Annotated in this window: 100 protein-coding genes and 2 pseudogenes (2 of these 102 running past the window's edge); 54 read left to right on the forward strand and 48 right to left on the reverse strand. The window is 69.2% G+C overall.

Features of this window, described 5'->3' with window-relative positions:
* The 5 genes in view from coxB to H0E82_RS01660 are tightly spaced (at most 48 nt apart) and all read left to right on the forward strand, a layout consistent with a single transcriptional unit that may run on beyond the window.
* On the forward strand, positions 1–536 hold the 3' portion of the coding sequence (gene coxB, locus H0E82_RS01645) for a cytochrome c oxidase subunit II (RefSeq protein WP_328796925.1). 394 nt of this gene lie to the left of the window's left edge; only the last 536 of its 930 coding nucleotides appear in the window; its start codon lies off the left edge, out of view; its stop codon occupies positions 534–536.
* A gap of 21 nt (positions 537–557) precedes the next feature.
* The gene (gene ctaD, locus H0E82_RS01650) at positions 558–2,177 is read left to right on the forward strand and encodes a cytochrome c oxidase subunit I (protein WP_180543232.1); all 1,620 of its coding nucleotides are present in this window, start codon (positions 558–560) and stop codon (positions 2,175–2,177) included.
* 25 nt (positions 2,178–2,202) lie between these two features.
* Positions 2,203–2,334 (forward strand): hypothetical protein, encoded by a 132-nt coding sequence (locus tag H0E82_RS16925; RefSeq protein ID WP_268889881.1) that lies wholly within the window; start codon positions 2,203–2,205, stop codon positions 2,332–2,334.
* Positions 2,331–2,918: a cytochrome c oxidase assembly protein gene (locus tag H0E82_RS01655; RefSeq protein ID WP_180543233.1), complete on the forward strand. Its 588-nt coding sequence runs from the start codon at positions 2,331–2,333 to the stop codon at positions 2,916–2,918. Before H0E82_RS16925 ends, H0E82_RS01655 begins: the two co-directional genes overlap by 4 nt.
* Positions 2,919–2,966: 48 nt before the next feature.
* The gene (locus H0E82_RS01660; protein ID WP_180543234.1) at positions 2,967–3,851 is read left to right on the forward strand and encodes a cytochrome c oxidase subunit 3; all 885 of its coding nucleotides are present in this window, start codon (positions 2,967–2,969) and stop codon (positions 3,849–3,851) included.
* 107 nt (positions 3,852–3,958) lie between these two features.
* Here the strand turns inward: H0E82_RS01660 and H0E82_RS01665 are convergent, their stop codons facing one another.
* The gene (locus H0E82_RS01665) at positions 3,959–4,177 is read right to left on the reverse strand and encodes a twin transmembrane helix small protein (protein ID WP_180543347.1); all 219 of its coding nucleotides are present in this window, start codon (positions 4,175–4,177) and stop codon (positions 3,959–3,961) included.
* Positions 4,178–4,242: 65 nt separating this feature from the next.
* Here H0E82_RS01665 and H0E82_RS01670 point away from each other — a divergent pair, with 65 nt between their 5' ends.
* The 4 genes from H0E82_RS01670 to cyoE are packed head-to-tail and all read left to right on the forward strand — an operon-like array spanning position 4,243 to position 7,691.
* The gene (locus tag H0E82_RS01670; protein WP_180543235.1) at positions 4,243–4,977 is read left to right on the forward strand and encodes an SURF1 family protein; all 735 of its coding nucleotides are present in this window, start codon (positions 4,243–4,245) and stop codon (positions 4,975–4,977) included.
* Positions 4,974–5,558, forward strand: coding sequence for a hypothetical protein (locus H0E82_RS01675; RefSeq protein ID WP_180543236.1), 585 nt, complete (start codon positions 4,974–4,976; stop codon positions 5,556–5,558). The genes H0E82_RS01670 and H0E82_RS01675 overlap by 4 nt, the downstream gene beginning before the upstream one ends.
* A complete protein-coding gene (locus H0E82_RS01680; RefSeq protein WP_180543237.1) occupies positions 5,558–6,757 on the forward strand; it encodes a COX15/CtaA family protein in 1,200 nt (399 codons plus the stop codon). The genes H0E82_RS01675 and H0E82_RS01680 overlap by 1 nt, the downstream gene beginning before the upstream one ends.
* 1 nt (position 6,758) lies before the next feature.
* Positions 6,759–7,691: a heme o synthase gene (cyoE, locus tag H0E82_RS01685; protein WP_180543238.1), complete on the forward strand. Its 933-nt coding sequence runs from the start codon at positions 6,759–6,761 to the stop codon at positions 7,689–7,691.
* A gap of 121 nt (positions 7,692–7,812) precedes the next feature.
* Here the strand turns inward: cyoE and H0E82_RS01690 are convergent, their stop codons facing one another.
* The 6 genes from H0E82_RS01690 to rpsU all read right to left on the reverse strand — a co-directional run bounded on the left by H0E82_RS01690 (position 7,813) and on the right by rpsU (position 12,987).
* On the reverse strand, positions 7,813–8,436 hold the full coding sequence (locus H0E82_RS01690) for a hypothetical protein (protein ID WP_180543239.1): 624 nt from the start codon (positions 8,434–8,436) through the stop codon (positions 7,813–7,815).
* Between the two features lie 265 nt (positions 8,437–8,701).
* Complete coding sequence (gene dnaG / locus H0E82_RS01695; protein ID WP_180543240.1) at positions 8,702–10,438, reverse strand: DNA primase; 1,737 nt, start codon at positions 10,436–10,438, stop codon at positions 8,702–8,704.
* Positions 10,439–10,579: 141 nt separating this feature from the next.
* Positions 10,580–11,590 (reverse strand): YihY/virulence factor BrkB family protein, encoded by a 1,011-nt coding sequence (locus tag H0E82_RS01700; protein WP_180543241.1) that lies wholly within the window; start codon positions 11,588–11,590, stop codon positions 10,580–10,582.
* 97 nt (positions 11,591–11,687) lie between these two features.
* Positions 11,688–12,191 (reverse strand): GNAT family N-acetyltransferase, encoded by a 504-nt coding sequence (locus H0E82_RS01705; protein WP_180543242.1) that lies wholly within the window; start codon positions 12,189–12,191, stop codon positions 11,688–11,690.
* On the reverse strand, positions 12,188–12,631 hold the full coding sequence (locus tag H0E82_RS01710; protein WP_180543243.1) for a GatB/YqeY domain-containing protein: 444 nt from the start codon (positions 12,629–12,631) through the stop codon (positions 12,188–12,190). Before H0E82_RS01710 ends, H0E82_RS01705 begins: the two co-directional genes overlap by 4 nt.
* A 140-nt stretch (positions 12,632–12,771) precedes the next feature.
* Positions 12,772–12,987, reverse strand: a complete 216-nt coding sequence (gene rpsU, locus H0E82_RS01715) for a 30S ribosomal protein S21 (protein ID WP_047138278.1) — start codon at positions 12,985–12,987, stop codon at positions 12,772–12,774.
* Between the two features lie 180 nt (positions 12,988–13,167).
* Here rpsU and tsaD point away from each other — a divergent pair, with 180 nt between their 5' ends.
* From tsaD to H0E82_RS01770, 11 genes are all read left to right on the forward strand, one after another.
* Positions 13,168–14,205 carry a tRNA (adenosine(37)-N6)-threonylcarbamoyltransferase complex transferase subunit TsaD gene (gene tsaD, locus H0E82_RS01720; RefSeq protein ID WP_180543244.1) on the forward strand — a complete coding sequence of 346 codons (1,038 nt, stop codon included), beginning with the start codon at positions 13,168–13,170 and terminating at the stop codon, positions 14,203–14,205.
* Positions 14,206–14,375: 170 nt separating this feature from the next.
* Positions 14,376–14,732: a dihydroneopterin aldolase gene (folB, locus tag H0E82_RS01725; RefSeq protein ID WP_180543245.1), complete on the forward strand. Its 357-nt coding sequence runs from the start codon at positions 14,376–14,378 to the stop codon at positions 14,730–14,732.
* Between the two features lie 42 nt (positions 14,733–14,774).
* On the forward strand, positions 14,775–16,094 hold the full coding sequence (locus tag H0E82_RS01730; protein ID WP_180543246.1) for a mechanosensitive ion channel family protein: 1,320 nt from the start codon (positions 14,775–14,777) through the stop codon (positions 16,092–16,094).
* A gap of 65 nt (positions 16,095–16,159) precedes the next feature.
* The gene (gene folK, locus H0E82_RS01735) at positions 16,160–16,663 is read left to right on the forward strand and encodes a 2-amino-4-hydroxy-6-hydroxymethyldihydropteridine diphosphokinase (protein ID WP_180543247.1); all 504 of its coding nucleotides are present in this window, start codon (positions 16,160–16,162) and stop codon (positions 16,661–16,663) included.
* Complete coding sequence (locus H0E82_RS01740) at positions 16,663–17,667, forward strand: 3-oxoacyl-[acyl-carrier-protein] synthase III C-terminal domain-containing protein (RefSeq protein ID WP_180543248.1); 1,005 nt, start codon at positions 16,663–16,665, stop codon at positions 17,665–17,667. Before folK ends, H0E82_RS01740 begins: the two co-directional genes overlap by 1 nt.
* 1 nt (position 17,668) lies before the next feature.
* Positions 17,669–18,547, forward strand: a complete 879-nt coding sequence (locus H0E82_RS01745; RefSeq protein WP_328796926.1) for an MBL fold metallo-hydrolase — start codon at positions 17,669–17,671, stop codon at positions 18,545–18,547.
* Positions 18,532–19,488 (forward strand): NAD-dependent epimerase/dehydratase family protein, encoded by a 957-nt coding sequence (locus tag H0E82_RS01750; protein ID WP_180543250.1) that lies wholly within the window; start codon positions 18,532–18,534, stop codon positions 19,486–19,488. The genes H0E82_RS01745 and H0E82_RS01750 overlap by 16 nt, the downstream gene beginning before the upstream one ends.
* Entirely contained in the window at positions 19,485–20,639 is a 1,155-nt protein-coding gene (locus H0E82_RS01755) for a glycosyltransferase (protein WP_328796927.1), read from the forward strand. Before H0E82_RS01750 ends, H0E82_RS01755 begins: the two co-directional genes overlap by 4 nt.
* The gene (locus H0E82_RS01760) at positions 20,629–21,210 is read left to right on the forward strand and encodes a hypothetical protein (RefSeq protein ID WP_180543251.1); all 582 of its coding nucleotides are present in this window, start codon (positions 20,629–20,631) and stop codon (positions 21,208–21,210) included. The genes H0E82_RS01755 and H0E82_RS01760 overlap by 11 nt, the downstream gene beginning before the upstream one ends.
* Positions 21,195–22,457, forward strand: a complete 1,263-nt coding sequence (locus tag H0E82_RS01765; RefSeq protein ID WP_180543252.1) for a glycosyltransferase — start codon at positions 21,195–21,197, stop codon at positions 22,455–22,457. The genes H0E82_RS01760 and H0E82_RS01765 overlap by 16 nt, the downstream gene beginning before the upstream one ends.
* A 111-nt stretch (positions 22,458–22,568) precedes the next feature.
* A complete protein-coding gene (locus H0E82_RS01770; RefSeq protein WP_180543253.1) occupies positions 22,569–23,402 on the forward strand; it encodes a DUF6159 family protein in 834 nt (277 codons plus the stop codon).
* Positions 23,403–23,531: 129 nt separating this feature from the next.
* Here H0E82_RS01770 and H0E82_RS01775 read toward each other — a convergent pair whose 3' ends face one another.
* A complete protein-coding gene (locus tag H0E82_RS01775; RefSeq protein WP_180543254.1) occupies positions 23,532–24,263 on the reverse strand; it encodes a pteridine reductase in 732 nt (243 codons plus the stop codon).
* 258 nt (positions 24,264–24,521) lie between these two features.
* Here H0E82_RS01775 and H0E82_RS01780 point away from each other — a divergent pair, with 258 nt between their 5' ends.
* Genes H0E82_RS01780 through H0E82_RS01800 form a run of 5 tightly spaced genes read left to right on the forward strand, consistent with a single transcriptional unit; the run spans position 24,522 to position 28,424 of the window.
* Positions 24,522–25,706, forward strand: a complete 1,185-nt coding sequence (locus tag H0E82_RS01780) for a class I SAM-dependent methyltransferase (protein ID WP_180543255.1) — start codon at positions 24,522–24,524, stop codon at positions 25,704–25,706.
* The gene (locus H0E82_RS01785) at positions 25,703–26,134 is read left to right on the forward strand and encodes a VanZ family protein (protein ID WP_180543256.1); all 432 of its coding nucleotides are present in this window, start codon (positions 25,703–25,705) and stop codon (positions 26,132–26,134) included. The genes H0E82_RS01780 and H0E82_RS01785 overlap by 4 nt, the downstream gene beginning before the upstream one ends.
* 44 nt (positions 26,135–26,178) lie before the next feature.
* The gene (locus H0E82_RS01790; RefSeq protein WP_180543257.1) at positions 26,179–27,186 is read left to right on the forward strand and encodes an aminoglycoside phosphotransferase family protein; all 1,008 of its coding nucleotides are present in this window, start codon (positions 26,179–26,181) and stop codon (positions 27,184–27,186) included.
* 18 nt (positions 27,187–27,204) lie between these two features.
* Positions 27,205–27,558 carry a bleomycin resistance protein gene (locus tag H0E82_RS01795; RefSeq protein ID WP_180543258.1) on the forward strand — a complete coding sequence of 118 codons (354 nt, stop codon included), beginning with the start codon at positions 27,205–27,207 and terminating at the stop codon, positions 27,556–27,558.
* A gap of 26 nt (positions 27,559–27,584) precedes the next feature.
* A complete protein-coding gene (locus tag H0E82_RS01800) occupies positions 27,585–28,424 on the forward strand; it encodes a DUF72 domain-containing protein (RefSeq protein WP_180543259.1) in 840 nt (279 codons plus the stop codon).
* Here the strand turns inward: H0E82_RS01800 and H0E82_RS01805 are convergent.
* Positions 28,421–29,335: a LysR substrate-binding domain-containing protein gene (locus tag H0E82_RS01805; RefSeq protein ID WP_180543260.1), complete on the reverse strand. Its 915-nt coding sequence runs from the start codon at positions 29,333–29,335 to the stop codon at positions 28,421–28,423. The two genes, H0E82_RS01800 and H0E82_RS01805, sit on opposite strands and share 4 nt — an antisense overlap.
* Before the next feature lie 146 nt (positions 29,336–29,481).
* Here H0E82_RS01805 and H0E82_RS01810 point away from each other — a divergent pair, with 146 nt between their 5' ends.
* Positions 29,482–30,381: a DMT family transporter gene (locus H0E82_RS01810; RefSeq protein ID WP_180543261.1), complete on the forward strand. Its 900-nt coding sequence runs from the start codon at positions 29,482–29,484 to the stop codon at positions 30,379–30,381.
* Between the two features lie 75 nt (positions 30,382–30,456).
* Here H0E82_RS01810 and H0E82_RS01815 read toward each other — a convergent pair whose 3' ends face one another.
* Entirely contained in the window at positions 30,457–31,701 is a 1,245-nt protein-coding gene (locus tag H0E82_RS01815; RefSeq protein ID WP_180543349.1) for a multifunctional CCA addition/repair protein, read from the reverse strand.
* Positions 31,702–31,768: 67 nt separating this feature from the next.
* Here H0E82_RS01815 and H0E82_RS01820 point away from each other — a divergent pair, with 67 nt between their 5' ends.
* On the forward strand, positions 31,769–32,965 hold the full coding sequence (locus H0E82_RS01820; RefSeq protein ID WP_219338357.1) for a CNNM domain-containing protein: 1,197 nt from the start codon (positions 31,769–31,771) through the stop codon (positions 32,963–32,965).
* Positions 32,966–33,010: 45 nt separating this feature from the next.
* Here the strand turns inward: H0E82_RS01820 and H0E82_RS01825 are convergent, their stop codons facing one another.
* Positions 33,011–34,969, reverse strand: a complete 1,959-nt coding sequence (locus H0E82_RS01825; RefSeq protein WP_180543262.1) for a lytic transglycosylase domain-containing protein — start codon at positions 34,967–34,969, stop codon at positions 33,011–33,013.
* 189 nt (positions 34,970–35,158) lie between these two features.
* Between H0E82_RS01825 and H0E82_RS01830 the strand changes: the two genes are divergently transcribed.
* The 4 genes from H0E82_RS01830 (at position 35,159) to H0E82_RS01845 (ending at position 41,415) form a co-directional block, all read left to right on the forward strand.
* A complete protein-coding gene (locus H0E82_RS01830; protein WP_180543263.1) occupies positions 35,159–35,956 on the forward strand; it encodes a sulfite exporter TauE/SafE family protein in 798 nt (265 codons plus the stop codon).
* 58 nt (positions 35,957–36,014) lie between these two features.
* Complete coding sequence (locus tag H0E82_RS01835) at positions 36,015–37,181, forward strand: amidohydrolase (protein ID WP_180543264.1); 1,167 nt, start codon at positions 36,015–36,017, stop codon at positions 37,179–37,181.
* An 85-nt stretch (positions 37,182–37,266) separates the two neighbouring features.
* Positions 37,267–38,400, forward strand: a complete 1,134-nt coding sequence (locus H0E82_RS01840; protein ID WP_180543265.1) for a PLP-dependent cysteine synthase family protein — start codon at positions 37,267–37,269, stop codon at positions 38,398–38,400.
* A 93-nt stretch (positions 38,401–38,493) separates the two neighbouring features.
* Entirely contained in the window at positions 38,494–41,415 is a 2,922-nt protein-coding gene (locus tag H0E82_RS01845; RefSeq protein WP_180543266.1) for a TonB-dependent receptor plug domain-containing protein, read from the forward strand.
* A 42-nt stretch (positions 41,416–41,457) separates the two neighbouring features.
* Here H0E82_RS01845 and H0E82_RS01850 read toward each other — a convergent pair whose 3' ends face one another.
* The 4 genes from H0E82_RS01850 to H0E82_RS01865 are packed head-to-tail and all read right to left on the reverse strand — an operon-like array spanning position 41,458 to position 44,698.
* The gene (locus H0E82_RS01850; protein ID WP_180543267.1) at positions 41,458–42,243 is read right to left on the reverse strand and encodes an endonuclease/exonuclease/phosphatase family protein; all 786 of its coding nucleotides are present in this window, start codon (positions 42,241–42,243) and stop codon (positions 41,458–41,460) included.
* An 11-nt stretch (positions 42,244–42,254) separates the two neighbouring features.
* The gene (locus H0E82_RS01855) at positions 42,255–43,067 is read right to left on the reverse strand and encodes a thiol:disulfide interchange protein DsbA/DsbL (RefSeq protein WP_180543268.1); all 813 of its coding nucleotides are present in this window, start codon (positions 43,065–43,067) and stop codon (positions 42,255–42,257) included.
* Between the two features lie 51 nt (positions 43,068–43,118).
* On the reverse strand, positions 43,119–43,754 hold the full coding sequence (locus tag H0E82_RS01860; RefSeq protein ID WP_425600302.1) for a thiol:disulfide interchange protein DsbA/DsbL: 636 nt from the start codon (positions 43,752–43,754) through the stop codon (positions 43,119–43,121).
* Positions 43,755–43,795: 41 nt separating this feature from the next.
* On the reverse strand, positions 43,796–44,698 hold the full coding sequence (locus tag H0E82_RS01865; protein ID WP_180543269.1) for a c-type cytochrome: 903 nt from the start codon (positions 44,696–44,698) through the stop codon (positions 43,796–43,798).
* A gap of 131 nt (positions 44,699–44,829) precedes the next feature.
* Between H0E82_RS01865 and yihA the strand changes: the two genes are divergently transcribed.
* Positions 44,830–45,498, forward strand: a complete 669-nt coding sequence (gene yihA, locus H0E82_RS01870) for a ribosome biogenesis GTP-binding protein YihA/YsxC (protein ID WP_180543270.1) — start codon at positions 44,830–44,832, stop codon at positions 45,496–45,498.
* A 130-nt stretch (positions 45,499–45,628) separates the two neighbouring features.
* The gene (locus H0E82_RS01875) at positions 45,629–46,993 is read left to right on the forward strand and encodes a glutamate--cysteine ligase (RefSeq protein WP_180543271.1); all 1,365 of its coding nucleotides are present in this window, start codon (positions 45,629–45,631) and stop codon (positions 46,991–46,993) included.
* A 52-nt stretch (positions 46,994–47,045) separates the two neighbouring features.
* On the opposite strand, the gene H0E82_RS01880 is transcribed toward H0E82_RS01875, so the two are convergent.
* Positions 47,046–47,510: a hypothetical protein gene (locus H0E82_RS01880; protein ID WP_180543272.1), complete on the reverse strand. Its 465-nt coding sequence runs from the start codon at positions 47,508–47,510 to the stop codon at positions 47,046–47,048.
* A gap of 137 nt (positions 47,511–47,647) precedes the next feature.
* Between H0E82_RS01880 and ppc the strand changes: the two genes are divergently transcribed.
* A complete protein-coding gene (gene ppc, locus H0E82_RS01885; protein ID WP_180543273.1) occupies positions 47,648–50,362 on the forward strand; it encodes a phosphoenolpyruvate carboxylase in 2,715 nt (904 codons plus the stop codon).
* A gap of 94 nt (positions 50,363–50,456) precedes the next feature.
* Positions 50,457–51,248 (forward strand): annotated as a pseudogene (gene xth, locus H0E82_RS01890) (exodeoxyribonuclease III); the annotation flags it as partial.
* Between the two features lie 435 nt (positions 51,249–51,683).
* Here the strand turns inward: xth and H0E82_RS01895 are convergent.
* From H0E82_RS01895 to H0E82_RS01925, 7 genes are all read right to left on the reverse strand, one after another.
* The gene (locus tag H0E82_RS01895) at positions 51,684–52,580 is read right to left on the reverse strand and encodes a manganese catalase family protein (RefSeq protein WP_180543275.1); all 897 of its coding nucleotides are present in this window, start codon (positions 52,578–52,580) and stop codon (positions 51,684–51,686) included.
* Between the two features lie 511 nt (positions 52,581–53,091).
* On the reverse strand, positions 53,092–53,589 hold the full coding sequence (locus H0E82_RS01900) for a YciE/YciF ferroxidase family protein (RefSeq protein ID WP_180543276.1): 498 nt from the start codon (positions 53,587–53,589) through the stop codon (positions 53,092–53,094).
* A gap of 244 nt (positions 53,590–53,833) precedes the next feature.
* Positions 53,834–56,998 (reverse strand): type III restriction-modification system endonuclease, encoded by a 3,165-nt coding sequence (locus tag H0E82_RS01905; RefSeq protein WP_235974124.1) that lies wholly within the window; start codon positions 56,996–56,998, stop codon positions 53,834–53,836.
* A gap of 48 nt (positions 56,999–57,046) precedes the next feature.
* Positions 57,047–58,708: an ATP-binding protein gene (locus tag H0E82_RS01910; protein ID WP_180543277.1), complete on the reverse strand. Its 1,662-nt coding sequence runs from the start codon at positions 58,706–58,708 to the stop codon at positions 57,047–57,049.
* A gap of 67 nt (positions 58,709–58,775) precedes the next feature.
* Positions 58,776–60,653 carry a site-specific DNA-methyltransferase gene (locus H0E82_RS01915; protein WP_180543278.1) on the reverse strand — a complete coding sequence of 626 codons (1,878 nt, stop codon included), beginning with the start codon at positions 60,651–60,653 and terminating at the stop codon, positions 58,776–58,778.
* 70 nt (positions 60,654–60,723) lie between these two features.
* Positions 60,724–61,401: a DUF4391 domain-containing protein gene (locus H0E82_RS01920; protein WP_180543279.1), complete on the reverse strand. Its 678-nt coding sequence runs from the start codon at positions 61,399–61,401 to the stop codon at positions 60,724–60,726.
* Positions 61,398–64,682 carry a helicase-related protein gene (locus tag H0E82_RS01925; RefSeq protein ID WP_180543280.1) on the reverse strand — a complete coding sequence of 1,095 codons (3,285 nt, stop codon included), beginning with the start codon at positions 64,680–64,682 and terminating at the stop codon, positions 61,398–61,400. The genes H0E82_RS01920 and H0E82_RS01925 overlap by 4 nt, the downstream gene beginning before the upstream one ends.
* Before the next feature lie 198 nt (positions 64,683–64,880).
* Here H0E82_RS01925 and frmR point away from each other — a divergent pair, with 198 nt between their 5' ends.
* The 5 genes from frmR to H0E82_RS01950 all read left to right on the forward strand — a co-directional run bounded on the left by frmR (position 64,881) and on the right by H0E82_RS01950 (position 68,065).
* On the forward strand, positions 64,881–65,156 hold the full coding sequence (gene frmR, locus H0E82_RS01930) for a formaldehyde-responsive transcriptional repressor FrmR (RefSeq protein ID WP_180543281.1): 276 nt from the start codon (positions 64,881–64,883) through the stop codon (positions 65,154–65,156).
* A 30-nt stretch (positions 65,157–65,186) separates the two neighbouring features.
* The gene (locus H0E82_RS01935) at positions 65,187–66,296 is read left to right on the forward strand and encodes an S-(hydroxymethyl)glutathione dehydrogenase/class III alcohol dehydrogenase (RefSeq protein WP_180543353.1); all 1,110 of its coding nucleotides are present in this window, start codon (positions 65,187–65,189) and stop codon (positions 66,294–66,296) included.
* On the forward strand, positions 66,297–66,635 hold the full coding sequence (locus H0E82_RS01940) for a hypothetical protein (RefSeq protein ID WP_180543282.1): 339 nt from the start codon (positions 66,297–66,299) through the stop codon (positions 66,633–66,635).
* 7 nt (positions 66,636–66,642) lie between these two features.
* Positions 66,643–67,473, forward strand: a complete 831-nt coding sequence (gene fghA, locus H0E82_RS01945) for an S-formylglutathione hydrolase (RefSeq protein WP_180543354.1) — start codon at positions 66,643–66,645, stop codon at positions 67,471–67,473.
* A 157-nt stretch (positions 67,474–67,630) separates the two neighbouring features.
* Entirely contained in the window at positions 67,631–68,065 is a 435-nt protein-coding gene (locus H0E82_RS01950; RefSeq protein WP_180543283.1) for a sugar transporter, read from the forward strand.
* A 3-nt stretch (positions 68,066–68,068) separates the two neighbouring features.
* Here H0E82_RS01950 and H0E82_RS01955 read toward each other — a convergent pair whose 3' ends face one another.
* The 6 genes from H0E82_RS01955 to grxD form a co-directional block, all read right to left on the reverse strand.
* The gene (locus tag H0E82_RS01955; protein WP_180543284.1) at positions 68,069–68,749 is read right to left on the reverse strand and encodes a Dph6-related ATP pyrophosphatase; all 681 of its coding nucleotides are present in this window, start codon (positions 68,747–68,749) and stop codon (positions 68,069–68,071) included.
* A 7-nt stretch (positions 68,750–68,756) separates the two neighbouring features.
* Complete coding sequence (locus H0E82_RS01960) at positions 68,757–69,098, reverse strand: hypothetical protein (RefSeq protein ID WP_180543285.1); 342 nt, start codon at positions 69,096–69,098, stop codon at positions 68,757–68,759.
* A gap of 142 nt (positions 69,099–69,240) precedes the next feature.
* Complete coding sequence (locus tag H0E82_RS01965) at positions 69,241–70,182, reverse strand: DegV family protein (RefSeq protein WP_180543286.1); 942 nt, start codon at positions 70,180–70,182, stop codon at positions 69,241–69,243.
* 148 nt (positions 70,183–70,330) lie between these two features.
* Positions 70,331–73,786 carry a hybrid sensor histidine kinase/response regulator gene (locus tag H0E82_RS01970; protein WP_180543287.1) on the reverse strand — a complete coding sequence of 1,152 codons (3,456 nt, stop codon included), beginning with the start codon at positions 73,784–73,786 and terminating at the stop codon, positions 70,331–70,333.
* 61 nt (positions 73,787–73,847) lie between these two features.
* Positions 73,848–75,353, reverse strand: a complete 1,506-nt coding sequence (locus tag H0E82_RS01975) for a GGDEF domain-containing protein (RefSeq protein WP_180543288.1) — start codon at positions 75,351–75,353, stop codon at positions 73,848–73,850.
* 137 nt (positions 75,354–75,490) lie between these two features.
* On the reverse strand, positions 75,491–76,420 hold the full coding sequence (grxD, locus tag H0E82_RS01980; protein WP_180543289.1) for a Grx4 family monothiol glutaredoxin: 930 nt from the start codon (positions 76,418–76,420) through the stop codon (positions 75,491–75,493).
* A 336-nt stretch (positions 76,421–76,756) separates the two neighbouring features.
* Between grxD and H0E82_RS01985 the strand changes: the two genes are divergently transcribed.
* Complete coding sequence (locus tag H0E82_RS01985; RefSeq protein WP_425600300.1) at positions 76,757–77,530, forward strand: polysaccharide deacetylase family protein; 774 nt, start codon at positions 76,757–76,759, stop codon at positions 77,528–77,530.
* Positions 77,531–77,964: 434 nt separating this feature from the next.
* Here the strand turns inward: H0E82_RS01985 and H0E82_RS01990 are convergent, their stop codons facing one another.
* From H0E82_RS01990 to H0E82_RS02005, 4 genes are read right to left on the reverse strand one after another with little or no spacing between them, the layout of a single operon-like run.
* Positions 77,965–78,501, reverse strand: a complete 537-nt coding sequence (locus H0E82_RS01990; protein ID WP_180543291.1) for a hypothetical protein — start codon at positions 78,499–78,501, stop codon at positions 77,965–77,967.
* On the reverse strand, positions 78,498–79,169 hold the full coding sequence (locus tag H0E82_RS01995) for a methyltransferase domain-containing protein (protein ID WP_425600303.1): 672 nt from the start codon (positions 79,167–79,169) through the stop codon (positions 78,498–78,500). Before H0E82_RS01995 ends, H0E82_RS01990 begins: the two co-directional genes overlap by 4 nt.
* A 41-nt stretch (positions 79,170–79,210) precedes the next feature.
* Positions 79,211–79,828, reverse strand: coding sequence for an SGNH/GDSL hydrolase family protein (locus tag H0E82_RS02000; protein WP_180543293.1), 618 nt, complete (start codon positions 79,826–79,828; stop codon positions 79,211–79,213).
* Positions 79,825–81,090, reverse strand: a complete 1,266-nt coding sequence (locus tag H0E82_RS02005) for an aminotransferase class I/II-fold pyridoxal phosphate-dependent enzyme (RefSeq protein ID WP_180543294.1) — start codon at positions 81,088–81,090, stop codon at positions 79,825–79,827. Before H0E82_RS02005 ends, H0E82_RS02000 begins: the two co-directional genes overlap by 4 nt.
* Before the next feature lie 158 nt (positions 81,091–81,248).
* On the opposite strand from H0E82_RS02005, the gene rsgA reads away from it, so the two are divergent.
* Together rsgA and H0E82_RS02015 are read left to right on the forward strand one after the other, a co-directional pair.
* Positions 81,249–82,355 (forward strand): ribosome small subunit-dependent GTPase A, encoded by a 1,107-nt coding sequence (gene rsgA / locus H0E82_RS02010; protein WP_328796930.1) that lies wholly within the window; start codon positions 81,249–81,251, stop codon positions 82,353–82,355.
* A gap of 125 nt (positions 82,356–82,480) precedes the next feature.
* Positions 82,481–83,707, forward strand: coding sequence for a peptidase MATCAP family protein (locus H0E82_RS02015; RefSeq protein WP_180543295.1), 1,227 nt, complete (start codon positions 82,481–82,483; stop codon positions 83,705–83,707).
* 6 nt (positions 83,708–83,713) lie between these two features.
* On the opposite strand, the gene H0E82_RS02020 is transcribed toward H0E82_RS02015, so the two are convergent.
* Positions 83,714–86,893, reverse strand: a complete 3,180-nt coding sequence (locus H0E82_RS02020) for a ligand-binding sensor domain-containing diguanylate cyclase (protein ID WP_180543296.1) — start codon at positions 86,891–86,893, stop codon at positions 83,714–83,716.
* Between the two features lie 244 nt (positions 86,894–87,137).
* Here H0E82_RS02020 and H0E82_RS02025 point away from each other — a divergent pair, with 244 nt between their 5' ends.
* The 3 genes from H0E82_RS02025 (at position 87,138) to H0E82_RS02035 (ending at position 90,949) form a co-directional block, all read left to right on the forward strand.
* Positions 87,138–89,423, forward strand: coding sequence for an NADP-dependent malic enzyme (locus H0E82_RS02025; RefSeq protein WP_180543297.1), 2,286 nt, complete (start codon positions 87,138–87,140; stop codon positions 89,421–89,423).
* Between the two features lie 208 nt (positions 89,424–89,631).
* Positions 89,632–90,186, forward strand: a complete 555-nt coding sequence (locus tag H0E82_RS02030; RefSeq protein WP_180543298.1) for a thioredoxin domain-containing protein — start codon at positions 89,632–89,634, stop codon at positions 90,184–90,186.
* A 49-nt stretch (positions 90,187–90,235) separates the two neighbouring features.
* A complete protein-coding gene (locus H0E82_RS02035) occupies positions 90,236–90,949 on the forward strand; it encodes an MOSC domain-containing protein (RefSeq protein ID WP_180543299.1) in 714 nt (237 codons plus the stop codon).
* 208 nt (positions 90,950–91,157) lie between these two features.
* Here H0E82_RS02035 and H0E82_RS02040 read toward each other — a convergent pair whose 3' ends face one another.
* Positions 91,158–92,045, reverse strand: a complete 888-nt coding sequence (locus H0E82_RS02040; RefSeq protein WP_180543300.1) for an AraC family transcriptional regulator — start codon at positions 92,043–92,045, stop codon at positions 91,158–91,160.
* 120 nt (positions 92,046–92,165) lie between these two features.
* Between H0E82_RS02040 and H0E82_RS02045 the strand changes: the two genes are divergently transcribed.
* The gene (locus H0E82_RS02045) at positions 92,166–92,705 is read left to right on the forward strand and encodes a carboxymuconolactone decarboxylase family protein (RefSeq protein WP_180543301.1); all 540 of its coding nucleotides are present in this window, start codon (positions 92,166–92,168) and stop codon (positions 92,703–92,705) included.
* A 127-nt stretch (positions 92,706–92,832) separates the two neighbouring features.
* Here the strand turns inward: H0E82_RS02045 and H0E82_RS02050 are convergent, their stop codons facing one another.
* Genes H0E82_RS02050 through H0E82_RS02060 form a run of 3 tightly spaced genes read right to left on the reverse strand, consistent with a single transcriptional unit; the run spans position 92,833 to position 95,494 of the window.
* Positions 92,833–93,237 carry a response regulator gene (locus H0E82_RS02050; RefSeq protein ID WP_180543302.1) on the reverse strand — a complete coding sequence of 135 codons (405 nt, stop codon included), beginning with the start codon at positions 93,235–93,237 and terminating at the stop codon, positions 92,833–92,835.
* A gap of 5 nt (positions 93,238–93,242) precedes the next feature.
* A complete protein-coding gene (locus H0E82_RS02055; protein ID WP_180543303.1) occupies positions 93,243–93,683 on the reverse strand; it encodes a response regulator in 441 nt (146 codons plus the stop codon).
* 2 nt (positions 93,684–93,685) lie between these two features.
* Complete coding sequence (locus tag H0E82_RS02060) at positions 93,686–95,494, reverse strand: sensor histidine kinase (RefSeq protein WP_180543304.1); 1,809 nt, start codon at positions 95,492–95,494, stop codon at positions 93,686–93,688.
* A gap of 198 nt (positions 95,495–95,692) precedes the next feature.
* Here H0E82_RS02060 and aceE point away from each other — a divergent pair, with 198 nt between their 5' ends.
* The 3 genes from aceE to H0E82_RS02075 are packed head-to-tail and all read left to right on the forward strand — an operon-like array spanning position 95,693 to position 101,402.
* Complete coding sequence (aceE, locus tag H0E82_RS02065) at positions 95,693–98,383, forward strand: pyruvate dehydrogenase (acetyl-transferring), homodimeric type (protein WP_180543305.1); 2,691 nt, start codon at positions 95,693–95,695, stop codon at positions 98,381–98,383.
* An 18-nt stretch (positions 98,384–98,401) separates the two neighbouring features.
* Positions 98,402–99,592, forward strand: a complete 1,191-nt coding sequence (locus H0E82_RS02070) for a protein kinase domain-containing protein (protein ID WP_180543306.1) — start codon at positions 98,402–98,404, stop codon at positions 99,590–99,592.
* A complete protein-coding gene (locus H0E82_RS02075; protein ID WP_180543307.1) occupies positions 99,579–101,402 on the forward strand; it encodes a tetratricopeptide repeat protein in 1,824 nt (607 codons plus the stop codon). The genes H0E82_RS02070 and H0E82_RS02075 overlap by 14 nt, the downstream gene beginning before the upstream one ends.
* Before the next feature lie 82 nt (positions 101,403–101,484).
* Here H0E82_RS02075 and H0E82_RS02080 read toward each other — a convergent pair whose 3' ends face one another.
* The 4 genes and pseudogenes from H0E82_RS02080 to H0E82_RS02095 form a co-directional block, all read right to left on the reverse strand.
* The gene (locus H0E82_RS02080; protein WP_180543308.1) at positions 101,485–102,105 is read right to left on the reverse strand and encodes a hypothetical protein; all 621 of its coding nucleotides are present in this window, start codon (positions 102,103–102,105) and stop codon (positions 101,485–101,487) included.
* A gap of 33 nt (positions 102,106–102,138) precedes the next feature.
* Positions 102,139–102,330 (reverse strand): annotated as a pseudogene (locus tag H0E82_RS02085) (protein NO VEIN domain-containing protein); the annotation flags it as partial.
* 35 nt (positions 102,331–102,365) lie between these two features.
* Entirely contained in the window at positions 102,366–102,503 is a 138-nt protein-coding gene (locus H0E82_RS02090; protein WP_180543310.1) for a hypothetical protein, read from the reverse strand.
* A 289-nt stretch (positions 102,504–102,792) separates the two neighbouring features.
* Positions 102,793–103,659 (reverse strand): PhzF family phenazine biosynthesis protein, encoded by an 867-nt coding sequence (locus H0E82_RS02095; protein ID WP_180543311.1) that lies wholly within the window; start codon positions 103,657–103,659, stop codon positions 102,793–102,795.
* A gap of 246 nt (positions 103,660–103,905) precedes the next feature.
* On the opposite strand from H0E82_RS02095, the gene H0E82_RS02100 reads away from it, so the two are divergent.
* Entirely contained in the window at positions 103,906–104,376 is a 471-nt protein-coding gene (locus H0E82_RS02100; RefSeq protein ID WP_219338359.1) for an SDR family oxidoreductase, read from the forward strand.
* 564 nt (positions 104,377–104,940) lie between these two features.
* Here the strand turns inward: H0E82_RS02100 and H0E82_RS02105 are convergent.
* Positions 104,941–105,900, reverse strand: a complete 960-nt coding sequence (locus tag H0E82_RS02105) for a hypothetical protein (protein WP_180543312.1) — start codon at positions 105,898–105,900, stop codon at positions 104,941–104,943.
* Between the two features lie 513 nt (positions 105,901–106,413).
* Between H0E82_RS02105 and H0E82_RS02110 the strand changes: the two genes are divergently transcribed.
* On the forward strand, positions 106,414–107,073 hold the full coding sequence (locus H0E82_RS02110) for a hypothetical protein (protein ID WP_180543313.1): 660 nt from the start codon (positions 106,414–106,416) through the stop codon (positions 107,071–107,073).
* A gap of 148 nt (positions 107,074–107,221) precedes the next feature.
* Here H0E82_RS02110 and H0E82_RS02115 read toward each other — a convergent pair whose 3' ends face one another.
* Complete coding sequence (locus H0E82_RS02115) at positions 107,222–108,280, reverse strand: WYL domain-containing protein (RefSeq protein ID WP_180543314.1); 1,059 nt, start codon at positions 108,278–108,280, stop codon at positions 107,222–107,224.
* 76 nt (positions 108,281–108,356) lie between these two features.
* On the opposite strand from H0E82_RS02115, the gene H0E82_RS02120 reads away from it, so the two are divergent.
* Positions 108,357–109,007 (forward strand): glutathione S-transferase family protein, encoded by a 651-nt coding sequence (locus H0E82_RS02120; protein ID WP_180543315.1) that lies wholly within the window; start codon positions 108,357–108,359, stop codon positions 109,005–109,007.
* Positions 109,008–109,048: 41 nt separating this feature from the next.
* Here H0E82_RS02120 and H0E82_RS02125 read toward each other — a convergent pair whose 3' ends face one another.
* From H0E82_RS02125 to H0E82_RS02135, 3 genes are all read right to left on the reverse strand, one after another.
* Entirely contained in the window at positions 109,049–109,333 is a 285-nt protein-coding gene (locus H0E82_RS02125) for a hypothetical protein (RefSeq protein ID WP_180543316.1), read from the reverse strand.
* A gap of 96 nt (positions 109,334–109,429) precedes the next feature.
* The gene (locus tag H0E82_RS02130; protein ID WP_180543317.1) at positions 109,430–110,512 is read right to left on the reverse strand and encodes a patatin-like phospholipase family protein; all 1,083 of its coding nucleotides are present in this window, start codon (positions 110,510–110,512) and stop codon (positions 109,430–109,432) included.
* A gap of 1,047 nt (positions 110,513–111,559) precedes the next feature.
* Positions 111,560–111,844, reverse strand: coding sequence for a hypothetical protein (locus tag H0E82_RS02135; RefSeq protein WP_180543318.1), 285 nt, complete (start codon positions 111,842–111,844; stop codon positions 111,560–111,562).
* A 370-nt stretch (positions 111,845–112,214) separates the two neighbouring features.
* Between H0E82_RS02135 and H0E82_RS02140 the strand changes: the two genes are divergently transcribed.
* On the forward strand, positions 112,215–112,715 hold the full coding sequence (locus H0E82_RS02140; RefSeq protein WP_180543319.1) for a hypothetical protein: 501 nt from the start codon (positions 112,215–112,217) through the stop codon (positions 112,713–112,715).
* 344 nt (positions 112,716–113,059) lie between these two features.
* Here the strand turns inward: H0E82_RS02140 and H0E82_RS02145 are convergent, their stop codons facing one another.
* On the reverse strand, positions 113,060–113,835 hold the 3' portion of the coding sequence (locus H0E82_RS02145; protein ID WP_180543320.1) for a tetratricopeptide repeat protein. It continues 610 nt past the right edge of the window; only the last 776 of its 1,386 coding nucleotides appear in the window; its start codon lies off the right edge, out of view; it ends in the stop codon at positions 113,060–113,062.

Below are 113,835 nucleotides of genomic sequence, written 5' to 3' on the forward strand. Positions count from 1 at the left end.
TCACCGGCGCCCAGTGGATGTGGCATTACGAATACATGGGCGAGGACGTCACCCTGACCAGCCGCCTAGACCGAGGCAGCGACCGCCTGCGCCAGAACCGCGCCACCACCCGCGCCGAGCTCGATGCCCACGGGCACTACCTGCTGGACGTCGACAACGTCCTGGTGCTGCCCACCGACACCAAGATCCGCTTCGTCATCACCGCCGACGACGTGATCCACTCGTGGTGGGTGCCGGCTTTCGGGTGGAAGCAGGACGCAATTCCCGGCCTGGTCAACGAGGCCTGGACCGAGATCCTCGAGCCGGGCGTCTACCGCGGCCAGTGCGCCGAACTCTGCGGCAAGGACCATGCGTTCATGCCGATCGTCGTGCGCGCGGTCCCGCCGGCGGAATTCGACGCCTGGCTGGCGGCGGAGAAAGCCCGCAATGCGCCGGCCGAGCCGCTGCCCGCCGCGCCCGCGCCGGTCCCCGCGCCTGCCGCCGACGACGCCACCGCGCAGTCGCCTTCCGCTCCTGCCGCGCCCGCGGCCGGCTGATCGTTCCGAGGTCCATCGCCCATGTCGACGCACACCGCCACTGCCGACGCGCACCACGACGATCACGGCCACAGCCAGGGTTTCGTGCAGCGCTGGTTCTTCTCCACGAACCACAAGGACATCGGCACGCTCTATCTGCTGTTCGCGTTCGTGATGTTCATCATCGGCGCGGGAATGAGCATGGTGATCCGTGCCGAGCTGGCCGCCCCCGGCCTGCAGCACGTCAGCCCGCACTTCTTCAACCAGATGACCACCATGCATGCGCTGGTGATGATCTTCGGCGGGGTGATGCCGGCGTTTGTCGGTCTCGCCAACTGGATGATCCCGCTGCAGATCGGCGCGCCGGACATGGCGCTGCCGCGCATGAACAACTGGTCGTTCTGGATCCTGCCGTTCGCCTTCACCCTGCTGCTCGGCACGCTGTTCCTGCCCGGCGGCGGGCCGGCCGGCGGCTGGACGCTGTATCCGCCGCTGTCGCTTCAGTTCGGCAGCGCGACCTCGCTGACGATCTTCGCCATCCACATGATGGGCATCAGCTCGATCATGGGCGCGATCAACGTCATCGCCACCATCCTCAACATGCGCGCCCCGGGCGTCGACCTGCTGAAGATGCCGATCTTCTGCTGGACCTGGCTGATCACCGCGTTCCTGCTGATCGCGGTGATGCCGGTGCTGGCCGGCGCGGTCACGATGCTGCTGACCGACAAGTTCTTCATGACCTCGTTCTTCAACGCGGCCGGCGGTGGCGACCCGGTGATGTACCAGCACATCTTCTGGTTCTTCGGGCATCCCGAGGTCTACATCATGATCCTGCCGGCGTTCGGCATCGTCTCGGAGATCATCCCCACCTTCAGCCGCAAGCCGCTGTTCGGCTACCAAGCGATGGTCTACGCCACGGCGGCGATCGCGTTCCTGAGCTTCATCGTCTGGGCCCACCACATGTTCACCGTGGGCATGCCGCTGGGCGGCGAGATCTACTTCATGTTCGCGACGATGCTGATCTCGATCCCGACCGGCGTGAAGATCTTCAACTGGGTCTCCACGATGTGGCGCGGGTCGCTGACCTTCGAGGCGCCGATGCTGTGGGCGGTGGCCTTCGTGATCCTGTTCACCATCGGCGGCTTCTCCGGTCTGATGCTCGCGATCGTGCCGGCGGACTTCCAGTACCACGACACCTACTTCGTGGTCGCGCACTTCCACTACGTGCTGGTCACCGGCGCGCTGTTCTCGATCATCGCCGCCACCTACTACTGGTGGCCGAAGTGGACCGGGCGCATGTACAGCGAGTTCTGGGCCAAGGTGCAGTTCTGGTGGACGATCGTCTTCGTCAACCTGCTGTTCTTCCCGCAGCACTTCCTCGGCCTGGCCGGCATGCCGCGGCGCATTCCCGACTACAACGTCGTGTTCGCGGACTGGAACCTGATCAGCTCGGTCGGCGCGTTCGGCATGTTCGTCACGCCGTTCATGATGTTCGCGATCCTGCTGCACTCGAAGCTGCGCGGCGCGCCCGCCGCGGCGCGCTCGTGGGAGGGCGCCAAGGGCCTGGAGTGGACGGTGCCGTCGCCGGCCCCGCACCACACCTTCGCCAAGCCGCCGATCCTCAAGCCCGGCGATCTTGCCCACGACGACATCAGTCATTGAGCCCGCGGAACCCACGGTCGCGACCATGCCCAATCCCGATGCCGACGCCGATCTCGCCACGCGGCGCCGTCGCGCCCGGCGCACGGCCCTGATGGTGGCCGTGATCGCCGCGGTGATCTACGTGGGCTTCATCCTGCGCGGGGTGCTGTCGGCATGAGCGCGCAACGCAAGACACTCGGCATCGGCACGCTGGTCGGCATCTCGATCGCCGCGTTCGCCTTCACGTTCTCGCTGGTGCCGCTGTACCGCATCGCCTGCGAGAAGGTCTTCGGCATCCGTCTCGAGAACAGTGCGGCGAGCGCGCCGGCCACCAGCGCCACGCCGGCCGAGCGCTGGGTGACGGTGGAGTTCGACGCGACGGTGAATTCGCGGTTGCCGTGGTCGTTCCGGCCCAACGAGACCCGCATGCGCGTGCGCGTCGGCGAACAGTACGAGACCACCTACTACGCCCACAACGACAGCGCGCAGCCGGTGGTCGGCAGCGCGACGCCGTCGGTGGCGCCCGCGCGCGCATCCGGGTATTTCCAGAAGACCGAATGTTTCTGCTTCACCGCGCAGACGCTCGAGGCCGGCGAAACCCGCGACATGCCGGTGCGTTTCATCGTCGATCCGTCGTTGCCGCCGGACGTCAACACGGTCACGCTGTCCTACACCTTCTTCAAGAACGATGTGTTGACCTCGCGGCTGGCCGCGCAGGTGGCCTCGGCGCCGGGACGCCCCGGGCCGGCTGCAGCGCCCTGACGCACGCGCATCGCCCTTCCGATCCGAATCCGCCACACGGACACCGCCATGGCCGACGCCAAGCCCGCTTCGCACGATCCCAACGTCTACTTCGTGCCGCACGACAGCAAGTGGCCGTTGTTCGCCTCGGTCGCGCTGTTCCTCACCATGCTGGGCCTGGCGAGCTGGTTCAACGAGGCGAGCTGGGGCCGGCCGATGTTCTTCGTCGGCGCCGCGCTGCTGTCGCTGATCCTGTTCAAGTGGTTCGCCGACGTCATCCTCGAATCGGTGTCGGGCTACTACAACAAGCAGGTCGACCTGTCCTTCCGCATGGGCATGGTGTGGTTCATCTTCTCGGAGATCATGTTCTTCGCCGCGTTCTTCGGCGCGCTGTTCTACGCGCGGACCCTGTCGCTGCCGTGGCTCGGCGGCGAGGGCAGTGGCGCGATGACCAACGCCGTCCTGTGGGACGGCTACAGCGCGGCCTGGCCGACCTCCGGCCCGGGCGAGGTGGGTGGCACGTTCCAGACGATCCCGGCCTGGGGGCTGCCGTTGCTCAATACGCTGATCCTGCTGGCGTCGGGCGTCACGATCACCATCGCCCACCACGCCCTGCGGGCCGCGCGCCGCACCCAGCTGCTGGTGTTCCTCGGCGCGACGATCCTGCTCGGCTGCGTGTTCCTGTTCTTCCAGATCGAGGAATACGTCCACGCCTACCGCGATCTCAACCTGACGATGGGTTCGGGCATCTACGGCTCGACCTTCTTCATGCTCACCGGCTTCCACGGCGCGCACGTGACGCTGGGCACGATCATGCTGATCGTCATCTGGCTGCGGTGTTATCGCGGCCACTTCACCAGGGAGAACCACTTCGCGTTCGAAGCGGTCGCCTGGTACTGGCACTTCGTCGACGTGGTCTGGCTGATCCTGTTCCTGTTCGTCTACGTCGTCTGATCCGGCCCTGCGAGTTCGCGCCGGCACGCGTGCGCGTCGCCGGCATGATGGACGGAGCGCGGGGCCTGCCGGGCGAAATCGTCCGCTGGACGATCCGTTGCCGGGCGTCAGCCGTATACCCCGTGTGGCCGGATCCATCCCATCGCGATCGCCAGCAGCACCAGGGCGATCAGCGCCACCGACAGGCCGATGCGGCGGGTCAGCGCCTTCACCGTGCGGTCTGTGCGTCCCTTGTCGGTCAGCATGTAGTACAGGCCGGCGCCCAGGTTCCACAGGATCAGCAGCACGAAGCCGATGATCAGCAGGGTCTTGAGCGAATCGTTGATCACCATGGCGGGCTCCGGGGCGCGCGGGACATGAGTGCAGTATCGCAGCGCCGGAGGGCCCGGGTGTGAGCCCGCGCACGACCCGTGTCGCCGGGTGGATCCTGGCCGTGTCGGTGATGGGCGTCTGCACCGCCCTCGGCGTCTGGCAGGTGTCGCGCATGCATGAGAAGCGGGCGATGCTCGAGGCGGTCGACGCGGTCCTCGCCCGGCGCGATGCGCGACCGCTCGCCGCCGCACATGCGCCGGAGCGCGAAGGTGCCTACGACTGGGCGGCAGGCGAGGGCCGCTTCGTCGATGCGCCGGCGTTCGTCCTCGACAACCAGATCCATGAGAGCCGTCCGGGCCTGCGCATCTATCGCCTGTTCCAGCCGGCCACCGGTGCCGCACCGCTGCTCGTCGATCTGGGCTGGACGCCGCTGGTGGACCGCACGACCCGCATGCCCGCGGCCGACGTGGTGGCCGGCGAGGGTCTGCTCGACACGCCAGTCGCGGTGCGCGGCCTGCTCGCACCGCCGCCGTCGAGCGGGCTCGCGCTCGGTCCCGCGCTCGCCGAAGGCTCGCGGTTGATGACCCGCTTCGATGCAGGGGCGATCGCCGCGGCCGCCGGCCTGCAGGCCCCGCCGCGGCGCGTGCTGCGTCTCGACCCGGCCCTGCCGCTGGGCTACGCACGCGATCTCGACGTGCTGCCGAACACGCTTCCGCCCGACAAACACCTGGGCTACGCCGTGCAGTGGTTCGGCCTGGCACTGGCCGCCCTGGTCACCGCCCTCGTTCTCACGTTCCGCAGGCCCCGCCGATGACCGTCGATCTTCCCCGTGCGCAGCGCGACCGCAACCGCATGCTGCTGGTGCTGATCGTGGTGCTGTTCCTCGGCAGCGCGCTCGTCGCCGGCGCCTTACGCTTCTCCGGCTGGCGGCCGAGCGGCATGCAGAACCGCGGCGAGCTGCTCGATCCGCCGGCCGACCTGCGGGCGCTGTCGCCGCGTCTCGCAGGTGGCGACTCCTACGCGTGGCGGCCGGCCGAACGCCGCTGGCGCATCCTCGTGGCGCCGCCTGCGGGCTGCGCGGCGCCGTGCGTCGAACTCGCGCGCGAGCTCGATCTCGTCTGGCAGCTGTTCGGACGCAATGCCGATCACGTCGACATCCTGTGGCTGGGCGCGGTGCCCGACGGCGCGGTGCGCAACGCGGCCTGGCGCGTGCTCGAGGCCGACCCGGCGTTGCGCGCCGCCCTGCCGCGCGTCGACGGCGCCCCCGGCGAAGCGGACAATGGCGTTCCCGCCTACGTCGTGGACCCCAACGGGTTCGTGATCCTGCGCTACGCACCCGGCTTCGATCCCGGGCATCTGCGCAGCGACATGGCCCGGCTGCTCAAGCTGAAATGATGACCCAGACCTCCCCCGTTTCCGGCAGCGTGTTCCGCCCCGCCGTGCACCGTCACTTCCACCGCATCGCGTGGCTGGCGGCGGCGCTGACCCTGTGCGTGATCGTGTTCGGTGCATTCGTCCGGCTCTCCGACGCCGGTCTCAGCTGCCCCGACTGGCCCACCTGCTACGGGCGCGCGGCCTGGCCGCAGACGGCCGAGGAAGTGGCCGACCATGCGGCCACCGCGGTCCGCGTGCTCGAGACCGACAAGGCCTGGCGCGAGCAGGTTCATCGTCATCTGGCCGCGGTGCTCGGCGTCTTCGTACTGGGGCTGGCGCTGCTGGCCGCGCGCCGGCGCCGCTACGGCGTGGCCCAGATCATCGGCGCGTCGTTGCTGGTGGCGCTGGCCATCCCGCTGTACATGGCCGGCCACGTGATGTCGGCCCTGGCCCTCGCGGCCGTCGGAGAAGCGATCCTGCTGCTCGCCGCCTTGCGCTGGTCGAACATCGACCTCGCGCGCGCGGCGGCGCTGACGCTGGCGGTGGTGATCTTCCAGGCTCTGCTGGGCAAATGGACGGTCACCATGCTGCTCAAGCCGGTGATCGTCATGGGCCACCTGATGGGCGGCATGCTGACGTTCTCGCTGCTGCTGTGGATAGCCTGGCGCGCGACGGTGCGACCGATCGTCCTCGTGCACGCCGATGTCCTGCGCCGCTGGACGATCGTCGCGATCGCCCTGGTGGCGGTGCAGATCGCCCTCGGCGGCTGGGTCAGCGCGAACTACGCGGCGCTCGCCTGCGGCGCGGGCGGCTGGACCACCGCGGTGCATCACTACATCGATTTCCCGCGATGCGTGGGCCAGTGGTGGCCGGAAGCGGACTTCCGCGAGGGCTTCGTGCTCTGGCGTGGCGTGGGCGTGGACTACGAGGGCGGGGTACTCGATGGCGCGGCGCGCATCGCGATCCAGCTCGCACACCGGGTGATGGGCGTGGTGGTGTTCGTGGGCCTGCTGGCGTTCGCGGCGCGGCTGCTGCGCACGCCCGGGCTGCGCGGCTGGGCGGTGACGCTGGGCCTGCTGACCTGCGCCCAGGTCCTGCTGGGCGTGCTCAACGTCAAACTGTCGCTGCCGCTCCCGGTCGCCGTGATGCACAACGGCGGCGCCGCGTTGCTTCTCTTCGTGCTGGTCTCGCTGCTGGCGCGGCTCAAGCGGCCCGACTGACATGGCCCACATCGCGAGCCAGTATTGGGAACTCACCAAGCCGCGCGTCGTCGCCCTGATCGTATTCACCGCGCTGGTGGGCATGTTCCTCGCGGTGCCCGGCCTGCCGCCGTGGCGCGAGAGCGTGTTCGGCCTGCTCGGCATCTGGCTGGCGGCGGCATCGGCGGCGGCGATCAACCACCTGATCGACCAGCGCATCGACAAGGTCATGGCGCGCACCGCGAACCGGCCGCTGGCGACGGGCACGTTGCGCCCGGTGCAGGTGCTGGTGTTCGCGCTGGCGCTGGGCGCGGTGTCGATGGCGATCCTGGTGCTGCTGGTCAACGTGCTGACGGCGGCGCTGACGTTCGCCTCGCTGATCGGCTATGCGGTCGTCTACACCGGATTCCTGAAGCGCGCGACGCCGCAGAACATCGTCATCGGCGGCATCGCCGGCGCGGCGCCGCCACTGCTGGGCTGGGCCGCGGTGACCAACATGCAGGGCCAGTGGGACTGGGCGCATGCACTGCTGCTGGTGCTGATCATCTTCGTGTGGACGCCGCCGCACTTCTGGGCGCTGGCGATCTTCCGCCGCGAGGACTACGCGCGCGCGCTGGTGCCGATGCTGCCGGTCACCCACGGCGTGGCGTACACGCGCTGGCAGATCCTGATCTACACCGTGCTGCTGGTGCTGGTGACCCTGCTGCCCACCGCGATCGGCATGAGCGGCCTGTTCTATCTCGGCGGCGCCGTGGTGCTCGGCCTGGTGTTCCTCTGGTACGCGTGGCGCCTGCTCGATCCGCCGGACGAGTTCTTCGCGATGCGGATGTTCAACTATTCCGTCGTCTACCTGATGGCGCTGTTCGCCTTCCTGCTGGTCGACCACTGGTTGCTGCCGTGGCTGCCGGGCGCCGGGGCCGCGGCCGGCGGCCTCGATTTCCAGCGCGTGGGGTGACACGACGGCCGCTCGCGCCTCGGAACGGCATCCGAGGCGCTGCTGGTCCCATGCGGACCGGAGACGGCACCTCGATGGCGCAGCGGCTGCGCGCCGCCTCTCCTGCGGTGGCTGGCGCGCGTCAGCCGCCGGCGAGCACGGTCGCGGTCGGCCGGGCGTGCAGGCAGGCATCCGGGTCGCCGTCCAGGCCGGCCGGCATCCCGCAGGCACGTGGCGCGAAATCCAGCGTCGGTCGCCAACCGGCCCGGCTGTCCGGCCGCAGGGCGACCTGGATGTCGACATCGCGTACCACGATGCGCGCCGTGCGATCGTCGGCAGCCGCGAGCGTCCAGCCGTCGAGGGTATGGGCCAGGGCGGGATCGAGCAGGCGATTGTCGTCGAGCAGGCCGCGCACGTGGTCGCGCGCGACCGCCTCGTCGCCGGCCGCGCCACTGGGTTCGATCGTGACGCTGGCCAGCATGCCGTCCTGCTGGCGGAACGACACGCGATCCGCCGGCACCGTGAACTGGCGTCCGTCGGGCAGGCGCAGGGTCACCTGCCGTGGCTGGTCGATCGCGTGCCCGGGGGCCAGACCGCCCTGGCGCTGCGGCCAGGCCAGATCGACCTGTTCGGTCACCGGCGCCGCAAGATCGATGTGCAGCGGCTTGACGAGCGCGGGTGGTGTCTCGATGCCGGCGCAGCCGACGAGCAGGACGCTTGCGAAAGCGCTGGCGAGCAAGGCCGCGCGGACGGGGACAGGGGACATCGGGTCTACCTGGAACGGGGGAGTGGGGCGGGGCACCGGACCGGGCACGTCTGCGCGGCCCTGGCCGATCGGTCTTCGACGGCCAGGGCGACCGGCCGTATGGCCATGCGTCGATCCTGTCGATTCCCCGCGCGGATCAGACCAGCGGGGGAGTTAAGGTCGCGTCGACGCGCGCTGCGCGCCGCAGGGTCCGCGTGCAGGCGCTGTCGCCGCGTTGGGCCATGCGCCAGCCCTGTTTCGCCGGGGACCGCCTCTCGCGTGGCCTCTAGCCGGGGGCGCCGCCCACCCGGGCCAGCAGATCGCGCAGCTCCTGCTTGCCTGCCGGGTCGAGCGCGCCGGCTCGTTGCAGGTCGAGGAGGGCGTCGATCCGCTGCTGCACCACCTGCCGGTTGAGCTGGGTGATGACGTCGTGCAGTTCGGCCTGCCAGATCGCCTCGTCGCCGGGCAGCGTCTGGCTGGCCAGCTTCTGCAGCGCGGGGGCTTCCTCGCGTGCTTCGAAGTGCGCCAGCAGCATGCCGGTGCTGATGTCGGGACGCACACTTCCCAGGGCGATGAGCTCGGTCAGCAGCTCGATGCCGGGCTGACGCAGCGCGACGAAGGGATACGGCGGCGGCAGCGCCGCGGCCATGCCCGGCTTCTGCAGCAACAGCGCGATCGCGTGACGCACCAGACTGCGCTTGGGCGCCGGCACCGCGCGCCCGCCACGCGCCGTGCGCACGGGCGGCTGGACACGCGCAGCGGCGGCCTGGCCGAGCCCGGTGAGTTCGGCCAGGTGCTGGCGCATCAGATCGGCGAAGGCGCCGTCGGGAATCTGCGCCAGCATCGGTTTGGCGCGCTCGGCCAGTCGCGCCTTGCCGTCGAGCGTCGACAGGCTGATGCCTTCGCCCAGGGTGTCGAAGAAGAATGTCGACAGCGGGGTCGCCGCGGCCAGCCGCGCCTCCAGGCCGGTCGCGCCCTCGCTGCGGACGATGGTGTCGGGATCCTCGCCGTCTGGCAGAAACAGAAAGAACGCCTGGCGGCCGTCGCGCATGCGCGGGAGCACCGATTCCATCGCGCGCGTCGCCGCGCGTCGTCCGGCGGCGTCGCCGTCGAAGCAGAAGTACACGTCCGGCGCATTGCGGAACAGCAGCTCGGCGTGGTCGGGGGTCGTCGCCGTGCCCAGCGTCGCCACCGCCTGCGGCACGCCGAACTGGAACAGGGCGACCACGTCCATGTAGCCCTCGACCACGATCAGCCGTTCGATCTTCTGGTTGGCCTGGCGCACCTGCCACAGGCCGTAGAGCTCGCGGCCCTTGTGGAACAGCGGGGTCTCGGGCGAGTTGAGGTACTTGGGCGAATCCTCGGGATCGAGCACCCGGCCGCCGAACGCGATCGGCCGGCCGCGGCGGTCGTGGATCGGAAAGATCACCCGGTCGCGGAACTTGTCGTAGCTGTGGCCGCGGTCGTTCTTCGACAACAGCCCGACCTTCTCCAGCACCGCGACCCGGCGCGCGTCGTCCTTGCCGAGGGCGTCCTTGAGCGACGAGAAGCCGTCGGGCGCGTAGCCGATCGCGAACTGGGCGCGCACCGCATCGTCGACGCCGCGACGCTGCAGGTAGTCGCGCGCCTTGTCGCTGGCGGCCAGCTGGCGCTGGAAGAACCGCATGGCCGCGTCGAGCGCCTCGAACATCGGCGCGCTGTCGGGCCGCGCCTCGCGCTGCTGGGTCTCTCGCGGAATCTCTATGCCGGCGCGCTTGGCCAGCTCGTCCACCGCGTCGAGAAACTCGAGGCGGTCGTAATTCATCAGGAAGCTGATCGCGGTGCCGTGGGCCCCGCAGCCGAAGCAGTGGTAGAACTGCTTGGTCGGCGAAACGGTGAAGCTGGCCGAGCGCTCGTCGTGGAACGGGCAACGCGACGCGTACTCCTTGCCCTGGCGCTTGAGCGGCACGCGCGCGTTGATCAGCTCGACGATGTCGGTGCGCGCGAGCAGGTCGTCGATGAAGGCATCGGGGATCCGGGCCATCAGCGATCCGGACGGCCGGGCCGAGGCCTTCCGCACGGGAACGCACGGGGGGCGGTCGATGGAATCGGTGCGGGGCGGACGCTCATGCGGGCGCTAGGATGCCACGCGCCGCGCGTCTCCCGCGCCCGGTCCGGCGCGCGGTCAGCGTGCCGGGGTCGAATCCTGCGTTCCGCTCCCCACGGACGGGGCGATGCCGGCGGCGGCCTGACGCTCGGCACGCTTGCGCAACGCCCGCTCGACCGACGCCCGGCGCAGGCGCTCGTCGATCACCGCGGTGATCAGCGCGCCGACGAAGAAGATCGTCGCCGCGTAGTACATCCAGATCAGCAGGATCACCAGTGTGCCGAACGAGCCGTAGGCGCTCCCCGGAGCCGCATGGGCGATGTAGACGCCGATCGCCCAGCGCCCGAACACGAACAGCGCCGCGGTGACCGCACCGCCGAACAGCGCCTGGCGCCAGCGCACGCGGCGGTCGGGCAGATAGTGATAGAGCAGGGCGAAGGCCAGCGAATACAGCACCAGGGTCAGCACGTTGCCGACCAGGGGAAGGATCGAGGGCACGTTGGCGAAGATCACCTCGACCGCGGTGGTCATCAGAGTCGAGACCAGCACCAGGAAGCCGAGCGCGAACACCACGCCGGCCGAGAACACGCGCTTGCGCAGGAAGACCTTCAGGCCGCCGGGCAGGCGATCGCCGTCGGTGCGGAAGATCAGGTTCAGCGTGCCCTGCAGCTGCGCGAACACCACCGTGGCGCCGACGAACAGCAGCAGCGTGCTCCACAGCCCGGCCAGCGAGCCGACATCGGGCTGCGCGTTGGCGTTCTGGATGACGGTATTGGCGACCGTCTGCGCGCCCTCGCCCGCGAATGCACCGATCTGCTCGATCAGCGCATCCTGCGCCTCCGGGTACAGCGACGCGACGATCCACAGCACCAGCACCAGCATCGGCGCGAGCGAGATCAGCGTGTAGAACGACAGCGAGGCGGCCTGGGTCAGCAGGTCCGCATCGACGAAGCGTCTGACCAGGGCCGCGGGCAGGCTGTCCTCGAGCCGTTCGACCCGGCGGTCGATCCGGGAGCGCAGCCTGCCCCAGCGGGTGTGGCGCACCGGCGCATCGGAATCGGCGGGGTCCTGGTTCGAGGGGGTACTCATGGGCGAAACGGTCGTCAGGGCCGGGACCGGAGGCCCCTCGCGGCGTTGCCGTCACCTTATGCACGCCCGCGTTGGGGCGCGTGACGACGTCGCGCGATCAGACGGTGGTTCGGGCCAGCTGCCGCAAGGCCTCGCCCTTGAGCCGCTGCACGGTCCAGGTGTCCTGGCCTACGGCGCCCAGGGCGCGATAGAAGCCGATCGCCGGCGCGTTCCAGTCCAGGACCGCCCACTCGAAGCGGCCACAGCCGCGTTCCACGGCCAGGGCCGCCAGATGGGTCATCAACCGCCGCCCGATGCCGCGCCCGCGATGGGCCGGGCGCACGTAGAGGTCTTCGAGATACAGGCCGCGACGGCCGAGGAAGGTCGAGAAATTGTGGAAGAACAGCGCGAAGCCGGCCGGCGCGCCGTCGACTTCGGCCAGCACCACCTCGGCATCGGGACGGTCGCCGAACAGGGCTGCGGCGAACCCGGCCTCGTCGGCCACCACCGCATCGGCCAGGCGTTCGTACTCGGCCAGCTCGCGCACGAAGGCCAGCACCTGCGGCACATCGGCGGGGAGCGCAGGCCGCAGGGTCACCGCCGGCGCGTCGCGGCCGCTCACGCCAGCGACTGCTTCACCAGCCGCGAGACCACGCCCATGTCGGCCTGGCCGGCGAGCCGCGGCTTGAGCACGCCCATCAGCCGGCCGATGTCGGCCGGGCCGCTGGCGCCGGTCTCGGCCTTCGCGGCGGCGATCGCGGCGAGGATCTCGGCCTCGCCCAGCTTCTCGGGCAGATAGCGTTCGATCACGACGATTTCGTCGCGTTCGATCTGCGCCAGGTCCTCGCGGCCGGCGCCCTCGTACTGGCTGACCGAATCGCGCCGCTGCTTGACCATCTTCTCCAGCACCGCGAGCACCGCCGCATCGTCCAGCTCGACGCGTTCGTCCACTTCGCGCTGCTTGATCGCGGCGTTGACCAGGCGGATCACGCCCAGGGTCGCCTTGTCGCCGCCCTTCATGGCGGCTTTCATGTCATCGGTGAGGCGCTGTTTCAGGGACATGGCGGATTCCATCAGGCGGTGCGAACGGAGGCGGGGCGGCGGGGCAGATGCGCGGAAACGGCAAAAAGCCGGCGGCGCGATGCGCGGCCGGCTTGTGCGTCATCAATCACTCGAACCGGGGAATGCCCGGTCCGCGCCGATCAATACAGGCGCTGGCGCTTGGTGACGTCGCGCGACACGCGACGGGCCTGACGCTTGACCGCGGCAGCGGCCTTGCGCTTGCGCTCCTGGGTCGGCTTTTCGTAGAACTCGCGCTTGCGGGTTTCGGCGAGCACGCCCGCCTTCTCGCAGGTGCGCTTGAACCGACGCAGCGCAAACTCGAAGGGTTCGTTTTCGCGGACTTTGACGCTTGGCATGGAATCTCCGGGGAATTGACCGCCCGGCCTCCGTTGGCCGGATCGACTGCGAATGAACTCGCATTCCACCGGGCCCTGGCCCGGCGAGCCGCGTATCATAGCCGCGTCCCGCTCGGCTGTGCAAGCCGTGGGGCCGGCCGCGTCGGCGCGGCGTCCCGTCCCGCATCCGGCAGCTTCGCGATGAAAGTCCTCGGCATCGAAACCTCCTGCGACGAAACCGGCGTGGCCGTCTACGACACCGCGGTGGGCGGTGCGTCCGGCCTGCGCGCGCACGCCGTGTACAGCCAGATCGCGCTGCATGCCGAATACGGCGGCGTGGTGCCCGAACTCGCCAGCCGCGACCATGTGCGCAAGCTGCTGCCGCTGATCCGGCAGACCCTCGCCGAGGCCGGGCTCTCGACCACCGACATCGACGGCGTCGCCTACACCGCGGGGCCCGGTCTGGTGGGCGCGCTGCTGGTGGGCGCGGGCGTGGCCCGGGCGCTGGCATGGGGGCTCGACGTGCCGGCGATCGGTGTGCATCACATGGAGGGCCACCTGCTCGCCCCCCTGATGGAGGACGACCCGCCGGCCGCCCCGTTCGTCGCCCTGCTGGTGTCGGGCGGGCATACTCAGCTCGTGGCGGTCGATGCGATCGGCCGCTATCGCCTGCTGGGCGAGACCCTCGACGACGCCGCCGGCGAGGCCTTCGACAAGACCGCCAAGATGATGGGCCTGCCGTACCCGGGCGGCCCGCAGCTCGCGGCGCTGGCCGAACACGGCACCCCGGGTGCGTTCCGCTTCGCGCGGCCGATGACCGACCGGCCGGGGCTGGATTTCAGCTTCAGCGGTCTCAAGACCCAGGTCCTGCTGGCCTGGCGCGGGAGCGACCAGGCCGACGCCACCCGGCGCGACATCGCCCGCGGATTCGAGGATGCGGTGGTCGACACCCTGGCGATCAAGTGCGCACGCGCGCTGGACGCCGCGGGCTGCGACACCCTGGTGGTCGCCGGCGGCGTGGGCGCGAACACCCGGCTGCGCGCGAAGCTGCAGGCCGACGCCCGCCGCCGCGGCGGCCGCGTGTGTTTTCCGCGCCCGGCCCTGTGCACCGACAACGGCGCGATGATCGCGTTCGCCGGCGCATTGCGCCTCGCCGCCGGGCAGTACGACGACGCCACCGTGCGCGCGACACCGCGCTGGGACATGGCCTCGCTGTCGTCGGTGGCGGCCGCGACGTGAGTGATGCCGGGCGGGCGGGTGGCTGATCGCAGGGGCAGCGCGGCGCGATCGTCGCGACCGCATGCCGGAAGTGCCGGTAAGCTGTTGCCGCCGCAGTTGCCGTGGCGAGCCGCGGCGTTCGACGGACGACTGTCCGGACATCCCCACTCACGAATCCCGGCGTTTCCCCCATGGACCACGTCTTCATCGAAGGCCTCGAGATCGAGGCGCTCATCGGCATCTACGACTGGGAGCGGCGGATCCGTCAGCCGCTGGTGTTCGATCTCGAGATGCGCTTCGACAACCGCGTGCCCGCCGCCAGCGACGACATCGCCGACACGCTCAACTACAAGGCGGTCAGCAAGCGGCTGATCGAGTATGTCTCGGCGTCCGATTTCGGCCTCGTCGAGACCCTGGCCGAACGCTGCGCGGCGATCGTGCTCGAGGAGTTCGCCGTGACGTCGGTCCGCCTGAAGCTCAGCAAGCCCGGCGCAGTGCGTGGCGCGCGTGCGGTCGGCGTGACCATCGAACGCAGCCGGTCGGCCTGATCCGCGCCGCCGACGCCGACCGCGCCAGGAGACAGCCGCACCATGCAGGTCCAGTTCGAACGCCTTCGCGACGTCCTCGCGCCGTATCCGCTGGCCTATACCGCGACCGTGCTGGTGGGACTGCTGGCGCTCGCTTGGCTGGCCAACCTGCTCACCAAGCGCGTGCTGCTGCGCGGCCTGCGCCAGCTGCTGCTGAAGACGCCGCTGGGCGGCGCCCAGCACGATCACGAAGTCCGCCTGCAGGTCATCCCGCGCCTGGCCAACGTGGTCCCGGCCCTGGTGATCTCGGCCGGCATCTCCATCGTGCCGGACCTGCCGCCGCAGCTGGTCACCGTGGTCAAGGCCCTTTGTCAGGTGTTCGTGGTGGTGACGATCGCGCTGGCGGTGTCCAGGGCGCTGGATGCGATCAACCGGCATTACGAACGTCGGCCCGAAGCGCAGAACAAGCCCATCAAGGGCTACTTCCAGGTCGCCAAGATCGTGATGTTCGTGCTGGTGGCGATCTCCGCGGTGGCGACGCTGATCGGCGCGGAATTCCTGCACATCGTCACCGGCCTCGGCGCGATGACGGCCGTGCTGCTGCTGATCTTCCAGGACACGATCCTCTCGCTGGTGGCCAGTGTGCAGATCAGCAACGACGGCCGCGTGCGCATCGGCGACTGGATCGAGATGCCGGGGCAGAATGCAGACGGCGACGTCATCGACATCGCCCTGCACACGGTGACCGTGCGCAATTTCGACCGCACCGTGACCACGGTGCCGACCAAGAAACTGGTCAGCGACTCGTTCAAGAACTGGCGGCACATGTCCGAGGGCGGCGGGCGCCGGATCAAGCGTGCGCTGCACATCGACCAGCACAGCGTGCGCTTTCTCGATCGCGCCGAGATCGCGCGGTTCCGGCGCTTCGCGCTGCTCGACGACTACCTCGACCGCAAGGCCGCCGAGATCCAGGCCTGGAACGATGCGCTGGCCGAGCGCGGGGCCGAGCCGGTGAATCACCGCCGGGTGACCAACCTCGGGACCTTCCGTGCGTACGTGGAGCACTACCTGCGCCACCACGCCGGCATCAACCAGGACCTGACCCTGCTGGTGCGGCAGCTGCAGCCGTGCGAAACCGGCGTGCCGCTGGAGGTCTACTGCTTCACCGCCGATACGCGGTGGCCGGTCTACGAAGGCATCCAGTCGGACATCTTCGACCATCTGCTGGCGATCCTGCCGGAGTTCGACCTGCGCGTGTTCCAGGCGCACAGCGATGCGCCCGTCGAGGTCAGATTGCGGCAGATCGAGGACGCCCCGTCCGATCCGCCGCAGGCGGGGCCACCGCGCGCGGCCCCGCCGCTCCGGGCGCCCGACGCCGGCTGAGGTGCGGAGGCCCTCGCGCGCGTCCACGGCGATGCGCGATCATGGCGCCCCCACCGGAGCGCGCCATGCCCATCGCCCTGCTGAGTCTCGGCAGCAACGTCGAGCCCGAGAGACATCTGCGTGCCGCGATCGCTGAGCTGCAGGCGCGCTTCGACGATGTCGTGGTGTCGGCGGTCTACCGGTTTCCGGCAGTGGGTTATACGGGACCGGATTTCCTCAATGCCGCCGCCACGCTCCGGACCGCGCTCGCGCCGGCCGCCCTCAACGACTGGCTGCACGCGCTCGAGGACGCGCACGGACGCGACCGCAGCGGTCCGCGCTACAGCGATCGCACGCTCGATGTCGACATCGTGCTGTTCGACGACGCGGTGCTGACCGGGGCCGGCAATCTCCGCATCCCGCGCGACGAGCTGCGTCACGCCTTCGTGCTGCGTCCGGCTGCGGAGATCGCGCCCACGTGGCGACACCCTGTCGACGGCCGGACGCTGGCGCAACTGTGGGACGCGCACGCGGACCGCGACACGCCATTCGACCGGATCGATGGCGTCTGCGCGGACGCGCGCCTCTGATGGATGCGCATGCGGGTCTGCGCATCCTCGGTACCGGCTGTCATCACCCGGCGCGGCGCGTGGCGTCGACGGTGTTCGATGCACGCCTCGGCCTGCCGCCGGGCGGCAGTGAAGCGGCGACGGGCGTGGCGATGCGCGGCATCGCCGGCGACGACGAGACCGCCTCGTGGATGGCGGCCCGCGCGGCCGAGGCGGCATTGCGGGCGGCCGGCATCGACGGCGGCGCGCTCGATGCGATCGTCTCGACCTGCGCGGTGATGGAGCAGCCGATACCCTGCCAGGCGGCACTCGTGCAACGCGCACTCGGCCTCGGCGCGTCCGGCATTCCGGCCTTCGACATCAACGCGACCTGCCTCGGCTTCCTGGTCGCGCTGGATCTGATCGACGTGTCGATCGCCGCCGGCCGCTATCGCCGCGTGCTGGTGGTCGCCAGCGACGTGCCCTCGCGGGGCCTGCGCGCCGAGGATCCGGTGACCGCGCCGCTGTTCGGCGACGGCGCGGCAGCGGTCGTACTGGGCGCAGCCGCCCCGGGCGAGCCGTCGGCCCTGCTCGCCTGGCGCATGGAAACCTATGCCGACGGCGCCGACGCCTGCCGCATCCGCGGCGGTGGCACGCGCGTCGCGCCGGGTGATCCGCGCAACGACGACCGCGATGCCTATCGCTTCGAGATGGACGGCCCGGCGACGTTCCGCATGGCCGGCCGACGTCTGCCGAGACTGCTCGCACGCCTGCTCGAAGCGGCCGGCCTCCCGGTCGACGCGCTCGACTGCATCGTCCCGCACCAGGCCTCCGGCGGCGGCCTCGACCGCATCGTGCAGGCGCTGCGCCTGCCGGAGGCGCGCACCGTGCGCATCCTCGGCGAGCACGGCAACCAGGTCGCGGCGTCGCTGCCCCATGCGTTGCACCATGCGATCGACAGCGGGCACCTGCAACGTGGCCAGACCTGCCTGCTGCTCGGCACCGGCGCCGGCCTGTCGGTGGGCGGCGCGGTGCTGCGGTACTGACGTGCGTGTCCAGCTGACCCTGTTCGATGTCGGCCACTGCCGCCACTGCGAGCGGGTCACGCTGGCTGGCGGGCGCTGGGCCAGCGTGACGTTCCCGTCGATGGTCGCGCTGATCGTGCATCCGACCGAGGGCGCCATCCTCTACGACACGGGCTACGCGCCGCATTTCATCGGCGCCACCGCGGCTTTTCCCGAGCGCGCGTACCGCTGGGCGACGCCGGCGGCGCTGCCGCAGGCGCAGCGGCTGGAGGTGCAGCTGGCCGCTTGCGGCCTGCGGCCGTCCGACATCCGCTGGTGTCTGGTCTCCCACTTCCACGCCGACCACATCGCCGGGCTGCGCGACCTGCCGAGCGCGCGCTTCATGTGCATGCGCGAAGACCTCGAGGGCATGCGCGCGATGTCGCGCCTGCGCGGTCTGCGCAACGGGTGGTTGCCGGCCCTCGTGCCGGACGATTTCGATGCGCGTGTGCGCTATGCAGGCGACGGGATCGCGCGCGCGTTGCCGGCGCCCTGGACCACGCTGGGCGAGGGCGTCGACCTGTTCGGCGACGGCAGCCTGTTTGCGGTGGCGATGCCGGGCCACGCACCGCGGCAGATGGGCCTGTGCCTGCGCGATGCGCAGGACCGCGCGGTGCTGCTGTGCGCCGATGCCTGCTGGTCGCATCTGACGTTCCGGGAGCGGCGCCTGCCGACCTGGCCGGCACGGCTGGTGACGCACGACTGGGCCGCCTACGTGCGCACCGTGGAACGGCTGCACGCGCTCGCGCGCACCGCGCCCGATGTCGCGATCCTGCCGTCGCACTGCCGGGCCAGTCTCGACGCGTATCGCGCGGCGACCTCCGCGACGATGCCTGGAGGCCGCGCATGCGCATCCTCGTGACCGGGGCGTCCGGCTTCGTCGGCGGCGCCTTCCTGCGGCGTCATGCCGGCGAGAAGGATCTGCAGCTGATCGGCACCGGGCGACGCGCGAGCGATCTCGACGATTACATCCGCTGCGATCTCAGCCGGCCGTTCGATCTGCCAGTGCGGCCCGACGTCGTCATCCATGCCGCCGCGCGATCCTCGCCGTGGGGCACGCGCGCCGAGTACAGCGCGCAGAACGTCGACGCGACCCGGCACGTCATCGAGTTCTGCCGCCGCAACGGCAGCCCACGCCTGGTCTATCTGTCGTCGAGCTCGGTGTTCTACCGCGAGGCGCATCAATACGACCTGCGCGAGGACAGCGTGGTCGGCCCGCGGTTCGTCAACACCTATGCCGAAACCAAATATGCCGGCGAGCAGCTGGTGCGCGACTATCCCGGCGAACACGTGATCGTCCGACCGCGTGCGGTGTTCGGCGTCGGCGACACGGTGCTGTTTCCGCGCATTCTCGAAGCCGCGCGTCGTGGCGCCTTGCCGCTGTTCACCGGTCAGGACCGGCCGGTCGTCGGCGACCTGATCCAGATCGATACGCTGTCGGACTACCTGCTGCGGGTCGCGACGATGGCGGCGCCCGCCGAGAGCTACAACCTGACCAACGCGCAGCCGGTGGACATCCAGACGCTGCTGCTCGATGTGCTGGGCCGGCTGGACCTGCCGGCGCCGACTCGGCGCGTGCCCATCGGCGCGGCCCTGCGCATGGCGACCATCGCCGAATGGCTGTGGCGCAGCCTGCGGCTGCGCGGCGAGCCGCCCCTGACGCGCTTCGGGGTCGGTGTATTCGCGTATTCGAAGACCTTCGATCCGGCGCGGATGCTCGCCGATCTCGGCCCGCCGAGCGTCTCGATCGCAACCGGCATCGACGACTTCGTTGCCTGGCAGCAGGCGCAGTGGGCGGCGTGAATCTCGCGGCCGTCTTCGCCTGCGCATACGCCGCGGTGCTGGTGTTGCGTGCGGTCTGTGCATGGCGCGAGATCCACCGGCAGGCAGCGCTGCCTGCGGCGGATGCCGCATGGGCGATGTCCGGGGTCGCGGTCCTGCAGCCGATCCTCGGCGGCGATCCACGGCTGGCCGAGGTGCTGGACGAGACGCTCGATGCCCTGCCGGGCGCGCGTTTCCACTGGCTCGTCGATGACGGCGATACGCAGGCGCGGGTCGTGGTCGCATCGCTGCGCGCCGCGCATCCACGTGCGCGCGTCGCCGTCGAGGTCAATCCGCCGGCGCCCGACGGCGTGAACCCCAAGAGCTTCAAGCTCGATCGCGCACTCGCTGCGGTCGAGGCGCCGGTGTGCCTCGTGCTCGACGACGACGCCACGCTGACCGCCGGCGCGCTCGCGCGGCTGGTCGCCGCGCTCGACACCGCCGAGATCGCAACCGCCCTGCCGGCTTATGTCGACGACGGTGAGCCAATGGCCGGGCGCCTGCTCGCGCGGTTCGTCAACGACAATGCCGCGCTGACCTATCTCGCGCCGCTGGCCTGGGCGCCGCCGGTGTCGATCAACGGCATGTGCTACGCCATGCGCACCGCGCATCTGCGAGCGCTCGGTGGCTTCGCGCCGCTGCTGCACGCCCTGGCCGACGACCTGGCGATGGCCGACCACGTGCGCGCGCACGGCGGCCGCATCGCCCAGACCATCGCCCCGGTGCGCGTGCGCACCAGCATCGAAGGCCCGGCACACTACATCCGCCAGATGCATCGCTGGATGCTGTTCGCGACCCTGCTGCTGCGGCGCCAGCCGCTGCGGCTGCAGCTCGGAATCATCGTCCTGGACGGCGTGCCGCCGCTGCTGCTGTGGGCGACGGGCATTGCGCTGCTCGCGCGACCATCCGTCGTCGGCGTGCTGGGTGCGGGGGGCGTGCTCGTACTGCGCGCTGCCGTGACCGCGCTGTTGCAGCGCAGGCCCGGCGGCGCCGCGTCGCCGGCTCCGCTCCTTTCGTTGCTGAGCGAGCTGCTGCAGCCCCTGCACCTGCTGCATGCGGTCTGCGTGCGTACGGTGCGCTGGCGCTGCCGGCGCTATCGCGTGCATGCCGACGGCGGCTTCCATGTCGCCTGAAACCGCCGCACCGATCCGCATCGCGTTCCTGACCGGGCGCAGCGATCGAGCGCGCTGCGGTCTGAGCCCGGAGCAGCAACGCTTTCTCGATGCGCTGCGTGCCCCCGGACGCCAGTTCGTCGACTGCAACTTTCCGTACGCCGCGGCAGATGCCGGACACGTCGCCGTCCCGCTGCCGCTGGCGGCATGGCGCAACCTCGGCGACTACATCGGTGCGCGCCGCGCCGCGTTTGCCGGCCGTCACCGCGCGTCGGTGACGGCGAGGTTCGAAGGTGATGCTGCCGTCGTGCTGCTGGCCGGCAGCTGCGGGCTGGAGCTGCTCGCGGGCCTGCAGCTGCCCGCCGACCTGCGCACGCGCCTGCACGTGTTCGCCTACGGACCGGTCGCGCGCCGCGCACCCGACGTCGCACGCCTGCTGTGCGTGCAGGGCCGCGGCGACTGGATCTCGCGCCTCGGCTGGCACGGACCGGTCCAGCGCGTGGGTGGCGGACACATGGACTATCTGCGCCGGCCCGATGTCCGGGCGTTGTGCGACGGCTTCATCGCGGCCACGCCATGCGCATCGACCTGATCGCGCCGCCCTACAGCGGGCATCTGCATCCGGTGCTCGCGATGGCTTGCGGACTCGCGGCACATCACGCGGTGCGTGTGCTGTCGACCCCCTCGGCGATGGCGCAGATCGAACGGGCCGGTCTGATCGGTGTACCGCTGCTCGATGCCGACGCCGAACGCGTGCTCGCCGCGATCTCCGATCCACGCCATGCGGTAGGCAGCCATCCGCTGCGCATGCACCGGCAACTGCGCGCCGCGCTCGGCGTCATGGCCCGCTTCGCGCAGGCGCTGCGCGACGCGTATGCGGCCGAGGCCACGCGACCGGCGCTCGTCATCGCCGACTTCACCGTCCCCGCGGCGGGTGTGGTGGCGCAGTCGCTCGGCCTTCGCTGGTGGACCAGCCTGCCGTCGCCGTGCGTGCTCGAGGCGCCCGATGGACCTCCGGCGTATCTGGGCGGACTGTCGCCCGCCACCCATGCGGGCCAACGCATCGCACACGCGCTGGCGCGGCGCGCGGTGCGCGGCTTCAAGCGCGGCGTGCAGTGCGTCCATCGGCGACGCATGGCGGGGCTGGGCCTTCCGCGGCTCTATCGCGATGACGGCAGCGAGGCGGTGTACTCGCCCGAGCGGATCCTCGCCCTCGGCATCGAGCCGCTCGAATTTCCGCGCACCTGGCCCGCCGCGCTGCGCTTCGTCGGCCCGCAGTTGCCGGCGCCGGGCGTCGACACGCCGTGGCTGGCACCGCGCCCGCCACCGGTCTTCGTCGAGGGCCGGCGGCATGTACTGGTGACGCTGGGCACGCACCTGCGCTGGGCCAAGGACGCGTTCGACGCACGCCTGCGCGCGCTGGCCGAGGCGATGCCGGAGATCGAGGTCCACTTCACCGACGGCGATGCCGACGGCGCGCACCACGACCGCGCCGGCAACTACCAGCGGCTGGCCTACGTCGACTATGCGCGCTGGATCGGCCGCTACGCGCTCGTCGTGCACCACGGCGGCGCCGGCATCCTCTACCAGTGTCTGGCCGCCGGCATTCCGGCGATCGTCTGCCCGCAGGACTACGACCAGTTCGACCATGCGGCGCGCCTGAGCCGCGCGCGTGCGGCCCTGTGGCTGCGCGACTCGGCCGGCCTGGAGGCCGCGGTGCGGCGTGCATTCGCGGAGCCGGCACTGTTCGCCGGTCTCCCGGCCCTGCAGACGGCGGTGCGTGCGACCGTGACCGCGCGCCCGCCGGTCACATGGATCACCGACGATCCGTCTGGGTGATGCCCGAGACGCGAAGGTGACGTCTGTCACTGGGCATCGCGCCGTCCGGTCGCCACCATCCACCCGATGCCCGAGTGCCGGCATCGCATCACCAAAAAGGGGAAGAGGATCATGGTCGAGACGCTGTCGCGCAGCTGGGGTCTGGTGAAGGCGAGTGCGGGCGTGCTGCGCTCGGACAAGGAACTGATGCTGTTTCCAGTGCTGTCGGGGCTGGCATCCCTGGTCGTGCTGGCCACGTTCGCGCTGCCGGTTTTCGCCCTGCGCGTGTTCGAACAGGGCATCGGCATCGCCGGCCTGCTGCTCGCGTTCGTGTTCTATTTCTGCCAGTACGCGGTGATCGTGTTCTTCAATGCGGCGCTCGTCGGCGCGGCGATGATCCGTCTCGACGGCGGCGACCCCACGCTGTCCGACGGCCTGGCCGCGGCGCGGCGTCGGCTGCCCGCGATCCTGGGATATGCGGCGATCGCCGCGACGGTCGGTGTGCTGCTGCAGGCGATGAAGCGCCAGGACAACAATTTCCTGGTGCGGCTGCTCGGCAGCGGTCTCGGCGTCGCCTGGACGCTCGCGGCCTTCCTGGTGGTGCCGGTGCTGGTGAGTCGCGACATCGGACCGATCGATGCGCTCAAGGACAGCGTCGCGCTGCTCAAGCGCACCTGGGGCGAGAACGCCCTGGGCAGTGTCGGCATCGGCGCGGCCTTTGGCCTGCTGACCGGGCTGGCCGCGGTGGCCGGTGTCGGGCTGAGCGTGATCGCGTTCCAGAGCTCCACCACCCTCGGAATCGCGGTCGCCGTGGTCTGCGCGCTGGGCCTGATGCTGCTCGCGGTCTACCAGGCGGCGCTGACCGGCATCTACTCGGCGGCGTTGTACCGATACGCGGTGTCGCACGAGGTGCCGGCGGGCTTCTCCGGCGCGCAGCTCGAGCACGCCTTCGCGCCGAAGCGCTGAGCGATCGCGCGGCGCCGGCCCGCGCCGTCCGTCACATGCCCGTGTGCCGGGCGGGGGTGGGACATCCGCGCAGAGCCTCGCCGCGTGTGTGCGGGTGCTCGTACCGGGCACCGCGTCGCGCGAGGCGTACTAGAGCGACCGTCCACCATCGAGCCGCAGGACTTCGCCGGTCATGAAGCCGCCGGCCAGCAGCCAGGCCACGGCATCGGCGATCTCGGCGACCGCGCCGAGCCGGGCGAGCGGGGTGGCGTCGAGAATGCGGGCCTGCTGGGCGGGATCGGCACCGTCCTCCGGCCACAGGATCGCCCCGGGCGAGACCGCATTGACCCGCACCTCCGGCGCCAGCGCGACCGCGAGGCCCCGGGTCAGCCCGAGCAATGCGGCTTTGGACGCCGCGTAGGCCACCAGATCGGCGCGCGGGCGTTCGGCATAGAGATCGCCGATGTTGACGATCGCGCCACCCGACGCACGCAGATGCGGCGCGGCGGCCTGGGCGAGCAGGAACGGCGCGCGGGCATTGGTCGCCATCAGCGCATCGAACGCCTCGGCGCGCGTGCTCTCGAACGCGGTCGGTGCGAAGGCCGCCGCATTGTTGACCAGCCCGTCCAGCCGTCCGAAGCCGGCGACGACGCCGTCGACGAGCGCAGGCAGCGCGCTCGCATCCGCCAGATCGCCCTGCAGCACCCGTGCGCTGCCCGGGCGCGCTGTTTCGAGTTCGGCAGCCAGTGCGTCGGCCTCGTCGCGCGAACGGTGACAGTGCAACGCGACCGCGTAGCCGTCGGCATGCAGGCGGCGCGCGATCGCGGCACCGATCCGCCGGGCGGCGCCGGTGACCAGAACGACGGGTGGGGGCTCGGACATGCAGGCGCCACGATGAAGACGGGCTGCCACCTTACGCCAGCGGTCGCGCCCGGTCCCAGGATGACGTGCCGGCCGGCCGGCCGGGCGGTCGTGGCCACGCCGGGGGCGGACGATGCCGGTCCCCGCGCGGCAGGGGTCGGCCACGCCGCTCGCCGTGCGGAGCGGGAAGGCGATGCAGGCGCGACAGCGAGGCATTGACGCGGGGTCCCGCAGGGCCTCGCGTATCCTGACCGCCGCATGATGTTCGAGGATGTTGCGATGCCGGTTCCGGTTCCCGATCCGTCCGACGACGCGCTGGCGCACAGCCGGCGCCTGCGCGAGCTGATCCACGCGCAGATCGCCGAGGCCGGCGGGGCGATCCCGTTCTGGAAGTTCATGGAGCTGGCGCTGTACGCACCGGGTCTGGGCTACTACAGCGCCGGCGCGGCGAAATTCGGTCCGGCCGGTGATTTCGTCACCGCGCCCGAGCTCGGGCCGCTGTTCGCCGAATGTCTGGCCGAGGCCTTCGCGCCGGTGCTGCGCGAGATCGGTCCAGGCGCGCAGGTGCTCGAGATCGGCGGCGGCAGCGGCGCATTCGCCGGCGATGCGCTGTCGCATCTGGCGGCGCTCGATGCGACGCCGGCGCGCTACGCGATTCTCGAGCCTAGCGCGGACCTGCGCGAGCGCCAGCGCACGCATCTGCAGGCGCGCCTGCCCGCCGGCCTGTTCGAGCGTGTGGCCTGGATCGACGGACCGATGCCGGACGACTGGGAGGGCGTGCTGTTCGCCAACGAGGTGATCGATGCGCTGCCGACGCCGCGCTTCGTGATCGGCGAGGGCGAGGTCTACGAGGAGTACGTGGTCCGCGCCGGTGACGGCTTCGACGTCACCTTGCATCCGGCCGATGCCCTGCTGTCGGCGGCGGTGCGACACGTCGAGCGGCAGCGCAGTGCGCCGCTGCCCGACGGCTACCGCGCCGAGGTGCTGCCGCAGCTGCCGTACTGGGTGCAGGCGGTGGCCGGCGGCCTGCAGCGCGGCGCGATGCTGTTCGTCGATTACGGCTACGCCCGGCGCGAGTACTACCTCGACGACCGGCGCGACGGCACCCTGCGCGCCTTCCAGCGGCACCGCGTGTCCGATGACGTGTTCGCGCTTCCCGGGCTGCAGGACATCACCGCGTCGGTGGACTTCACCGCGCTGGCCGAGGCCGGCACGCACGCGGGCTTCGACTTCGCCGGTTACTGCAGCCAGACCTCGCTGCTGGTCGGCAACCGGCTCGAGCACCGGCTCGCCGCGCACGAGGCCGCGGCGTCGGACGAAGCGGCGCGATACGCCCTGCGCCAGCAGGCCAAGCGGCTGACCCTGCCCGGGCAGATGGGCGAGGCCTTCCAGGCGATCGGCTTCGCGCGCGATGTCGACTTCGGCCACGCCTTTCTCGTCGGCGATCTGAGCCACCGCCTGTGAGGCCTGCGCCACGATTCGGACGCGCACTCAAGCCGTTCCGTCGGCCGTGGCTGTGGGGCGGCCTCTGGGTGCTCGCGATCGCGGCCGTGGTCGCGCTTTCGCTCGGTCCGCCGATGCCGATGCCGGACGTGCGCGACGGCGACAAGCTGGGTCACTTCGCGGCGTACTTCGCGCTCGCGGCCGGTGCCGTGCAGCTCTACGCGCGCTGGCCCTCGCTGCTGGGGGCGGGCATGGGTCTGGTGCTGCTCGGCATCGGCGTCGAATACGCCCAGGGCGCGTTGACGCAGACCCGCCTGCAGGATCCTGCGGACGCGCTGGCCAACACCCTCGGCGTCATCGCCGGCCTCGGCACCCGGCTCACGCCGCTGCGCGATCTGCTGGTGCAGTTGGACCGGCGCGGCGACACGTCTGCCGGTCCGCGCGGATAATCCTCCACCGTCCCCGTTCCGGCACGCCGATGTCCTCTCCCTCCATGTCCGCCCCGACCGCGATCGCCGACGAGCCACGCGCCGCCCAACGTCTGGCCTGGGCGCGTTCGGCTTCGGGCGATCCGGCGCTCGCGCTCGAACGCGCATCGATGGATGCGGGCTTCCGCAGCTACTGGCGCGCCGGAGCCGGCGCGGCGTCGCGGATCGTCATGGATTCACCACCGGCGCTCGAGGACGTGCGGCCGTGGTTGCGCATCCGCGATCTGCTCGAAGCCGGCGGGGTGCGCGTGCCACGGGTGCTCGCGCGTGACGTCGATGCCGGCTTCCTGCTGCTCGAGGATCTGGGCACCGATACCTGCCTGCAGGCGTTGCCGCGTCTCGATGCCGATGCGCTGGCGGACGCCGCCTTCGACCAGCTGCTGCGGCTGCAGGCGATCGCACCGCCTGCGGATCTTCCCGTCTTCGACGCGGCGATGCTGCGCCGGGAGCTGGCGCTGTTCGAGGACTGGTTCCTCGGCCGGCATCTCGGCGTGACGCTCGACCCCGACGAACGCCGCGGCTGGGACGCCGTGCAGACGCATCTGGTGGACGCGATGCTGGCCCAGCCGCGGGTGCTCGTGCATCGCGACTTCATGCTGCGCAACCTGATGCCGACCGGCGCCGGCGTGGCGGTCCTGGATTTCCAGGACGCCGTGTACGGGCCGGTGGCCTACGACGTGGCCTGCCTGCTGCGGGATGCCTTCCACAGCTGGCCGCAGGCCCGGGTGCAGGCCTGGCTCGACCGCTACCACGCGCGTGCGTCGGCCGCGGGCGTCCCGGTACCGGCGCATGCGCACTTCCTGCGCGACGTGGCGCTGACCGGCGCCCAGCGCCATCTGAAGGTCATGGGCATCTTCGCGCGCCTTCACCACCGGGACGGCAAGCCGAAGTATCTCGCCGACGCGCCGCGTTTTCTCGCCTATCTCGATGCGGTCGTGCCGTCCGAGCCCGCGCTCGCGCCGCTCGGCGCGCTGCTCGAGCGTCACGTGCGCCCGCACCTCGCCGCCCGCTGATCCGTGCCGGACGTCGCCATGCAGACCGTGATCCCGCAGCTGCGCATGACCGACGCCGACCGCAGTCTGGCGTTCTACGCGGCACTGGGATTCGCGGTCGACTGGGAGCACCGCTTCGACGCGGGCATGCCGCTGTTCGCGCAGCTCACGCGCGACGGGCAGACGGTGTTCCTGAGCGCGCATCCCGGCGACTGCGCGATCGGCGGCGCGGTGTATTTCAAGGTGAGCGACGTCGACGCCTGCGCGCGGGACTTCGCCGCCGCGGGCGTGCCGGTCCTGCAGCCGCCCTGGGACACCGACTGGGGCACGCGCGAGATGCTGCTCGTCGATCCCGACCACAACCGTCTGCGGTTCGCGCAGCACCCCGACTGAGCACGCCGCGAGGCGATGGAGATCCGATGGACGACCTGTTCACCGACACCCCCGAGCCCGTCCACGGCATCCGTACCGGCATCGGCGGCTGGACCTTCGCGCCATGGCGCGACAACTTCTATCCCAAGGGGCTGGTGCAGAAGCGCGAGCTGGAATACGCCAGCCGCCGCCTGACCGCGATCGAGATCAACGGCACCTTCTACGGCGCGCAGAAGCCCGCGACCTATGCGAAATGGGCCGGCGAGACGCCCGAGGGGTTCGTGTTCTCGCTCAAGGCGCCGCGCCACATCGTCGGCGCACGGGCGCTGGCCGGCACGTCCAGGCAGATCGGCGGCTTCGTCGACGGTGGCATCGCCGAGCTCGGCGACCGGCTCGGCCCGCTGCTGTGGCAGTTCGCACCGCAGCGCCGGTTCGATGCCGACGACGTGGAGGCCTTCCTCGACCTGCTGCCCGACACCGTCGACGGCCTGCCGCTGCGGCACGCGGTGGAAGTGCGGCATCCCTCGTTCCGCTGCGCGGCATGGCTGGCACTGGCGCGAGCGCGTGGGGTCGCCACGGTCTTCACCGATTCGGCGGACTATCCGTCGTTCGCCGACATCACCGGCCCGTTCGTGTATGCCCGGCTGATGTCCAGCCGCGCCGAGCACGCCGACGGTTATCCGGGCCTGCAACTCGATGCCTGGGCGCAACGCGCCCTGCAGTGGGCACGGGGCGAGTCTCCGGGCGATCTGCCCTACTGCGACGGGCGCGATGCGGCCGAGGGGGTGGCGCGCGACGTCTTCGTGTTCTTCATCTCGGCCGAGAAGGCACGCAACCCGGCGGCGGCGATGGCCCTGCAGCGGCGACTCGACGCGGCTGCCGGCTAGTCGGCCGACGACTTCGCGGGCGCGGTGTCCGTGCCGCGCGCCGCGTCGATCACCCACTCGGCGAACACGCGCGCGGCCGGGCGCAGCCGGCGGTGCCCGGGTTGGACGAGATGGTAGGACCAGCGGCCGTCGACGCAGGGGCCGGGCAACCGCAGCAGCCGCCCGCTGGCGAGAAACGGGGTGACGATGCGCTGCCGCGCGAGCGCCGCGCCGAGGCCTCCGGCGGCGGCTTCCAGCGCCCCGGTGGAATCGGTGAAGCGCAGCCGCTCATCGGGCCTGAGATCGAGCATCCCCGCCGCCCGGAACCAGTCAGGCCACCCCTGGTGCGCGTTGTCGGCGATTAGGGGCAGGGCGGCCACGTCGCGCGCGGTGGCGACAGCACCGATCCCCGGCATCGCCGGCGACGCCACCGCGAACAGCTGCTCGTGCATCAGCAGCGTGGCCTGGGCGCCGGGCCAGTGGCCCGAGCCGAGCCGGATCGCCAGGTCCGGACCGCTGTCGTCGAAGCGGGCGAGTGCGAAGCCCGTCTCGATGCTCAGGCGGATGCCGGAGTGGGCTTCGGCGAATGCGGACAGGCGCGGGATCAGCCACGCGCACGCGAACGAATGCAGCGTGGCCACGCGCACGACGTCGTGGTCCTGGCCGGTGCGCAGGCCGCGCAGGACGTCGTCGAGAGCGGCCAGCGAGCTGCTCGCCACATCGGCCAGCTGGCGGCCGGCCGCGGTGAGCGACACGCCGCGCGCATGACGCTGGAACAGGGGCAGGCCAAGCCGCGCTTCCAGCTTGCGCACGTGATGGCTGACCGCGCTCGCGGTGAGGTGGAGCTCATCGCCGGCGTGGGCGAAATTCTGGTGCCGGGCCGCCGACTCGAACGCCGCCAGCGCCGACAGCCATTCCGCACGTGTTCCCATGCGAGCCCCAAGCCAGATTCGTGGTCGACCGCGAAAGTATGCGCTTGTCGTGCGGTGCGACGCCGCCACAATGCGGGCTGTCCCCAAGCTCGCTCGTGTCGGCACCCGGAACCGCGGCTGCCGTGCCCACGTCTGCAGGAAGGTCCATGTCCGCCCACGTCAGTGCCACACCGCAGCCCGTGCCCGGCGATGCCGCGCGCTGGATCACGCCGCTGGAGATCGGTGTGCTCGGCGCGATCTGGGGTGCGTCGTTCCTCTTTATGCGGGTCGCGGCGCCCGAATTCGGGCCGGCGGCGCTGGTCGAACTGCGGCTCGCGCTGGGCGCGATCGTGCTGCTGCCGTTCCTGTGGCGGGCGCGGGCTGCGTTTCCGATGCGGCTCTGGCCGAAGCTCGCGCTGATCGGTGCGATCAATTCGGCCGTGCCCTTCCTGCTCTTCGCCTGGGCGGCCGAGCGCGCGCCTGCCGGTGTCGGCGCGATCTGCAATGCACTGACGGTGCTGTTCACGGCACTGGTGGGGGCGATGTTCTTCTCCGAGCGCATCGGCTGGGCGCGCAGCGCGACGCTCGCGGTCGGGTTCGCCGGCGTCGTCGTTCTCGCCAGCGGACGCATCGAAGGTGCCGCGATCGGGCCGGCGGTGCTCGCCGGTGCGGCTGCCGCACTGCTGTACGGCATCGGCATCAATCTCGTCCGCCGGCACCTTGGCGGACTGCCCGCCACCGCGGTTGCACCGGTGACCCTGGGCTGCGCGGCGCTGCTGGTGCTGCCCTTCGCGATTGCGCAGTGGCCGGCGCAGCCCGTGTCGCTGCAGGCCTGGGGGTCGGTCGCATTGCTGGGCGTGCTGTGCACCGGCGCGGCCTTCGTCATGTACTACCGGCTGATCGCGCGCATCGGCGCGGGGCGTGCGTCGACGGTGACGTATCTCGTACCCGTGTTCGGCGTGACCTGGGCGTGGTGGTTGCTGGGCGAGACGCCGACCCTGCGCATGGCGATCGCGGGTGCGCTGATCCTGGGTAGCGTCGCGCTGAGTCAGCGGCTGCCGAAATAGCTGCGCCTGCGCCCACGCCGCGCCGGACGCGGGACTGCGTCCGACCCACGTGTGCGCGATCGGCCGATGCCCCGCTCAGCCGGTCGATGCCGATCCGCGCAGCGTGCGGGATGCGGCAATGGCCTCGATGCGCGCCTTGCGCAGGGCCGCGCCGATCGCCGGGCCGCTGAGGCCGCCGGCCGCGAGGTCGCGCGCGTTGACGGCGATCGCCGCATCGCGCGCACGGCGCAGCGTCTCGCCCTGCGGGTAATCCACCTCCGCACTGCCCAGGCGACCGCGCTTGTCGCACTCGCACACCAGGGCCAGCTGGTCGATCCGCGCCGGCTTGCGGAACCCGTCGCAGCGGGCGATCAGGTCGTGCAGGGTGGCATCGCGCAGCTCGGCGATCCGGTGCACGTTGAGATGCTCGCGGCAGCACACCACGGCCAGCTCGCGGTGCGCGGCCGGTACCTTGAGGCGACCGCACAGGGCATCCAGCGGGGCGAGCCCGGCATGCTCGTGGCCCACGTGCCGCGGCAGGCGGTGCGCGGGCGTGAGCGCCTTGCCGAGGTCGTGGGTCAGCGCCGCGAAGCCGATCAGCGCATCGCCCGGCGCCAGCCGCGCGGCCATGTCGCTGACCAGCTCCTGATGCACGCCGGTGTCCACCTCGGGATGGAACTCGGCGCGCTGCGGGACGCCGTACAGGGCGTCGACCTCGGGCAGGATCACCGCCAGTGCACCGCAGTCGCGCAGCGTCCGCAGGAAGGCCGACGGTTGCCGGGCGCCCAGCGCACGGACGAGTTCCTGCCAGACGCGCTCGGGGGTCAGCGCGTCGAGTTCTCCGGCCTCGACCATCCCGCGCATCAGCGCCAGCGTGTCGTCCGCGACCGTGAAACCGAGCGGCGCGAAGCGGGCCATGAAGCGCGCGGCGCGCAGCACGCGCAGGGGATCTTCGGAAAACGCCGGGCCGACGTGCCGGAGCACGCGTGACTCGAGATCGCGCGCGCCGCCGTACGGGTCCACCAGGCGTCCATCCGGCGCCTCGGCGATCGCATTGATGGTGAAATCGCGACGAGCGAGATCCTGCTCGAGGGTCACCGACGGGTCGGCATCCACGACGAAGCCGCGGTAGCCGCGCCCGGATTTGCGCTCGGTGCGCGCGAGCGCGTACTCCTCGCCGGTGCCCGGGTGCAGGAACACCGGAAAGTCGCGCCCGATCGCACGGAAGCCCGCGGCCTCCATCGAGGCCTGGGTCTCGCCGACGACCACGTGGTCGCGGTCCCCTGCGGGCAGCCCGAGCAACCGGTCGCGCACCGCGCCGCCCACCAGATAGATCTCCATCGCCCGATGATGCCATGCGGCCATCGCGCCGCCTGGCCTAGACTGGCCCGCCGCCTCGTAGATTCCCGTGCACGTTCCGCAACGCGTCGTCTGGTGTGCCGGCGCCGGTGTGTTCGCCGCAGGCCCCGCCGCCGCAGCACTGCCCGTGGCCGGCACCGGCGATGCACTCGACATCACGCTGATGCTGGTCTATCTGGGTCTCGCGATCGGCCTGTCGTTCCTGTGTTCGATCGCCGAGTCGGTGCTGCTGAGCATCACCCCGTCCTTCATCGCCGGCCTGCAGGCGGCACGGCCGCGACTGGCGGCCACCCTGCAGCGGCTGCGTCACGAGCGTATCGACCAGTCGCTGGCGGGCATCCTGACCCTCAACACCATCGCCCATACCGCCGGCGCGGTGGGCGCGGGCGCGAAGGCGTCCGACGCCTTCGGCAGCGCCTGGGTGGGCGTGTTCTCCGCGGTGGCGACGCTGCTGATCCTGTTCGTGTCGGAGATCGTGCCCAAGACGCTCGGTGCGCAGTACTGGCGGCAGCTCGCCGCACCGGTCGCGGGCTTCGTGCGCCTGCTGATCGTGGTGCTGTATCCGCTGATCCGCCTGTCGGACCTGCTGACCCGGGTGATCTCGCGCGGGCGCCAGGCCCACGTCTTCAACCGCGAGGAGTTCATCGCGATGGCGGGGGTGGGCGAATCGAGCGGCGGCATCCTGCCGCGCGAGTCGAAGATCCTGCGCAACCTGTTCCGGATGTCGGAGCTGTGCGCCGAGGACGTCATGACCCCGCGCCCGGTGCTGGCCGCGCTGCGCGACGACACCTCCGTGTCGTCCGCCCTGGTCGCGCCGCACGCGGCGCCGTTCTCGCGCATCCCCATCTACCGCGACGACATCCACGACGCCGATGCGTTCGTGCTGCGCGCCGAACTGGTGCAGGCCGAGGCGCGCGGCACGGGCGAGGCCCCGGTGCGCACGCTGGCACGGCCCCTGCGCAGCGTGCCCGAAGGCATGCCCCTGACCGGCTTGCTCGAATTCCTGCTCGATCGCCGGCAGCAGATCGCGCTGGTGGTCGACGAATACGGCGCCACACGCGGCGTGGTCACGATGGAGGATGTGATCGAGACCCTGCTCGGGCAGGAGATCGTCGACGAAAGCGATCGCGTGGCGGACATGCAGCGGCTCGCGCGTCGCCGCTGGGCGGATCGCGCGGCCGCGCACGGGCTGCCGACGTCGCTCGATCCGCCGGTTCGCGAACGCGACGGCGTGCCGCCCCGCTGAGCCGCTCCCGGTCGCGCCTTCGTGCGCAGCGCGACCCGTCGCCCCTCAGCCCGCAGGGCAGGCGAAGCGCTGGGTGCGCGCGTCGCTGGTGCCGCGCATGCGCGCGTCCAGTGGCGCGGCCTTGCCGTACATGCGCCAGTCGTAGATCACGCTGAAGGCCAGGACCCGTGCCACGTACTCGCGGGTCTCGCGGTAGCTGATGGTCTCGATCCAGACATCGGGATCCATGTCCGGGCGCTGCGACAGCCAGCGACCGGTGGGCGTGGGGCCGGCGTTATAGGCCGCGATCGCCACGTACGGCAGACCGTACATGTCCTTCTTCTCGCGCAGGTAGGCGGTACCGATGGCCACGTTCGTGGCCGGGTCGAACAGGCTGTCGGGCCCGCTCCAGGTCATCCCCAGACGGCGCGCCACGGCCGCGCCGGTGGCCGGCATGACCTGCATCAGGCCGCGAGCATCGGCCGGCGAGCGCGCATTCGGGTTGAACGTGCTCTCGGCGCGGATTTCGGCGGCCACCCACGCCGGATCGAGGCCGTGGCGGCGCGATTCGCGCTCGATGAGCGGCTGGCTGGTCAGTGGAAAGCGCAGCGAATACAGCCGCGTCTCGTCGGGCTGGCGACCGAGACCGAACACGGCGCGGTCGTACCAGCCGTTCTCCTGGGCGACCAGCACCGCGATCCGCCGCTGCTCGTCGTCGAAGCGCTCCAGTGCAGCCGTCCATTCGCGCGTGGCCCAGCCGGGGCGGTCGATACGGTACAGCGCCATGGCGCGCGCGATGCCGGGGTCGGTTGCGATGCGTGCCTTGGCCGCGTTCGACGGTGCGAACTCCCAGGGGCAGAGCGCATACGGCAGGCCGAGCCGATCGGCGGCGAGGAAGCCGTGGAAATCCGCGTTGGCGGCGGCGCGCCGGTACAGCGGCTGCGCGGCGGCGCGGTCGCCGGTGAGCTCGGCCATGCGGGCCTCGAACCAGGTCCAGCGCGACTGGCCGCGCTGCGCCGCGCCCATCAGCCGGATCGCGGCGAGGGCCGCGGGCCAGTCGCGACGCGCCATCGCCTCGCGCACGCGCCATTCGTGCAGGCGCTCGTCGTAGGCGCTCGCCGGCACCCTGGCCAGCAGGCGCGCGGAATCGGGCAGGTAGGACGCCACCGTCCACAGCGCCGCCTGGTACAGCACGCGGCCGGAGTCGGCCTCGGTGAATCCCAGCGCCGACGCGAGCGCCGGCAGCTGCGCCTCGGCCTGCAACGGGTGGTCCTTGGTGTGACGTGCCAGGCCGTGCGAGGCGACGAGCCGGCTGCGCGCGGTTTTCGGCCACTGCGCGGCACGCGCATGCGGCGCCTGCATGAAAGCGGCGTAGTCGCTGGCCAGCGCCTGCTCGGACGCCGACAGCCCACGCGCGACCGCCCGCATCATGGCCGCGTCCTGCTCGGCCACCGCGAGGTCGAAGCGCTCCCAGCGCAGGGCGTCGCCGAGCTCGCCGCGCTGGGCGAGCACCTGCAGCGGCGCGTCGCAGGCGTCGGGCAGCGAGGCCCCGGTGCTGCGCCAGATCGCCTGCGCGTCACGTGTCCACTGCGCGTCGAGCGCGCCGGTCCTGGCGCGCGCGTCGAGCTCGATGCAGCGCAGGGCAGGGCTGGTGAGCGTCGGCGACCACGCCGCGCGCACGCCCTGCCAGTCCTGGCGGGTGGCGAGCGCGCGCAACCAGGCCTCGCGGAACACCTCGGCCACCGGCTGGCCGGCATGACGGCGCAGGAAGGCCTGGCCCTCCGCCGTGGGCAGGGTGGCGAGCTGGCGGCGCAACGCGGCGAACTCCAGCCACGCGGCGGCCGGATGCGACTGCAGCGCAGCGGGCGCGACCTGACCGCGCTCGGCGGCCTGCAAGGCCGAACGGAAGGCGGCATCGTCGCCCTGCGTCTGCGCGTGTCCCGGCACGGCGAGGGCCAGCGCGACGAGCAGGCCCGCGACGCGCACGCGCGGCGGACGGATGGAAGCGACGGTGCGGCTCGGCATCGGCGGCAGGTCCTCGAAACGGGCCGGCGACTATAGCGAAGCCTGTCTGAAGCGCCGGTCGGGCATCGCGCCGCCGCCTCACCTGCAGACGCCGCACGCCGCGATGCGGGCAGCGATCGACGCGCCGGCCGTGCGGCCGCCCGTAGACTTGCCGGGCTGCGCGCCGGTCCGCGCAGGCGAGCGATGCGCATGCTGACGTGGTCGATGCTGGTGTTTCCCGCGCTCGGTGCGCTTGCAGGCGTGCTCGCGGGCCTGCTCGGCATCGGCGGCGGGCTGGTGCTGGTCACCGGCCTGGTCTGGACCCTGCCGCTGTTCGGGGTGTCCAAGGATACGGCCATGCACGCCGCGCTCGCGACCGCGCTGGCCAGCATCATCCTCACCGGTGCGTCCTCGGCGCGCGCCCACCACCTGCGCGGCAGCGTGCTGTGGCGCACGGTGGCATGGATGGTGCCGGGCGTGTTGGTGGGCGCCTGGCTGGGCAGCCGGCTGGCGATCCTGCTCGACGGCGACGTACTGCGCTGGTGCGTCATCGCCTACTGCATGATCGCGGGCACCCAGCTGATGCTCTCGCGCACGCCGGACGCGGGCGGCGACACGCTGGTGCCACGCGGCGGCGGCTTGACCGGCGCGGGCGTAGGCATCGGCGCACTGTCGTCGCTGGTGGGCATCGGCGGCGGCAGCATGACCGTGCCGCTGCTGGTATGGCTGGGCGTCTCGCCGGTGCGCGCGGTCGGAACGTCCTCGGCACTGGGCATCTTCATCGCGCTCTCCGCCGCCGCCGGATACGCGCTGCAGGCACCGGCCGGTGTGCTGCCGCCGCCCTCGTGGGGCTACGTGTTCCTGCCCGGCGCGATCGGTATCGCACTGGCATCGGTCGTGGCCGCGCCGTACGGAACCCGGCTGGCGCATGCCCTCAGTGGCCGCGCGCTCAAGCGCGTGTTCGCGGTGTTCCTCTACTGCATCGGAGCCAGCCTGCTGCTCTGGTGAGTTTGACCCTGCGCGCCGCGCCCCCAATCATGCGGGCCCCGCTCCAGCAGGTTTACCGATGACCGCCCCCCGTCCGAACGTGCCCGCAGCGCTGCAGGCGCTCGCCCCGACGATGACCGCGTGGCGCCACGAGATCCACGCCTGGCCCGAACTCGGTTTCGAGGAGGAGAAGACCTCGGCGCTGGTCATCCGCGAGCTGCGCGCGCTCGGCCTCGACGTGCACACGGGCCTGGGCGGCACCGGTGTGGTCGCGGTGATCGACAGCGGCGTGCCCGGATTGTCGATCGGCCTGCGCGCCGACATGGACGCGCTTCCAATGGACGAGGACAGCGACCTGCCGTTCCGCTCGCAGCGCCCGGGTGTGGCCCATACCTGCGGGCACGACGGGCACACGTCGGCGCTGCTCGGCACCGCGCGGCATCTGGCGGCGCATCCGCCGGCGACCGGGCGCGTGGTGCTGATCTTCCAGCCCGCCGAAGAGGGCGGGCGCGGCGCGATCCGGATGATCGAGGACGGCCTGCTGACGCGCTGGCCCTGCGACGAGGTCTACGCCTTCCACAACATGCCGGCACTGGCGACCGGCGAGGCCAGCGTGCGCAGCGGCGCCACGCTGCAGTCGCTGGCGGTGTTCGAGATCGCGATCGAGGGCGTCGGTGGCCACGCCGCCGCGCCGCATCGTGCGACCGATCCGCTGCAGGTCGCGGCGCGGCTGGCGGTGGATATCCCGGCGATCGTCGGCCGCCACATCGATCCGATGGAAGCGGCGCTGATCAACGTCGGCTCGCTGCAGGCCGGCACCACCCACAACATCATCCCGTCGACGGCCACGCTCAGCGGCACGCTCCGCTCGCTGTCGAAGGATGTGCACGACGAACTGCTCAAGCGCCTGCGCGCGCTGTGCGAGGGCCACGCGCAGATGTCCGGCTGCAGCATCGCGCTCGAGATTCCGCATTCCTGCCCGCCCTGCGTCAACGCGCCGGAGCAGGCGGCGCTTGCGGCCGATGCGATCGCCGACGTGCTCGGCGCCGAGCACGTGAAGACCGACCTGCGCGCATATCCGTTTTCCGACGATTTCTCCTACATGCTCGAACAGTGGCCCGGCGCCTACCTGTTCCTCGGCATGGACAGCGCGATGTGCCACCACCCCACGTTCCGCTTCGACGACGGCCTGCTGCCGGTCGCCGCCGCGGTCTTCGATCGCATCGTGCGCCGCCGCCTGGGCTGAGCCCCCACGCGCCGGCGTAAGCTGGGGGCCGCGCCCCGAGGGGCTTCGTGCGGCGCATCCGTCTTCATCTTTTCCCGAGTGCACCATGGCCCAGCGCGACTGGGTGGCCGAGGCCATCCGCAGGATCGAAGCCGACTTCAACCGGTCGGCCGACACCCATCTGATCCCGATGTCGCTGCCGGGATACCCGGGCATCGAGGTCTACTTCAAGGACGAATCCAGTCACCCCACCGGCAGCCTCAAGCACCGGCTCGCGCGTTCGCTGTTTCTCTATGCACTGGCGAACGGCTGGCTGCACGCCGGCAGCACGGTGGTCGAGGCGTCCAGCGGGTCGACCGCGGTGTCGGAGGCCTACTTCGCGCGTCTGCTCGGCCTTCCCTTCGTCGCGGTGATGCCGGCCTCGACCTCGCCCGAGAAGATCGCCGCGATCGAGTTCCAGGGCGGGCGTTGCCACCTCGTGCCCAGCGCCTGCGGCATCGCCGAGGCCTCGGTGCGTCTGGCGCGCGAGACCGGCGGGCACTTCATGGACCAGTTCACCTACGCCGAACGGGCGACGGACTGGCGTGCGAACAACAACATCGCCGAGTCGATCTTCAAGCAGATGGCGCAGGAGGCGCACCCGGTGCCGGCGTGGATCGTCTGCAGCGCCGGCACCGGCGGCACCAGCGCGACGATCGGCCGCTACGCGCGCTATCGCGGCTATGCCACCGACGTGCTCTGCGCCGATCCGGAACATTCGGCGTTCTTCGACCACTACGCGCGCAGCCTGCAGGGCGGGGCCGATGCGGAGGCGCTGCCGGCCGCACCCCCGTCGCGGATCGAGGGCATCGGCCGGCCACGGGCCGAGCCCAGTTTCATCCCCGGTTGCGTGGAAGCGATGGTCAAGGTGCCGGATGCCCTGAGCCTGGCGGCGATGCGCTATGTCAACGCGCGGCTCGGCCGTCGCGTCGGCGGCTCGACCGGCACCAACTTCGTCGGGGTGCTGCAGGTCGCCCAGGCCATGCACGCGGCCGGCCGGGACGGCTCGATCGTCACCATCCTGTGCGATGGCGGCGAGCGCTACGCGCACAGCTACTACAACCCGGAGTGGCTCGCCGCCCAGGGGTTCGATATGGCCGGCGCCGATGCCCGGGTGCGCGACAGCGCGGAGACCGGCGCCCCCCTGCCGGCAATGCCGACGGTGCGTCGCGGGGAATCCGCAGCGTCAAGCTGGGGTTGACCCCAGGTGTCGCCAGGTTAACGATTCGTTACAACACTCGGGCCGGTGACACGGGGACGCCGGCGGCCCACGACCCCAGGACGGAGCGCACGCATGACCTTCAATCCCCTTCGCAACCGGCTGGCCCTCGCGGTCCAGTCGTCCCTGCTGGTGCTCGTCGCACCGGCCGCCCTGGCGCAGACCGCCAGCGCCGAACCCGAGGCGCGCACCCTCGATACCGTCCAGGTCACCGGCTCGCGCATCCGCAAGGCGGAAATGGAAAGCGCGGTGCCGGTCCAGGTGCTCACGCGCGAAGACATCCAGCGCACCGGCTTCACGTCGGTCGCCGACATCGTGCAGAACCTCACCGCGTCCGGCGCGGCGCTCAACACCAAGTTCAACTCCAGCGGCAACTTCGGTTTTCCGCCCGATGGCGGCGGCGTGGGCGCCGGCGCGGCGACGGTCGACCTGCGCCATCTCGGCGCCAAGCGCGTGCTGGTGCTGGTCGACGGCATCCGCTGGGTCAACGAATCCTCGGCCTCGGGCGTGGGCGCGGCGGTGGATCTCAACACGATTCCACTGGCGCTGATCGAACGCATCGAGGTGCTGGAGGACGGCGCCTCGTCGATCTACGGCTCCGACGCGATCGCCGGTGTGGTCAACATCATCACCCGGCGCGACGCCCAGGGCGGCAGCCTCGATCTCAACTACGGCGAGTACCAGGACCTCGGCGGCGGCACCTGGGGCGCGGACCTCGGCTGGGGCGGCAGCAGCGACCGCGCGCAGTGGTTCGTCGGCGCGTCCTATTTCCGCCAGCGCGAGATCGCGTCGTCGCGGTTCGAGAATGCCAGCGTGCCGGTGCCCGGCACCGGCCTTGCGAACGGCAGCTCGGCGACGCCCGGCGGTCGTTTCGTGTTCGCGCCGCCGGGCGGCAACGACACGCTCGGCGGCCTGTGCCCGCTGGCCACCGACCCCGCCGGAGTGCCGATTCCCGGCACTGCGACCTGCAACATCACGCTGCCCAACGACGCGAGCTTCCCCGGCGGCACGGCGGTCGGCGATTTCATCCGCTTCACCACGGCCGACCGCTACAACTTCGCGCCCAACAACCTGTTGCTCACGCCGTCGGAGCGCAAGTCGGTGTTCGGCCAGGTGCGTTTCGAGTTCACGCCTCAGCTCTCGGGCTATGCGCGCGTGCTCTACAACACCCGTACCTCGGCCAACCAGGCTGCGCCCGAGCCGATCTTCCTCGGCACCGACGCCGGCGTGTACAACCCCTTCGCCGAAAGCACGCTGGTGATCTCGGCGCGCAACCCCTTCAACCCCTTCGGCTTCGACCTGACCACGGTGGGCGACGACGCCAACCTGTTCCTGCTCGGACGTCGGCCGGTGGAAGGCGGTCGCCGTCGCTATACCCAGGACGTGGACACCTGGTATGCCGCGGGTGGCCTGGAGGGCACGCTCGGGGTCGGCGCGCGCACCTGGAACTGGGACGTGAACCTGATGCGCAGCGAGAGCCGCGCCGAACAGGTCAACACCGGCAGCTACAACATCCGCCGGATCAACGAGGCGCTGGGCGATCCCGACGCCTGTGCGGCCATCGCCGGCTGCACCCCGCTCAACCTGTTCGGCGGCCCCGGCACCATCACCCCGGCCATGCTCGCCTTCATCCAGCCGATCGTGCGCGACGAGAGCCGCAACACGCTCAGCCTGGCCTCGGCCAACATCACAGGCGACCTGTTCCAGCTGCCGGCCGGCGCGTTCTCGTTCGCCGCCGGGCTCGAGTACCGCAAATACGAAGGCAGCTACACGCCCGACCCGATCACCATCGCGGGCGAGTACAACGGCGTGCCGTCCGGCGCGACCCGCGGCGACTACGACGTCAGCGAAGCCTATGCCGAGGTCAGCGTGCCGCTGATGCGCGATACCGTCTTCGGCGAGAGCCTCGACCTGAGCCTGGCCGGGCGCTATTCGGATTACTCCACCTTCGGCGGCGAGAGCACCGGCAAGATCGGCCTGCGCTGGCAGCCGGTCGACGAACTGCTGCTGCGCATGAGTTACGCCGAAGGCTTCCGTGCGCCGTCGATCGGCGAGCTCTACGGCACGCTGAGCCGCTTCGACGCGACCCTGGTCGATCCCTGCTCGGGCGCCGCGGTGCCGTCGCCGGCCTGCGCGGCCGACGGCGTGCCGGCCGGGTACGAGCAGACCAATTCGCAGATCTCGTTGGTCACCTCGGGCAATGCCGAGCTCGAGCCCGAGCGCAGTCGCAGCCTGATGGTGGGATCGGTGTGGAGCCCGTCGTTCGCCGACGAGGTGGCGTGGTCGGACCGGCTGGATCTCGGCGTGACGTTCTATCGCCACCACATCACCGACGCGATCCAGGCGCCCGATGCCCAGGCCATCCTCGAGCGCTGCATCGCCACGCGCGAGCCGGCCGCCTGCGCGTCCTACGACCGCAGCGACCGCGGCCAGATCATCCGCTTCGACGCCATCCTGGCCAATCTCGGCACGATCAAGACCGACGGCTGGGACTTCACCGCGGCGTGGACCCTGCCGACGCGCGACTGGGGCCGGCTGCGCTTCGACGCCAAGGCGACTTGGGTGACGCGCTACGAGCTGGTCAACGAATCCGGCGACGCCGAACCGCGGCGCCCGGGCGTGGAGGTCAACAACAGCGCGATTCCGGAATGGAGCGGCACCCTGGTCACCGACTGGACGCAGGGGCCGTGGTCGCTGGCCTGGACGCTGCGCTACATCGACCGGCTGACCGAGTCCTGCGGCGGTGCCAACGGATTCGCGATCTGCGACGACAGCGCCAACGACCGCAACGCGCTCGGTTCGACCACCTACCACGATCTGCAGCTGGCCTGGCAGAACACCGCCTGGCTCAGGGGCACGCGCTTCACGCTGGGCGTCAACAACATCGGCGGCAAGGTGCCGCCGGTGTGCCTGAGCTGCAGCCTCAACGGCTACGACGCCTCGACCTACGACCTGCCCGGCCGATACTGGTACGCCCGCGTGGGCTTCGACTTCTGAGGAAACGGCGCCGGCGCCCCGCGCGGGTGCCGGCGCGGCGCGTCAGCGCTGCAGGGCCGATGCCGGCACCATCAGCTCGGTGGACAGGGCCAGATGGTCGGAGAACGCGGCCGGGAGCGCCTGCATGTTGGCGCACTGCAGGTTGCGGGTGACCAGGATGTGGTCGATCGCACGCTGCGGCCGCCAGCTCGGGAAGGTGTGCACCGCGCAGGCCGGGGGCTGCAGGCCGGTGCCGCGGTAGAGCACGTCCATTTCGGCGCAGTCCGAGGTGCAGTTGAAGTCGCCCATCAGCACCGCGTTGGGGTGGTGGGCCATGACCTCGGCGATGAACGCCAGTTGCGAGCGCCGCGACTGCGCGCCGAGCGACAGGTGCGCGACCGCGACCGTCAGACCGCTGTCGCCCTCGCCGAAGCGGCTCAGCAGCACGCCACGGCCGCCGATGCGGCCGGGCAGGGCGTGGTTGATGATCTCGATCGGCTCCAGACGGCTCAGCAGTCCGTTGGCGCTCGAGGCGACCGCGCCGACCCGCCGGTTGGGCTGGTGACTCCAGTACTCGAAGCCGCCGCGCTCGGCGAGATAGTGGGTCTGGTTGGTGAAGCCCGACCGCAGGCTGCCCGGATCGGCCTCCTGCAGACCGACGATGTCGTGGCGCCCGGCGAGGGCGGCGATCGCGTCCAGCGCTGTGCGCTTGCCGGTCGGCAGCACGTGCGACCAGCTGCGCGTGGCGTAGTCGCTGTAGCGGCGCGTGCTCGAGCCGGCCTGGATGTTGGCGCTCAACAGCTTGAGCCGGCGCGGCGCGTCTGACCTGGGAGTGGGGGCCTCGGCCACGGATGCGGCGCTTACCGCGCCGCGCGCTCCATGGCGACCAGATGGTCGGTGATGCGCAGGATGTCTTCCAGCGAGTTGCCGCCGGTCACCCGGTATTTGCCGTTGACGACGATGGTGGGCGTCGCGTTGACGCCACTGCGCACCGCGAACTGGCGCGCGCGGCCGAGGTTGGCGTTGACGGCGAAGCTCTGCATCGTGCTGCGCAGGCGCGCCGGATCGACACCGAGGCTGCCGTAGAACGCGACGATGCTGTCGGCGTCCGCGTTCTGGCGCAGCTTGCGCTCGATGTGCACGGCGTTGAAGGTCGCGCCGTGGGTGCGCTCCAGCGTGCCCATGGCCTCGGAGGCGAAGAACGCCCGCGGGAACTGGTCGCGCTCGTCGAACACCGCCGGCACCGCGGCGAAGCGCACGTCGGCGGGCAGGCGCGCCTTCCAGGCGCCGACCAGCGGCTCGAAGGCCGCGCAATGGCCGCACCAGTACGCGAACACCTCGGCCACCTCGATTCCCGCCCCGGGTCCGAACGGCTGGCCGTTCTCGATCACGACATAGTCGGTCCCCAGTACCGGGGCCGGGCCCTCGGGTGCACGCACCGGACCGGCGGCGGCCGGCATCGCGGCCGCGGCATCCGCGGTCTCGGCGCCAGACGACGCGTCGACCCCGGTCGCGGGCGTCCCGGCGTCCGGCCCGGCCGCGGGCGGCGCAACCGGCGCGGTGGCGGCCGGGGCATCGGCGGATGCGGCCGGCGCGGCGACCTCGGGCTGCTGGCTGCAGGCGGCGAGCAGCACGGATGCGAACAGCGGAATCAGGGCGTGACGGAGCTTCATGGGCGTTCTCTCGTGGATCGTGAGTGTCGGCGGTCGGACGTGGCGGCGGCGTCAGCGCCGCGCGCGCTCCCGGGCGACGAGCCAGCCGGCGATGGCCAGCGCGTCCTCGGGCGTGCGCGCGGTGACCCGGTAGCGGCCGTTGATGATGAGTGTCGGCGTGCCTTCGACGCCACTGCGCACCGCGAAGGCGCGCGCGGCGTTCAGCCGGGCGTCGGTGGCGGGGCTGGCCATCCTGGCGAGAAAGGCCGCCTGCGGGCCGGCGCCGTGTTCGGCGTAGACGTCGGCCACCGCCCCGGGACTGGCGCCCGACCGCGGCAGGCGGCCGGTCTCGTGCACGGCGGCGAACAGCGCGCGATGGGTGCGCGCCGCGAGGCCCATGGCCTGCGCGGCGAAAAACCCGCGCGCGAAGGGATCGGCCGCGGCGAACGCCGCAGGCACCGGGGTCACGCGGACGTCCTGCAGCTGGGTCGCGCGCCATGCGGCGAGCGGCCGCTCGAAATGGAAGCAGTGCACGCAGGCGTAGGAGAACACCTCGACGACCTCGACCTGCCCGGCCAGCGGTTCCCAGGGCTGGCCATCCGCGATGACCACGTAATCGAGATTCTCGACCGGCTCGCGGTCCTGGGCCCCCACCGGCAGCAGCGCGGCGAGCACGGGCAACAGCAGGGCGAACGCCCGCCGGCGCAGATCCGCGGCGAACCCGCGCCGCGCCGGACGGGAGGCCGGTGTCACTGCGCGTCGGGCGCGGACGCGGCCGTGTCGAGCGCGGCGTCCGCGCTCGGATCGGTGGTCGGCACGGGCTGCGCCTCGGGCGCCGCGGCGGGCGCCGGCATGGCCGCGGCCTGGGCCTCGATCGCAGCGAGCATGGCCGGATCCGGGCGGGGGTGCAGGCCCTGCATGTAGCTGGCCAGGGCTTCGATCTCCTCGTCGGTGAGCGTGCGGGCCACCGACGCCATCACGTCGAACAGATGACGGTCCGCTTCCAGGGTTTCGTTGGCCCGGTACTGGTACAGACGCGCCGAGCTGTACCAGGCCTGCTGGCCGGCGACGTGCGGATACGCCGGGCCGGGATTGCCCGCGCCGGCAGGCCCGTGGCAGGCCATGCAGGCCGGAAGTCCGCGCTCCGGATCACCGGCGCGGAACAGGGCCTGGCCGATCTCGTAGAACCGCCGACCCGCGTAGGGACCGGCCTCGACCACCGCGTCGTCGGCGATACCGGCGCCGCTGCGCTCGCGTGCGTAATGCGCGCCCAGGTCGCGCATGTCCTGCGCGCTGAGCGGCATGGCGAAGGGCTGCATGATCGGACTCAAGCGTTCGCCGCTCTTGAACAGCGCCAGCTGGCGCGCGACGTAGCGTTCGCTCTGTCCGGCGATGCGCGGATACAGCGTGGGGTCGATGTCGGCGTTGCCGTCCAGCCCGTGGCAGGCCGCGCAGGCGCCGGCCAGCTGGGCGCCCTTCTGCGGATCGCCCGGGCGGGCCTTGGTCAGCTCGGTCACCGCATTGGTGTCGAGGTCGCTGGTTTCCACCGGCGGGGCATCCGGCAACGGCTGGATGGTGGACTGGGCAAAGGCGACAGCACCGACCACGAGGGCGGCAAGACCGGCGATACCAAAGGCGCGAGCGTGGCGCATTGCTGGGCTCCGAGATCTTCGACGCAGCGACCGGAGATGCCGGGCCACGAGTCGGGAAAGTATGTGTGGCGGGGTCGGGGCGGTCAAACAGGGCCGGACGCCGCGGGTCCGGCCGTGCCAAGCTATCGCGCATGTCCAATCCCTTTGCCCGCGCCAGCTACAGGCTCGCCGCCCATACGCCGCAGCAGCTCCCGCCCGACGGCGGCTTCGAAGTCGCGTTCGCCGGCCGCTCCAACGCCGGCAAATCCAGTGCGCTCAATGCGCTATGCCAGCAGAACGCCCTGGCGCGCGTGTCCAAGACGCCCGGGCGCACCCAGCAGCTGGTGTTCTTCGATCTGCCGCCACACGAGAACCGCTACCTGGTCGACCTGCCCGGCTACGGCTACGCCAAGGTGCCGCGGGACCTGCAGGCGCACTGGCAGGCGTTCCTGGCCCGGTACTTCCGGGAGCGCGAAGCGCTCAAGGGCCTGGTGGTGGTGATGGACATCCGCCATCCGCTCAAGGAATACGACCGCCAGATGATCGCCTTCGCCGTCGAGCACGGCATGCCGGCGCACGCCCTGCTGACCAAGGCCGACAAGCTGGGCCGCGGCGCGGCCGGCAACACGCTGCAGGCGGTGCGCAAGGAGCTGCAGGCCGAGCACGGCGACAAGGTCAGCGTGCAGACCTTCTCGGGCGAGTCCAGGGTCGGTGTCGACGAGGCGCGTGGCGTGATCGCGCGCTGGCTGGAGATCGGCGCGCGCCCCGCGGCGGCTCGCGTGCCACGCGCAGCGGACCCGGGCGACACCGCCGGGTCCTGAGCGGGCGCCGCGCGACGCGTCACCGCGCGTCGCAGGGGGAACACTGCGACACCGCGGGCGGGGCCGACACCGGCTGGCCGGGCGCTTATAGTGCCGGCCTGCGGGCGATGCCCGATCGCGAGTCCCCATCTTGTCCAGCCCCAGCCACGTCGCCGACACCCCGATCACCGACCGTGCGACGCTCGTGGAGGTGCTCGCCTCCGGCGAGAAACCGCCTGCCGCCTGGCGCATCGGCACCGAGCACGAGAAATTCGGTTTCCAGCTCGACGACCTGCGCCCGCCCGCCTTCGACGGGGACCGCGGCATCGAGGCGCTGCTGCGCGGGCTCACCCGCTTCGGCTGGGACGCGGTCGACGAAGGTGGGCGGACGATCGCCCTGCTCAAGGACGGCGCCTCGGTGACCCTGGAGCCGGCCGGCCAGCTGGAACTCTCCGGCGCGCCGCTGGAAACGATCCACGACACCTGCAGCGAGGTCGGCTCGCATCTGTTCGAGGTCAAGAGCGTCGCCGACGAACTGCGCCTGGGCTTCCTCGGCATGGGCTTCCAGCCGAAGTGGCGCCGGGACGACATGCCGTGGATGCCCAAGGGCCGCTACAGGATCATGCGCGAGTACATGCCCAAGGTCGGCGACCTGGGCCTCGACATGATGACCCGCACCTGCACGGTCCAGGTCAATCTCGACTACGCGACCGAAGCCGACATGGTGAAGAAGTTCCGCGTGTCGCTGGCGCTGCAGCCGATCGCGACCGCGCTGTTCGCCGACTCGCCGTTCACCGAAGGCAGGCCCAACGGGTACCTGAGCTACCGCTCGCACATCTGGACCGACACCGACGCCGACCGCACCGGCATGCTCGACTTCGTGTTCGAGGACGGCTTCGGCTACGAGCGTTACGTCGACTACCTGCTCGACGTGCCGATGTACTTCTCCTACCGCGACGGCACCTACCACGATGCCGCCGGCCAGAGCTTCCGCGACTTCATGCGCGGCGCGCTGCCGGTGCTGCCGGGTCAGCTGCCCACGCTGCGCGACTGGAACGACCACATGACCACCGCCTTCCCCGAAGTGCGGTTGAAGAAGTATCTGGAAATGCGCGGTGCCGACGGGGGGCCGTGGAACCGGTTGTGCGCGCTGCCGGCGTTCTGGACCGGCCTGCTCTACGACGATGCCGCGCTCGATGCGGCCTGGGATCTGGTGCGCGACTTCACCATGACCGAGCGCAACGCCCTGCGCGACGACGTGGCGCGGCACGCGCTGAAGACCCCGTTCCGCGGTGGCACGCTGCGCGACCTCGCGGTCGAGGCGCTGAAGATCGCCGCCTCCGGCCTGCAGCGCCGTGCCCGGCACAATGCCCATGGACAGGACGAGCGGGTCTTCCTCGATACGCTGATCGAGATCGCCGAATCCGGCCAGACGCCGGCCGAGCGCAAGCTCGAACTGTTCCACGGCGCCTGGGCCGGGGACATCGACCGCGTGTTCCGCGAGTTCGCCTACTGAGCCGTGCCCGTGCCTGCGCCGTGTGGCGCAGGCACCGCCCGGCGCGCCGGGATCACATCCGGCGTGCTTCGAGGATCTTGCCCTCGGCCACCAGCTGCGGCAGCTCGCGCCGATAGATCTCGATCTTTTCCGATTCGTCCCAGTTGATCTCGGCCTGGTCGCCGCGCAGCTCGTTGATCGCGCCACGCGCCTTCGGCCATGCACCCGTCTCGGTGTTGAGGGTGATGCGCTCGTCGCCGACCTCGACCACCCGCATCAGCCCGAACGCGGCTTCGCCAGGGCTGGCGCCGGAGAAATCCACACCCGAGAAATGGGTAAGTTCCGCGGCGTAGACATCGCCCACACGCGGTTCGGCGAGCACCGGATCGAGCGTGGCGCCGGCCGATGCCGCTGCCGGTGCGGGCGTCGCGGTGCCGTCGGCCTGGGCCGGGGCGGGGGCCTGCTGGCAGGCCGCCAGTCCGGCGGTGACGACGAGCGTCGCGAGTGTCCGTGCCATCGTCGAGATCGGGGTGCGCATGTGCATGTCCTTGGCGGTCTGGAGAAGGGGCCTGCGCCTCGGGCGCCGGCGGCGCGCGAAGCATGGGCCAGGCCGCGGTCGTCGACAAGCCGGGGGCCGCCACCGGATGCGTGCGCACGCTGCGCTACTCTCGGACCATGAAGCCAAGTCCAGACGCGCCGCTGCGCGACCAGCTCGAATTCTCCGAAACCGACGTCCTGCTGCGCGACGACGTGCGCCGCCTTGGCGCGATGGTCGGCAACATGCTCGCCGAGCAGGTATCCCCCGGACTGCTCGCCCAGGTCGAAGGCGTACGCCGCGAGGCGATCGCGCGTCGCGAGACCGGCGCACCGGTCGACGCCCTCGCCGACGGCCTGGCCCAGGTGTCGCTGGAGGACGCCGACGCGCTGGTCCGTGCGTTCGCGGCCTACTTCGGTGCGATCAATCTCGCCGAGCGCGTGCATCGCATCCGTCGCCGGCGCCACTACCAGCGCGCCGGCGACGGGCCGCAGCCCGGCGGGCTCGAGGCCACCCTGCGCGCGCTCAAGGACGCCGGCGTCACGCTGGAGACGTTGCAGGCGTGTCTGGCGCGACTGCAGGTCGAGCCGGTGTTCACCGCGCATCCCACCGAGGCGGTGCGACGGGTGCTGCTGGAGAAGGAACGCACGATCGTCGAGCGCCTGATCGCCGACATCGACCGCGAGCGCACTCCCACCGAGCGCCGCGCCGACGATGCGCGCATCGTGCTGGCGCTGACCTCGGCGTGGCAGACCTCCGAATCGCCGGCCCGCAAGCCGACCGTCGCCGACGAGGTTGAGCATGTCGGCTACTACCTCTCCAACGTGCTCTACCGCGTGCTGCCGGTGTTCTACGAGACCCTGGGCGACGCGATCGCATCGGTCTACGGCGAGCGGCCCGAGTTGCCGCGGGTGCTGCGCTTCGGCACCTGGGTCGGCGGCGACATGGACGGCAATCCCAACGTCAATGCCGACACGATGCGCGCCGCGCTCGGCGCGCAGCGCACGCAGGCGCTCGCGCAGTACCGGCGCGACCTGCGCGCGCTGGGCAACGTGCTGACCCAGACCCTGGGCCGTGCGCGCATCGAAGACGCCGTGCCGGCACGCGCGGACGAGTACAGGCGCCTGCTGCCGGACGCCGACGCGGCGCTCAACCCGCGCCATGCCGACATGCCCTACCGGCGTCTGCTCGATCTGATGCAGCTGCGCCTGCGGCTCACCGATGCCGACCACCGCGCCGGCTACGCGGATGCGGGCGAGTTCATCGCCGACCTCGCACGCATGGACGCGAGCCTGCGCGCGCACCGTGGCGAACACGCCGGGCGTTTCGCCCTCGAACGGTTGCTGTGGCGCGCACGCACGTTCGGCTTCCATCTCGCGGCGCTCGACCTGCGTCAGGATTCGGCGGTGCACGACGAGGTGCTGGGGCGCATCGACGGCGGCGACTGGACGGCGCGCAGCGTCGACAGCCGCGTGCAGCAGCTGCACGCGATGCTCGATGCTCCGCCGCAGGCCGCCGCCGACGACGACAGCGTGGCCTCGACCCTCGGCGTATTCCGCGCGGTGCTCGACCTGCGCCGCAGCCACGGCGACCAGGCCACCGGCCTCTACATCATCTCGATGGCGCGCAGCGCGGCCGATGCACTGGCGGTACTGGCGCTGGCGCGCATCGCCGGCTGCGTGATCGACGACCAGGTGCCGCTGGACGTGGCGCCGTTGTTCGAGACCGTCGACGATCTGCAGGCCGCGCCGGGGGTGATGCGTGCACTGTTCGACGATCCGCGCTACCGCGCCCATCTCGCGGCGCGCGGCGGCCGGCAGACGGTGATGCTGGGCTATTCCGACAGTGCCAAGGACGGCGGCCTGCTGGCCTCGCGCTGGGCACTGCAACGCACCCAGGTCGAACTGACCGCGCTGGCCCAGGCGGCGGGCGTGCGCATCGTGTTCTTCCACGGACGCGGCGGCTCGGTCAGCCGCGGCGGCGGCAAGACCGAGCGCGCGATCGTCGCGGCCCCGCGCGGATCGGTCGACGCCAGTCTGCGCGTGACCGAACAGGGGGAGGTGATCCATCGCCGCTACGGCATTCGCGCGCTGGCCCTGCGCAACCTGGAGCAGGCCACCGGCGCGGTGCTGCAGGCCACGCTGCGGCCACGACCGGCCGACTCGCGCGAAGACACCTGGCGCGCCATCGCCACGGACCTCGCTGCGGTCGGGCGCGCCCACTACCGCGCGCTGGTCCACGAGCGCGCCGACTTCCCGGACTATTTCCGCACGGCCACGCCGATCGACGTGATCGAGCGGCTGCAGATCGGCTCGCGCCCGTCACGTCGCCGCGACGGCGGGATTTCCAATCTGCGGGCGATTCCGTGGGTGTTCGCCTGGGCGCAGAACCGCTCCGGCCTGACCGGCTGGTACGGCATCGGCACCGCGCTGCAACACGGCCTGCGCACCTACGGCCAGCAGACGATGACCGAGATGGTGCGCGACTGGCCGTTCTTCCGCGCCATGCTCGACGACGTGGAGATGCTGCTGGCCAAGACCGACATCGCCATCTTCGAGCGCTACTCCCGCCTGTCCGGCGAGGCGCACGAGGCCTTCTTCCCCGGAATCCTCGAAGAATGCCTGCGCACGCGCGATGCGATCCTGCTGCTCAAGGGCCAGGACGTGCTCCTGGCCGACGACTACCGGCTGCAGCTGTCGATCCGCCTGCGCAATCCCTACGTCGATCCGATCAGCCTGCTGCAGGTGGAACTGCTGCGCCGCTGGCGCGAGGCGGCGCGCGAGGACGAGGCTCTGCTGCGTGCGCTGGTGTCGACGGTGAACGGCATCGCCGCCGGGATCCAGAACACCGGTTAGCGATGGGCGCCGCCGTGCATGCGCGCGCCTTCACCCCGGGCTGCCGCTGCCCCACCTAGCGTGGACGCCCATCCCCCGACACGCCCGCCTGCCGATGGCTGCCACCCTCCGCATCGCGACCTACAACGTCAACGGCATCACGTCGCGGCTGCCGCATCTGCTGCGCTGGCTCGAGGCCACGCGTCCGGACATCGTCGCGCTGCAGGAGCTCAAGGCGAGCGACGAGGCCTTTCCGCTCGAGGCGATCCAGGACGCGGGTTACGGCGCGCTGTGGCATGGCCAGCGCGCATGGAACGGCGTGGCCCTGCTGGGGCGCGGCACGACGCCGGTGCAGAGCCGGCGTGGACTGCCCGGCGATCCTGCCGACACCCAGAGCCGCTATCTCGAGGCCGCGGTGCATGGCGTGCTGGTGGGCGCCCTCTATCTGCCCAACGGCAATCCCCGCCCGGGCCCGAAGTTCGACTACAAGCTGGCCTGGATGCGTCGTCTGGCCGCCCATGCACGCGGACTCGTCGGACTGCCGCATCCGGTGGCGCTGATCGGCGATTTCAACGTGATTCCCGAGGACATCGACGTCTACGACCCGAACGCCTGGCGTCGCGACGCACTGATCCAGCCCGAGGTGCGCGCCGCGTATGCGCAGCTGCTCGAACAGGGCTGGACCGACACCCTGCGTGCCCTGTTCGAGGACGCGCCGGTCTATACGTTCTGGGATCACTTCCGCCAGCACGCCGAGCGCGATCGCGGGCTTCGGATCGACCACCTACTGCTCAATCCGGTGTTGTCCGCGGCCGTCGAGGCCGCCGGGGTCGATCAGTGGATGCGTCTGGAAGAAAAGGCCAGCGACCACGCGCCGACCTGGGTGGAGATCGCGGTGGAGCACGCGATCCCCTGACACGGCGCTGCCGCCCACCGTGAGGTGGGCGGCAGCGGCGCTGTATCGGGGCTGGGTCTTGGCCGTACCCGTACCCGTACCTGCTGCTTAATCCGGTGCCGTCCGCGGCCGCCACGGTCGATCAGTGGATACGTCTGGAAGAGAAGGCCAGCGACCACGCGCCGACCTGGGTGGAGATCGCGGTGGAGCACGCGATCCCCCGGCACGGCGCCGCCGCCCACCGTGAGGCGGGCGGCAGCGGCGCTGTATCGGGGTTGGGTCTTGGTCGTACCCGCGGCGGGCCCAGCGCCGCGTTACGCAGCAGTGACACAGGTCGGCAAGAAAAGGCCAGCGACCACGCGCCGACCTGGGTGGAGATCGCGGCGGAGCACGATCCCCCGACACGACCGTGCCGCCCGCCGTGAGGCGGGCGGCACAGGCACTGCGTCAGCGCTGGGTCTTGACCGCACCCGCGCCGGGGCCGGCGCCGAGTTCCGCGCCGGTGAGCGGATCGGAATCCGGCACCGAGGCGGTGCGCTCGGCGAAGGCGTTGACCGCCTGGAGCTCGCGTTCACCCAGCAGTACAGTGGCGCTGCCGTCGCCGCCGTCGACCGCGCACTGAGCATCGCGGTCTTCCACCCGCTCCCACAGCTCGCCGGAATTCCACGGGCCGCGCACGTCGCCACCTTCGCCCTGGGACATGTCGAAGTAGAGATCGGTGAAGGCCGGATCGCCCGGCAGCTTGCCCGGCGGGAAGTTGGGCGTGATCGCGTACAGCGCCTTCTCGAACGACTTCTGGTGCGCGACCTCGCGGGTCATCAGGAACGTCAGTGCATCCTTGACGCCCGGATCCGTGGTCAGGTTGATCAGCCGCTCGTAGACCATCTTGGCGCGCGCCTCGGCGGCGATGTTCGAACGCAGGTCCGCCGTCGGCTCGCCGATGGTGTCGATGTAGGCCGCGGTCCACGGCACGCCGCTCGAATTCACCAGCGCCGGCCCGTTGCCGTACAGGATGGCCTGGGTCTGGCTGGTGCTGTTGCCGGTGAGATTGCGCATGTCGGCCATTTCTTCCATGCCTTCCGCGAGCTCGCCCTTGGCGCCCTTGTTGAGCATAGTGATGATCGAGCCGATGATCTCGAGGTGGCTCAGCTCCTCGGTCGCGATGTCGAAGAACAGGTCCTTGCGGCCCGGATCGTCCTCGGCCAGGGCCTGGGTGAAGTAGCGCATCGCCGCGGCGAGCTCACCCTGCGGTCCGCCGAACTGTTCGAGCATGAGCGTGGCGAGCTGCGGATTGCCTTGCTCGACACGGACCGTGTACTGGAGTTTCTTGTTGTGCATGAACATCGGGAGGGAGTCCTCTGTGGGCCTGACGGGGCTGCCCACGCTAGGGCCGCCGCGATGACCGGCGCATGAGATTCCAGACGGTCTGCGCCGGCGGTGCGAAACACTTGCCGTACATGGCTCGCACACGTGTGCGTGCACCGGAAACGGGCGATCGAAGGGGTCGATCGCGTCATGCGATCACGCTTCAACGGAACGCGTGATCCCGGGTCGACATGCACGTGCAGCGCAATGGACATGCGACGGCCGTGTTGCGCATGGCCGGCATGCACCGCATTGCGATAGGCCATGCCGATAGATGGACCGTTGCCTGGTCTTGGCCCCATCGACCGGTCGACGTGGACGGACCGGGTGCGGCCCTGGCCGTCGTGTACGCGCAGTGCGTCGCCGACTGCAGCGTTGTAGGCGTCGGCGCGACGGATGGCCCCACGGTCGGGTCGTGTGCGCCGCACCTCATGCCTGCGCACCTGCGCAACGACGTCCGGCCAGGTGCGGCCGGACGTCGCGCCATGCATCAGCCCGCGTCGGCGGCGTCCTGGTTGCCGCCCGATTCGGCCAGCAGGGTCAGCTTGGCGTCGGTGGCTTTTTCTTCTTCGAGCGTCGCCTGCAGCAGCTTGATCGCATCGTTGTAGCCGAGCTGCTTGGCGAGCGCGCAGATGGTGCCGTAGGAGGCGATCTCGTAATGCTCGACCTTCTGCGCGCCCCCGATCAGCGCGGCGTCGCGCAGCGGGCCCTTCTCGATCTCGTCGATGACTTCCTTGCTCTCTTCCACCAGGCCTTCCATCGCCGCGCACTTGATGCGCTTGAGCCGGATGCCGAGCAGTTCCACCACCTGATCGAGGCGCTCGATCTGGCCCGCGGTCTCCTCGAGGTGGGCCTCGAACGCGGCTGCCAGCTCCGGATTGCTCGATGCGCGAATCAGGCGCGGAAGTGCCTTGGTGATCTGCCGCTCCGCGGAATGGATGTCGGAGAGTTCATGGATGAAGAGATCTTCGAGCGTCTTGACGGCCATAGCGGGAACTCCGGGGGTGAGGACGGGCGATTGGAAGGCAGCGCTCGTGAGCCGCACGTGAGCCGCGCGAGCAGCAAGACGTGTGTTCATGCATGCCTGACATGCTCCCATTGGGAGTGCGAGAAGGGCTGCCAGGCTCTTCAGTCGCGACGCTAAATAAAAATTTCTTACCTCGCGTTGACGAGGCTGCTCTGCCGCACTTTTACCAGCGATATCAATGGCTGTCAGGGGTTTGCGAATACGACTAAGCTACTTCGACGGTCGAGAGCATAATGCGGAGCCGCTCAAAGTTATCAACCATTTCGTAGCGCACGCGATCTGACGCAGTGGCGTGGTCGAGGTCATGAAAAAATTGCCGGGCGCACTCGATCTTGGCCAGTTCGATTCCGCGAAGTTCCATGCTCGCCATCGTGCCTTTGGTCTCGGCGACAAAGTAGATGTGCTTGACGTCGCCGTCCTGCAGCGCAATGGCCCAGTCGGGGTTGTAATCACCGACGGGTGTTGGGATGGCGAAGCCTCGCGGCAACTTCGCATACACCACAACCTCGTTCCCGGTCTCCAGATCCGTCGTGAACTGGCGCTCAATCGACGAGTCTCCGTCGATCTCGACGTAGTCGAAGACGTGCTTGGTCAGAGGAGCCAGTTTTCCGGCGTGGTCAGCGCGGCCCACGACGCGGCCGAAATCCACGCGGCGCTGCGCCATGGTGAAGATGTCGGCATCCCAGCGATCCTCCAGCAGGTCGTAGGCCAGGTGCTCCACGACGGCAGCGGCTTTCTGCTCCTTGATCAGGCGGGTGGCCAAGCTCAGGAAGCCTTCGGGGTTGCTCCGGAACTGTGCAAACACGGGCTGAGCGATCCCGGAGAGGATGCGGGCGACGGTCGCACGCCGCAGCACGGTGGCCTCCGCCAGTTTGCCGACGAGGTCGTAGCGCACCCCCGAGTGCACCGAGGCCCGGTGCTTGTCGATGCGGCTTTCGCTGACCCGGAATCCGTCTCCTTTCTTCAGTGCGTCCGCGTCGATACCGTCCTGCTGCTGGCCCGATACCACCGTGTACTGCAGCGGCTGTACATGCAGTTCCTTGTCCAGAGTCGCGATGCACTTGCCCACGAGTTCGTCGCTGTCGAAATGTACGGTGTACGCCGCTTTCCGATTGATCCGGTTCCATAGCGCCTGAAACTCGCGCTTGTGGAAGTTCTCGTTCAGACGGTTGATTTGCCCCTTGCGGCCGTCCTCCGGCGTGGGCAGCAGCGCCTGCGTGAACACGCTGTCCACGAGTTCGAACACCTGTGCAGCGTAGGGCTGCAGTTCGGCTGGCAACGCGGCGCGCGTGCCCGCCGCCCGCGCCGCGTGGTAGTCCGCGGTGATGGTGGCATGGTCATCGATGTAGTCGTGCTTGAGCAGGTAGCGGTAGATCTGTCGTGCCATGACCGGTGTCACGTCGACCCCGCCATCGGGTGCGGCCAGCACCTTTCCGGTGAAGTAGGCCTCGTCCGCCACCCGCGGGCGGTCTGAGAGTGTGTCGCTGATGTCCCTCTGCAGCCCTGCCACGAAATCCTTGTAGCTTTCATTCGCCACCACGGTCAGCACGTTGATCTCATGCACGGTGGTCGTGTGATCCATGCGGTCGCCGTGCTGGTTCACGGCGAGGCGCAAGCCGCGACCCACTTCTTGCCGGCGCGACACCGTGTTGTCGCTGTGCTTGAGCGTGCAGATCACGAAGATGTTGGGATTGTCCCAGCCCTCGCGCAGCGCCGAGTGGGAAAAGATGAAGCGCACCGGCTCGTCCAGCGACAGCAGACGCTCCTTGTCTTTCAGGATCAGATCGTAGGCGTCGACATCGTCGGATAGCCCGGCTTCTTCGCCCCGTAGCTTCACGCTCGGGTCGACCAGCCGTTTGCTCTTGCGGTCCTGCGAGAAGTAGCCGTTGTGGGTGCGTGCCGGGTCGATGCCTTGCAGATAGCGGTGGTAGTCGCGGCTGCCGGCATCCAGATCGAGTTCGAGCACGCGGTTCAGTGCATCCCGGTACTCCTCTTCGAAGATGCGCGCGTACTCGCCGCGCTCGTCCTCGCGGCTGTAGTCGCGGTACTTCGCCACCTCGTCAATGAAGAACAGGCTCAGCACCTTGATGCCGCGATGGAACAGCACCTGCTCGCGCTCGAAGTGGGCGCTGATCGCTTCCCGGATCTGGATCCGACGCAGCACATCCTCGTGCACGTCGCCCACCGCCTCGCCGGCATCGAGCACCACGCCGTTGTTGAAATGCACGGTGCCGTCGCGCGCGTCGATGTCACTGACCACATAGCCTTCGCGGTACTGGTCCAGCTCACCCGAGAGTCCGAACAGGTTGTCGCCCTTGCGCAGTGTCCGCAGCTCGCGCTTGATCTCGGTCTTGCGCCGCACCTCGATCTCGACGCGCGCCTTGGGCGCCTTGCTGGGGAACACCCGGATGTCCTGCAGATAAAGATAGCCGTGCGTGCCGGTCTGGCCCTTCACGGTGATGCCGCGCACCGCGATGCGTTTGACCAGCTTCTGGTTGTAGGCATCCAGCGCGTCAAGCCGGTGGACCTTGTTGTGCGTGGTCCTGTGGGTGGCCGAGTAGCGCAGCAGCACCATCGCCTGGAACGCCTTCAGCGACTCCAGCGTCTTCTTGCCCTCCATCTTCTGCGGCTCGTCCAGGATCAGGATCGGCCGGTTGGCCGCGATCACGTCGATCGGCTTGCGCGACTGGAAGGCGTCCAGCTCCTCGTAGATGCGGCGGTTGTCCTTGCCGGTGGCGTTGAAGGCCTGCACGTTGATGACCATCACGTTGATGCCGGCATCCGACGAGAAGCTCTCCAGCTCGTGCAGGCTCTTGGAGTTGTAGATGAACGCGCGGGCCTTCCGGCCGTAGGCCTGCAGGAAGTGATCGGCCGTGATGGCGAGCGTCTTGGCCACACCCTCGCGGATCGCGATCGACGGCACCACCACGATGAACTTGCTCCAGCCGTAGCGCTGGTGCAGCTCGAACATGGTCTTGATGTAGCAGTAGGTCTTGCCGGTGCCCGTCTCCATCTCGACATCCAGATTGATGTCACAGGGCGGGCTGGCCACCAGATCCGGTGAGACCGGCAGGTTCTGCTGGCGTTGCACCCGCTGGATGTTGTCCAGCAGCTGCGCGCGATTGAGCTGCAGCGGTGCATTGCGGAAGCCCGCCTGTTCCAGCAGCCGCTCGGTCTGCCCTTCGGCGGCCCGGCCCGGATCCACCCGGTAGCGCATGGCCGCCGGGTCCGCCATGGGCTGGCCCTGGAAGCAGTCGGCCACGGCCTCGACGGCGGCGGTCTGGTAGGGCTGGACTTTGAACTTGAGCTTCATGCGGACTGGGGCTGCTCTTTGTGGGCTCTTTGAAGCCTGCGCGAGAAAGAGATGCAACTGGTTGATTTGTATGGGTCAAGCGGGGTTGTCTCTTTCCTGGCTCTTTCATGGTCTCGTCAACTTCCACCTGGGGGCTGTATCGGACCCGGCATTCACGATCGCGCCCTGCTTCCGCAGTTTGGTGAGAAGACCGCTGATTTTCCGCGCCTTCTGTTGGTCACTCAGCGCGTCGCTCAGCTTGTCCAGCAGCAACTGGTTGAAATCGGCGCGACTGGCCTCGCTCTTCAGCGTCAGGTAGTCGGTGATCAGCTTGAGATAGAACGCGTCGTCCTGCCCCCGCGTGCGGATGTAGTCCGCCACGCTGGCCGTCGCCTTCGCAACCGAGGCCGAGACGAAATAGTTCGGCTTGCGGCCCTCGATGAGCCCAGTCCGGCGCAGACGACCGGCGGCATCATCCGGGATGGCAAGCTTCTTCTGCACGCGATCCAGCGCCAGGACATCGGCCAACGGCAGGTCGGTGTTCTGAATCAGAAGACGGCTGTATGCGGGGTCGACCACGCCCCCATACAGGGTCATCTTCACGGCTTGTGACTCACTCAGATCGTAGTCCGGGAGCGGAAAGTAGCGGCGTACCTGCCCCTGGTAGATCGAATGGATGCCATACCCCATGGTGTCGATCATGTTCAGCTCGGACATGGCCTGGGTCAGAAATGGATTGCGGTAGCGGAGCGGGGTTTTCTCGCCCCCGATGTATTCGTCAGGCTGTCCCTCGAAGAAGCCGCCCACGTTCTCGAACAGCAGCCGGTCCGGCCGCTCGGTCACCACCACCCGGCCATTCCGGGTGTAGTCCTGATGGGCAATGCAGTTGTGCAAGGCCTCCAGCACGATGCGTTGGTCGTACTTGGCAACTTCGACCGGGATCAACTTATCCTGCGGCAGGATGCGCAGCTGCACATTGCGGATGCGCTGGTAGAGCGCCGTTGTGCTCAGCAGGAAAGGCGGCGCGAAATGCTCATAGGCGCGCTCCTGGCCCTCCAGTTTCCAGGTCAGTTGCGCCGGGTTTGGATTGAGCCAATGGGACGCCTCCCGCTTCCCCAGCAGCAATAAGGTCGTGCGGGTGATCGCGCCGTCCTGCGTCAGGCGTGCCCGATCGAGAAAGGTCGCCAGTGGCCACGCAGCGACCTCGTCGGCGGCAAACCGGTTGGCGTGCTTCTGCGCAAACGAATCCCGCGCCTTGTGCGTTGCGGCCTCGTCCAGGTCATCCAGCGTGGCGCCCGCCACCACCTGCGCGGTCCAGTCCTGGGCCAAGGTCTGGTTGCGGATCTCGTCCAGCTTGTCCAGGCCCAGCGGGACCAGGCTCTCGCTGGCGCGCGCGTAGTAGTGCCCCTTCCAGGCGATCGCCATGCCACGGGGCGCGGCAGGGATCTGGAACAGCAGCACGCGGCCGTCTGCGTGATGCAGCTCATGGATATCGCGGAAGGTGATGCGCGGGTCGCTGTTCTGGGCGATCTGCATCTTCAGCGAGTGCAGGCGCCCGGCCTCCGGCCTGTAATCGGTGCCCACCACGCCGCGGGTGCGGTTGTTCACGCCGAAGATCAGCCAGCCGCACTCGGCCCCACGCAGGTTGGCCTCATTGGCCAGCGCAGCAAAGTACCTGCCGATATCGTCAGTGCCGAAGGCGTCGGTGGCCTGCTTGAACTCCACCACCTCGCTCTCCCAGCGGGCGATCAGCTCGGCCAGCAACGCTTGCAGCTCGGTCTTGTCCATGTGCGCCTCAGCGATCTGCGAGTTCTATGCGTCGGACCATATTCGTGACGTCACGAAAATGGTCGTCTCACAGAGTCCGGACTTCGGTGGAGGGCGACAGGGTCTTGAAGATCTGCTCCACATTGACCCGCGCGTTGTCGCTCGCGAAGCCGGCATCGCGGAACACCACGCGCAGCGGCTGGCGCGCGGCCAGCTGCTTGACGAAGGTCTCGTCGACGCTGCCGTCGGCCGCGAAGCACGCGGCCAGTGCATTGCCGTCGACAAAGAACACCTCGCGGCCGCCGATGTCCTCGCGAGCGATCGGCAATGCCAGATCCACGCCCCAGTCCAGCAGCACCTGGAACAGCAGATCCTCGGCCGTGCGGCCCGGGCGGATGTTGTCGATCTGGCCGAGCAGGTCGTCCTGCTTCAACTCGTCGGGGCGGTAGTACACCTCGGCCATGTTGGAGGTGTCGATCTTGAGAACGCGAAAGCCGGTGTCGGTCGTTGTGTCGGGATGGGTGTCACGCAAGTCCTGACCGACATTGCGGATGCGCCGCAGCCCCATCTCGAAGATCGACGCCATGCCCGGCTCCGGTTTCGGCAGAGGCTCGGTGATCTGTACGCCGATAAAGCGCCGGTTGCCACCATCCTCTGCGTTCTGTTTGAGCACGGCATGGGCAGTGGATGCGCTGCCGCTGAAGAAATCCAGCACCACATCCCCCGCATCCGGTTCGCCTGCGAGCTGCAGGACGCGCTGCAACAGTTCCACTGGCTTGACGGAGTTCAGCACATTCTCCGTGTGCTCGAACTGCACGTACTTGAGCAGGGTCTTCTTGGCGTCTTGGGTGTGGCCGACTTCTGAGTAAGGCCAGAGAGTCTGCGGCGTGCGACCACCGGACACCTCGGATAGAAACTTCTTCACCGCAGGCGTGTTGTTGCCCTCAGCACCCCACCAGATGCGCCGGTCTGCATCGAGCGCCTTGAACTTCACCTCGTCGGTGACCCAGTAGCGCCCTGTGGGCGGCCCGGGAATCACGCGGCCGGTTGGGCTGGTGACGGCATACATACCTGCGTCATATCGGTTTCGAGCCGACATGTCCGCTGCCTTCCACGGCCCGCGCGGGTCGTTGTCAGGGTTTTTGTAGCGGGCCTCCATTGCTTCCGTCCGGGCGAGTTGCTGTGGCCGCCACTTCGACTTCTCGCGCGCGTATACGAGCAGATAGTCGTGGTCCTCAGAAAACCAGTCCGCAGTGTTCTTTGGTGCGTAAACCTTCTGCCAGATGATCTGTGCTACGAAGTTTTCTTCGCCGAACACCTCGCTGCAAACCTTGCGCAGGTTGTCGACCTCGTGATCGTCAATCGAGATGAAGACAACGCCATCGTTTCTCAGGAGATTTCGGGCCAACTGCAGGCGCGGATAAATCATGCTCAGCCAATCGGAATGGAAGCGACCGTTCGCCTCGGTGTTTGCGATCAGGCGCCTGCCTGCTTCGTCGGTCTGATTGGACTGGGCGAGATAGCTCTCGGCATCGTCCTTGAAATCATCGTCGTAGATGAAATCGCGGCCGGTGTTGTAGGGCGGATCGATGTAGATCAGCTTGACCTTGCCCAGGTACGTCTCCTGCAGCAGCTTGAGCGCATCCAGGTTGTCGCCTTCGATGAACAGGTTCTGCGTGGTGTCGAAGTCCACGCTCTCGTCGCGGCACGGGCGCAAGGTCTTGGCGATCGGCGCATTCGCGGCCAGCAGCGCCTCGCGCTTGCCGGGCCAGTCCAGCCGGTAGCGTTCCTGCGGACCTTCGACGAGGTGATCACTCAGCGCCTGGCGCAGCAGATCGAAATCGATCGCCCGCTGAAGCGTGCCGTCCGCGCCTTGGCGCTCGGTCACGCAACCCGGAAACAGTTTGGCGAGCCGATCGATGTTGGCGGCGACAAGGTCGGGCGAGTGCATCTTCAATCTGTCCATCGAGCTTCCTTCAGTGATCGGCCGCTGCGCCTGTGGCGCGCAGCCCGGCATTATGGCGCCGGCCGCGGGTCTATTCGCCCGGCTCGCGCAGTTGCGCGAGCCGACGTTGCGCCTCGCGCAGCTGCTGGTTGATCTGGACCTTGCGGTTGAACTGCGTCTCGGCGTGCAGCCTGGCCTGCAGCCGGGCGCCGTCGCGTTCGGCCAGCCGCACGGCGGCGAGACGTGCGAGCAGGGCATCGAGCGTTTCGCCGCGGCGCCCGGCCAGCGGGACCAGGGCGCGCATCAGCGCCTGATGCAGGCCGGCGAGATCCAGCGCGACCGGCAACGGGTGGCGAGCGGCCTCGGCGGCCACCCACGTCCCCGCGATGTAGGCCCCCAGAACCTGCTTGCCGGCGGTGGCCGCACTGGCACGTTTGGGTGCCCCCACCGTGCAGGTGCCTGCATCGCCCGTCACTTCGAACAGCAACGGGGACGGGATGGCCAGATCGATGGCGCGCAGCAGCGGCTCGCTGGCGGTCGCCACGCCCGGCTTCAGGCGCAGGCGGAAGACCTGAAACTCCGGCAGGCCGCCGGGCGGCAGGTTGAGGGTGGTGGTGGCGAGCTTGCAGGCCCAGCTGATCTCCGCCAGCTCCCGGGTCACGCGCTCGCGCAGGCCGGGCGGCTTGCCGGCGCGGGCCAGCACCTCGGTCTTGCTGATGGCGCGGTCCACGCGGGTGGCGGGCGGCCAGTCGAAGACGACGGCGCTCATGCAGCCTGCGGCATCGCCTGGACCGCGAGGAAGCAGATCAGCTCGAAATCATCGAGGCCGGCGATGGCGTCGGTGAGCGCCGTCGTGGTGGGGCTGCCGAACAGGGTGTCCATGTCCTGATCGGCCTTGCGGTCGATGATGGCCTCGATGGCGCGATCGAGCAGGCGCGAATAGGCGGTCATGTCGCGGCCGTCGTCGGTGGCGCGGTTGAACAGGCGACAGGCGGGGGCGAGGGGCGCGTCGCGGCCCTTGCAGGACGCGCGTGCGATGTCGAGGATCTGCTTGACCTGGGTGTGGTCGGCCACGACGCGGCCGGCGTCGCTCACGTAGACCAGATAGTAGGGATGCAGCCGGTTGAGCTGCTGGATGTTGACCCCGTGGTTGCGGTTGCGCAGCGCGAAGATCGCGCCGGGGTGGAGGCCGCGCGGCGGATCCGCCGGCAACACCGCATGCAGGCCGGTCGGCAGGCTGCCGAGCCCGTCGCTGTGCCGCAGATGGTTGAGCAGATCCATGCGGAAGTCGTTGAGCCCAAGATCGGTGATGGACACGCCCGTGCGGACATCCTCCAGTTCGATTACTTCGTCCTGCAGGCGGCGCAGCTGTTCCTTGCGGTAGGCCACGTCGTTGTCGTTGGCGCCGTGGCGCAGCACGTTGTCGTCGGCCGTGGCCACCACGTCGGAAATGACCATGCGGTTTTCCACCCGCTCCTTGAGGTTGATGTACTCGTCCAGCGTGATGTCGGGCCAGAAGTTGATCAGCTGGATGCTGGCGTTGGGCGAGCCGATGCGGTCGATCCGGCCGAAGCGCTGGATGATGCGCACCGGGTTCCAGTGGATGTCGTAGTTGATGACGCAGTCGCAGTCCTGCAGGTTCTGGCCTTCGGAGATGCAGTCGGTGCCGATGAGTACCTCGATCTCGCCCGGCTCGTCAGGCAGGCGCTGGTCCTTCTGCTTCGCGCGGGGCGAGAACAGCGTGAGCACGCTCTGGAAGTCGTAGCCCTTGCCCAGCGTCGTGCGCGGTGCATCGGAGCCGGTGACGATGCCGGTGTGCAGCTGGTGGCGCTGCAGCAGCGGGGCGCTCAGCTGACGGTAGAGATAGTGCGCGGTATCCGCGAATGCCGTAAAGACCAGCACCTTGCGGTTGCCGGTGTTGAAGGGCGCGGCGAGCTTGACTTCGATCTGGGCCAAGAGGTGTTGCAGCTTGGCGTCATCCTCCGGGGGAACCTTGGCCATTTCGTCCAACAGGGCGCCGATCACGGCCAGATCCTGTGTCAACTCATGCTGCCAGCGCGGCAGATCCATGTCGGCGAGATCGATCCGGATCTTGCCGCCGATGCTCTGGTCGGCATCGGGCAGCTCATCGGCGTCCGGTTCGGCATTCTCCAGGGCGTCGACCAGGTCGAGGATGCCGGGGTCGCCGGCGCCCTGCAGAAAGCGCTCGATGCGCGACAAGGTCTCGGTGTGGGTGTCCTGCAGCTTCCGCAATGTCATGCGGAACGCCTCGACCGAGCTCTCCAGGCGCTTGAGCAGGTTCACCGTCATCAGCCGCTGCAGGCTCTTCTCACGGTCCGCCTGCTTGAAGGTGCCGCCGCCGCCGGCGACCTCGGTGTCGTACAACGCCTCGTACTTCTTCACCCGGCTCGGGAGCAGGTAGCTGACGGGCGCATACACCGCGAGCTTCAGCTGCGACAGCTGCTGGAAGATGGCGTTGAAGCCGATGACGTCATCGCGCGCGGTCAGCGGCGAGTGGATCGAAATCGGCTTGCGTCGCTCGGGGAAGTGACCGATGTCGGTCGTGTCGTAGAAGGTCTCGATGTGGCGACGCGACCGCGCGATGGTGACGCTGTCGAGCAGGTCGAAGAAGTCGTAGTCGAGCATCGCCAGGATCGCATCGGGCGTTCTAGCGTCTAGTGGCAGCCGCGACCAGGTGTTGAACGCGCCCTGGGCGCTATTGAAGATCTCCTGCACGCTGCGGTTCGAGCCGAGGCGGCTGCGCAGGTTTTCTTCCTTGCCTTCGTAGGCCAACGCCAGCTGGTTGCGCAGATCGTTGAAGCGGTTGTTGACCGGCGTGGCCGACAGCATCAGCACCTTGGTCTTGACGCCCTGGCGGATGACCCGGTGCATCAGCTTCTGGTAGCGGGTTTCCCGGTCCTTGAACGCATCGTTGTTGCGGAAGTTGTGCGACTCGTCGATGACGACAAGGTCGTAGTTGCCCCAGTTGATGCGATCCAGCGGCATGCCCAGGGATTCGCCGCGATCGCGCTGCAGATCGGTGTGACACAGCACGTCGTAGCTGAAGCGGTCGGCGACGAATGGATTGGTCCTGAGATTCCGGTTGAAGGTGATCCAGTTGTCCGCCAGCTTCTTGGGACACAGCACCAGCACCGATTTGTTGCGCAGCTCGTAGTACTTGATCACTGCCAGTGCGGTGAAGGTCTTGCCCAGGCCAACGCTGTCGGCAAGGATGCAGCCGTTGTAGGTCTCCAGCTTGTTGATGATTCCTGTCGCGGCATCGCGCTGGAAGTTGAACAGCTTGTTCCAGACCAAGGTGTCCTGATAGCCCGTACGGTCGTTCGGCAGAACGTCCTCGCTCAGGTCTTCGAGGAACTCGCTGAAGATGTTGTAGAGCAGGAAGAAGTAGATCCGTTCTGGGGAATTCTCCCGATACACCGATGCGATATGGTCGTGCAGGCGTTCGCTGACGTCCTCCACGCGACTGTCGTCGTGCCAGATGCGGTCGAACAACTCCAGGAATTGCTGCGTGTGCGGCGCTTCGTTGAAACGAGTGACGTAGTTGGAGACCGCATCGCCCGGCTGGTATCCGAGATCGACCGCCGTGAAGCCGTGGAGTGGCTGGTAGACGGCATGTTCTTCCGCAGTGCGCAGGCAGGCGAACTGCTGCATGGGCGCCGCACCCCGGTTGGACCTGAACTTGGCTTTGCGTCGCATCCAATCGGCGCACTCGCGCGCAACCGCGCGTTGCGTGAGCTTGTTCTTGAGCCGGATCTCGAACTCGCTTCCGAAGAAGCTGCGTTCCCGCTCGCCGTTCGGAATATGAAATTCGCGGCGTTGCTTGGTCACCTTGTCGGTCGCCTGCTCCAATACGAACGCGGAGGACGTGAAGATGAACTCGAGGCTCTCGATCTTCTCAAGCTCGTCGCGCAAGGCTTCGAAGGCGTAGATGGAGAAGGTGGAGGCCGCGATCTTGAGCTGACCGCCTGGCCTGATCGATCGTTTGAAGTCATCGCCAAGCCGATGGTTGATGTTGTCGATGAGTTCCAAGCGTGCCCTCCCTTGCTGCGTCGTCGAAGCATAGCCTGCGCGTCGAGCTTGTCGGCGAGGTACGGGCGAAGCGCGACGCCGTCTATTCCCATCCCGTAGGGCCGGCGCTTAGTGCGAGCGTGTACGTGTCACCAGCGGGAAACACTGACGTAGCACCGCGAGGTCTGTATACTCCCCCCGAGTATATAGGCCGGACTCATGCCGCATTCCGCCGAAGAGAAGAAGCGTGTTCTTGCCCGCGTGCGCCGCATGCGCGGGCAGCTGGATGCGCTTGAGCGCGCGCTCGAGGCTGGCGCCGACTGCGGCCCGGTGCTGCAGCAGCTCGCCGCCCTGCGCGGCGCGGTCAACGGGGTGATGTCGGGGGTGCTCGAAAGCCATCTGCGCGAGGAACTCGGTCAGCCCGCCGACTCGCCCGAACAGCGCCGCGCCAGCGTCGACGATGCCGTCGCGCTGGTGCGGACCTATCTGAAATAGGACGTCCAGGAGTTGCCCATGTCCACAAGCATCAAATCACGTGCCGCCGTCGCGTTCGCCGCAGGCGAACCGTTGAAGATCGTCGAGATCGACGTCGCCCCGCCCAAGGCCGGTGAGGTGCTGGTGCGGATCACCCACACCGGCGTCTGCCACACCGATGCGTTCACGCTGTCGGGTGAGGATCCCGAAGGGCTGTTCCCGGCCGTGCTCGGCCACGAAGGCGCCGGCATCGTGGTGGAGGTGGGCGAGGGCGTGACCTCGGTGCAGCCGGGCGACCACGTGATTCCGCTCTACACCGCCGAATGCCGCGAGTGCCTGTTCTGCAAGTCGGGCAAGACCAACCTGTGCGTGGCCGTGCGCGCCACCCAGGGCAAGGGCGTGATGCCCGACGGCACGTCGCGCTTCTCCTACAACGGTCAGCCGATCTACCACTACATGGGCTGCTCGACCTTCAGTGAGTACACCGTGGTCGCGGAAGTCTCGCTGGCGAAGATCAATCCGGATGCCAACCCCGAGCATGTCTGCCTGCTCGGCTGCGGCGTGACCACCGGCATCGGCGCCGTGCACAACACCGCCAAGGTGCAGGAGGGCGACAGCGTCGCCGTGTTCGGCCTGGGCGGGATCGGCCTCGCGGTGATCCAGGGCGCACGCCAGGCCAAGGCCGGCCGCATCATCGCGGTCGACACCAACCCGTCGAAGTTCGAACTCGCCAGGGAATTCGGCGCGACCGACTGCATCAACCCGAAGGATTTCGACACGCCGATCCAGCAGGTCATCGTCGAGATGACCACCTGGGGCGTCGACCATTCGTTCGAGTGCATCGGCAACGTCAACGTGATGCGCGCCGCGCTCGAATGCGCGCACCGCGGCTGGGGCCAGAGCGTGATCATCGGCGTCGCCGGCGCCGGTCAGGAAATCAGCACGCGTCCGTTCCAGCTGGTGACGGGCCGCAAATGGCTCGGCACGGCGTTCGGTGGAGTGAAGGGCCGTACGCAGTTGCCCGGTATGGTGGAGGACGCGATGAAGGGCGACATCGAACTGGCACCGTTCGTGACCCACACGATGGGGCTGGATGCGATCAACGAGGCCTTCGACCTGATGCACGAAGGCAAGTCGATCCGTTCCGTGGTGCAGTACTGAGTGGGCGCGCTCACCGATCAGGCGGCGCTGGCCGCCGCCCTCGCCGACACGCCGTCCGAACAGGAGGCGCGCGACGCCATCGCGCGCCTGGACGATGCGGACCTCCACCAGATCGATCAGGCGATCCTGGCCGCGCTCGACCGCAGCTGGAAGCCGGCGGGCCTGATCACCACCGGCCTGGTACTTGCCGCGCCGGATGCGCACGAGGACCTGCCCGAGCTGGTCTACGCACTGCGCATCCACGCGCTTGCCGCGAGCTCGCGCATCGAGACACGGGGCGACCCGCGCGTGCTCCGCACCTTCGAGATCCGCCTTCCGACCGCACGGGACGACGATTGACATGACGCTGCAACGCATCGAACACCGCGCCTGCTTCGGCGGCTGGCAGGACGTCTACGAACACGCCTCCGACACCCTCGGCTGCACGATGCGCGTCGCGGTCTATCTGCCGCCGCAGGCCGCGCACGGCCGGCTGCCGGTGCTGTACTGGCTCTCCGGACTGACCTGCAACGAGCAGAACTTCATCACCAAGGCCGGCGCGCAGCGCTATGCCGCCGAGCACGGGGTGATCGTGGTCGCGCCCGATACCAGCCCGCGCGGCGATGACGTGGCCGATGCGGACGGGTACGACCTCGGCAAGGGCGCGGGCTTCTACGTCGACGCCGTGCAGGCGCCGTGGTCGGCGCACTACCGCATGTACGACTACGTGGTGCACGAGCTGCCCGCGCTGATCGAAGGCGGATTGCCGGCGAGCGGCGCGCGCGCGATCAGCGGCCATTCGATGGGGGGGCACGGCGCACTGGTCATCGCGTTGCGCAATCCCGGCCGCTATCGCAGTGTTTCGGCGTTCTCGCCGATCGTCGCGCCGAGCCGGGTGCCCTGGGGCGCGAAGGCGTTCGGCGCTTACCTGGGCGACGACCGCGCGGCGTGGCGCGCCTACGACGCGACCGCTCTGGTGGAAACGGCGACCGAACGCCTGCCGCTGCTGGTGGACCAGGGTGATGCCGACGAATTCCTCGACGACCAGCTCAGGCCGCAGCTGCTGCAGGCCGCGTGCGAGGCCGTGGGACATCCGTTGACCCTGCGCCTGCAACCGGGCTACGACCACAGCTATTACTTTATCGCGAGCTTCATCGGCGAGCACATCGCCCACCACGCCGCCGCCCTGCACGCCTGAGCGGCCGGCGTCTGGCGGAGGGGCGGAGGGGCGGAGGTGCTTCCTCCGGTGCGGATCCCGCATCGACGGTGGCCGCGGCGACGGGACCAGCCGCCGTGCGATCGCCCGGGCCGCGCCGCCGGCGTAGGCTTGACGGTCATCGTTCCGGAGAAGGCCCATGTCCACGTCCTCCAGCCGCCCGCTGCGTCGCCTGCGTGTGGTCGGTGTGCTCGCCCTGATCTGGAACCTGATCGGCGTCGCCGCCTTCGTCATGCAGCTGGCCCTTCCGGCGGAGGCCCTGCAGGCCATGCCGCCGGAGCGGCGCGCGATCTACGAGGCCACACCGGCCTGGCTGTACCTGTTCTACGCGCTGGCGACCTTCGGCGGTGCGCTGGGTGCGGCGGCACTGCTGCTGCGCCGGCGCTGGGCGGCGCCGGTGTTCGCGATCGCGCTGGCCGCGCTGCTGCTGCAGATCGTCGCCGGCTACGCGACCACGCCGGCCTGGGCGATCGGCGGCCTTGCGAGTCTGGGCTTTCCGGTGCTGCTGGTGGGCGTGGCCGCCGCATTGCTGGTGTTCGCCCAGCGCATGGCCGCCCGCGGAGTGCTGCGCTGACGCTCAGCCCCCCGCGCTGAAGGCGGTGCAGGCGAAGCGGCTGTCGCGCAGCGCGGTGTCGCCGCGCAGCAGCGCCAGCGGCTCGGCGAACATCGGGCCGGCGTGGACGCAGGTATGGAACTCGCCGCGCTCGCCGCAGGGGTCCACATGCGCAGGCAGGGCCTCGAGCAGCGCGGCATCGAAGTCGCGTCCGGAGAAATCCGCATCGAGCTGCGTGGTGTCGACGCAGCACAGCGAGGCGCGTAGGCCGGCGGCCTGCATCTCGCGCGCCAGCCCGGTCGTGTGCCGGCCGAACAGTGGAAAGCACGCCTGCCAGCCGAGCCGCGCGCACAGGGCCTCGCGCCATGCGCGGATATCGGCGAGAAAGAGATCGCCGAACGCGATCATCGTCAGCTCCGGCCAACGCGCCCGGGCGGTGGCCAGGGCCTGTGCGAACGCGGCTTCGTAGGCGGGGTTGCCGGCGCCCGCCGCGATGCGCGACTCGATGAGCGGCAGGCCGGTGGCACGCGCCTGCGCCCGCAGCACATCGACATGGACCCCCTGCATCGCCGCTTCGTCGCGCCCGGCCGTCACCGTGGTCATCAAACCGACGACCTCGACGTCGGCCCGGGCGCGCAGCGTCTGCAGCGCCCAGGCCGCGTCCTTGCCGCCGCTCCAGGCCAGCAGCGCGCGTGCCCGGGGCATCGGAGACTCAGGCGGCGCGGACGTCGCGCAGTTCCCAGGCGCTGCCGGCGAGCAGCTGCAGCCGGTGCTTGAGCACCGTGCTGGAGATGGTGGTGTCGACCACCAGGTCGATGCCGAGATCCCGCGCGGTGCCCGTCACCTGGGCCGCGGGGTCGACCACGCCGAGCGCGGGATCGACGTCGTCCGGCTCCGGCTGTGCATCGCGCCAGCGCACGAACAGCGACTCGCCGCGCAGCGCATCGCCGATTTCCGAGGCGATTCCGTCGGGCCCCTGCGAGCGCAGGGCATGCGTGCCCGACGCGCGGGCCTTGTCGGTGTTGGGGATCCGGATCAGGTAACGGGTACTCATGCGCAGGCCGTGGAGACGTGGGAAGCCCGCAGCCTAGCAATCCGTCACGTTAGAAATCCGTCATTCGGGCGTGCGCACCCTGCGCGGCATGCGCACGCGGCGGCACGATTCCTCGCCTCCCGCGGCCGATGCCGCGCCGGCCTCACGCGAACGCGTGCGGCGGCGCCGCGAAGCCGACCGTCAGCGAGCCGGCGCCCACGTTGACCATGCCGGTCAGGCTCATCACCGTCTCGAACCGCTCCACGTGGTGCTCGTCGCAGGCCGATGCCAGCGCCGCGTACCCGGGCAGCGCATGCAACTGGTCGAGCTCGCCGCCGTAGCTCAGACACAGCGTGGGCGTGAGCAGGCCCGCGCGCACGCGCTGCGCGGCGAAGGCGAACAGTTTCTCCGCTGCCGGCTCGAATCCGCGGATCTTGCCCACCGGGCCGGTGTCGCCACGGTGGCAGTGCAGGATCGGCTTGATGTCGAGCGCGCCGCCGATCAATGCGGCGAGGAGGCTCACGCTTTTGTCGCCGCGGTGCTTGATGCGGGCGCGCAGGTAGCCGAGGTCGCGCGGCACCATGTAGGCGTAGCTGCGCTCGGCCAGGAATTCCAGCCGGCTGCGGATGTCGGGCGCCGAGGCGCCGGCCTCGCGCAGCCGCACCGCCTCGACCGGCAGGATCCCCTGACCGGCGAACACCTGTTGCGAGTCCACGATGCGCAGCGCGAACGGCGTGGTGTGCCCGGCCTGCATGCGGATCGGCCGGTACTCGTTGAGCACCGCGAAACTGGCGTGGGTGGCGTTGTCGTGGATCTGGCTGCGATGACGGGTGATCGTCATGCAGAAGACGTAGTCGTAGTCGACCACCAGCTGCTCGAGGAACAGGGCCTTGATGCGATCGGAGGGATACGCGGCCGTCTCCGCGGTGTGCCCGCGCTCGGTGACGTGGGCCTCGACGAAATCCAGCGTGGCGCGTTCGTCGCGCAGGTCGACGAAACTGGTTTCGCCGATGCGCACCGTCACCGGCAACAGGTGGACGTTGTGCGCGTCCAGCCACGCCGGTGGCAGGTCGCAGGCCGAGTCGACGACGATCCCGATTCGCATGGGCCCTCCCGGGGCGTGGCTGCGGAGCCCCGGCGCAGGCCTGTTCCGGCGTGTCGGCGGGGCGCGCGGCAGGCCCGCGCGCGGGTGCACTGTACGCGATCCGTGACGCCCGTCTCCATACGCCCCGACGCGGCGGGTCAGGCGCCGCTCAGTGGGTACGGGCGCGGTGACGCGCACCCGCGCGCTGCGCGGCCAGGAAGGCGCGCATCGAGGCCGGCTTGACCGGCTTGGTGAGCACGCGATAGCCGCGGATCCGCGCCGCCTGCTTGAGCGCATCGCTGCCGTCGGCGGTGAGCAGCGCCCCGGGCACCTCGGGCGCCATGCCGCGCAGCATGTCCAGCGTGTCGAGGCCGTCGTGGCGGTCGTGCAGGTGGTAGTCCACCAGCAGCACGTCGGGCACCTCGTCCATGCGTTCGATCGCTTCGTCGATGGTCTTGGCGCACAGCGGCTCGACGCCCCAGCGGCGCAGCAGCGCACGCATGCCGGCGAGGATGTCGTCGTCGTTGTCCACGCACAGCACGCGCAAGCCGCGCAGGGATTCGTCGTGCAGCGGCGCCGCGGGCGCGGCCACCGGCAGGATCGCGCGCGTGCTGCGCGGCACGGTGATCGAGAACATGCTGCCCTGGCCGACGTGCGAGCGGGCGTCGAGGCTGTGCCCGAGCAGGCGCGAGATGCGCTGGCAGATCGACAGGCCCAGGCCCAGGCCGCGGCCGTCCCAGTCGAAGGTCTGCTCGTAGCGGTGGAACTCGTCGTAGATCTGGCTCATGTGGTGCTCGGGAATGCCCGGGCCGGTATCCCAGACCTGCAACGCGATGGTGTCGCCGCGCCGCCGCGCGGCCAGCACGATGCGCCCGCTGCGGGTGTAGCGCAGCGCGTTGGCGAGGAAGTTCTGCAGCACCCGGCGGAGCAGCCGCCGGTCGCTGCGCACCGGGGTGGGCGGGGCGTGCAGGCGGATCTCGAGCTTGCGTGCCTGGGCCATCGGCGCGTACTGGCCGGCCAGCTGGCGCAGCAGTTCGGCGGCGTCGAAATCGGTGATCTCGGGCTTCAGCGCCCCGGCGTCCAGACGCGAGACGTCGAGCAGGCCGTCGAGCAGCTCCTCGGCCGCGCGCAGCGAGGTGTCGATGCGTTCGGCGTAATGTTTCTGGTCGGCGATGTCCTGGCTCTCGCGCAGCGCCGAGGTGAACAGCCGCGCGGCGTTGAGCGGCTGCAGCACGTCGTGGCTCACCGCGGTGAGAAAGCGCGAGCGCGATTCCTGCGCGACCTCGGCCTCGCGGGTGCGGTCCGTGACACGCTGCTCGAGGGTCTCGTTGATCTCGCGCAGTTCGCGTTCGGCCCGCTTGTAGTCGGTGACGTCGCTGTAACTGGTGGCGTAGCCGCCGCCGGGCAGCGGCTGGCCGCGCAGCTCGATCACCTGGCCGTTGCCCAGCACGCGCTCGGACACGTGCGGTGAGCCGGCGCGCATGTAGGCGATGCGCTTGTCGATCTCGCTGTCGATGTCGATCGCGTCCAGCGGGCCCAGTTCGCCCCGCTCGGCGTTGTAGCGGATCAGGTCGGCGACCGGGCGGCCCACGTAGAGCATGTTGTCCGGATAGCCGAACAGGCGCTGGTAGCCGCGGTTCCAGGCGACCAGGCGCATCGTCCGGTCGACCACGCTCACCCCGTGGTCGATGTTCTCCAGCGTCGAGGACAGCACTTCGCGGTTGAAGCGCAGCTCCTGGCCGGCCTCGTCGAGCATCGCCACGACCTCGTCGACCTCCATGCCCGAGCCCTTGAGCGCGCTGGTCATCAGCAGGCGCGCCGACGAAGCCCCGACCGCGGCCGCCAGCTGGCGTTCGGTGTACTGCAGCCAGGTGCGGTCGGCCGCGGCATTGAGTACCAGCGGCCGTTCGAGCGTGGCGGCGTAGTCGTCGAAGGCCCGGCGTGCCGTGCGGTCGCCGACGATGCGTCCGGTCAGCGTGAGCAGGTCGCCGATGCTGACGTTGCCGTTCCAGTCCTCGGAGGCGTAGGTGCGGCGCTCGGCATAGGGATCCAGGAACGGGGCCGCGCGCAGACGCTCGTCCAGCGTGGGCCGCCAGCGCGCCGACACCACCAGCAGCGCGCCCACGTTGAACAGCAGCGACCAGAACGTGCCGTGGGTCAGCGGGTCCCAGCCGCCAAGGCCGAACAGGGCACGCGGCCGAAGCCAGCCGATGCCCAGTGGCCCGTCGACGATCCACGCCGGGTCGAGCAGGCCGGCCTCGGTGAGCTTGGGCAGCAGCAGGGTGTAGCCCCAGACGCAGAAGCCGATCAGCAATCCCGTCTCCACACCGCGCCGGCTGGCGCCGCGCCAGTACAGGCCGCCGATCAGCGCCGGTGCGAACTGCGCCACCGCGACGAAGGCCATCAGCCCGAATGCGGCCAGCGTGGTCTCGTTGCCGCTGGTGCGGTAGTAGACGTAGGCCAGTGCGGCCAGGCCGATGATCGCCCCGCGACGCACCCACAGCACCGTCGAGGCGACGTTGCCGCCGTGGCGCTCGGCATAGCCGCGGCGCAGCAGCAGCGGCATCACCAGGTCGTTGCTGATCATCGTCGCCAGTGCCACCGAGGACACGATGACCATGCCGGTCGCCGCCGAGAAGCCGCCGATGTAGGCGAAGAGGGCGAGCAGGTTGGCGTCGTCGGCCATCGGCAACGCGAGCACGAAACTGTCCGGCGCCACCGGGCCCTCGCGGCCGAACAGCGCCACGCCGGCGCTGGCGATCGGCAGCACCATCAGGCAGATGATCACCAGATACCCGCCGAACAGCCAGCGCGCGCGGCGGATGTCGCGCACGTCGCCGCATTCCACGACCGCCACATGGAACTGCCGCGGCAGGCAGATGATCGCCGCGAACGCGAGCAGGCACTGCACCGCGAAACTCGACGGCGGCGCATGCATCACCAGCGTGCGCGTGGCCTCGAGCAGCGGCATCTCGCGCGCACCGAGCCAGACGATGGCGAACACGCCGACCGCCACCAGGGCCACCAGCTTCACCAGCGACTCCAGCGCCACCGCCAGCATCATGCCCGGGCGGTGTTCGGTGGCATCGACCGTGCGCGTGCCGAACAGGATCGCGAACAGGGCCATCAACGCGGCGACGTAGAACGCCGGATCGCCGAACGGGGTGACCGGATTGTCCGGCCCGCCGAGCACGCCCAGGCTGATCGCCACCGCCTTGTACTGCAGGGCCAGATACGGCACTGCGGCCACCAGGGCGATCAGCGCGACCATGGCCGCGAGCCGCTGCGAGCGGCCGTAGCGCGAGGCGATGAAGTCGGCGATCGAGACCGTGTTCTGCGACTGCGCGATCAGCGCGAGCCGCTCGAGGATGCGCCAGCCGAACAGCAGCAGCAGCAACGGGCCGAGGTAGATCGGCAGATAGCCCACGCCCTGGCGCACCGCGGTGCCGACGGCGCCGTAGAACGTCCACGACGAGCAGTACACCGCCAGCGCCAGGCTGTAGACCGCCGAGCGCAGCCAGGGCCGGTCGGCGTGGAGCATCCGCCGGTCGCCGTACCAGGCCACGCCGAACAACAGCGCGGCATAGCCCAGCGACACCAGCAGCAGAACCCAGCCCGGCAGCATGCCGTCTCCCGCGTTGCGAATCGGCGCAGTGTACGTGCCGCGCGACGCGCCGGGCGCCGGCTCAGCCGGCCGCCATGCTCCGGTCCTTGCCTTCGCGCTTGGCGTTGTACATCGCCAGGTCCGCGCGCTTGAGCAGCGCCTCGAACGATTCCCGCGGTCGGCGCAGGGCGACGCCCGCGCTGAAGGTCATCGAGATCCGCGCCTCGTCGTAGGCCACGGGCCGATGCGCCAGCACGGTGCGCAGGCGGGCCAGCGCCGCGATCGCGTGCGGCAGGGTCGTGGCCGGCATCAGGATCACGAACTCCTCGCCGCCGAAACGACCGACGACGTCGCTGTCGCGCAGGGTCAGCCGGGCGACGTCGGCGAAGTGGCGCAGCGCGGCATCGCCGCCGAGGTGGCCGTGGATCGCGTTGAGCCGGCGGAAATCGTCGAGATCGGCCAGCGCCATGCACAGCGGGCGGTCGTCGCGCGCGCGCGCGGCCTCGCGCTCGAAGGCCTCGTCGAAGCCGCGCCGGTTGAGACATCCGGTGAGTTCGTCCTCCCGCGCCAGCCCCGCGGCGTCGCTGAGCTTTTCCTCCAGCTGGGAGATCCGCCGTTCGCTCTCCTCGAGCTCGCGGCGAGCAGCGATGAGGTCGTCGCGCGCGCTGATCGCCCGCGCCTGGATCCGGCCGGTATCGTCGAGCACCGCATCGAGCACGCCGTTGAACTCGGCGATGCTGCGCGCCTCGCGGATGCGGCTGGCGTGGCCGGCCAGCCGGTCCTGGAACTCGCCGGTGTGCGCGGCCATGCCGTCCAGGCGTTCGACGAAGGTCCCGAGCATGCCGCGCATCGCGGTTCGCGATTCGTCGATGCCCTTCTTCAGCATCGCCTGGCGGTAGAGCACCTGGCGCAGTCCGTTGCGGGCTTCCTCGACGGTGGTCTTGTCCAGCGGTCCGGCCAGCAGCGCCCGGATCTGGGTGATCTGGCCGTGCAGCCAGCTCTTGTTCTCGAGCAGTTCGCTCACGTTCTCGAGCAGCAGATCGAACAGGCTGATCAGCAGCGTGATCTGTTCCTCGGTGTCCTGGGTGTGCACGCCGACGCGGTGGCACAGGTCGGTCAGCCGGCGACCGAGGGGATCGAGGTCCTGGCCCGGCGCCCAGTTGCGGAAGCCCGACGCCAGGGCGAACGCCTCGTCGGAAAGCGCGGGATCGTTGCGCAGCAGGGCCGCCAGCGCCGCGCCGAGCGTGTGCCGCAGCAGGTCGCGCAGGCGTTCGGTGTCGGCACTGCCGGGCGCCGGCGTGTCCAGCTCGACGTGGCGTACGTACTTGTCGATGAGCTGGCGCATCGCGCGGCCGTAGGACAGCCAGTCGCCGGACCGGGTCGCCGCCTGCAGGTAGCGGCCGAGATCGCCGAGCTCGTCGTGCAGGCCGGCCATGCCGTCGGCGAAGGCCGTCAGCAGCCGCTTGGGCTCGTCGACGCCGGCGAACAGGGTGACCAGGGCCTCGGATCCGATGGCCGCCGAGCGGCCGCGCGCCGGCCCGCGCGGGGCGCGCTCGGCGTTGGCTTTCGGGTCGGCGGACTTGGGCATGGCGTTCACGGGGATGGGACGGCGACGCGCACGCGCGGCTCCGGTCCGGGAAGGGACGTCATGCTATCGGCCGGGCGGCGCAGGGCTTGAGCGGGACCGCCCGACGCCCGGACCCGCCGCCACACGCGCCGTGCGCCTCAGTACTTCGGCACGGCGCCGTCCACGCTGTCGCTCCAGGCGTCGATGCCACCGGCGACGTTGTAAACCTGGGTGAAGCCCTGGTTGCGGAAATGCTCGGCGGCCTGCTGGCTGCGTCCGCCGCGATGGCACAGGAACGCCAGCGGGGTGTCCTTGGGCAGCTGCTGCAGGCGCGCGATGCCGTCGCCGTCGATCACCTCGAACGGACGGCCTACCTGCGCCGTCGCGCGCTCGTCCGGCGGACGCACGTCGACCAGGGTCAGGCTGCCCGCCGCCACGCGCGCATCGGCGTCGGCCGGGCTGATGTCCTGCACCGGCTTGGGCGCATTGGGGTTGTCGATCACCAGCCCGCGACCCCGGATGTCGTCGGCGAAGTCGATCGTCATGCCGTCGGCGCGGCGTGCGGCGGCCAGGTCGAACTGCACGTCGATCCCGTCGGCGGTGGCGATGATCGCACCGGGGTTACGCGGCGCCAGCTGCAGGCGGGTGCGGAAGTTGCGGTCGATGTCGACCTGCAGCACGTAGTCGCCGCCGGCATCCGCCACCGCCTTGGCCACCATTTCGCGCGCGGCCGGCGTGATCGTGACCGCCGGCGGGGTGCGGTCCGGTGGTGCCACCCCGAACAGGCCGTGCAGCTCGCCGCTGCCCACCATCTGCTCGATGATGTCGCTGCCGCCGACCAGCTCGCCGTCGACGTAGAGCTGGGGAATGGTCGGCCAGTCGCCATAGGCCTTGATGCCCTCGCGGATCTCGCCGTCCTCGAGCACGTTGATGTGCGCGTAGTCCACCCCCACGGCCTCCATCGCGGCGACCGCCTTGGCCGAAAAACCGCACTGGGGGGCCAGTGGCGAGCCCTTCATGAACAGCACGGCGCGGTTGCCCTGGAGCAGGGTCTCGATGCGGGTGCGGAGGGCGGGGTCGAGGGCCATGGCGGTGTTTCCGGTCAGCGTGGAAGGCCGACATGGTAGCGCGGGGGGCGTTTGCAAGCCTCTGGCGTGACGGGCTGCCGGGATGTGGAGACGTCGTGTCCGAGCCCGGATTCTCTGGACACGGCTGCCATTCCCCCGAATGCGGAGTTCTGCGCGTTCGAGCGCCGGACCTGACGGCGCCGGGCCGACCCGCCGTCCGGCTCGCGAAGCGCACAACGGCCTTCGGAGGACGACGTTCGGACGCGCGCCGCGAAGGCGTCGGACGCGGCCGATCGAAGGCCGATGGCGCAGGCGCGACAGCGAGGACGCGCGCGAAGCGGTGGCATCATGCGCGCCATGTCGTCGCATCGTCCGCCCCGCCGTCCGCATCTCTGGCTGCCGCTGCTGGTCGCGTCGCAACTCGTGATCGCACTGCTGTGGTGGCGGCTGGGCTGGCAGGTCGGGCTGCCGGTGCTGCTGGCCAGCCACGCGCTGTGCCTGTGGGGCGTGCTTGCGCCCTCGTCGCGACTCTATGGTCCGGTGCTGACCCGGCTGCCCGGGGACGGCGTGTGGTTGACCATCGACGACGGGCCGTCCGACGACACGCGCGCCGTGCTGGATCTGCTCGATGCGCATGCGGCCCGCGCGACGTTCTTCCTGGTCGGTGCGCGTGCCGAGGCGCGGCCGGCGCTGGTGCGCGAGATCGTCGCGCGTGGGCACGACATCGGCAATCACAGTCACACCCATCCGCAGGCGAGGTTCTGGGCGCTGGGTCCGGCGCGCATGCGCCGCGAGATCGAGGCCTGCCAGGCCGCGCTGACCCGGATCACCGGGCGCGCGCCGGTCTGGTTCCGCTCCGTGGTCGGCCATACCAATCCCTTCGTGCACGCGCCGCTGCGCGATGCGCGGCTGGCACGCGTCGGCTGGAGCGCGCGCGGCTTCGATGCGGTGGAGGCCGACGTGGCCCGGGTGGTGGCCCGCATCGACGCCGCGCTCGAACCCGGTGCGATCGTGTTGCTGCACGAGGGCGCGCGGCACGGCCGCAATCCCGAGATGATCGCCGGCGTGCTCGACCGCCTGCGGCAGAAGCGTCTGCGCGCGGTCGTGCCCAGCGTCGACGAAGGGCCCTGACCCGACGCGTGCGCCGGCCCAGCCGGCGCGTCCGCATCGCCGCGCCCGGAGATGTGGGCCGCCGCGCCGTCACCCGCGCCTCGCAGGCAGGCCCGGGTGCCCCCGCTCGATCGCACTGGCAGACGAAGCTATGCGCACGAGGTTCACCCGCAGCGCAGCGCCGGGGACGCCATGCGTGACCGGGACGCGCACGTCCTGAGCCTGCCGGCGCATCGGCGCGGTGCGCAGGCCCTCCGGGGCGGCGGACCGCGGCGCGAGGACCGACGATGCACGATCGCCGCGCGCAGGCGGGTACGCAGCAGCACCCGGAGCGCGGCGGGCGTCATGCAGCCGAGCGAGACCGCGCGCAGACCGCATTGCGGACAGGGCGACGCGTCAGCATGCCCGGCGCCTCGCGTCGCAGCGCCGCGACCATGGACCGGATGCGCCGCAGGTCAGACCGTGCGCAGATGCGCCAGCACGGCCTGCACGTCGTCGGCCTCAAGCAGCAGTTCGGCCAGCGCGTGCTGGCCGGTCGCCGCCGCGCTGGCGGCGAGTGCCGCGGCGCACAGGGTTTCGCTCCAGTCGGGCGTGGCCACGAGGCCCGCGAGCAACGGCAGCCGGGCCAGCGCGGTGACGTAACCATCGATCAGCGCATCGGGAATATCGGCATCGTGCAGCGCGCGGCCGAGTTCGATGCTGGCCGGCAGCACGAAGTGGCTGGGCGTCGCCAGTTCGGGCGCCTCGGCCAGCGCGGCGACGATGTGCGGCACGGCGGCGAACGAGGCGCTGTAGACCTCGCCCTGGTGGCACAGCGCCGACCACAGCGAATACCAGGGCTCGCTCTGCCAGCTCTCCTCGCGTGCCCCGTCGAGCTGGGCCAGCAGCGCCGGGATGCCACGCGCGCTGCCCTGGGCGCAGCGCAGCGAGGTCCAGGCCGGATCGTCGAGGGCCAGCATCGGTGCATCCGGCAGGCCGTCGCGCGCGGTCATCCGCGTTCGCCCACGATCAGCCAGTTGTTGAAGGGCGTGTCGCCGTAGAGCGGGCGGATCGTGGTGGCCAGGCCCGCGCCTTCGAGCTGCGCGCGCAGGCCGTCGGCGGTGGGATAGCACTTCGCGCGCTCCTGCATCCAGCCGGCCAGGTTGGCGATGCGGTCGGTGATGCGCGTGGTCCGGCTGCGCGTCGACGTATCGGCCAGGCCGCTGCGGATCACCAGCCGCGCGCCCGGCTCCAGCATCGCGATCACCTGGTCCAGCAGCGCGCGCTGGCGCTCCGGCGCGAGATATTGCAGCACGTCGAGTATCGCGACGCTGCCGTGGTGTGCGGGCAGGCCGGCACCGAGGTCGAGCACGTCGAAGCGCACGTCGGCCAGGCCCGTGCGTGCGGCCACCTCGCGCCCGCGGCGGATCTTGGCGGCGTCGATGTCGACGCCGTAGTACGGCAGCGCCAGACCGTCGGCGCGCAACGCGTGCGCCAGCAACCCGAGGCCGCAGCCCAGATCGAGTACCGGTGCGCGGGTGGGGCGCAGTGCCTGCAGCACGCCCGGATACAGCGGATCGGTGCGCAGCTTGGTCAGCGTGTAGTAGTAGTCGTAGCGGTTGCCGAGCACGTGCCTGGGCAGAAACGCGCGCGCGATGTGGCGGGCGTCCTCGCGCGGCAGCGGGCGGGTGGAGGGCGTGGTGGCGTCGTGTGCGGTCGCGGTCATGCCCTCGACAATAAGCCGCGCGCGACCGGCAATGCCAGTCGCGCCCACTCGGCGTGCAGCGCCGCCGACGGATGCAGGCCGTCGTCGGCGAGCATCCCGGGCTCGCCCCCGCGGGCGCGGCTAAGCGGCGCGATGTCGACGAAGGCGACGTTCTGCGCGGCGCAGATCGCCTGCGCGGCGGCGTTGTACGCGTCGAGCTCGCGGCCGATCGCAGCCACGTCGCGCCCCGATTGCATTCCGAACGGGGTGACGCCCCAGTCGGGGATCGCCAGCACGAATACCCGCCCCGGATCACCGCCGGCGAACCCCGTCGCCCGTCCGAGCAGCGCGGCGAACGCGTGGACGTAGGCGGTGACGTCGCGGCCGCGGTACTGGTCGTTGACGCCGATCAGCAGGCTCACCAGGTCGAAGGGGCCGCGCGGCGCGGCCGCGTCGATGCCGGCATCGAGTTCGTCGGTGGTCCAGCCGGTCGTGGCGATGATCTGCGGTGGATCGATCGCGAGGCCATCGCGGCGCAGGGCGGCGGCCAGGGAGACCGGCCAGCGTTCCTCCGCGGCGAGCCCTTCGCCGATGGTGTAGCTGTCGCCCAGTGCGAGATACCGCGCGGGCTTCATCCGGCGCGTGCCTGCCGGCCCGCCAGCGGCACCACCTTGCGCCCCTCGCCGAGGCGGCGGTCGAGCACGCGTTCGATGCGCGCGAACACGTCGCGCAGTTGCGCCGGTTCCGGCAGCAGCGTGACCCGGAAGTGGTTGCGGTAGGGCACGTTGAAGCTGTTGCCCGGCACCACCAGCACGCCCTCGCTGTCCATCAGGTCGAGCGCGAACGCGTGGTCGTCGAAGCCGGGTGCCAGCGCGCCCTCGATCCCGGGGAACGCATACAGCGCACCCGCAGGGGCCACCAGACTGAGGTGGCGGCTGGCCGCGCAGGCCTCGATGACCGCACGCCGCGCCTCGTACAGGCGCCCGCCCGGCCGGCACAGCGGGGTGATCGTATCGGCGCCGGTCAGCGCGGCTTCGATCGCGAACTGTCCGGGCACGTTCGCGCACAGGCGCAGGGCGCCGAGGAGGTCCATCGCATTGCGGAATCCGCGGCTGCGCGGCTCGTCGCCGGAGAGCACCGCCCAGCCCACGCGCCAGCCGCAGGCGCGGTGCACCTTCGACAGCCCGCCGAACGACACGCACGGGACCTCGCCGGCGATCGGCGCGATCGGCTCGAACACCGCGTCGTCGTAGGTGATGCCGTCGTAGATCTCGTCGCACAGCAGGAGCAGCCCGTGCCTGGCGGCGACCGCGACGATCCGCTCGAGCAGTGCCCGCGGGTACACCGCGCCGGTGGGATTGTTCGGGTTGATCAGCACGATCGCGCGCGTGCGCGGCGAGACCAGTGCCTCCAGCGCATCGGGATCCGGCAGGAAGCCGTTCTCCGCCTTGCACTGGTAGAACACCGGGCGGCCGTCATTGAGGATCGTCGCGGCCGACCACAGCGGATAGTCGGGCGAGGGCACCAGCACTTCGTCGCCGGGATTGAGCAGCGCGCGCAGCGCGATGTCGATCAGTTCGCTCACGCCGTTGCCGACGAACACCCGCTCGGGCGACACCGAGGCGCTGCCGCGGGCCACGTGATGCGCGGCGATCGCCTCGCGCGCGACCGGCAGGCCCTGCTGGTGGGTGTAGGGATCGGTGGCGTGGATGTGGTCGGCGATCGCCCGCTGCAGATGCTCGGGAGCGCGAAAGCCGAAGGCGCCGGGATTGCCGATGTTGAGCTTGATCAGGGAGCGGCCCTGGGCCTCGAGGTCGCGCGCCCGTCGTGCCAGCTCGCCGCGGATCTCGTAGCGGACCTCGGTCAGGCGTTCGCGGGTGTTCAGGGGGGCGGACATGGCGGCACTTCGACACGGAATCCGCCGGATGCTAGCGGAAAAACCGCGGCCGGACGCGGCCGGCGGGCGACCGCGCGGCGGACACGTGCCCACGGCGCGCAGCGGCCGGGCGGCGTGCCCCGTAGAATCCGCCGCATGCGCACCTGCCGATCCTCCGTGTGACCTCCGCCGACACCGCGCTGCGCGCGATCGGCTGGCCGTTCGACGCGGCGCCTTCCGGGTCCTGGGCCGAGCTCATGGCGGCGCATCCGGCGGCGCAGCCCCGGCGGGTGGTCGAGCAGCACCGGTCCGGCTATCTGGTGGCCGGCGCACCCGGCGAGGCGGTGGCCGTGGAATCGCTGCCGGACTGGCTGCGACGCAGCGGCTACCGCAAGGGCACGATCGCGCCGGAAGACCGCGCCGCGGTCGGCGACTGGGTCCTGGTCGAAGACGGCAAGCGCATCGTCGCGATGTTGCCGCGGCGCAGCGCGATCAAGCGGGCGGCGGCGGGCGAGCATTACAAGCAGCAGCTGATCGCCGCCAACATCGACACCGTGCTCGTGGTCTGCGGGCTCGACTCCGATTTCAACCCGCGTCGCATCGAGCGCTATCTGCTGCTGGTGCAGGGCGGCGGCACTCCGGTCGTGGTGCTGACCAAGGCCGACCACGCCGGCGCGGATGCCGGGGCCGCGCGCACCGCGCTGGGCGAGGTTGCCGCGCTGGGCGTCGCGGTGCTCGCGGTCAACGCGCGCGACCCGGCGAGTGTGGCCGCGCTGCATCCCTGGCTCGGCACCGGCACCACCGCGGTGCTGGTGGGCAGCTCGGGTGCGGGCAAGTCCACGCTCACCAATACGCTGCTCGGGATCGAGCGCATGCGCACGGCGGCGGTGCGCGACACCGACGACCGCGGCCGCCACACCACCACCCATCGCGCCCTGATCCCGCTGCCCGCAGGCGCCTGCCTCATCGACACCCCGGGCATGCGCGAGCTCAAGCCCACCGGCGAGGAAGACCTGGCCGAAGGCGGCTTCGCCGACATCGAAGCGCTGGCCGCCGACTGCCGCTTCCGCGACTGCCGGCACGAACAGGAGCCGGGCTGCGCGGTGCGCGCCGCGATCGAGGCCGGCACCACCTCGCCGCAGCGCGTGGCCAACTACCTCAAGTTGCGCGAGGAACGCGACGCCGCCACCGCCCGCCGCGCGGACCGCCTGGCCACCCGCGACAGCGCCACGCGCAGCAGCCGTCCGGTGCCGCGCCATCCCGACGGACGTCCCGGCCGCCGCTGAGCTTCGGCCTGGCGTCACGGCCTGCACCCCGCGCGATGTGTCGTCCGCGCCGACGCGCACTGCCGGGTCGCAGCTGGAGCCTGCAGGCAGGATCGACTAGCGTGGGGCATCGCACTGGAGCGCCGATGCCCGGGATCGACATCGACATCGCCCATCACGCCGCACTGGACGCGCGCATGGTCGCGGCCGTACGCGGCCTGCGCGTGCTGACGCTGGCGAGCTGGTCGCCGCGGGTGCAACGCGAGTTCCTCGAGGCGCATGCCGCCGGGCGCCGGGCGCTGCCGGAGGTCGCGTATCCGGCGCTCGACTTCGGCGACACCCGGCGCGCGCTGACCGGCATCGCCGCGGAGGCCGATCCGCAGCATCCCCTGGGCGCCTACCTCGTGGAGTGCGCGCGCAGCTGGGAGACGGCCGCGCAGCTGCTCGAGGGGCTGGGCACGCCGGCCGCCGGCGGGCACGCCATCGCGCTCTACGGGCGTCCGGATGCGCCGGTGCCCGGCGCGGCGCTCACCACCTGCGACGCGGCGCGGCATTTCATCGGCATCGCCGACGAGCTCGATCCCGGCCTGCTGGTCGAGCCCGCGGTGGATGCCGCCACGCTCCAGGGCCAGCTGCAGGGCGATCTCGATGCGTTCTTCGGCGCGCGCGTGGTGGCCGTCGAACTCGATCCGGACATGATCGCCAAGGCCGCGGCGGGCGCCTATCGCCTGCGGCTGCGCGCCGACGCGCACTATTCGGTCCACGACCGCGGCCAGCTGCTGCAGCACGAGGCCTTCGTCCATTCGCTCACCGCGCTCAACGGTCGCGAGCAGCCCGTGCTGCCCAGCCTGGCCATGGCCTCGCCGCGCACCACCTGCACCCAGGAGGGGCTCGCGGTGCTGGCCGAGCAGCTCACCGGCCACATCGACATCGGCCGCATGAAACGGGTCAGCCTGCGCACCGAGGCGGTGGCACGCGCGCTCGACGGTGCGGATTTCCTCGAGGTGTTCGACGGCTTCATCGATGCCGGACAGACCGCCGCCGAGAGCTTCGCCTCGGCGCAGCGCATCTTCCGCGGCGTGCCGCTGACCGGCGGCCACGCTTTCACCAAGGACGCGGTGTACCTGCGCGGGCTGATCGACGTGCACACCTTCTTCCGCCAGGCACTCGCCGCGCGCGCGCTGTCGCGCTGCCGGCAGCTGTTCGCCGGCAAGATGACCCTCGCCGACGTGGTGCGCTTCGCGCCGCTGTTCGACGCCGGGGTGATCGCGCCGCCGCGCTGGCTGCCGCCGTGGCTGGCGCACGCCGGCGGCCTGGCGGGCATGCTCGCGTTCTCGCTGTTCGCCAACCGCATCCGTCTCGACCGCTTGTAGCGGCGGTCAGAGCGCGAACGGCGGCGTGGCGGCGGTTGAATGCAGGACGCGCACGCTGGCGCCCAAGGCGCCGGGATCCGCGCCGGCGAGCAGGGCCTGCAGGCGCTGGCGATCGGGGGCGGGCCCGGGCGCGAGACCGACCCAGGCGTCGCGACCCGCCGCCTTCGCGGTGTACAGGCAGCGGTCGGCCAGCGCGGTGGTCTGCTGCCAGTCGCCCAGCGCCGGCCATGCCGCGGAGAACGGCCAGGGCGCGAATCCGATCGAGCAGCTGATGGACACCGTGCCGCCGTGCGGCAGGGTCATCGGCGTCCGGGCGATCGTCGCGCGGACGCGTTCGGCCAGGCGCGCCGCCGAATCGGCGTCTGCCAGGCGCGTGACCAGCACGAATTCCTCGCCGCCCCAGCGCACCAGCAGGTCGTCCTCGCGGCACAGCTCGCGCAGCCGCTGCGCGAACTGCACCAGCACCTCGTCGCCCGCCTGGTGGCCGTGCCCGTCGTTGATGCGCTTGAAGGCGTCGATGTCGAGCATGAAGAAGTAGAGCGTCTCGCGGCCCGCCCCGCCTTGCGCTCGGCCGGACACGCGGGCCGATTCCCGCTCCAGCCAGTCCTGCAGCTCGCGGCGGTTGGCCACGTGGGTCAGCGGATCGAGCCGGTTCGCGGCGTCGAGCTGCCGGTTGCTCTGCTGGAGTTGCGCATTGGCCTGCTCCAGCTGCAGCGTGCGCTCGGCGACCGTGCGGTTGAGCAGGTCGACCTGGTCGCGTTCACGACGCATGTCGCGTCGCACGCGGCGCACCGCCAGCGCCACGGCGGCCAGCGCCAGCAGGGCGTACGCCGCGTAGGCCAGCGGGTGGCGCCACGGCGGCGGCTGCATGTCGATCGTCAGCGTGCGCGACGGGCCGAATTCCCCGTCGCGCCCCGCGGCCTGGACCTCCAGCAGATAGCGCCCCGCCGGCAGATGGTTGAGCGAGATCTCGCTGTGCGCCTGGTGCGGATACAGCCAGCCCGCGTGCAGGCCGTCGACCCGGTAGCGCACCTGCGCTGCGGCCGGCGCCAGGAAATCGATCGCGGTCATGCCGATCGTGAACACGCTGTCCTCGCTGCCGAGAGTGATCGCCGGCGCGTAGACGATATCGGTCTCGGCCGCGAGCCGGGCGTCGGCATCGCTCTGCCGGCTGAGCAGCTGCAGCGCGGTCAGCACCGGACGCGCCGGCGCGCTGCGCCGGGGCAGCTGCAGCGGGGCGATCGCATCCAGCCCCTGGGTGCCGCCGAAATACAGCAGACCGTTGGGATCGGCGAAGGCCGCGCCGCTGTTGTATTCCTGGTTGCGCAGGCCGTCGCGGCGGCCGATGTTCTGCACCAGACGGCTGGCCGGGTCGTAGACGCTCAGGCCCAGATTGGTGCTCACCCACAGCCGGCCCACGGGGTCGGCGAGGATCCGGTAGACCACGTTGTTCACCAGGCCCTCGCGCTGGGCGAGCGCGGTCGATTCGCCGCTTGCGCGGTCGATCCGGTACAGGCCCGCGCCGAACGAGCCGACCCAGATCGCGTCGGCGTCCACATGCAGTGCCCAGAGCGAGCGGTACAGCCCGGCGCCGCCCGGTTCGATCCGGGCCAGGCCGTCCCCCCCGAGTCGCCACAGCCCGCGGGTGTTGGTGGTCACCAGCAGGCTGCCGTCGAGATCCTTGAGCAGGCCGGTCACCATGTCGCCCTGCAGCGCGGCGAGCCGCGCATCCGCGACGACGTGGCCGTGCTGCAGCCGGACCAGGCCGCTGCGCGTGCCCACCCACAGCGTGTCGCCGTCCCTCAGCAGCGCGTCGATGCGCGGATCGGCCAGGCCGTCGATCTGCCGCGCCCGGCCGTCGTCGTCCATCCGGTACAGGCCCGACTGCGTACCGAGCCACCAGCCGCCGTCGGCGGCCGGTACCACGGCACGTACCGAGACGCCGTCGAGTCCGGGCACCCGATGCCAGGCGGGCCGCGCGCGGGTACGCCGCTGCAGGCCGCTGTCGGTGCCGATCAGCATGTCGCCGTCGCGCCGCCAGACCGCGCGCACGCTGTGGCTGGGCCAGTCGACCATCAGGCCGGTGCCGGCGGCGTCGGCACGGATCACCGCCGCCAGCGGTCGCACCCGGTACAGGCCCGAGGTGTAGGTGCCGATCCACCACGCACCGGCGGCGTTCTGATGGAAGCGGGTGATCGCGCTGCGCGGGGGCTGGTCGAAGCGCAGGCGCTGCGGCCGCGCCGCGCCTGGCGCCAGAGCGGCCACGCTGCCGTCGACGAAGCCCACCAGCACGCGTCCGTCATGCAGCCGGATCATCGCGGTCGGGTCCAGGCGCGAGCCGACGACAGCGTCCAGCGACCAGTGGCCCAGGACGCGGCCGGTGACGTCCATCCGGTGCAGGCCGGTATCGGCGACCACCCACAGGCCTTCCGGCCCCTCCTGCACGGCGACGCAGCGCTGCGCCTCGCGCAGGCGCGTCAGCGGCGCCAGCGTCGAGCGGTCCGCGGTCCACAGCCCGCAGGCCGCATCCAACGCCACCGCCCGCCCCAGCGCATCCGACCACACCAGGCCCACTACCTCGGCCGTGGCACCGAGCCCACGCACGCGGGCGATGTCGGCGTCGACATGGTCCACGCCGGCCTCGGTGCCGAGCCACGCGCCGCCCCCGGGATCGAGCAGCACCTGGGTCACCCGCACATGCGACAGTCCGTCGGCGACGTCGAGTCGGTGGCGGGTCCACGTGGGCAGATGCACGACCTCGAGGCCGGCGTCATTGGTGCCCAGCCACAGCCGCGTCCGCGCGGGCTCGAAGGCCAGGCTGTCGACGCTGCTGCTGGCGAGTCCGGCATCGGCCGCGGTGGGCGAGGGATCGTGCCGGTAGGTGCGGAAGCGATGGCCGTCGAAGCGGTTCAGGCCGTCCTGCGTGGCCACCCACAGGAACCCCTGATCGTCCCCGCTCATGGCCGACACCGTGAGCTGGGACAGCCCCTCGTCCAGCCCGTACATCTCCAGACTCAGGCGTGGCGCGTCCATTCCGGCGGTCTGCGCAGTCGCCCCCATTGCGCTGCAGCCCAGGGCCAGCGCCGCACATGCGCGCAGAGCCAGCTCGCGCGCGGACGCACGCGGTCGCCCCGGCCCGGCATGCGGACTGTCCTGCTCCACGTCGTTGCCCCTCTGCTTCCCCATCCCAGTGTGCATGCCAGAACCATGCCGGTGCGAGCAGGCCGTACGGAACCCGCGGGCATGCAGGGGATGCCCGTCGTCGTGACTGCATGTCGTCGGAGCGATCCCGCAGGTGCGGCGCCGCGCGATCGCGCGTGCCCCATCGCCGCGCGAGCGCACGGCACACCACACGGCACCGTCCAGGGCCCGGGGCGGGGCGGGGTTAGAATCGACCCCCGCGCCCCATTGCCAGACAGACCAGCCACCGATGTCCAACGACGAATTCCGTGAGGCCGCCCTCGACTATCACCGCTCCTCGCCCCCGGGCAAGATCACCGTCAGCGCGACCAAGCCGATGCTGACCCAGCGCGACCTGGCCCTGGCCTACTCGCCCGGCGTGGCCTTCGCCTGCGAGGAGATCGTCCGCGATCCCAACATGGCCAGCGAACTCACCGCGCGCGGCAATCTGGTCGCGGTGATCTCCAACGGCACCGCGGTGCTGGGCCTCGGCGACATCGGCCCGCTGGCCGGCAAGCCGGTGATGGAAGGCAAGGGCGTGCTGTTCAAGAAGTTCGCCGGCATCGACGTGTTCGACATCGAGGTCGACGAGCGCGATCCCGACAAGCTGGTCGACATCATCGCCTCGCTCGAGCCCACGTTCGGCGGCATCAACCTCGAGGACATCAAGGCGCCGGAGTGCTTCATCGTCGAGCGCAAGCTGCGCGAGCGGCTGAAGATCCCGGTGTTCCACGACGACCAGCACGGCACGGCGATCATCGTCGGCGCGGCGATCGTCAACGCACTGGAGATCGCCGGCAAGACGATCGGCGACGTCAAGCTCGCCACCACCGGCGCGGGCGCCGCCGGCATCGCCTGCCTGGACATGCTGGTCGCGCTGGGCCTCAAGCCCGAGAACATCCTCGCCTTCGATCGCGACGGCGTGATCCACAGCGGGCGCACCGACCTGGACGACGCCAAGGCGCGCTACGCCCGCGATACGCCCGCGCGCTCGCTGGCCGAGATCGTTGCCGGCGCGGACGTGTTCCTCGGCCTGTCGGCTGGCGGCATTCTCAAGCCGGAGATGCTCGAGGCCATGGCGCCGAACCCGGTGATCCTGGCCCTGGCCAATCCCTATCCGGAAATCATGCCGGAGGAGGCGCGCCGGGTGCGCCCGGACGCGATCATCGCCACCGGCCGCTCGGACTTCCCCAACCAGGTCAACAACGCGGTCTGCTTCCCCTACATCTTCCGCGGCGCGCTCGATGTCGGCGCGACCGGCATCAACGAGGCGATGAAGCTCGCCTGCGTGCATGCGATCGCCCAGCTGGCCAAGGAAGAAGCCAGCGACCTGGGCAGCGCCTACGGCGAGGAGATTCCGAGCTTCGGCCGCGACTACATCATTCCGCGCCCGTTCGATCCGCGCCTGCTGACCATCGTCGCGCCGGCCGTGGCCCAGGCGGCGATGGCCTCGGGCATCGCCTTGCGCCCGATCGACGACATCGGCGCCTACCGCGAGAAGCTCGGCCAGTTCATCCACCGCACCGGGCTGGTGATGAAACCGGTCTACGACCGCGCGCGCGGCGACCGTCAGCGCGTGGTCTACGCCGAGGGCGAGGAGGAAGTGGTGCTGCGCGCGGTGCAGACGGTCGTCGACGAGGGCCTCGCCACGCCGATCCTGATCGGCCGGCCCGACGTCATCGGCATGCGCATCCAGCGCCTGGGCCTGCGCCTGCGCGCGGGCGTGGATTTCGAACTCACCAACATCAACGACGACCCGCGCTTCAACGAGTACTGGCAGCACTACCACCAGATGACCGCGCGCCGCGGCGTCACCCCGGATTCGGCCAAGACCCTGCTGCGCTCGCGGCCCACGCTGATCGCCGCGATCATGGTCGAGCGCGGCGAGGCCGACGCGATGATCACCGGCATCGTCGGCCGCTTCCACAAGAAGCTCGGCTACCTGCGCAGCGTGCTGCCGCTCGACCCGGGCCTGCAGAGCACCTCGGCGATGACCGGCGTGGTCAACGACCAGGGCCTGTGGTTCTTCCTCGACACCCACGTCCAGCCCGACCCCTGCGCCGAGCAGATCGCCGAGAGCACCATCCAGGGCGCGTACCGGCTGAAGCTGTTCGGCATCGAGCCGAAGATCGCGCTGCTGTCGCATTCCAACTTCGGCAGCCACGACGACCCGAGCGCGCGCAAGATGCGCGAGGTGCGCGAGATCCTGGTGCGCCGCGCGCCGAGGCTCGAGTTCGACGGCGAGATGATGGCCGACACCGCCTGGGACGACGCCCTGCGCCGGCGCATGATGCCGGGCAGCACGCTGGCCGGCCGGGCCAACCTGTTCGTGTTCCCGAACATGGACGCGGCCAATATCACCTACAACATGATCCGGGTGATGACCGGCGGCGCCGCGCTCGGCCCGATCCTGATGGGCGTCAGCAAGCCCGCGCACATCCTCACGCCGTCGGCCACGCCGCGACGGGTGATCAACATGACCGCGATCGCCGCGGTCGACGCGCAGATCCGCAAGGCGCAGCTGGCCGAGGGCTGAGCCGGATGGCGGCGGTCGCTCGCATCGTGCGTGCAGGCCGCTCCGGCGCAGCAGTGGACCGCCGGGCGGCCTGCACACCGGCCCGCGGCGCCGTCGCTCCCGTCGCGCTCCGGACGATCGGAAATGGAATCCGGCCGTCCGGGCAACACGCGCGCCGCGAAACCGCCGACGCTCCATGCACCCGGCGCGTCGCCGGATGGAGACGCGCATGGACATCCAGCCCACCCACCTCGCCCGGCCCGCACCCGAACTCGAGGTCGCCGCCTGGCTCAACGTCGCCGGGCCCCTGTCGATCGCCGGTCTGCGTGGCCGGATCGTGCTGCTGCACGCCTTCCAGATGCTGTGCCCCGGCTGCGTCAGCCACGGCATTCCGCAGGCGGCGTCGGTGCATGCCCGGTTCTCGGCCCGGGGCGTGGTCACGATCGGGCTGCACACCGTGTTCGAGCACCATGCCGTGATGGGGCCGGAGGCACTCGCGGCGTTCGTGGGCGAGTACCGGCTCGGCATGCCCGTCGCGGTCGACCGGCCATCGACGGAGGGTCCCGTGCCGCAGACCATGACCCGCTACGGCTTCCGCGGCACGCCGAGCCTGGCGCTGATCGATCATCTCGGCCGCTTGCGCAGTACGGCGTTCGGTCGGGTGGACGATCTGACGCTCGGCGCCGCGCTCGGCCAGCTGGTGCTCGAGCGCGACCAGGCGGCAGGCGGCGAGGCTGCCGGCTGCACGCCGTTCGGCTGCGCGCTGCCGGAGCAGCTTCCATGATGCGCGCGACGCCTGGCGCGCATGCGGGCGGCCTGGCAGGACGGCCCGCATGAGCCTGCCCGCGCCCACGCCGCTGCTCGCGGTGCTGCGCGGCGCGGTGCGGCCGTACACCCGCCCCGGCACCTTCAGCGCCATCGACAAACGGCCCGCGCCCGGCGTGGTGCAGGTCACCGTCACCGGACTGGTGGGCGACGCGCAGGGCGACCTGCGGGTCCACGGCGGCGTCGACAAGGCGGTGCACCACTATCCCTACGACCATTACCCCGCCTGGCGCAGCGCCTTGCCCGGCCGCATCCTGCTCGACGGCCCGGGTGCGTTCGGCGAGAACCTGTCGACCCTGGGCTGGACGGAGGACACCGTGTGTCTGGGCGACGTAGTGCAGGTCGGCAGCGCCGAGTTCGAGGTGTCGCAGGCCCGGCAGCCCTGCTGGAAACTCGACGACCGGTTCGACGCGCCGCGGGTCGCCGCCCGGGTGCAGGCCACCGGCCGCACCGGCTGGTACTACCGGGTCCGGCGTCCGGGCGAGATCAGCGCAGGCGACCCGATGCGGATCGTCGCCCGGCCCTATCCCGAGTGGCCGCTGCGGCGCCTGCTCGAGCTGCTGTTCCAGCGCACGCTCGACCGCCCGCTGCTGGAAGCGGCAGCGACACTCCCGCTGCCCGCCGGCTGGCTGAAGCTGGTGCACGCGCGGCTGCGCACGGCATCGGTCGAGTCTTGGGCGCAGCGCCTCGACGGCCCGGCCGGGGCGGACGACGCAGGCTGATCCGCACGCGCGGCACGCACCGCGCCGGTCGATGTCGGCGTGTGCGGCGAGGCCCGGCGTGCTGCGGGCACGTGCCACGTGCGCGCGATGCGGCCGGCGTTTGCCGGGCGAGGCCGTGCGCACAGTGATCTGCGGCGCGCGCGGGCGAAGTCGACCGGCCCGTGCACTGGCAACGTGACGGCGGACGCCCCGCGCCGCAGCCGTGCACTCACTCCGCTGCCGCGTGACGCGCACCCAGCCATGCGCGTGGCGAAACGCCGATCCTGGCCTTGAACGCACGTGACAACGCCGACGGCGTGGCGTAGCCCAGCTCCCCGGCAAGCAGCTTCATCGGCGTGCCGTCGCGCAGCCGGCCCTGCGCCAGCGCGATACGCCAGTCGTTGAGATAGTCGGCGGGCGTCTGTCCCACGTGCTCACGGAAGCAGGTGACGTAGGCGGTCCGCGACATGCCCGCCACCTCGGCCATGCGCGCCAGCGGCCAGGGCTCGCCCGGCGCCGCGTGCATCGCCACCAGCACCCGCGCCAGGCGCGATTCCGACAGGCCGGTGATCAGGCCCGGCGCGACGCCGGCGGCCTCGGGATGATCGAGCAGCCAGCGCAGCAGCTGGATCAGCACCACCTCGAACAAGCGGTCCACCAGCAGGCGCTGGCCGCAGCGCACGCGCCCGGTCTCGGCGAGCAGCAGGTCCAGCGCGCCGTGCAGGCCGGGCACCTCCGACAGCGGCACGGCGAGCAGGGGCGGCAGCGCACGCGCCAGCGGGTTGTCCGCGCCGCCGTCGAACACCAGCCGCGCGCAGCTGAAATCCGCGCCCTCGTCCGGTGGATTCTCGAAGACGTGGGTCACCGCGCGCGGATACAGCAGCAGGGTCGGCGTATCGAAGCGCAGCGAGCGTGGCAGGCCCGGCGTGCCGGCATGGCGCACGCGCAGCTCGCCCCGCCGCAACACGTGCAGGTAGCCGTGGCCGGCGGCGGCATCGAAGCGGGTGATGCCACACAACGCGCCCGTGTGGTGCAGCTCGGCGCGTACACGGTGGCGCTCCAGCAGGGCGGAGAGGCGATCGAGCGGAGGCGGCGGGGTCGGCAGCGAGGTCGGCATGGGCGGTGTGTACGAATTGGCACGTATCAAGTTCGATACGTGCCGGATGATACGAAATCCCCCGGCAGACTGTCTCTGTCGCGCGCATCCCGTGCGCGGTTACCCCATCAGGAGTCCGCCATGTCCCGTATCAATCTCGATCCCCAGACCGCACCCGCCGCCAGCCAGCCGCTGCTCAGGCAGGTGGACCAGGCCTTCGGCAGCACGCCCAACATGTTCAAGGCCGTGTCCAACTCGCCGGCCGCGCTGCAGAGCATGTGGGCCGCGTTCGGCGCCCTCGGCAAGGGCACCCTGGGCGCGCGCCTCGGCGAGCAGCTCGCCGTGGCCATCGCCGACCGCAACCGGTGCAGCTACTGCCTCGCCGCGCACACGATGCTCGGCCAGAAGGCCGGCGCCACCGCCGAGCAGATGCACGAGGCGCAGCGCGGCCGCGCCGGGGACCCGAAGACCGCAGCCGCGCTGGCGTTCGCGTTGAAGGTGGTCGAGCAGCGTGGCCAGCTCGACGACGCGGACGTCGACGCGCTGCGCGCCGCGGGCTTCGACGACGGCCGGATCGTCGAGATCCTGGCCCATGTCGCCCTCAACCTCTTCACCAACTACGTCAACGTCGCCTTCGACGTGCCGGTGGATTTTCCCGCTGTCGCGTTGAGCACGCCGTAGCGGCGGGGTGCCGGTCGCGGCCTGCGGTGCAGGCCCGCGGCCGGCGCATGGGCGCGGGTGCCACGCCCCGACCTGCGGTGACCGTGCGGACGGACGGGATGGACGCGCGCGCCGCGCCGTCGAAGCCTCATCCCCCGTCTGGGAGATGCAGCTGGACGCGCAGGACCGAGCGGATCACGTCGGGCAGCTCACCCAGCGTGTCCTTGTAGACCAGCCCGTCGCCGACCGGCAGCGTCTCGCCGGGCAGGCCCAGGGCCGAACCGGTCAGGAACACCACCGGCACGCCGGGCCGCAGGGCACGGGTCATCTCCAGCGCCTCGGCGCCGGAGAACCCGGGCAGGTTGACGTCGGAGAGCACGATCTGTGGCGCGAACGCCGTCAGCGCCTCCGCCAGCCCCGCCTGGCCGTGGACCACGCGGATCTCCGCCGCGACCCCGGCGTCGACCAGGGCCAGCTCGGTCAGCTCGGCATCGTCGCGGGAGTCGTCGAGGATCAGCACGCGCAGACGGCCGCCGTCGGCAGCAGAAATCATCCGAACTACTCGATCTCGGGCGCTTCGTTGAGCACGGCCCAGAACTTGCCGAGCGTGCGCACCGCGTCGAAGAACTGGTCCACGTCCACCGGCTTGACCACGTAGGCGTTCACGCCGAGGTCCCAACTGCGGGCCAGATCGCTTTCCTCGCGCGACGAGGACAGGATCACCACCGGCACACGCTTCAGAGTTTCGTGATCGCGCAGCTGTTTGAGCACCTCGAGGCCGTCCATGCGCGGCATCTTGATGTCGAGCAGCAGCACGGCGGGGTCGCCTTCCGGGCGGTCGGCATATTTGCCACGGCGGAACAGGTAGTCCACCGCTTCGACGCCATCCTCGACGTGCACGATCGGGTTGACCAGATGGGCCTCGCGCAGCGCATCGATGGCCATTTCGGCGTCATGCGGGCTGTCCTCGGCGAGGAGGATCGTGCGGATATCGCTCATGTTCAGGGGTTTCCGGAGGTTGGAGATGCGCCGGCGAGCTGGGTGGCCGCAGGCAGAGTGAAATGGAAGATAGCGCCCTTTCCGGGCTCGGCCTCGGCCCAGATGCGGCCGCCGTGGCGCCCCAGCACGCGACGCACGCTGGCCAGGCCCACGCCCGTGCCGGGGAATTCGCTGGCCGAGTGCAGGCGCTGGAACACGCCGAACAGCTTGCCCGCGTACTGCATGTCGAAGCCGGCGCCATTGTCGCGCACGCTGAACTGGTAGCCGCCGTCGTCGCTGCGCTTGCAGTCCACCTCGATCCGCGCCGGCTCGCTGCCGACGCTGTACTTGATGGCGTTGCCGAGCAGGTTCAACCACACCTGGCGCAGCATGTTCTCGTCGCCGATCACGATCGGCAGCGGGGTAACGGTCCACTCGATGCGGTGGCTGGGATTCTCCGCGCTTGCATTGCTGTCGAGCATCGCCCGGGTATCGGCCACCATCGACTGCAGGTCCACGCTCTGCAGGCGCATCGCGTTGCGGCCCAGGCGCGAATACACCAGCAGGTCGTCGATCAGCGAGGCCATGCGCTTGGCCGAGAAGCCGATGACGCCCAGGTAATGCGTGGTCTTCTCGTCGACGCCGTCGCCCAGGTGCCGGCCCAGCTTGTCGGCGAAGCCCGCGATGTGCCGCAGCGGCGCACGCAGGTCGTGCGAGACCGAATAACTGAAGGCCTCCAGCTCGCGGTTGACGTCCGAGACCTGTTCCACCTTGCCCTCGAGCTGCTGGTTGAGCTCGCGGATCTGGCGTTCGCTGATCGCCTGGGCGGTGATGTCGGACGCGGTGATCAAAGCGACCGCATCGCTGCGGTCGGGCAGCGGCATGCGCTTGGCGTTGAGCAGCATCGTGCGCTCCACCCCGTCGGCGGTGGACTGCGCCAGCCGGTAGTCCCACAGCTCGCGGTCGCGTGCCAGCACGTCGTGCAGGCGGCGCAGGGTTTCCGGGTTGTCCCAGGCCCCGTCGCCCAGTTCCGCCAGGCGCTGGCCGCGGATGTCGCGCTCCACGCCGTAGAGCTCGGCGAACGCGGCGTTGTGCATCACCACGCGCTGCTCGCTGTCGATCAGCACGATCGGCTCGCGCACCGTGTCGAGCACCGCGAGGGCCCGCCCGCTGGCCGAGGCGGCCACACGCTCGGCCGCCAGACGTCCGCTCTGCTGACGCAGCGCAAAATAGGCCGAGGCCATCAGCAACAGCAGCTGCACCACCATTGCCGCCCAGCTGGCGACCTCGGCCTGGCGCTTGGCCACACGGGCCTCACCGGTACGCACCTGGAGCAGTTCCTCTTCGGCCGCCACGATCTCCTGGATCTGCGTCTGGATCGTGTACAGCATGATCATTTCGTCGATCTGCCGGTTGGTGGACTCCGGCCCGGCCGCCAACACCGAATCGATACGTGCAAGACGCTGAACGAGCGCATTGCGCAGCTCGCCCAGGCGCACCTGCTGTTCTGGGCTGTCCCGGGTGAGCGCCATCACCTGCTCGAGGTTCGGCAGTACCCGGCCCTGGGAATCGGCGATACGTTCGCGCAGCAACGGGGTGTCGATGCCGCGGCTGCGGGCCAACGCGGCCCCCTCGAGGCTGCGCGCGTCCGAGGCCACAAGATGGATCAGGGTCTGCACCTCTCGCGTGTGCATCACGGCCTCCGTCGCCAGCTCGGCCTGGCGCATCGCACCGCGAATGATCAGGAAGGGTCCGATCACGATCAGCGCGATCAACAGCGCCAGCACCGGCATGCGCCAGCGGCTGAAGGGTGATTGGGCTCTGTGCGGCATCGGAGGCGGACTCGGGCGCGGGCGGAGTGGCGCGCAATGATGCCGCATCCTCCCCTGAACACGGGATCATGGCCGAGCCCCCGACCGGCTGGCAATGCACCGTGCGCCGGCGTCGGGTACCCGGTGTCACCCCTGATAGAATCCAGGGTCCGATCGACCCCTACACGCGCGCGCCTGCGCGCTGCGCTGGAGCCCCCAATGAACTGGCTGAACGACGTCCTGCAGAACGACCCCGACCCGACCGAGACCCGCGAGTGGCTCGAGTCGCTCAAAGCGGTCATCGACGTCGGCGGGCCCGAGCGCGCCCACCAGCTGATGGAAAACATGGTGGAGCTCACCCGCCGCGCCGGCGCCCACCTGCCGTTCGCGCCGACCACCGAATACGTCAACACCATCCCGGCCCATCTCGAGCCGAAGATGCCGGGCAACCCGGAGCTGGAATGGCGCATCCGCTCGATCATCCGCTGGAACGCGATGGCCATGGTGGTGCGCGCCAACCGCAAGCCCGGCGACCTCGGCGGCCACATCGCCAGCTTCGCCTCCAGCGCCACGCTGTACGACGTGGGCTTCAACCACTTCTTCCGCGCGCCCTCGGCCGACCACCCGGGCGACGTTATCGCCACCCAGGGCCACAGCTCGCCGGGCATCTACGCCCGCTCGTTCCTCGAAGGCCGCTTCACCGAAACCCAGATCGACAACTTCCGCATGGAAGTCGACGGCCAGGGCATCTCGTCCTATCCGCACCCCTGGCTGATGCCCGACTACTGGCAGGTGCCCACGGTCTCGATGGGCCTCGGCCCCATCGCCGCCATCTACCAGGCGCGCTACTGGAAGTATCTCGAAGCGCGTGGCCTGATGCCCAAGTCCGACCGCAAGGTGTGGTGCTTCATGGGTGACGGCGAGACCGACGAGCCGGAAAGCCTCGGCGCGATCTCGGTGGCCGGCCGCGAAGGCCTCGACAACCTGGTCTTCGTCATCAACTGCAACCTGCAGCGCCTCGACGGCCCGGTGCGCGGCAACGGCAAGATCATCCAGGAACTGGAAGGCGGCTTCCGCGGCGCCGGTTGGAACGTGGTCAAGACCATCTGGGGCAGCTACTGGGATCCGCTTCTTGCCAAGGACAAGGACGGCATGCTCAAGAAGCTGATGATGGAGACCGTCGACGGCGAGTACCAGAACTGCAAGGCCTTCGGCGGCGCGTACACGCGCGAACACTTCTTCGGCAAGTACCCGGAAACCGCGAACCTCGTCGCCAACCTCAGCGACGACGACATCTGGCGCCTCAACCGCGGCGGCCACGATCCGCACAAGGTCTTCGCCGCCTACCAGAACGCGATGGACACCAAGGGCCAGCCCACGGTCATCCTCGCCAAGACGGTCAAGGGCTACGGCCTGGGCAGCGCCGGTGAAGCGCTCAACCCCACGCACAACACCAAGAAGCTCGACGACGAGGCCGTGCGCACCTTCCGCGACCGCTTCAAGATTCCGGTCAGCGACGCGGCGCTCAAGGACGGCGACATCCCGTTCTATCACCCGGGCAAGGACTCCGAGGAAGTGCAGTACATGCTCGAGCGCCGCCAGGCGCTGGGCGGCTTCCTGCCGCAGCGCCGCCGCAAGAGCACCGAGACCCTCAAGGCGCCCGAGCTCAAGGTGTTCGACCGCCTGATGCAGGACACCGGCGAGCGCGCCATCAGCACCACCATGGCCTTCGTGCAGTCGCTCTCCATCATCCTGCGCGACAAGCAGGTGGGCCCGCGCGTGGTGCCGATCGTCGCCGACGAGGCGCGCACCTTCGGCATGGAAGGCCTGTTCCGCCAGCTGGGCATCTACGCCCCGCAGGGCCAGAAGTACAAGCCGGTCGACCGTGACCAGCTCTCGTACTACCGCGAAGACGCGGCCGGCCAGGTGCTGGAGGAAGGCATCACCGAAGCCGGCGCCTTCGCCAGCTGGATGGCCGCGGCCACCAGCTACAGCACCAACGACGTGCCGATGCTGCCGTTCTACATCTACTACTCGATGTTCGGCTTCCAGCGCATCGGCGATTCGGCCTGGCAGGCCGCCGACATGCGCGCCAGAGGTTTCCTGCTCGGCGCCACCGCCGGCCGCACCACGCTCAACGGCGAAGGCCTGCAGCACGAAGACGGCCACAGCCACCTGCTGGCCGGCGCCATCCCGAACTGCCGCGCCTACGACCCGACGTTCGCCGGCGAAGTGGCGGTGATCCTGCACTACGGCATGCAGCGCATGCTCGACGAGCAGCAGGACGAGTTCTTCTACATCACCCTGATGAACGAGAACTACAGCCACCCGGCCCTGCCCGAAGGCGCGGCCGAGGGCGTCATCAAGGGCATGTACCTGCTGAAGGATGCCGGCAAGCCCAAGAAGGGCGAGCTGCGCGTGCAGCTGCTGGGCTCGGGCACCATCCTTAGGGAGGCCATCGCCGCCGCCGAACTGCTGGACAAGGACTTCGGCGTCACCGCCGACATCTGGTCCTGCCCCAGCTTCACCGAGCTGCGCCGCGACGGCTGGGATGCCGAGCGCTGGAACCGCTTCAATCCCGAAGCCAAGACCCCACGCAAGGCCTACGTCACCCAGCTGCTCGAAGGCCGCCAGGGCCCGGTCATCGCCGCGACGGACTACGTCCGCGCGTTCGCCGACCAGATCCGCGCGTTCGTGCCGGCCACCTACACCGTGCTCGGCACCGACGGCTTCGGCCGCTCCGACACCCGCGCCAACCTGCGCCGTCACTTCGAGGTGGATCGTTACTACATCGCCCAAGCCGCGATCGAGGGCCTGATGAAGGACGGGAAGATGACCGGCAAGGATGTGGCCCGGGCGATCAAGCTGTACAAGATCGATCCGGAGAAGGCGAATCCGGTTGGGGTCTAACAAGTAAGAGGGGGTGCTGTGCTACACGGAAATAGCAAGCTTCTAATCAAGACCCTCGAGGAGAGCGAGCTTTTAGAGGGTCGGTACTCCAAGATCAGGCTTGTTAATATCGTTGATGGCGAGAAGCGAGGGCATTTTTCTCTCGTTTTTCGAGCGACTGATGAAATTGATGGAAAAGACGTTGCTTTAAAGTTTCTTGATCCGGATCCAAGTAAAAGTGATCAGTATCGATCCGCTTGTTTTAGGCGGGAGCATGAAATTCTAGAGTCCCTAAGAGGGGCCGCTCGTTGTTTGCAAGTCAGGTCATCTTGCGTTTCATACGAGCTGAGGGTTGCTATCCCCGAGCAAAACTTGGATCTGGCGATTCCTGCTCCATTCTTCGCTGCTGAATGGATTGAAGGTGATATTGACAAGCATTTCGAGAGCCAAGAGCAATCAGGTGCAATTGAAAAGCTCGAAATATTCAATCTTGTCGTCCTCGCGGTCGAGGGCTTGCACAAGCGAGGAGTTTTTCACAGAGATATCAAAGCAGACAATTTTAGAAGTCGCTTAGATGGTACGCCCCTCGGAGAGGTGGTGGCGATTGATTTAGGTACATCTGCTCGCTCAGAGTCAAAGCCAATAGCTCATTACACAGGTCCTGTGGGGCTTCTTATGTACTCCGCTCCCGAGGCGTTTTGCGGAATGGCTGGTGATCGTGCAATCGCTCCGCATACCGACATGTTTGCTTTAGGTTGCATGCTGTTTGAGATGTTTCACCCGGAGGATTATCAAACCGCCTACAGAGCCAAGAATCCTGACTTTGATATCAGATTCTCTGCTCTAAAGGCGCGCATTGACGCTGAGCCCCGGCACGAAGCTAGGGTGGTCGCTTGGGAGAAAAATGCGCCTAAGCTATTTCAAGGGCTTTCACCTGTAAAATTGGATGCGGCTTCATCTGCTCCAGCCGCTATCTCCGGGCTTTTGTCGGAGCTGATTGATCAGATGACACGCCCCGATTTTCGCTCCAGAGAGTCATCGTTCGAACGCGTTAGGCGAGTTTGCCATTCCGCCATACGGACTTTGAGTAATGAAGCCCTCGCGAGGCACCGTTCGCAGCAAGTCGCAAAGCAGCGGCAGGCAAAGGCAGCTAAGGCGATTGCCCGCGCTGAGCGAAGTCGAAATCGACTAGCGCAAATTAGGAGCGGAGGAACCGATGGAAACATCTAAGCCACCAGAGGTTGCCCCCGCTCTATCTGCTGATCCTGCTCGCTTCGAGATTGTCTTCGCAGAAGACCCGAAAAGCGCACTTTCTCTCATTTCGCCGCCTTTGGACGACATCCTTGAGATGTCCGAGCTGCGCCGCCAAGCGTACTCTTTGAAGGAAGATGGTCCACAGCTTGAAACATTGAAAGCTGCGGCGATTCAGCGTCTTCTAGAACTCCAGAGGAAGACCGACAAGTTCTCAAATTCTTCTACTTTTCAGAACCGACTGGCCAACCTCCACGGACTGGTCGGCAATAGTTCTCTTGAGCGCGAAGCAACTAAAAGCGCGGCTCGGTTGGCCACGGATCCGTTCTTCTCCAGAAAGCTCGGCGATATGTATGCGAGGCTTGGCGAGAGAGGTGATGCTGTTTCCATATTTGAATCAAGTTGGGAGGGCGACTCCTATTCGGCTCTCAGGCTCGCTTCTTTTGGTGTGATTGATCAGGACTTCGAGCGGGCAGCCTTATGGATTTCTAGAGCTGTGGGGCTGAATCCCGCCGGATATGCCGAGCGCCTTTTTGAAGGTGCTTTCAGGTTAGTTCAGAATGACTTTTCTGGTGCCATATCCTCATTAAGGATCGCGTTAGATGAGCGCCCGAACTCCTCGGTTGCATACGCAAATTTAGGGTTTGCCTATATTGGGAACAACATGCCAGACAGGGCATACGCAGCCCTGAAAAGATCGATTTCTTTCGATCCGTTCAATAAAAGCGCCCTAGTTGCCTTTTCTGACGTTTGTGCGTTTCTGGATAAGAACTATGAAGCAGTGCATTCGCTAAGGTCCTTTGTGGAGTTTGAGCAAAAGGATGATGCGATTTGGGCGCGCTTGGCTAGATCTCTACTTCGCACTAACCAGTACGATGAGGCTCTATCTGCTCTAAAGATGCAGGGCGCTATCAAAGCTAGTGTGAGCCTCTGGAATAATATTGCTGTTGTTTATCATCGAAAGAAAGATACGGTGCGTGCAGTTCAAGCTTTTAAGCATGCTCTTTCGATGGATTCCGAGGGCGGGCTTGAGCAAGAAATTTTTGTGTCGAAGAACATCGCTTCTCTTATGTCGAGTATGGGACAGTTTGATCAAGTTCTCAAAGTTACGGAGTCCATACTAAGTCAAGATACTGACTACCACATCGGAAAGACCGACAAGATTGCCGACCTCTATTCTGTTCATATGAACGCCCTAATAAAGACTGGGCGCTCTAACGAAGCATTTGATCTTGCGCACAATCTGCTCGATGTAAAGGGAGTTTCACACAAGCTAATCCGTTGGATTTTCTTCACTGAATCTTCTTTTCTAGGATTGTCGCGTACTAACGATGCGAGGCTTTCCCGCCTCCTTGATGACTGCTTGAGGGATGACTCTATCCTGCGATATAGGGATCTTCCCGTAATAAACAATTTGGCCTTTGCTTTGGCCGAGATAGGTCGCTTGGAGGAGGCGTCTTATTTGCTTAGCAAGGTTTCGTACGGGCTTCATAAGGATGCGTACCTAACAGCAACCTTAGGCCTGATAAGTGTCAGGAAAGGTAATCTTGCGCGAGCCGAAAAACTCTACAGAGAAGCTATCGGACTTGCCGTAACCTCACAAGACAAAACAAGAATTAGGCAGAAGATGAACGTCGAGTTGGGCAGGGCGCTCATCTCAAAGGATGCAAGAAGAGGAAGGAGGCTGTTGCAGAAAGCTGTTAGCGAGACGTCTGGAGAGCGAACTCTCGTGAAACAAGCCAGTGCTGCGCTGGATAATGCCGAAGCGGTGCTAAGGTCTCAAAGTTAACGGTGCCAGGTTGGGATAACGGCGCCGGGTTTGAAGCTCGCGGCGATGGCGCGACAGAGGAGGCTAACGGTGCCAGGTTCACTTAAGGCGCGTCATCGACTGCATGGCGCTGTTCCGAGTCGGCGTTGATGCGTCGAATCCATGATTCGCCAACCCGTTCGGCGATCTTCAGGGCTTCGCCATGCCAAAGGCTGAGAAGCGCCGCGGCGATCATGACCGTGGCGAGGATTGCGTACGCCCACTGGTTGAAGCCGCCGGCGCGCGTTGCGAGATACGCAGCAAGCGCGCCCACGCCTGCGAACAGGAAGTAGCGGAGCGTGGGCCAGTGGCGGAGGAGCGCGCGAATCCGTGCGCTGCGATGTGGCGTGTACTTCCAGGCGACGGCTCGGGTCGCCGGGTCGTAATCAAAGAAGTCCCACAGCTCCGATAGTTCCAGCAGGGCTTGGCTCGTATGCGGGTGCGCGAGCGCGTTGCGGATGACGTGCGCCGGCAGGTGTGTGCCGTAGAGATGGCGGATCGTCACTTCGAGCCAAAGGTCATCGTCGATGCGCGTGGCGTCCCAGTGTTCGAGAAACTCGCGCCGATGTTGGCTGCGGCGTCCATGCAACCGGAACAGGCCGCGTACCGCATACAGAAGCAGGGCAAACAGCACCACGGGAATGAAAAAGCCGGCGCCGCCGGCGGCAATGACGTCCCTGATCAATTCAATTCCCTCCATGGGCGAGCGGGCTGGGTATCAGCGAGCCAAGAGCGTCGCACGATAGCTGACAGGATCGAGACGGCAATGCGTGCCGACTGCACCGGGCAGCATGAACATGCGCGGTGACTGTCTGAAATCGAACAGGCGATAGAGATGGAACTGTTCGGCATGCGCATCCGAGAACGCCGCCTCGTTCGGTGAGATGAAGAAAGGGGTCTCTGCCAAATAGGCCGTCGTCTTCTGGCTAACGGTGCCAGGTTCACTTAAGTCGAGTCATCGACTGCTGCTTGAGACGTGGATTCGGCATTGATGCGCTTGATCCACGCCTCGCCCACCGTCGCCGCCGATTTCAATGCTTTGCCATGCCACAAGCTGAGGAACGCGGCGGCGATCATGATCATGGCCAGGATCGGAAACACCCATTGGTTGAAGCCGCTGACATGTGTAGCTGCGTAGCAAGCTAACGGTGCCAGGTTAACTTCGAGCTCGCGTCAGCGGATCGAAATTTGCTCAAAGTCGGGAAGCTAAAGATGCCGGTTTCACGGAGCGCGAGAGCGCAAAGTGAAGGGTTCAATTCTCGACAACGATGCGCTCGCTGGAGATCACCTCAAGGTGCGATCTTGATCCGTTCAATGAGCACCTTACGCTCCGACGGGGCCTACCGCGCCAATGCTCGTCTTTTCATGCGAATCAAGCCCGCACTACACCTCCGATCCAACACCCTGTCACATCGGAATGCGTGTGCTCGAAACGGATAGAGATCTCAGACGGATGACCCATGGCGCGTCCCTGGCGAACCCGCAACGCCGCCAAGGTGGGTGGCAGGAGGTCCTGCTCACGCAAGCCGAACGCAAGGGCTGCCGCCGCAATGCCGGTCGCCGCGTCTTCCGGATATCCAGACGCTTTGGGGAATTGGCGTGCGTCCACGATGCCGGGATCCGCGCCAACCGCGTAGGGGTAGAGTCCGGTCGACCCAAGCCGCTCGCAGAGGGTCGCGACGCGAGAAAAGTCCGGGCGCAATGCGTCGAGCGCACCGATGGAGCTGATCGGAACCAGCGTTTTGACCCGGCTTGTCCTCGCGTTCTGGATCGGCCCATCACCTAAGGCTGCCGGTTCGATGTCCAGCAGGCTCGCAATCTCTGAGCGTAGATCGGGGCACGCCAGAGTCTCGACATGACCCACAGGCTGCGAAATCTCCACAGCGACTTCGGCATCGCCCGCACGGTTGATCAGGGCCTCGACCATTCCACTCGGCGTGTGGATACGCAGACGGTCCTTGCTCAGGCGTCCATGCCGCTCGAGTAGCCACACCGCGCCGACCGTCACGTGGCCGCACATCTCCATTTCATGGTTCGGCACCCAGAAACGCATTGCCAGATCAGCGTCACTTCCGTCTGGCGGGGGCAACACGAAGCCACTCTCGTGCCTATGCTCACGCGCCACGTCGCGCATTGCGTCATCGCTCATTCCTCGAGCGTCCAGCACGATGGGCGCAGGATTGCCGCCATTCGGGCCAGCGCAGAAAACATGCACGAGGTGGATCGCTGGATGGGCCATTTCTGCTCTCGGTGGTTGCGCCCGATATGGGTGTCAAGGCTACTTTGGTACGCGTGCGGGCTACGCAACGACCAGACTAGGCGCGAGCCGGCGCCGAAGTAGTGTCGTCGGCGCTTGCAAAGCAGTCGCACGACAGCCTCCAGTCAGCGCTACCTTTGTTCAGGACCATCACCCGCACCGCGCGCATGACACCCGACGCCTCGCATCCGCCTCTCGATCGACCTGCTGTTCAACAATGCGGGCCTCATGCCGCTGTCCGACGTCGACCAGTTCAAGACCGACGAGTGGCATCGGATGGTCGACGTCAATCTCAAGGGCCTGCTCAATACCACCGCGGCGGTGCTGCCGCACATGATCAAGCAGCGGTCGGGCCATGTGTTCAATACCTCGTCGATCGCGGGGCGCAAGGTGTTCAAGGGGCTCGCCGTGTACTGCGCCACCAAACACGCGGTGACCGCCTTCTCCGACGGCCTGCGCATGGAGGTGGGCCAGAAGCACAACATCCGCGTGACCTGCATCCAGCCCGGCGCGGTCGAGACCGAGCTCTACGATCAGATCAGCGATCCCGGCTATCGCCAGCAGATGGATGAGCTGGCCGAGCAGATGACGTTCCTCAAAGGCCGCGACATCGCCGATACCATCCTGTTCGCGGCCCAGGCACCACCGCACGTCAACGTCGCGGAGCTGTTCGTGCTGCCGACCGAGCAAGGCTGGTAATCAGCACTCCCGGTGAGCGCGCCCACGATCCTTCGGCTCGCAACGCACGACCATCGCGGTGACAGGCTCACTTCCCTACCTGGGTGCGCCTGTAGCGGGGTCAGGTTGAGCACGGGCTAACGGCGGGCTAATCGTGCCAGGTTCACTTCTGGTCGATGCGGGCCCGCCTCAGTGACCAGGTGCTCGCAGAGCGCCGCTAGCTTTTGAATCTCTGTTCCCGGTGCCAGCGCAAGTAAATGCGGCGGCGAAGATTGCGACCTCTGCCACCACGCTGGGCTCGCGGGCATGCGAGCAGGCGTGGGCGCACAGGAATCCGGCGAAGCGGGTAATGGGGTCAGGTCGAGTTACCTAGCTACTTGGTTGACCAGATCCCGACCCGCTTGTGAACTCAAGGGCGCGAGCTCCGTTCGATTGCGGGACACAGGATCAAGCCGGGGTGCCAGCCGACGCAATGTATGGCCGCTGGTACGCGAAAGCGTCCTCGTCCGAACCAGTTCAGCCTCACGTCCGCACGAGGTGCATTGCACTCCACCAGCCGGGAGAGCCGCTTAATCGGGCGCTCACTCAGTCGCGACGCCTCAAGAGCAGCCCGAATGTGTCGGTCGACAATAAAAGGCCATTCTTTCCGCTGAGTTCGGCCAGAGGTGAGGCGTGGAGGACGGCGATGACATCCCCGGCGCTCGGCTGTCCATTCGCGGAAGACGGGATATGTAAATCAGCGCAGTGCGCGGCAAGTGCGCGCTGCGAATCCCCTGTCGTAGTGAGGCGCCCTGTGTTGTCGATCCGATAGCTGATGCGCAGTGCAGAGCACGTAGTGTGCCGGAGCGTGCCGTTATCGAAGATCAGGTGCCCGGGCAGTTCGGATAACCCGGTCGATGAGGCGCCGGCGCCGTGCACGTAGCGCGTGATGCTCTCTGCTTGCCACGTGCCCGTCAGGGCGCGCGGTGTGGGCACAAAGGCGAGTCGGCGGATCTCTGGGCGTTCGAGGATGAGCGTTCGTTCACCCGCCTTGAGGAGGAGGCGGTGTGCGCCCAGGGCCTCGATGCTGGGGCTGCGGTCGAAGAACCTGAAGTAGCGCGCTTCTCGCGCATTTGTGTCCGCTCCGCACCCCATCATGGTCTGAGGATGGTCGAAATCCGGTCCGGTATCGAGTATGCCGAGCCCCAGGATGTCCGGCCGGGTGGTGTAGTTGCACTCCAAGTGCAGGGCCACTCCGCTGACGTCGAAGTCAGCATACGCGGCGCGCTCCGCACCGATCAACCTTGATTCGGGACTGTAGCCCTCGAACGACACGACATCCCACGCGCCCAGCACGTGCCTCGGGTCCGCGATTGCGACCGCTTCATCCGCCGGGCGAAACGTGTCGGCCTCGGCTGGAAGACGCTGCACGCCAGTGCAGGCACTGAGCGCAGCCAGGGCAACGGCGCAAACGAAGCGGGGGTGTCCTGCAGTCGGCAGTCCACTGGGTGAAGGGCGCATCTCGTACCTCCATGTCGTCTCGACCGAGCGGAACAACGCTTTCACGCTCGACGCCTCATCGGATCCAACTGTGCCGGATTCATGTGTTGCAGCCGTAGACCTGCGCCGGATACAACGGATCGAGCATCCGCATGCTGACAGAACCATGCCGGATGTTGCTGTTGCCGGAGCAGCCCTACACCGCTGCAGGATGCCACCGTCCACCGCGTCGTGCTGCGCATGGCTGCGGTCATGCCAAAGAAGCAAGATCAGGCTCACGTTGTCCGTCTCGCCGGCTGTCTGATTGGATCCCCCCCGGCATTGATGCGTCTGCTCCATGACTCGCCGACTGCAGCGACGACTTCGACGCTCTGCCGTGCCAAAGGCTGAAAAATGCGGCAGCGAAGGTTGCGACGCCTGCCACCACGCTGGGCTAGCGGGCATGCGGTCAGGGGTAGGCGCGCAGGAAGCTGGCGAAGCGCGCGTCGGTTCGCCCGTTGCGAGGACGCGTGTCGGGTCGTCCGTTGACACGCGATGGACCGCTCCGGAAAAATCGCTCGACCCCCGGGAGTGACCACCATGTCCGAGCCGCCGATCGAAGTGAGCGCCGAGGGCGTGGAGCCGAAGGCGCGCAAGACCGGACATCGCGCGAGCGATCTCGCGATCGGCCTCGCGGCGCTGCTCATCTCGCTGATCTCGCTGGCCGTGGCGATCCACCACGGCAAGACGCAGGAGCGGCTCGTGGCCGCGAACTCGTGGCCGTACCTCACCTACATCACCACCAATGGCGGATTCGGCGAGGAGCCGGGGCGCATCGTGATGGCGATCGAGAATGCGGGCAGCGGGCCGGCGCTGCTGCAGAACCTCGTGGTCCGGTACCGGGGCGAGGTGGTGAAGCATCCGCAGCACCTGCTGCAGCTGTGCTGCGGCGTCGCGCCGGGAGTGGACCTCACCCGAGAGGCGCCCCCGTCCACGGCCGCGGCGCAACTCGCACCCAGTGCGGTGGGCTCGGCGATCGGCGTGTACAAGCCGGGCATGCGCGCCCGCGTGCTCGAGTACGCGGCCGATCCCGCCCAGCAGGCGGTCTGGGACGGCCTCAACCGCGCACGCGTGGAGCTGGAGTTCGATGCCTGTTACTGCTCGGTGCTCGACGAGTGCTTCAGTTCAGACCTCGTGTCGATGACCCCCACGCGGGTCGACGCATGTCCTGCGCGTGGTCCCGACACGTTCGGCGGCTGAATCGATCACGCGGATCAGGTTCACCTGATTCGCGCCGTCATTGTCGGGCGAGTGTGCGCATTGGTGTTCATACGTTCCGGCCTGGCGACGGCGGAGTCACGGCACAGTGGCTGACGCACCGAGCGGCTGCAGGCATCCAAGCCCGGTGTCAGTCGCAAATCGGGACACGTGCCGCTGTCGGTGCATTCCAGTTTCCGCAGGCGCGCTCCGGCGTGGCCACCCCGGGCGGTGCGTCGCCGTTCGGCCGTAAAGGCCCTGCCGTCTGCAACATCGCCGCCGTCCGCGTCAGCAGGGTCTGCATGTCCGCAATCGGTTCACTGCACGCCACCACCTGCGCCGGCCGTCCGATCATCAGGACCTGGGCCACGAGGGCTTCCGGGCTGTCGGCGCCGACCCGCAGCAGGCTGTGGGTGGCCGATTCGCACTCGAGGATGCCGCACCACAGGGGGAGCGCGGCTTCGAGTTCGGCCACCGTGCCCGGCACGCGCAGCGTCATGCGGCAGGCGAACGGGGCATAGGCGATGCCACGCTCCAGCCGTTCGGCCACATCGGCCGGCACGGTGCGCGGCGGGAAGGGCGGACCCAGGCGTGGCGCGCCGTGCACGCGGTCGACGCGGAAGCTGCGCCAGTCATCGCGGTCCTGGTCCCAGGCGATGAGGTACCAGCGGCGACCGAAGTTGGCCAGGCGCAGCGGCTCGACGCGCCGCTGGCTCGGTTCACCGGTATGGCTGCTGTACGCGAATGCCAGCGTGCGGCAATCGCGGCATGCGGTGGCCAGGGTCTGCAGCAGGCCGGCATCCACCAGAGCAGGGCCGGTGCGCAACGACAGCGTGACCGCATGCAGCGCACTGCTGCGCCGGCGCAGGCGCGCGGGCATCAGCTGGTCCAGCTTGGCGAGCAGTGCCAGGGCCGCGTCTTCGAGGCCGCCCACGTTGGCGCTGGCGGCCCGCAGTGCGAGGGCCAGCGTCACCGCTTCGTCGTCGTCGAGCATCAGCGGTGGCAACTCGGCGCCGCGGCCCAGCGCGTAGCCGCCGCCCACGCCCGAGGACGCCTCCACCGGATAGCCCAGCTCGCGCAGGCGATCGACATCGCGGCGCACGGTGCGCGCATCCACGCCCAGTTCCGCGGCGAGCGCCGCGCCGGCCCAGTGCCGCCGCGATTGCAGCAGGCTGGCCAATCGCAGCAGGCGGGCGGAGGTCGACAACACGCCGGCAGCCTATCGAGGGCAGGAACTGTCCGCAACGCGGACTAGGCTTTCCCCGTCCATCCATCCGGGAGTCGCCATGACCACGTCCACCATCACGCTGTACCACAACCCCCAGTCCCGTTCGGCCGGCACGCGCATCCTGCTCGAAGCGGTGGGCGCCGAGTACACGGTGGAACCGGTCGACTTCGCCAGCGGCCAGAACCGCACGCCGGAATTTCTGGCCGTCAATCCGCTCGGCAAGCTGCCCACGCTGGTGCATGGCGAGGCGGTGCTCACCGAGCAGATCGCCATCGTGATCTACCTGGCCGACCGTTTCCCGCAGGCCGGCCTGGCGCCCGCGATCGACGATCCCCTGCGCGGCCCGTACCTGCGCTGGCTGGCCTTCTACGCTGGCTGCTTCGAGCCGGCCGTCCTCGACCGCGCCTACAAGCGTGAACCGATCGAAGCATCGGCCTCGCCGTACCGCGACTACGACACCGTCATCGACACCTTGGCCGCGCAACTGGCGCGGGCCGACTATCTACTGGGCGACCGCCTGACCGCTGCGGACCTGCACTGGGGCAACGCGCTGAAGTGGACCACCGGGTTCGGCATCGTGCCCATGCGGCCGGTGTTCATGGACTACATCGCGCGGGTCGATGCGCACCCTGCATGCGTGCGCGCCCGCGAACTCGATGCAGCGCTGCTGGCCGACATGGCGCCGCCACCGGCGTCGTCTGCCGGTTGATCGGTCGGCCGCGGCCTGGAGGAACATCGGGGCATCGCGCGCTAGAACACGACGATGGACACCTCGCCCGGAAAGTCGACCTGGCTGGCCAGGGCGAGGGCGTCGTCCAAGGTCTCGGGGGCCGCGTGGGCTGCGGTCAGCATCTCGTACGGCGCGGTGCCATCGCCGATGCAGAACCAGTCGATGGCGTCCACGATGTCCTCTGCGTCGACGCCCACCACGCCCACGTACTGGACGCCTTCGCGGATCCATTCGGCGACGAGGCGATCCAGTCCTGGTCGAAGTCCGCTGCTGGAGTGCAGGACGATCTTGCGCGGTGCTGTCATCGGGGGCGCTACACCATGCACTGAGGCGTGCCACCGAGTGGCACCGCTGATTGGGAGTGGGGATTGGGGGAAAGGGGCGGGCGTCCGGCCACCCACTCAGGCCTCGCGCTTCGTCTTCCCGGTGTCGTCTCCGGGAGGCCGGAAGCTGTCCTCGAACATCGCTCCCAGATCAAAGCTGGAGCGCGTGCCGATGTCTTCGTAATGCCGCTCCAGGAACGCGTCGGCCCAGCTCCAGCCGCGTTCCTTGAGTTGCTGCAGGTAGGCCCACTCGGCATTGAGCTTGCTGGAGGGGTCGAGCCCGTCGAGTCCTTGTTCGGCGTGGATGATGTGCACGAAGAGGGCGCGATAGCGCTCCGACTCCAGGCCTTCGGCATCGATCAGCCGGTGCAGCAGCTCGATCGCGCGCAGGTCCTTGATCAGGCTGGTGTTGAAGCTGATCTCGTTGAGTCGGCTGACGATCTCACGGCCGGTGCGCGGCACCGCGTCGCGCACCAGCGGATTGATCTGCACGACGACAAGGTCCCGGGTGGCGGTGTCCTCGACCAGCGGATACAGGGCCGGGTTGGCGGTATAACCGCCGTCCCAGTACGCCTCGCCATCGATCTCCACGGCCTGGAACATGAAGGGCAGACAGGCCGAGGCCATCACCGCGTCCACGGTGAGCTCCGGCTGGCTGAAGGTGCGCGCGCGCCCGGTGCGCACATTGGTCGCGGTCACGTAGACCTTCAGAGCCTCGCAATGGTTGACGCGTTCGAAGTCGACCTCGCGGGCGACGAGGTCACGCAGCGGGTTGATGTCCAGCGGGTTGAGCTCGTAAGGCGAGAACTGCCGGGTCAGCTGCTCGAAGAACAAGAAGGCGGGGTTGCGGTCCAGCGACCACTGCCCACTGAGCCTGTCCCAGAGGCTGCGCTGCAGCGGCGAGTGGCGTGCAGAGTCGGCCACCGCTTTCCAGAATCGCGCCAGCGCCTCGCGCGCACCGTCGCGCCCGCCACGCTGCAGGCCGGCGGCCATCGCCACCGCGTTCATCGCTCCGGCGCTCGCGCCGCTGATGCAGGCAATGTCGATTCGCGGGTCGGACAGCAGGCGGTCCAGCACCCCCCAGGTCAGCGCCCCGTGGGAGCCGCCGCCCTGCAGGGCGAGGTCGACGATCTTGGCGGACGTGCTCGGTTTCGCGGGCATGGCCGGCTTCTCAGGACAGTGATGGCGCTAGGGTAAACCGAGCCGTCGGCCGCTTCCGTGAGGTGTCCATGCCGTATTTGTGACCACGTCTCGCCGGTTGTGGCCGCGACCGGGGAGGCCCCGCTTTGCCCGAGGCTGGGACATGCAAGGGCAATGACGGGCCCGGCAGGATCAGGAACGCCCCGTGCCGCCTGCAATAACCTCACCGATCGAGTCGAAAGCTCGACGGTCGAACGCTGTGGGCAAATCGGAACTTCCAGCCCGTCGCACGAGTACCGATCGGCGCAAGCCGACGATCTCAGTCGGGCGCCCGGCAGCACGATCATGCGCGGCGATTGCCGGACGTCGAACGGGTGTTACAGATGGAACTGCTCGGCGCCGTCCGGGAACTCGCCTTGTTGCGGTGAAACGAAGAAGGGCGTCTCGCCGAGATACCCCGTGGTCTTGACCCTCGATGAAGCGCCCGCGGTCGACGATCACGAATGACAGGATGGCGTACCCCGGTCCATCTCCGTGCCTCGCCGAGGCTTGCTCGACGGGGTTGGCCAATGCCTGTTCGTTTCTCGCGGGTGCCGGGTCGATTAGGGCCGCGCCGCGTGCATAGACGAGCCATGCTCGGCGGTGTTCGAGGTCAGTGCCGGAAATGCTCCGGGACAGCAAGCAGGCGCACGATCGTCTAGTGAGGGAAGCTCCTCAGCACACGATCTCCGGTTTCATCGGAGCGACCCAGCTCCCGGCAGTCGCGGTTTGTCGGCCAGGTCATGCATGCAGCTTGTCGACGACTGCGGCATCTCGCCATCAACCACGGTCGGCCAGAGCGAGCAGCCACGTTCGAGAGGCAAGCGATCCTCTTCATATGATCGATCGTCGAGCTGCCATAGCGCCCGATGTCTGCATCCACATCCTGGGAGGCAGCGCTCGTCACGTCCGCAGCGGCCATCCTTGCGTTCTGAGCGACCTGACACCTCGTGAGGGCGGCGGATGTCCAATCAGAGGTGAATCGCGCGTGGTTACGATGCGCGCCGATGCCAGGCGCTGCCGCCGGCCTCAGCTGCTGACGTCAGGCATGCCGACCGGGTCAGCCATGACCGGGCCAAGGGCAGGGTGGACCACCGTTGGCCGCAGGTATCCGTGCGCCTCGGCGATGGCGAAAAGCCGCTCCAGCTCGGTCTCAAACTGCGGCTCGAGTTCGGGCGTAATCAGCTGCTCGACGGCGGCCTCGCGTTCGGCCCAGTAGCTCCAGAATTCGTCCTGCGTCGGCCCGGTGTCGATCAGGAGCTTGAGCTCCCCTTCCCAGCCAGCGAAGAGGTTCGATAGGTTGCGAGTAGGCATCAGCTGTCCAAGTCACGTGCGAGGGCGCGTCGGCAGCTGACCCGACGAAGTGCGCGCAAGGTAGCAGAACCGCGGCTATCGCGCGGTTCGGTAGCGCACGTCCGGAAATGACCGCAGATCGGACATCCGCCTCGGACGGGCTGTAGAGATCGGCCACCACTGTTGTCTCTTGCTAATCCCGAGGGTGGGAGCGCCGGTCCTGCAGCTTCTGAAGTGAGCTCAGCCCTGGGGTCACGCGGCATGTCGCTCGCGTTGTCCACGCGTACCGGATTGCGGTGGATGGCGGGCGACCCGCGCACGCGCTACGCTCCGCGGCGCGGCTGCCGGAGCGACCGGGCAGGCGGGTACCCCTCATCGAAAGGACTCGATCGTGATCAAAACCGTCTTGCTCGGTATCGTGCTGCTTGTCGCGGGCGTGCTCGTGTACGAGAACGGAAGCCGCATCTCAGACGCCCAGGTGCGTGAGTACATGCGCATGGAGCTCGAGGCCATGCGCCGGTATGACAGTGCGACACTCTGCGAGGCCATGGCCGACGATTTCCACCTGCGCAGCGTGGAGCACGCCGGAGGTGTGCAGCAGCGCACCGAGATGGGACGCGCCGACGCCTGCACCCAGCTGCGTGACGGCCTGGCGGCTTTCGAAACGCTGTCGCAGCGCACCGGGGGCCTGCTGGGCCTGGATATCGCCATGGAGACAACGCGCATCGAGATCCTGCCCGGTGGACGACGGGCGCGGGTGGAAGCCACTTCCACCGCGAAAATCGCCGACCGGCTGATCTGGCGCACGCGCGCCAAGGGCGAACTTTCGCGCAGCCTGTGGCGAATCCGCGACCATGGCGGCGAGGCCCAGACCTGGACCTACCTCGAATAACGCCCATGGCGTGTCGGGTCGCTTGCAACTGCTTCCGCCGTTGCGGGCGGGGTTGCATCACGTGCGTCGTGACATCACATGCTGGATGGCTGGACGGATCCGAGCAGCGCACGCGGACAGACTGCCCGGCGCTGGCGGTATGGATCGGGCCCGCGAGCGAACCGCGTCCGGTCCGATGGACCCGCCTCGCGCACGGCTGTACCGCGGGTGCGCGTGCGAAACATGTTCCGACCGCCGACGGCGCGTATGCGCTCTGCGGTGACGGACGACGCACGCTGGCATCTCACGCAACGTGGTCCGTCGTGCATGGCTTGTCCGCGCGGTGCAGCGTCGCGCCGGCCCGCTCAGAAACCCGACAGGGCGAACACGTCGTGCTGCAGGATCCGTCCTGCGCGTGCCACCGCCTGCTGGACGTCCGGGCGCGTCAGCAGACGGGCACGGCCTGTCTCCAGCGCGGCGCTCTCCGGCAATGCGGGCGGCATGCGGAAGACCTGCAGCGATTCGAGCGCTTCGGCCCGGCGGCTGGGGGTGTCGAGTGCCTTGATCAGGGCAGCGGCCGCGCGATCCACCTGTTGTTCGCGCAGCAAGGCGTTCACCAGGATCTCCGGTGAATCCTCCGCATGCGCCTCCATGTAGGCCAAGGCGGACGCAGCGGACGCCGTGTCGCCCGACTGCAGGGCCGCGCAGTGGCGCACCCCCGCCTGCACCATGCGACCGTAACCCGTCATCTCACCCGCCTGCTCGATCGCCCGCACGGCGTCGACAGGGCGTCCGAGCATGCACAGGAACGCGCCCAGGTTGAGCGCCTGACTCACGTTGACACCGCCTTGCTCGTCGAGGCGGCTGCCGGCGGTGAAGGCCGCGACGGCGTCGTCCAGCCGTCCCATCCGGCGCAGTGCGATCGCCCGGTTGTTGAAGAGCCAGACGCGCTCGTCGAGAAACTCGAACGGCTCTGCGCCATCGGCGTCGATCGCGGCAAGCATCGCATCCGTGACGGCCAGCGCCTCGTGCTCGCGGCCGGCGATGAGCAGCGCCGCAGCCAGATCCGCGGCAAGGTCGACACGCCCCGGCATCGCGGCGGAGAGCGCCTGCAGTCGCTCCACCTCCATGACGGCCGCTG

The organism is Luteimonas deserti (assembly GCF_013425765.1).
In the GTDB taxonomy this organism is placed as follows: Bacteria; Pseudomonadota; Gammaproteobacteria; order Xanthomonadales; family Xanthomonadaceae; genus Luteimonas; species Luteimonas deserti.

Excerpts from the sequence above, each read along its gene's own strand:
- H0E82_RS01990 (WP_180543291.1), bottom strand. The coding sequence starts at position 78,501 with ATGACCGCGCGCGACGGCCTGCCGGATGCACCGATGCTGGCCCTCGAC.
- H0E82_RS01825 (WP_180543262.1), bottom strand. The coding sequence starts at position 34,969 with ATGCCGAGCCGCACCGTCGCTTCCATCCGTCCGCCGCGCGTGCGCGTC.
- H0E82_RS01855 (WP_180543268.1), bottom strand. The coding sequence starts at position 43,067 with ATGAAGCTCCGTCACGCCCTGATTCCGCTGTTCGCATCCGTGCTGCTC.
- yihA (WP_180543270.1), top strand. The coding sequence starts at position 44,830 with ATGTCCAATCCCTTTGCCCGCGCCAGCTACAGGCTCGCCGCCCATACG.
- H0E82_RS02055 (WP_180543303.1), bottom strand. The coding sequence starts at position 93,683 with ATGAGCGATATCCGCACGATCCTCCTCGCCGAGGACAGCCCGCATGAC.
- H0E82_RS01770 (WP_180543253.1), top strand. The coding sequence starts at position 22,569 with ATGGTCGAGACGCTGTCGCGCAGCTGGGGTCTGGTGAAGGCGAGTGCG.
- H0E82_RS01865 (WP_180543269.1), bottom strand. The coding sequence starts at position 44,698 with ATGCGCCACGCTCGCGCCTTTGGTATCGCCGGTCTTGCCGCCCTCGTG.
- H0E82_RS01915 (WP_180543278.1), bottom strand. The coding sequence starts at position 60,653 with ATGGACAGATTGAAGATGCACTCGCCCGACCTTGTCGCCGCCAACATC.
- H0E82_RS01675 (WP_180543236.1), top strand. The coding sequence starts at position 4,974 with ATGACCGTCGATCTTCCCCGTGCGCAGCGCGACCGCAACCGCATGCTG.
- H0E82_RS02135 (WP_180543318.1), bottom strand. The coding sequence starts at position 111,844 with ATGCCTACTCGCAACCTATCGAACCTCTTCGCTGGCTGGGAAGGGGAG.
- H0E82_RS01985 (WP_425600300.1), top strand. The coding sequence starts at position 76,757 with ATGTCGTCGCATCGTCCGCCCCGCCGTCCGCATCTCTGGCTGCCGCTG.
- H0E82_RS01655 (WP_180543233.1), top strand. The coding sequence starts at position 2,331 with ATGAGCGCGCAACGCAAGACACTCGGCATCGGCACGCTGGTCGGCATC.
- H0E82_RS02050 (WP_180543302.1), bottom strand. The coding sequence starts at position 93,237 with ATGATTTCTGCTGCCGACGGCGGCCGTCTGCGCGTGCTGATCCTCGAC.
- H0E82_RS01780 (WP_180543255.1), top strand. The coding sequence starts at position 24,522 with ATGCCGGTTCCGGTTCCCGATCCGTCCGACGACGCGCTGGCGCACAGC.
- aceE (WP_180543305.1), top strand. The coding sequence starts at position 95,693 with ATGAACTGGCTGAACGACGTCCTGCAGAACGACCCCGACCCGACCGAG.
- folB (WP_180543245.1), top strand. The coding sequence starts at position 14,376 with ATGGACCACGTCTTCATCGAAGGCCTCGAGATCGAGGCGCTCATCGGC.
- H0E82_RS16925 (WP_268889881.1), top strand. The coding sequence starts at position 2,203 with ATGCCCAATCCCGATGCCGACGCCGATCTCGCCACGCGGCGCCGTCGC.
- dnaG (WP_180543240.1), bottom strand. The coding sequence starts at position 10,438 with ATGGCCCGGATCCCCGATGCCTTCATCGACGACCTGCTCGCGCGCACC.
- cyoE (WP_180543238.1), top strand. The coding sequence starts at position 6,759 with ATGGCCCACATCGCGAGCCAGTATTGGGAACTCACCAAGCCGCGCGTC.
- H0E82_RS02015 (WP_180543295.1), top strand. The coding sequence starts at position 82,481 with ATGCCCGGGATCGACATCGACATCGCCCATCACGCCGCACTGGACGCG.
- H0E82_RS01815 (WP_180543349.1), bottom strand. The coding sequence starts at position 31,701 with ATGGAGATCTATCTGGTGGGCGGCGCGGTGCGCGACCGGTTGCTCGGG.
- H0E82_RS01970 (WP_180543287.1), bottom strand. The coding sequence starts at position 73,786 with ATGCTGCCGGGCTGGGTTCTGCTGCTGGTGTCGCTGGGCTATGCCGCG.
- H0E82_RS02025 (WP_180543297.1), top strand. The coding sequence starts at position 87,138 with ATGTCCAACGACGAATTCCGTGAGGCCGCCCTCGACTATCACCGCTCC.
- rpsU (WP_047138278.1), bottom strand. The coding sequence starts at position 12,987 with ATGCCAAGCGTCAAAGTCCGCGAAAACGAACCCTTCGAGTTTGCGCTG.
- H0E82_RS01760 (WP_180543251.1), top strand. The coding sequence starts at position 20,629 with ATGTCGCCTGAAACCGCCGCACCGATCCGCATCGCGTTCCTGACCGGG.
- folK (WP_180543247.1), top strand. The coding sequence starts at position 16,160 with ATGCCCATCGCCCTGCTGAGTCTCGGCAGCAACGTCGAGCCCGAGAGA.
- H0E82_RS01840 (WP_180543265.1), top strand. The coding sequence starts at position 37,267 with ATGGCCCAGCGCGACTGGGTGGCCGAGGCCATCCGCAGGATCGAAGCC.
- H0E82_RS02045 (WP_180543301.1), top strand. The coding sequence starts at position 92,166 with ATGTCCCGTATCAATCTCGATCCCCAGACCGCACCCGCCGCCAGCCAG.
- H0E82_RS02005 (WP_180543294.1), bottom strand. The coding sequence starts at position 81,090 with ATGTCCGCCCCCCTGAACACCCGCGAACGCCTGACCGAGGTCCGCTAC.
- H0E82_RS01895 (WP_180543275.1), bottom strand. The coding sequence starts at position 52,580 with ATGTTCATGCACAACAAGAAACTCCAGTACACGGTCCGTGTCGAGCAA.
- frmR (WP_180543281.1), top strand. The coding sequence starts at position 64,881 with ATGCCGCATTCCGCCGAAGAGAAGAAGCGTGTTCTTGCCCGCGTGCGC.
- tsaD (WP_180543244.1), top strand. The coding sequence starts at position 13,168 with ATGAAAGTCCTCGGCATCGAAACCTCCTGCGACGAAACCGGCGTGGCC.
- H0E82_RS02040 (WP_180543300.1), bottom strand. The coding sequence starts at position 92,045 with ATGCCGACCTCGCTGCCGACCCCGCCGCCTCCGCTCGATCGCCTCTCC.
- H0E82_RS01975 (WP_180543288.1), bottom strand. The coding sequence starts at position 75,353 with ATGCCCAAGTCCGCCGACCCGAAAGCCAACGCCGAGCGCGCCCCGCGC.
- ctaD (WP_180543232.1), top strand. The coding sequence starts at position 558 with ATGTCGACGCACACCGCCACTGCCGACGCGCACCACGACGATCACGGC.
- H0E82_RS01690 (WP_180543239.1), bottom strand. The coding sequence starts at position 8,436 with ATGTCCCCTGTCCCCGTCCGCGCGGCCTTGCTCGCCAGCGCTTTCGCA.
- H0E82_RS01790 (WP_180543257.1), top strand. The coding sequence starts at position 26,179 with ATGTCCGCCCCGACCGCGATCGCCGACGAGCCACGCGCCGCCCAACGT.
- H0E82_RS01845 (WP_180543266.1), top strand. The coding sequence starts at position 38,494 with ATGACCTTCAATCCCCTTCGCAACCGGCTGGCCCTCGCGGTCCAGTCG.
- H0E82_RS01750 (WP_180543250.1), top strand. The coding sequence starts at position 18,532 with ATGCGCATCCTCGTGACCGGGGCGTCCGGCTTCGTCGGCGGCGCCTTC.
- H0E82_RS01765 (WP_180543252.1), top strand. The coding sequence starts at position 21,195 with ATGCGCATCGACCTGATCGCGCCGCCCTACAGCGGGCATCTGCATCCG.
- H0E82_RS02120 (WP_180543315.1), top strand. The coding sequence starts at position 108,357 with ATGACCACGTCCACCATCACGCTGTACCACAACCCCCAGTCCCGTTCG.
- H0E82_RS01660 (WP_180543234.1), top strand. The coding sequence starts at position 2,967 with ATGGCCGACGCCAAGCCCGCTTCGCACGATCCCAACGTCTACTTCGTG.
- H0E82_RS01880 (WP_180543272.1), bottom strand. The coding sequence starts at position 47,510 with ATGCGCACCCCGATCTCGACGATGGCACGGACACTCGCGACGCTCGTC.
- H0E82_RS01680 (WP_180543237.1), top strand. The coding sequence starts at position 5,558 with ATGACCCAGACCTCCCCCGTTTCCGGCAGCGTGTTCCGCCCCGCCGTG.
- H0E82_RS01960 (WP_180543285.1), bottom strand. The coding sequence starts at position 69,098 with ATGAGTACCCGTTACCTGATCCGGATCCCCAACACCGACAAGGCCCGC.
- H0E82_RS02095 (WP_180543311.1), bottom strand. The coding sequence starts at position 103,659 with ATGGCCCATCCAGCGATCCACCTCGTGCATGTTTTCTGCGCTGGCCCG.
- H0E82_RS02035 (WP_180543299.1), top strand. The coding sequence starts at position 90,236 with ATGAGCCTGCCCGCGCCCACGCCGCTGCTCGCGGTGCTGCGCGGCGCG.
- H0E82_RS02130 (WP_180543317.1), bottom strand. The coding sequence starts at position 110,512 with ATGCCCGCGAAACCGAGCACGTCCGCCAAGATCGTCGACCTCGCCCTG.
- H0E82_RS02075 (WP_180543307.1), top strand. The coding sequence starts at position 99,579 with ATGGAAACATCTAAGCCACCAGAGGTTGCCCCCGCTCTATCTGCTGAT.
- H0E82_RS01810 (WP_180543261.1), top strand. The coding sequence starts at position 29,482 with ATGTCCGCCCACGTCAGTGCCACACCGCAGCCCGTGCCCGGCGATGCC.
- H0E82_RS01830 (WP_180543263.1), top strand. The coding sequence starts at position 35,159 with ATGCTGACGTGGTCGATGCTGGTGTTTCCCGCGCTCGGTGCGCTTGCA.
- H0E82_RS01950 (WP_180543283.1), top strand. The coding sequence starts at position 67,631 with ATGTCCACGTCCTCCAGCCGCCCGCTGCGTCGCCTGCGTGTGGTCGGT.
- H0E82_RS01955 (WP_180543284.1), bottom strand. The coding sequence starts at position 68,749 with ATGCCCCGGGCACGCGCGCTGCTGGCCTGGAGCGGCGGCAAGGACGCG.
- H0E82_RS01920 (WP_180543279.1), bottom strand. The coding sequence starts at position 61,401 with ATGAGCGCCGTCGTCTTCGACTGGCCGCCCGCCACCCGCGTGGACCGC.
- H0E82_RS02100 (WP_219338359.1), top strand. The coding sequence starts at position 103,906 with ATGCCGCTGTCCGACGTCGACCAGTTCAAGACCGACGAGTGGCATCGG.
- H0E82_RS01835 (WP_180543264.1), top strand. The coding sequence starts at position 36,015 with ATGACCGCCCCCCGTCCGAACGTGCCCGCAGCGCTGCAGGCGCTCGCC.
- H0E82_RS01710 (WP_180543243.1), bottom strand. The coding sequence starts at position 12,631 with ATGTCCCTGAAACAGCGCCTCACCGATGACATGAAAGCCGCCATGAAG.
- H0E82_RS01700 (WP_180543241.1), bottom strand. The coding sequence starts at position 11,590 with ATGAGTACCCCCTCGAACCAGGACCCCGCCGATTCCGATGCGCCGGTG.
- H0E82_RS01800 (WP_180543259.1), top strand. The coding sequence starts at position 27,585 with ATGGACGACCTGTTCACCGACACCCCCGAGCCCGTCCACGGCATCCGT.
- H0E82_RS02000 (WP_180543293.1), bottom strand. The coding sequence starts at position 79,828 with ATGAAGCCCGCGCGGTATCTCGCACTGGGCGACAGCTACACCATCGGC.
- H0E82_RS02030 (WP_180543298.1), top strand. The coding sequence starts at position 89,632 with ATGGACATCCAGCCCACCCACCTCGCCCGGCCCGCACCCGAACTCGAG.
- H0E82_RS01795 (WP_180543258.1), top strand. The coding sequence starts at position 27,205 with ATGCAGACCGTGATCCCGCAGCTGCGCATGACCGACGCCGACCGCAGT.
- H0E82_RS01775 (WP_180543254.1), bottom strand. The coding sequence starts at position 24,263 with ATGTCCGAGCCCCCACCCGTCGTTCTGGTCACCGGCGCCGCCCGGCGG.
- H0E82_RS01900 (WP_180543276.1), bottom strand. The coding sequence starts at position 53,589 with ATGGCCGTCAAGACGCTCGAAGATCTCTTCATCCATGAACTCTCCGAC.
- H0E82_RS01805 (WP_180543260.1), bottom strand. The coding sequence starts at position 29,335 with ATGGGAACACGTGCGGAATGGCTGTCGGCGCTGGCGGCGTTCGAGTCG.
- H0E82_RS02125 (WP_180543316.1), bottom strand. The coding sequence starts at position 109,333 with ATGACAGCACCGCGCAAGATCGTCCTGCACTCCAGCAGCGGACTTCGA.
- H0E82_RS01965 (WP_180543286.1), bottom strand. The coding sequence starts at position 70,182 with ATGCGAATCGGGATCGTCGTCGACTCGGCCTGCGACCTGCCACCGGCG.
- H0E82_RS02090 (WP_180543310.1), bottom strand. The coding sequence starts at position 102,503 with ATGATCATGATCGCCGCCGCGTTCCTCAGCTTGTGGCATGGCAAAGCA.
- H0E82_RS01730 (WP_180543246.1), top strand. The coding sequence starts at position 14,775 with ATGCAGGTCCAGTTCGAACGCCTTCGCGACGTCCTCGCGCCGTATCCG.
- H0E82_RS02020 (WP_180543296.1), bottom strand. The coding sequence starts at position 86,893 with ATGGGGAAGCAGAGGGGCAACGACGTGGAGCAGGACAGTCCGCATGCC.
- H0E82_RS02060 (WP_180543304.1), bottom strand. The coding sequence starts at position 95,494 with ATGCCGCACAGAGCCCAATCACCCTTCAGCCGCTGGCGCATGCCGGTG.
- H0E82_RS01740 (WP_180543248.1), top strand. The coding sequence starts at position 16,663 with ATGGATGCGCATGCGGGTCTGCGCATCCTCGGTACCGGCTGTCATCAC.
- H0E82_RS01910 (WP_180543277.1), bottom strand. The coding sequence starts at position 58,708 with ATGGACAAGACCGAGCTGCAAGCGTTGCTGGCCGAGCTGATCGCCCGC.
- grxD (WP_180543289.1), bottom strand. The coding sequence starts at position 76,420 with ATGGCCCTCGACCCCGCCCTCCGCACCCGCATCGAGACCCTGCTCCAG.
- ppc (WP_180543273.1), top strand. The coding sequence starts at position 47,648 with ATGAAGCCAAGTCCAGACGCGCCGCTGCGCGACCAGCTCGAATTCTCC.
- H0E82_RS02110 (WP_180543313.1), top strand. The coding sequence starts at position 106,414 with ATGTCCGAGCCGCCGATCGAAGTGAGCGCCGAGGGCGTGGAGCCGAAG.